This is a genomic window from Bradyrhizobium sp. MOS001 (genome assembly GCF_004634465.1).
Classification (GTDB): Bacteria; Pseudomonadota; Alphaproteobacteria; order Rhizobiales; family Xanthobacteraceae; genus Bradyrhizobium; species Bradyrhizobium barranii.
In genome coordinates this window covers 112530-227872 of the sequence record NZ_SPVJ01000003.1, presented here as the reverse complement: position 1 = coordinate 227872, position 115343 = coordinate 112530, and the positions used below count along the sequence as shown (strand labels likewise).

Sequence of the window (115343 nt, the reverse complement as noted above, 5' to 3'; positions counted from 1 at the left end):
ATGGGGACTCGGTCTCGTGAACACAGGTGCGGGAAACCAAAGTGAGCTCCGAGCCGTCGCTTGGCGCTGCGCAAAGCCATCACCGCCATGACGGAGTCAACGGCGAGCCGGCTAAGACCAGGGAGTTGCCCCGGGTCTTGAACAAGCGAACGTCCAATCTTGCGCAGTTCAGGCTTACCTGCTGGCCCGATATCTATGAGCGCGGCCCTCGGAAGTTTTCGATGAGCGGGGTTTAGAACAACACGACAGACGGCAAAGGGAATTCTGAGTTCGGAAGCAATTCGAGCGACGATCTGCGACTCCATATCGGCGGCAACCGCCCCGGTGATGCCATGGAAATCCCGTCTCTCTTCAAGACTTGTCATCGGGGAAGCGACACCAGCTATCGCAGAGTAGCTGGCACCCGGGATCATCCGAAGGAGCTCCTCGGCCCAGGGGAGGTCAGCTGGATAAGCTTCATCTTTCGCGGCAAATACCGACGAGGCGATGACAATGTTACCTGGTCGGAGCTTCGGATCTAGCCCGCCGCACACCCCGAAACTGATAATGCCGCGCGCGCCATGTCTGATGGCGTCACGCAAGTAAAAGGCGGTCCGGTCACCTTCAGCGATCATCGCTGGCGCGCCGGCTATTCTGGCCTCGATCGCAAGTCCAACTACGGCGATGACCGCCTTCACGTCACAGCGAGGGGCGCCAGTCTGAGCGTCGTTGACCGTGACATGCAGCGTCATCAGAGGCGTCGATAATCCTGAAACCGAAGTATTTCCAGACTCGGACAATCAAGAGTAAGCCGGCACTAGCACTGTCCGTCTAGACAAAATCGACAAGCCTCCCGATTGGAAGCCAGTTGTTGGAGAACTGTGCCTCGGACACCACAGCTGCCGCCTGATCGCGGCGGAGACTCGCACTTCAATGGCGCAACGAACCCAAAGCGGACTCCTCGCAAATACCGTGAATCGCTGTGCTTCAGCTATCAGGCTGCCCCCGGTTGTCAGCAACTGGCAGCATCCCCAATGTGCGCTCGTTAAAGACCGGTTCGTTTGGCGGTTCTCTTGTTTCGAACTCGCCTGCTGGCCCGAAGCGGCTGATGGCCGACGGGCAAAGCATGTCCGCTCTGCCCTGGTCATTCACACCAACTTGTTTGCCAATCGCGAGCACGTCGTCAACCTCGATGCCGAGATAGCGCACCGTGCCTTCGATCTTGGTGTGGCCGAGCGAGAGCGGTGCCATGATCGAATTTTGCCGCTGTTTTGCCCGACGTGTCAAACCCGTCGAAATACCGCTCGCGTATCCTGCCCGGCAAAAGTACTCTGCTAAGCCATTCTATTTGCTGGGCCGTTCTACTGTGCATGGGGTTGTTTTCGACATTTTTAGTCGGAACCCCGTAGGGTGGATTAGCCCGCGGCTGCGCGAAGCGCAGTCCGCCAGCGTAATCCACCACCTTCATTGCGGCTCGATGGTGGATTACGCTGCGCTAATCCACCCTACGATTCATCCAAACACATACGACGCCATCGCGACGTTCGCGACCTCGTCGACGAAGACGCGCTTGCCGACGTCGCTGCCGGCGGCGCCTGCCGCGACCATCAGCGGCAGCAGATGGTCCTCGCGGGGATGCGCGAGGCGCGCGATCGGCGCGTTCTCCCAGTCGACCAGCATCGCGTTGCGGCGCGCCGCATCCGGGTTGCTGATCGCCTCGTTCAGATAGGCCTCGAAATCATACGAGACGGGCTTCGACTCCGGCCGGTTGAAGCCGCGCATGTTGTGATAGGTGAGCCCGCTGCCGACGATCAAAATACCTTCGTCGCGTAGCGATGCGATCGCCTGCCCGACCTTGATGTGCTCGGCCGCATCGTAGCTCGCCTTCAGCGACAGCAGCAGGATCGGCATGTCCGCGTTCGGATACATCAGGCCGAGCGGCACGAAGGTGCCGTGATCGAAACCCTGATTGGGATCCTCCCGGCAATCGAGGCCGGCGTGCTTGAGCAGCGCCTTCACCTCCGCAGCGAGCTCGGGCTTGCCCGGCGCCGGATATTTGAGGTGATAGGTATGCTCGGGGAAACCGTAATAGTCGTACACCATCGGCGGATGCGCCGAGGTCGACACGGTGAAGGCTTCGGCCTCCCAATGGCCGGTGATGACGAGCACGGCCTTGGGCTTCTCGGGGAGAAGCTGCGGCAAGCGGCCGAACTCCGCGGCCGTCTTGGCATATTGCACCCGCCGGTCCTCCATGAAGGGCCATGGGCCGCCGCCATGCGACAGGAAGAGGGTTGGAAATCGCGTCATGGATGCCGGCTCGTCTCGTTGACCACATGCGCGTGCGAGCTGCCCGCGCGAACGGCGGCGAGCATAGGCAAACCGGTATGGTTAGCAAGTCGTTAACGATTTGCCGCCCACAATCCGGCCATGGCCGAAGGAGTCGGCCTGAAGACAAGCGAGACGTGAGATGAAGAAGTTTGCGCTGGGGGACGTCGTCAACAGTGACAAGGGCCGCCGCGGCGTCGTTCGCGCCGCCTACAGGTCCAAGGAAGGTCAGCAGTTCTACGCCGTCGAGAAGGACGGCACGATGGACCATCTGGAAGAACACCGGCTGAGCCCCGCGCCGCGCGTCGAGCTCGCGGCCTAAGCCCAACTCATTTTCTGTTCTCACTTGCAAGCCGGTCCAGGCGATCCGACCAGGGGTCGTCTCCGCTCGCGATGCGATCGTTCGTGATCAGCAGCAGGCGATCGCGGTCTGCGGCCGCGTCCCAATGCGGCAGATCCGGGCCGTTGGGATTGCCATTCCTTGCAAAGTTGATCCAGTAAGCGCGCATGCGGTTCGCGACCTCGCGATCCCCCCATGTGAGCAGTCCCGCGCCGGGCACGCCTTCCGCGCCGAAGATGAATTGCAACTCGCGCCCGTGCCCTTCGTCGGGATTTGTGCGCCGGGCCTCGGTCACGTAAGCGAAGCGATAGCGAAACGTAGGCGCACCGGTTGCCGCATGGAGGCGGGCGAGCAGCCTGACCGGCTCGGAGAAAACCTTGTCGGTATAGAATTTGGCTGCGCGCTCCGATGGTCTGGCGATGTCAGGGTAGAGCTGACGCAGCTCATCGGTGCTCTCGCCCGAGGACGCCAGCGTCTCCTTGATCTCCCGCTCGCCGTCGAAACGCGTCTCGTCGTCATTCGAGCCGATCATGAGTGGAATGCGGCTTTCATGTCCTGCTGTAAATCCAGTGGCCACGTCTTCGCGCAGCAGGATACCATCCATCGCGGGCGCGAAGCTGCGTTCGGATTTGGCGAGCAGTTTTTGTTCGGCCGCAAGCAGCCGCGCCGGCGCAGCGACGCGCAAATCCGCCTGCTGCCCAAGCGCCGCCACGAATTGCCGGCCCATGGCCTCCGCCTCCTGCACCGGGCGCAGGCGCGCGCGGCCGGGCAGCGATTGCAGAATGGCTTTCTGGAACAGATCGCGCGATTGCGCACACAGCATCAGCAGCGCGATCGACGTCGCGCCTGCGCCGCTGCCGAACAAGGTGACATTGTTCGGATCGCCGCCGAAGGCTGCGATGTTGTCGTGCACCCAATGCAGCGCCGCGATCTGGTCCATCAGGCCGTAATTGCCGGAGCCACCTTCCGACAGCGCGGGATGAGTGAGCCAGCCGAGCGCGCCGAGACGATAATTCACGGTGACCACGATGAGGCCGGCTTGCGCGAGCTTTGCACCGTCGAACAGCGGATCGTTCGCGGTGCCGCTGACGAAGCCGCCGTCATGGATGAAGACCATCACCGGCAGCGGGCCGTCGACCCCGAAGGGACGGAATACGTTGAGCGTGAGGCAGTCCTCGCTCGTATCAGGCAGCGAGGGCTGAAGACACGGCGCGCCGTACTCATAGGCGGTGCGCATCTCGGGGTTCTCGGCCGTTACCTGCGGTGGGCGCCAGCGCAGTGCGCCGACCGGAGCCGCCGCGTAGGCCAGCCCCTTGAACGACGCCACCTCGCCCTCGACGGCGCCGAGCATCTGTCCTTCACGCGTCAGCGCGAACGGAAACTGCCCGACCGCCTGAGCGACGGCCGCACCGTCCCAGCAGAGGAGTGAAGACGCCACAACGAGGGCAAACTGGAGCCGCATCCTGGGGGATCTCGATGCGCCAAAAGGTTCCCCGACAGGTTACGTCTGCGGCCCGCGATGAGGCAAGCTCGGCGGCGTCCGTCTAGCCGCCCTTGGCGACGATCTCCGCCAGCGCGCGGCGTGCGACGATGCCGAGCTCACCAAGCGTGGAATGGCCCGATTGCGCCGCCTCGATCAGGCGTTCGGCGATGAACCTGCGGCTGTCGTGATCGCCGCCGTGCGGCAATTGGCGGCACGTCTGCTCCAGGACGACGTCCATGTTGGCTTTCGTCCGCTCGCTCAACTCTGTCATGACGTCCGGTTGGTACGCGTGGCTTGTAACCGCAAGCATACACAGAAGGATGTGGTCTGATTAGCCCGGACAATCCCGGCGGTTGTGCATCGCGGTGCGTGTATCGCCGCAACCTTCGCGCGGCCACGATGGTGCCGCAAACGACTACCGAAGATTGTACCTGTCCTGATGACAAGCCAAGCCTGCGGCGATAGCCTGCCGGCAAAACAAAAGACACGGGAGGAATACCATGCCAGACGCAATGGTCGCCGCACGTGAGTCCAAAGCGGCGAGTGGAACAGCCCAACAAGTCGACGTTGCCGTGGTCGGTGCCGGATTTGCCGGCCTTTATCTTCTCCATCGCCTGCGCAAATCCGGCCTCACGGCGGTCGCCCTCGAGGAAGCCGGGGATGTCGGCGGCACCTGGTACTGGAACCGCTATCCCGGCGCCCGCTGCGATATCCAGACCATCGACTACAGCTACACTTTCGATCCGGAGCTCGATAACGCGTGGACCTGGTCGGAGAAGTACGCGACCCAGCCCGAGATCCTGCGCTATCTCGGCTTCGTCGCCGACCGCTACGATCTGCGCCGCGATATCCGCTTCAAGACCAAGGTCACGGAAGCCAAATGGGATGAAGCGACTGAGCGCTGGCAGCTCACCACGAGCAGCGGCACGCCGGTCTCCTGCCGCCACTATATCATGGCCACAGGCTGCCTCTCCGCACCGAAGCCGCCGGAGATCGACGGCGTCAAGGATTTCGAGGGCAAAGTCTATTTCACCGGGCGCTGGCCGCATGACGGCGTCGATCTCGCCGGGAAGCGCGTCGCCGTGATCGGCACAGGGTCGTCGGCCATCCAGTCGATCCCGCTGATCGCCGAGCAGGCCGCGCATCTGACCGTGTTCCAGCGCACGCCAAACTTCGCGCTGCCGGCGCATAACGGCCCCTCGCCATCCGATCGCATGGATATTTTCCAGAGCGACCGCGCGGCCTATCGCGAGCAGGCGCGACAGTCGATGACCGGCGTGCCCTATCCGCAGCAGACCGTCGTGAGCTGGCAATTGAGCGATGCCGAGCGTCGAGAGCGGTTCGAACGTGCCTGGGCAGCCGGCGACCTCGTCCACATCCTGACGCAGCTCTGGGCCGACCAGGGCGTCGACTTCAACGGCAATGCGCTGATCGGCGAGCTGATCCGCGAGAAGATCGGCGCTGCCGTGAAGGATCCGGAGACGGCGGCGGCGCTGATGCCGCACGACCATCCCTTCGGCGCAAAGCGCCCCTGCCTCGATACCAATTACTACGCGACCTACAACCGGCCGAACGTCACGCTGGTCAATCTGCGCCAGGAGCCGATCAAGGCGATCACCGCGAACAGCATCACGACGGCCAGGCGCAGCGTCGATGTCGACGTCATCGTGTTCGCGACCGGCTTCGACGCCATGACCGGCGCGATCCGCGCCGTGCATCCGATCACCGGACGCGGCGGCAAGTCGCTGACCGATGTCTGGGCGCAGGGGCCGCAGACCTATCTCGGGGTCACGGTCGAAGGGTTCCCCAACTTCTTCATGATCACCGGGCCCGGCAGCCCGTCGGTGCTGTCGAACATGGCGGTGTCGATCGAGCAGCATGTCGACTGGGTCGTCGACCGCGTCGCTGCGCTGCGCGACGCCGGCTTCACCACGATCGAGCCGACCGAGACGGCGCAGGCCGGCTGGGGCCGGCACATGACGGACTGTTCGATGGTGACCCTGCACCGGCTCGCCAACACCTGGTACACGGGCGCTAACGTTCCCGGCAAGGTGCAGGGCTTGATGCCTTATACCGGCGGCGTCGGCCCCTATCGTAGCATTTGCGACGAGGTCACGGCCCGCGGCATGCTCGGCTTCAAGCTGACCGGCCCCAACGGCGCCGCGCAATGCAACGACGGCGAGGTGGTATGCCTGCAGCCTGATGTGCGGCTGGTGCTGAACCTGCTGGCATCGCTGAACCTGCCGCCGATCGAGTCGATGGGCGCGCTCGGCGCACGCGCCTTCGTCAACGAGTTCAACAAGGGCCGGCCCGCGGGACGGCCGATCGGCGAAATCGTCGACGGCACGCTGCCCGGCGCGGACGGCCCGCTGCCTTACCGGATCTACAAGCCGGCAACGCCGGGGCCCCATCCGGTCGTGGTCTATTTCCACGGCGGCGGCTGGGTGCTCGGCGACGAGCAATCGGACGAGCCGCTCTGCCGCGATCTGGTGCGGCGGACCGGCATGATGTTCGTCAGCGTCGGCTATCGCCACGCGCCCGAGCATCGTTTCCCGACCGCAGCCGAGGACGGCTATGCGGCAACGCGCTGGATCGCCGAGCACGCGACCGAGCTTGGCGGCAGGCCGGGCCCGGTGCTGGTCGCAGGCTGGAGCGCCGGCGGCAACATCGCCGCCGTCACCTGCCAGCTTGCGCGCGATCGCGGCGGGCCTGAGATCGCCGGCCAGCTCCTGGTCTGCCCGGTCACCGACTGCACCTTCGACCGGCCCTCCTACAACGACAATGCGACCGGCTATTTCCTGACGCGCTCGCTGATGTACTGGTTCTGGGACCTCTACTGCTCACCGGCCGACCGCACCGATCCGCGCGTCTCGCCGCTGCGCGGCAACGTCGCCGGCCTGCCGCCGGCCTTGGTCGTCACCTGCGAATTCGACCCGTTGCGCGACGAGGGCATCGCCTATGCCGAGGCAATGGCGGCCGCCGGCGTCCCGGTCGAGCAGCTCAGGGCGCGCGGCCATTTCCACTCGTCCTTTGCGATGGTCGACGTGGTGATCACCGGTGTAGCGGGTCGGGTGCAGATGGCCGAAGCCCTGCGGCGCTTCGCCGGGCTTCCGCCGAAAGTCAGCCGCGGCGATGAGGATAGCCACGATCATGCCAGCCCGGGCCACAGAATCGCGGCGGCCGCGAGCTGATTTGCGACAAGGCGGCCGGGAACCTTTTCCCGGCTGCTGCGTTAAGCGCTTGGCATTAAGATGCAGTGATAGGTGTGGGCCCCGGCACGCAGATCCGCGTGTTGGGGCAATTTTTGTTGCGTGAGGGACGATGGGAGACGTGGTTGCGGATTCAAAGGTCGATTTCGGAGCGCCTGCAACCCTGCATAAATGGCCGTCGCTTGCGAACCAGCGCCGACCGGACAGGGATTCTTATCAGGTGAGCGAAGGTACGCTCGACCAGTGCATATCGGCCTTCATGGAGAAGCCGGCCACGACCAGGCATCTCTATGAGATTCACACGATTGCGCAGCCGCCGCTGGTCACCGATATCCTCTCGCCCGAGCATGTCATCGAGCTATCGCGGTTGAGAGAATTTCTCTGATTGCGTGCAGACGCGGAAGCTGCACGCGCGCGACAAGCTTTTCACGAGGCAGGAACCTTCTACCGGATTTTCCCGTTAACCGGGATCGGAAGTCGAGACGAGAGCCCCAAGATGCTTGAAGCCGGCGTACCATCCGCGGTCGTGCCCTATGGCGCAGACCAGACCCTGTTCGTGGTGATTGATCGCCGCGACAAGGCGACTGAAATCCGCATCGAACGAAGCGATCTTGAAGCGACGATCGGCGAGCTCGTCGCCGGCTGCTTCAACGATCCGATCAAGGTGATCTCGTTCAACACGCTCGAACACTGGATGAAGGACATCTCGACCGAAATCGCCGGCGAGATCAAGGCGCGCTGCGACATCGATGGCGTCCGGCTTCCCGACTATCTCAGCGACTTCGTCGAGAGCCATAGCTGACCGCGCCTCGTCCTCGTTGATACGTCTCAAATCGCAGGCAAAAAAAAGCGCCGCTTCCGCGGCGCTTTTCGTGTGGCAACATCATTGTTTGATACGTGATCTTATCGGAAAAAACACGTCACGCTTTCTGGATCATGCTCTAGTGGTGCCAGAACAATGCCAGCAGCAGAACGATCGGCAGCGGCACGCCAAGCAGCCAAAGCAAAGCACCTCGTCCAAAACCCATGACTTCCTCCTCCACATTCATCAATGACTTGACGCCAGAGACGAACAGAAGTTCCGCGCCTCGCAGCGAGGGCGAATGCGTCCAGTGCATGGTTTATCAGGCGCGCCGATACTTGCCGGCGATGACCTCGATTTCGCGGCGGCGTTCGCCGGCGAAGGTCAGGAGCTTTTCGATCGTCAGCGTATCCGTGATCCGTTTGGCGAGCCGCTCGGCGCGCGCGGCCTGATCTTCGAGATACTGGATCGTGTTCAAACGCCGCCTCCCCCGAGGACTCCAAATTGGAGCCCCGACTTGTTTGGGCACTCATGGTGCGCCAGGGCGACTAACACTCGGTTAAGCGGGGCGGCTCAAGTCAATCAATCTCTATCGCACCACGTCGAGCCGGACATTGGTGATGCCCTTGTCGACCATGCCGAGCGCCTCGGCCGCGGACGGCGAGATGTCGACCACGCGCCCACGAACATAGGGCCCGCGATCGTTGACCCTGACGGTCACGAAGCGGCCTGAGGAGACATCGGTGACGCGCAGCTTGGTGCCGAACGGCAGGCTGGGATGCGCCGCGGTCAATTCGTTCTTGTCGAACCTCTCGCCGCTCGCGGTCTCCGTGTCCGAATAGAAGCTGGCAACGCCGTGCGAAGCGGTTTGCTTTGCGTCACGGTCGGGGACGCGTACCCGGCTGATCGGACGCGGATGCAAGGCCGCTACCCTATGGGGCCGCTGGACTGCAGCCTGCCGATTGGTGCCAAGATCGGCCTTCTGGCGGCCGACCGGCGATTGTGCGCAGGCGGCGAGCGATGCGGCACCGACGATGGCGAGCAGCAACCGGCATGAGCTTGCGAGGGAAATTCGGGCACTTTCGGCACGTGCAATGCGAGACATGGTACGCCCTCCGAACTGCCCGGAGTTTCGGCGGGCAATGAGGGCAGAACCTTGGCTGAAGGAAAGCAGGCTTAGGGCCACGACCGTTTCGCGCCGGCTGTGGCGATTCCACCACAGTGGCGTGTCCTAAGTCGAGCCAGACTCGCGAAAAACTAACCCGATACAACACGCCAGACGATCGGGCGCGTCTCCAGCTGCGCGTCGCTCGCCTCGGTGTCACCCTTCAGGAGCCGCATCAGCTCGCGCCGATAGAGCCGCCGCCAGCCGGTTTTCAGACTGGCGAGAAAGTCGAGTTCCCGTTGCGTCAGTGTGCACATCATGGACCCGATCCGGTTGCGCAGGCCGCGCCGTCAGCCGACGAGGCCGCCCATCGGCTTGACGTCAGCACTGCCGGGGAAGACCGCATCCGCCAGCACCTTCTGCTCGACGCGCAGATGGTCCCTGAGCAGGCCCTTCAGCACAGCGCGGAGATCGGTGGTCGGCTTGAGGTCGCGATCCTCGAACAGTTGCGCGGACTTCAGTCCCGGCCAGTCCGCGATCACGCGGCCGCCGGCGAGCGCGCCGCCAATGAGGAAGGCGACCGTGCCGGTGCCGTGATCCGTGCCCTGCGTGCCATTGATACGCGCGGTGCGCCCGAACTCGGTGACGACGGCGACGACCGTCTCCCGCCACGCCTCGCCCATGTTGGTCTCGATCGCCGCAAAGGCGCCATCGAGCGCACCGAGCAGATTGTAGAGCTGGCCCAACGCCGCGCCTTCGGCGATATGCGTATCCCAGCCGACGAAGCCCATGGCGCCGACGCGCGGGCCGTCGGGCTTGGCGAGATAGCGCGCGGCGGTGCCGGCGGCTTCGGCGAAGTAGGCGCGCACGCGCGCGATGCCGGGCGGCATCAATGTCGGATCGTCCGACATCGGATCGCCCGTGCCGGGCGCGCCGCCGAGCGAGGCGAGCTTCATGCGTGCCTGGAGCACGGTCGCAAGCTTCGGATCGGTGTGCTGGTAGAGATCGAGCAGGCGGTTCTGCGTGTCCTCGCTCGCCGGTAACAGTTTTTGCGGCACCCATGTCATGACGGGCGCCGAGCCGCGCACCACCAGCGGCGTCACCGAGCCGATGCCGAGCGCACGGCTGCCGCGCGGATCGACGCGCCCACCCGACTCCATCGCGAGCAGCGCGCGGTTGAGCCATCCCGATGCGGTGGCACCGGGCTTGGTGAACCCGCTCTCCAGCACGTCCTGGCCATCGAAATGCGAGCGCTCGCGATAGGGCGTCGCGGCAGCATGGACGATTGCGGCCTTGCCGGTCTTGTAGAGCCGGTGCAGGTTCGGCATCGCCGGGTTGAGCGCGAAGAAGGAATCGAGCGGCAATGCCGGCGGCTTGCCGTCCAGCACCAGCGCGCGATCGCCGCGCAAGCCGACCCAGTCGGGATCGCCGACCGGCGCGACCGCACCGAGACCGTCGAGCGCGCCACGCAGGACGACGACGAGAAGGCGCGGATCGCGCCCTTCGGCACGTGCGATCCGCGGCATCTGGCTCCACGCGAACAGCGCACCGGAGCCGACCAGAAGCTCGCGCCGCGTGGGCAAATGATTGACGAAGCCCATGCTCACCTCCTCTGAAAATCTGCCGACATGAACAGCAGCGCCAGCGCCTGCTGGCGGCTCTCGGCGCGGCCGACCGCCTGCTTCACTTCGGGCGCGATCTGCGATGCGAAGACGTCCTCGATGATCCCCTGCGGATCAGCAGTGGCCGCCACGCGCTCGGCAAAATTGTTGGCGATGTCGAGCCGCCGGCCAATGCCGTCGATCCAGCTTGCCTCGTCATCCGGATAGCCCTTGGGCGCCGACGGCCGCCACAGCCCTTCGCCGAGCAGCTCCTGGCCCGCCGTGAAACGCGTGGGGTCGACGACCGTAATCCCGGTCGCGCGCACCATGCCAACGCCCCATTCGCTCGGACGCTTCAGTTTTGACGGCGACCCGCGCCACGCGTCGTCCGACGAGACCATCGTGATCGCGACCTGCTTGAGATCGCCCTCGGTGTCGCGGAACGTCTTCGCCATTTGTTCGACGAGTGGCGGAGGCGGCTCGTCGGCCACGAAATGCCGTACGAGCTTGGTTGCGACATGGGTCGCGGTCGCCGGATGCGCAGCGAGGTCGCGCAGCACGGCGCGGCCCTGCTCGGCATCCTCCTGTTCGTAGCGCTTGCCGAGCACGGTCTGCCCGCCGGGCTCGTGCAGCCGCGGATTGAAGGTGAATTCGCCGCCGTGCTCGGGATTGTCTCCGGGCGGAACAAGCGTCCATCCCGTCAACACATTGGCGAAGCTGATCACGTCGTCCTGGGTGTAGCCGGTCCGCACACCCAGCGTGTGCAATTCCATGATCTCACGCGCAATGTTTTCGTTGAGGCCGCGGCTGCGGTTGATGCCGGCGATCGAGTTCGCGCCCATCGAGCCCAGATTGTCGAGATAGAACAGCATCGCCGGGTGGCCTTCGACCGCCAGCAGAAGATCGACGAAGTGGCCGAGCGCATTTGCGCGAATGGCCTCGCGCTCGTAAGCACCCGACATGCTCTGGATCTTGTAGGCCGAGATGTAGAAATGATTGGACCAGAACCACACCAGCCGCTCGGCGAAGCCGATGTCGGCGGCGAGCGCGGCTTCGATGCGCAGCTTGGCTTCCTGCAAGTAGATCGGACGGCCGGGATCGGGAACGGCGTCGGCCGCCTGCTTGGCCGCCATCTCGGCAGCATCCTTCTCCTGGCCCTGCGCTGGCGCTTGCCCCTCGGTCTGCGCCTGAGCCTGAGCCTGGTCACCCGGAGCAGTTGGCACCGCGGCCACCTGCTGCTTCTTGGCCTGTTGCTGCGCCTGCTTGGCGCGCGCGGCTCGCCGTGCATTGGCATCGGCCACTGTGCGATAGGCCTTCGCACTGGTGGGAAGGCTGGCGGCGGCGCTCAATGCGAGCGGCCGATCGAGCTCTGCGATCAACGCGCCGCGCGGGTCGGTCCCGACAGCCGCAAGTGATCCCGGTCGCGGCCCCATCCCGAACCGATGAAGCGCCAGCACCGCTTCAGCCTTTGCAGAATTGCTCATGGCGAACGCCCAATTCTCCGAGCCACCCGACGGCAGCGCGATGTTGCCGCGTGCGGACTACGAACCGTAATGCTACAGACCGTAACACTAGAGATCGGCTTGCGCAAGCCGGGATTGAAAACGCCGCTGCACTATCTCGGTAGAACAAGCGCGCATCCGCTGCCCGGCGGACGCGCGTGAGAGGCCTAGAAATTCGGCCCGAGCGCGATCTTCGCCGCGTGCTGCTCCCAAGGCCCAGGATTCAAGATGAGCCCAGAGACTTTGCCCGCGGCGTCCCTGACGAAAGCGATCCGGGTACGATCTTCGTCGGCTGCGGTGAATTCGTTGCTTGATGTCGCCACGAACGGGGTCGCCTTGCCCTTCTCGAATTCGAGGACCGGCCAGACCCCCGTCGCTTCCGCGACGAGCTTGCCTTCCGCGACGCGAACCTGAAGCCGGACCGAATTGACACGGCGGTCGGCTCTCACGACACTGAGGTCGTTCACGCCGTCTTGCCCCTTATGGACGAGCTTCATCTTGATCGTCGAGTTGGCTGGCCCTCGCAGCTTGGCCAGGACATCGGCGAGCGCGAGGCCTCTCAGCGGCGCGCCGTCAATTTCAGTGATGAGGTCACCCGCCGTCACACCGACCTTGGTTGCGGGGCCGCCGCCAGGGTTCGGCTTGTTGATCCTCAGCCCCTCCTGCTCCATGGCGACGAAATTCCCGATTCCAAGCCATCCGGTCTTGCCATCGGCCAGGCCCTGCCTGTCACGCGAGCTCACCGTGGCGCCGAAGTCATAGGTTCCGGCATAATCGGCGAGCAATCCCGGGCTCAGGGTCACCGGCTCAGCCGGCGGGACGGCGGTCGACTCGGGAATTGTCAATGCGCCATAGACGAGGTGATTGATCCCCGAATACAGCACCGCCTGGCGCGCTTTGCTGCCGGGCGTCGCCTGGACCATCTGTACGCCGATCAATTGCTCCGCCGGATCGATCCAGAAATACGTGCTCCAATGTCCAGCCCAGGAAAAGCTCCCGACCGCTCCCGGGATCCAGCTTTGGACCGGATCGGCGCGGATGGCGAAGCCAAGCCCGAAGGTTGTTCCCGCGCGGGCGCCAACCTCGTCACCTCCGAAGATGGTGACACCCGATGGCAGTGCGTTCGTCGTCATCTGCTTCACCGCATGCGGGCTGAGCACGCGCACGCCATCGAGCTCGCCGCCATTGAGCAGCATCTGGCAAAAGCGGAGATAGTCGGGCGCGGTCGATACGAGTCCGCCGTCGCCGGAAAACAACTTTGGCGGCGTCGTGACATCCCAGATCGGCGGCCGTTCCGGCATGGGAGAATCGACCAGCCGATCGAGCTTCTCCTTCGGTACAAAGAAGCCGGTGTCGACCATATGCAGCGGCCCAAAGATGCGGCTCTCCAGGAACTGATCGAAGGGCTGACCGGACGCCACTTCAACGACCCGGCTCAGCACTTCGGCGCTCCAGCCATATTCATGGACCTCGCCGGGCTCGTGCGCGAGCGGCAGGCGGGCCAGGCTCGACACGAATTCCGCCAACGTCGTGTCGCGTCTCCGCACGGCCCTCAAGCCGTAGAGCCCATGGATCGTCCGGATCCCGAAGTCGGCGCTTGCGTCGGCAAGGCCCGGTTCCGGGTAGGCAAAATCGAGCTCCGGATAGATCAGGCCAGACGTATGGCGCAACAGATCGCGAACCGTCATCGCACGTTTTGCTGGTTTTGGCAGACCGAGCCCGTACTCCATTTCGCCTGTCGCCGGGTCCGCCTTCTGGAAAGCGACCCGCATGTTCGCAAGCTCCGGCAGATATTGCGAGACGGGCGCGTCGAGGTCGAGCTTGGCCTCATCCACCAGAATCATGGCGGCGACACTGGCCACCGGCTTGGACATCGAGGCGATCCAGAAGATGGAATTCGTCTTCATCGGGACGGTCTTGGCGCGGTCCTGAAATCCGATGGCCTGCAAATAGGCGAGCTTGCCGCCCTTCGCGATTGCGACGACGGCACCGGGGAGAAGGCCGTCCGACGGCGAGAAAGAATCGAAGCGCGCCTGATACCACGGCGCGATCCGCGCCAAACGCGCGGCCGAGAACCCCAGGCTTTTCGCATCGCCCGGCGTCGCGAGGTCATCGGCGAACGCCGTCCCCGACAGGCAAAGCACAACGGGAATCGCCCACATCGATGCGACGAGTCTCATTCCGCAGTCTCCGCAGAAGCACAACAAATCTGAACAGGCACTCCTGCGGCAGATGTGAACCGTTAGAAATTGGGTCCGAGCGCGATCTTCGTGATCGTGCCGTTCCTGACGCCGATGCGCCATTCCGCCGAGCCGTTGGCGAACTGCGCGACATAGATGTCGCTGTCGAGCGCCGTGACACCGCGGAAGGAGACCGCACGCAACGCGCCGAGCCGCGCCAGGATCGCCTGATCGAACGGAAGCTGCTGGCGCGTGATGTCCGCCACTTCCGACGTCATATGCTCGTAGTCCGGCTGGCCCTTGCCGACACTATCGATGTAGCGGCGCAGCATCTCCTCACCATTGGCGATCGGAACGGCGCGGCGCGCGGCGCGGCCGGGACGCGCACCGAGGTTTGACGCCTCGACGTTGTGGAAGCGCGTCTGCCGGCCCGGCACCAGAACCTCAAGGCAGCGCCCCGACTTGTCGGCGATCATCCAGGGATTGTTCACGGTGGTCGTGGAGGCCCAGGTCGCGTTGGGCCTGACGACGCTCTGCATCCTACGATTGCCGCTGGCGTCGAGATTGAAGACCTGAAGGTCCTCGCCCATCTCGTTGTAGACCATGATCCTGATCGGCGAGGTGCCGGCGCGGCCGCGCACGCTCGCCTCCTCCGAACAGGAGACGATGCCGCCGAGTTCGTCATTGCCGTCGGCCCGGAACAGCACGTCGCCGGCCTTGCCGTCGGGCTCGAGCATCAGGCGGAATTCGGCCGTGCCGTTCTCGAACTTCGCGCCATAGATGTCGTAGCCGCCGGGGCCGACGCCACGGAAGAAGAGCGATTCCACCGCACCGAGCGCCTGGAACGTCCCCCGCATTTCATCGAGCTGCCGGTGGACCTTGGCTGCGAGCGGCGCGCTCATGCGTTCGTAGTTCGGCGTGCCGCGGCGTAAGTCTTCAATCCCGCGCAAGATCATCTCCTTGCCGCCGGCGACCGGGACCTGCTCCCTGAACCTGTCAGGAACTTCCGCAAGGCGGCGCGTGAAATCCGCCTCGACCGCCTGGGCCACCGCTGCATCGACGCGAGGCGCGAGGCGAGCGCCGAACATCGCGCTCTGCACCAGCACGCGTGCAACCTTCGACTGCTCGTCGCGCAGGAAGATCAAGAGATGGTCGCCGCGGAAGGAGAAGGCGTCAGCGCCCTCGGCGAGGACCTGCGTTGCGCCCTGCCCCGTCTCACGCAACCAGAGACGATCGCCGTCACGCCGCAGGGTGAGCACGCGGTTCGGCGCGATCCTGTACCAGCCGACATATTGATCGAGCGATGCAGGATCGACGGCCGCCGTCGGCATCTCGGCGACGCGAACCGCGCGGATATCGCGGCCGTTCATGCGCAGCGTCAGCTCGGAGGAGCGGCGCTCCGCATCGAGCGGGAACGTGATCTCGCCGGACGAGGCCGCATAGGCCGCGGTGCCGTCACTGCCAACCGTCAGGCGCAGCCTGCGCTGTCCGGTGAGCTGGCCGTAGAGGTCGTCGCCCTCGCGGAAGATGGCGAACACCGAGGCAGGACCCATGGCGTAGAAATTGACGAAGGGGCGGTAATGCTCTGCCGGCACCTCGCCGGTATCCGCGGCGACGGGCACGGGATCCGGGGTGCGATAGGCGATCATGCCGGCGGACACGATCACAGCCGGAATGATCGCGGCCGCGATCCACAGCCGCTTGCGCCAGCCGACCGCGACGGGCATGGCGGCGGCCGCGATGATGCGCTCGACGCGGGCGCGCACGGTCGATACCCGCGCCATCGCGAGCTCCACCGGCCGCGGATTTACGCTGGTTGCGACATCGAGCAGGATTTCGGCATAGGACCACCGGTCGTCGATGACTTCGATCGCCTCGGCGTCGCTGATAATCTCGGCGAGCTCGGCAAGGCGCGCGAGCTGCCACCACGAGAACGGACTGAACCAGAACACTGCACGGTTGAGCGAGGCGAGCAGCAGGACATAGAAATCGCGATTGGCGACGTGCGCGCCCTCATGCGCAAGCACCGCGAGGCGCTTCTTCGCATCCCAGCCGGAGAACTGCGGCGGCACCAGAATGGTCGAGCCGAACGTGACGGGACCGCCGACCTCGCGGCTGACGCGCACGTCGGCGTCGATCAGCTGCGGGCCGCTCATCGGCCTTGCCGCGCGTGCCAGACGCCAGGTCAGGCAGAGACCGATGGCCAGCCGCAGCAGCAACGCGCCGGCGACGCCGGCATAGACGATGGTGGCGACCAGCCACCAATTGATCGATACAGCAGCTTTTGCCGGCGCCACGACAGCAGCGCCCGGCGGAATCGGCAGCGCGGGTTGCAGGGCCTCCGGCATCGAGACGTCGGCCGGCAGGAAATCATCCGGTACGGATACCGGCAGAGGCATCCGGGTGATCGTCAGCGTCGGCCAATGCATCACGAAGGGCATCGCCAGCGATGCCAGCAGCACGACGACCCACGCCGTCATGTGGACGTGCGGATTGCGCACGCGAAACAGGTTGAGACCGAACCAGACGACGCCTCCCAGCACGAAGGAGCGTAGCGCCGCCTCAGCCAGAGTTGCGATCATTCTTTCTTCACTCCCCTCGCCTTCTTCGCCTTGGCCACCTGGTCGGCCAGTGTACGCAGCTGCTGCTGGTCGAGCATCGCATTGTCCACCATGCCGACGAGGACTTCCTCCATCGAGCCGTTGCAGAACCAGTCGACGATACGCTGCACCGCCTTGGCCGCGACCCGCGCGCGCTCTTCTGCAGCGTGATAGACATAGGTGCGTCCGTCCACGGTGTGCCGAGCATAGCCCTTTTCTTCCAGCCGGCGCAGCACCGTGCGGACCGTGGATTCCTTCAGACGCCGCGACAGCCGCTCGCGCACGACCTCGGCCGTAACGGGACCATGGGCCCAAACCAATTGCATGACCTCGTGCTCGAGGTCGCCCAGTTCGGGCAAACGATCGTCCATGGCATCTGACCTTGCGGATTGAGTTTTCTTGTAACGCTACAGATCGTCGCATATGCGGCCGCGCCGCGCAACGGCGATTCCACCTGAAATGGTGTTGCTATGCCGTCATGCCCGGGCTTGTCCCGGGCATCCACGTTCTTCGTCCCGCGCGGCAAAGCGTGGATGGCCGGGACAAGCCCGGCCATGACGATGTGGAGGCAGTCAGTACTGCGGCTCGTACATCTGGGACTGGACCAGGCCCTTCACGTCGTTGGGTGCGGGTCCGTCGGCGAGACCGCGCTGGTAGGCGACGTCTGCCACCGCAACGGCGATGCGGGCCGAGACCTCGCGAATGCGAGGGAGTGCCGGATAGAGGCTGCCCTGCGCGAGGTCCTCCTTGCCGACGCAATCGGCGAGCGTATGGGCGGCCGCCATGAACATCTCGTCCGTCACCAGGCGCGAGCGGCTGGCGATGACGCCGAGGCCGACGCCGGGGAAGATGTAGGAGTTGTTGCCCTGGCGCGGCACGAAGGTGCGGCCGTTGAGCGTCACCGGATCATAGGGACTGCCACAGGCGAACAGTGCGCGGCCCTCGGTATAGCGGTAGGCATCCTCGGCCGAGCATTCGGCCTTCGAGGTCGGGTTGGAGAGCGCGAACACGATCGGCTGCTCGTTGAGCGTGGCCATCGCCTTGAGCACCTCGGGCGTGAAGGCGCCGCCGACCGCGGCCACACCGATGATCGCCGTCGGCTTCAGCGTCTTGATCGCGGTGAGGAAATCGGCGATCGGCGCCTGGCCGGCATGGGCATAGCGCAGCTTATGGCCCGAGAGGCCGTCACGGCCGCCGACGACGAGGCCGCGGGAATCCACCAGCCAGTTGCGCCGGAGAGCTTCCGCCTCGGAAATTCCCTCCGTCATCATGGCGGAGACGACGAGATCGGCGATGCCGGTTGCCGCCTCGCCTGCACCGAGGAATAGGATGCGCTGATCCCTGAGCTTGCCGCCATTGACGCGCAGCGCCGAGAACAGGCCGGCGAGTGCCACGGCCGCGGTGCCCTGGATGTCGTCGTTGAAGACGCAGGCCTCGTCCCGATATTTGTGCAGCAGCTTGAACGCCGAGTGATTGGCGAAATCCTCGAACTGGATCAGCACGCCCGGAAACGTCTTTCGCGCGGCCTGCATGAACTCGTCAACGAAGCTATCATAGGCCTCGCCGGTGAGCCGCCGCTCGCGCAGTCCAAGATAATAGGGATCGTTCAAGAGCTCTTCGTTGTTGGTGCCGACGTCGAGCACGATCGGCAGGCAATGCTCGGGATGCACGCCGGCGCAGGCGGAATAGAGCGAGAGCTTTCCGACCGGGATGCCCATGCCATTGGCGCCGAGATCGCCCAGCCCAAGGATGCGTTCGCCATCGGTCACGACGATCAGCTTGGCCGGATAGGGCCAGTTCTTCAGGATCTCGGCGATCTGGCCGCGATCGCGCGATGAGATGAACATGCCACGCGGCCGCTGGAAGATCAGGCCGTATTTCTGGCAGGCGAGCCCGACCGTCGGGGTGTAGATGATCGGCTGGATCTCGTCGATATTGTCGACGACGACGCGGAAGAACAGCGCCTCGTTGCGGTCATGCAGCGCATTCAGCGCGACGTATTTTTCAAGGTCCGTCGGCAGCGTGCGCAGATTGGTAAGCACGCGCTCGACCTGCGTCTCCATCGTCAGCACGCAGGGCGGCAGCAGGCCGCGAAGGCCGAGCGCGTCGCGCTCCGCTTCCGTGAAGGCGGTGCCCTTGTTGAGCAAGGGATCGCGCAGCAGCGTCATGCCGTGAGCGGGGTCGGATGATGTCGAATGGGCGCTGACCCGAGCAGGTCTATTCACGAATTCCCCCAGGAAGTTTCTTATTGAAGGGCAAGCATTGTCGGCCAGCGCTCACCTGAGATCAAGGACGTAGAGACTCAAGGCTCGATTGTGATCTCGCACCGCAGCGAGATTTCGCGAAAAGCGGGCATTTGCGCGCGAGAGGAGGTTAACGCAGCTGGACTACTCGGGCTTGATGTCCGCGGCCTTCACGATCGGCCACCATTTCTCGGTCTCTGCCTTCTGGAATGCGCCGAGCGCCGAAGGCGATTGCTGGTCGGCAGGCGGAATCTCCTGCCCCAATTCGGCGAAACGCTGCTTGACAACGGGATCGGCAAGCACCGCGACGATGGCCGCGTTGAGCTTTGTGACGATCTCCTTCGGCGTGTTCTTCGGTGCCCAGATGCCGTGCCAGTAGGAGATGTAGAGACCGGGCAGGCCCGCCTCGTCGACGGTCGGGATATCAGGCGCGGACGCGAGCCGCGTCGGCGACGTCACTGCGAACGCCTTGATCGCGCCGTTCTTGTATTGCGGCAGCGAGTTCGAGGCCTGATCGAACATGATGTCGATCTGGCCTGCGACGAGATCGATCATGGCGGGTCCGGCGCCGCGATAAGGCACGAACTGGAAATCGGTCCCGGTCTTCTCCTTGAAGAAGACGCCTGCGACGTGCGCGCCCGTGCCTGCACCAGCTGTGCCAGCAGTCGCCTTGCCGGGGCTGGCCTTCAGCCACGCAATCATCTCTTTCAGATTGTTGGCCTCGAGCGATTTCCGGCCGACGATCAGCTGCGTTCCCATCGCGATCGTCGCGACCGGCTCGAAATCGGCGATCACATCATAGGGCAGCTTGAAGATCGCGCCGTTCAGCACATGCGTGCCCCAATGGCCGATCGTGATCATCGTGCCGTCAGGCGTCGCGCGCGCGACGCGGGCGCCCGCAATGCTGCCGGAGGCACCGGCCACGTTCTCGACCACGACGGTCGTGTGCAGTTGAGCGGCGATCCGCTCGGACAGGATCCGCGCCAGCGTGTCGGTCGGGCCGCCCGCCGCGAACGGCACCACGAGGGTGATGGGGCGCGACGGGAACGGCTGAGCGCCCGCCGGTCCGGCCCACGCCGCGGATCCGATCAATGCGCAAATGACGATCACATGACCGCGTAGTCCGGCCCACAGCCCCTGCATTCCATCCACCCTTTTTCATCGCCCGCATGTTGTCAGCGGGCTGGGGCCGGAGTGAACGCTGCCGGGCGGGCAGAGGCAAGCTGGAAATTATGCCGAGCGCTAACCAGCCGCCCGCCGCGGGGCCAGATTGGCGGCGCCATCAGCCGGCGGCGCGATCTGCATCAGGATGGTCTGGACCGGGGATGCGACCTCGATGCCGTTCTGCTGGAAGCGCAGCTTCATGCGGCGGTTGAATTCGCGCTGGACCGGCCAGCGGCCGGCCTCCGTGCAGCGGATCTGGCCGACGATCGACACCATGGCACCATCGACCTTGTCGATGCCCCACAGTTCGAGGTCGCCGCGAATTGCCGCGCGAAACTCCGGCTCGCGGCGCATCTCCTCGACGATGTCCTTGAGAATCTGGCCGGCGCGGTCGGTGTCTTCCTTGTAGGCGACATTGACGCTGACGGACGCATTGCCGGCGCCGCGGCTGGCATTGGTGATGGTCGTGACCGCGCTGAACGGCACGATGTGCACCGCGCCGTCGCCGGCGCGCAGACGAATGGTGCGGATCGAGACGTTCTCGACCACGCCGGAGAGGCCGGAGACGCTGACGTTATCGCCGACCTGGACCGTGTTCTCCAGCAGCAGGAACAGGCCGGTGATGAGATCCTGCACCAGCTTCTGCGAGCCGAAGCCGATGGCGATGCCAACGATGCCGGCGCCGGCCAGCAGCGGCGCGACATTGACGCCGATCTCGCTCAGCGCGGTAAGGCCGACGACGGTGGCGATCAGGCAGAGCAGCGCCGTTCGCAGCATCGGCTGGAAGGTGCGCAGGCGCGCCGCGCGGGCGTAGTGCCCGTCGCGTGACAGCGTATTGATCTGGCGGTCCAGCAGCGCGTTGCTGGCTTCCCAGATGGCGGCAGCAATGAGCACGGCGATGCCGATGGTCGCCACCGCCGAAATCAGCCGGCCGCCGATCTGGCCTCCATAGAACCAGACGATGGCGTCGACGCCCCAGACTTCAAGCACGGCCACGAAGCCGATGAACGCGATCACGCTGGATACGATCTTGCGCAACAGCGGCAGATAGCGGTTGGCGCGGATCTCGAGGCCCGGAAAGCGCTGGAGGATCTCCGGCTTGATGCGGAAGCCGCGGTCGATCAGGCTCAGCGTCACCATGATGGCGACGCGCGTGATCAGCGCCACCACGACGGTGCCGACGAAATATTGCAGCAGCAGCGAATAGCCGTTGCGGATGTTGAGCGCCCACACCGCCCACAGCGCGAGGTCGAGCGCGATGGCGAGATAGTGCCAGCCGCCGGCAATGCGGTTGCGCAGGCGCGCCGCGATCCCCTGCCGCTCCGCCGGCGCGCGGATGGCTTCGGCGACCTGGCGGCGGCATTGCAGGATGATGACGACGACGAAGAGATGCACGACCAGCAACACCATGCGCAGCAGCGCGGCATAGCCGGCACGATGCAGGCCGAGCAGCAGCGCCACATTGGCGAAGGCGATGCCGGAGACGCCGACGCCGACGATGCGCCGCGCCCAGATCTCGATATAGGCCGCGGTTTCTGCCCGAACCGGAACGAGGCCAAACGGCCCCGCCAGCGCGCGGACGACGCAGATGAGCCCGCGCGAGAAGGCATAGGCATTGACGACGGCCAGGATCACGAGGCGGACGGTTGCGGGATCGCCGATCTCCGTGCCGAGCAATGCGGTTGCGACGCCGATGAAAACGAACACGGGGAGCAGCTCGAGCAGGAGACGCCCCAGCACGAAGGGCAGCCGCAGCAGCAATTGCCAGACACGTGCGAGACTGTTGCGGCGCTTGTGCAGTTCGGGCGCAGGCGTGACATCGGCGACCGATGACGGCGGATCGGCGATGGGCAGCACCTGCGCCGGCAGGCGCGCGGTTTGCGGGACGCGTCCTTCCAGGAAGGCAACGGGCCGCCGGATCGCGCGGAAGATCACCCACTCCGCCGCAATGGCGCAGCCGAGCACCAGCGCCAGCTTCCACGCGATCTCGATCAGGAGGTTGTAGGCGACGGGATCGTTGGCGGTCCGTACGATCCAGTAATAGAAGGCGGGGAAATGCGTCAGCGTCCGCGCCACGTCGGCGATCTCGCGCGAGATCTCGCCGATCTCTTCCGACACCGTGAGCAGGAGCTGTGCGCCAAGGCCGTCGGCCGAGAGCGGGATCGGCGATTTCTGCTCCGGCGCGGCGGGCACGGGCTGCTGCTGACCGGGCACATTCGCGATCACGCGCAGCGTATCGATCATCTGCGCACGTTTTTTGTCGTCCTGGAGCGTCTCCAGCGCCCGCTTGGCTTCCTCCGGCGACAGTGCGGCAGCCCTGTTGGCGGCCGGCGGCTCGGCGCGAACGGTGGAAAGAGATGAGATCGCGATGAAGAGAGCGGCGAGGAACGCCGGGGCAAGCTTGTGCGACACGAGGATTCCCTGGAAAAGCGCATGCGCCGGCGGAGTCGGGACTGTCGCCGCCGAAGCACTGCGTCATGTCGTATCGACGCTATTCGCCCCGGCGCTGTGTCGGAAGTTGGCCAACGAGGCGACATTCTCTTGGCATTTGCCGCAATGCAGGAACGGGAACCGTCGGCTCCGCGCGGCCGGACATCAATCGATGTGCGATGCGCACAACAGAATCCTCCCGTCATTCCGGGAGTCGGCCCGGAATGACGGCGAGGAGGAGGAGAAAGCAGGATGTCAAAGCGCCTGTCATGGCGGCCGCATCACGGCCATCCGACACGATCGGTGTGATGCAAAATACAGCGCCGGGTAGGTAGGGGCTTTGCCTCACTGATGCAGCCCGCTAAACCTTTACCCGGCGTGCCGTTCGCGGTTTCTGCCGCTATGCGATAGTCCGAACGAGCTCCATCGCACTTAACGCGGCTGGATCTGCGGAGGTGGTGTCATAGACCTCCCCTTGCTCTTGAGGTGGACGACGCGTCGCTTGTTTGCGACCAACAGCATGCTCCTCCCGTGACATAAAACTGTCAAGCAGGATCAATGGTGCCGGTATCACATTTGAGGCCGTGTTCCCTCCCACCTCGACAGATTGATCGCAGTGGATCAGGGAATAAATTCCCTCCCGCCGCGTTTGTGTCAGAGAGTCCATTCGCCTTCCGCATTCCATCCATTTCCAGAAAGCAAGACATGAAAGCATTACTTTGCATCGCCGCTGTTGCGGCCCTCCTGACTGGATCAGCCTTCGCGCAGACCCCGCCGCAGACCTCGACCAAGAAGGTCGACGGCACCGAGAACGTTTACGTCTTCCGCTATGGCGGTCATCAGTCGATGTTCGTCGTGACGCCGCAGGGCGTGATCGCGACCGACCCGATCTCATATTTGCGTCCGGCAAAGCCCTATATCGACGCCATCAAGGCCGTCACCGACAAGCCGATCAAATACGTCATCTACAGCCACCACCATTACGACCACATCGCCGGTGGCCAGCCCTTCAAGGATCTCGGTGCCACCTTCATTGCGCACCGGCGGACCAAGGAGCGCCTGCTCGAGCTAAAGAAGCAGAATTCGCTGCTCGCCGATGTCGTGATGCCGGACCAGGTGATCGACGACAAGAAGAGCATCACGCTCGGCGGCACCACGCTCGAGCTGAACTATGTCGGCCGCAACCATTCCGACAATTCGCTGGTGATGCGGCTGCCGAAGGAGAAGATCGTCTTCGTCGTCGACTTCGCGCCGATCGAGTCCGTGCAGTTCCGCAACATTCCCGACAACGCCTCGCCGATCGAGTATATCGCCTCGCTAAAGAAGCTGGCCTCGCTCGACTGGGAGCGGATGATCCCCGGCCATCCCTATGCCGGCGGGCGCTTCGGCACCAAGAAGGACGTCGAGGACGACATCGCCTACATGGAAGATCTGTCCGCAGAGGTGAAGAAGGCCGCCGATGCCGGCAAATGCTTCGACACCGCGATGAAGGAAGTGAAGCTGCCGAAATACGAGAAATGGGCGAATTACGAGACCGCCCTTCCCGCCAATATCGAGCGCTTCTGCTACTGGTGGGGCCGCGGGTATTGAGGGTCGGCTTGCTCAGACGCGACGAGCTTCGCTCGCGCTGAGATCGTGGGGTGGGCAAAGGCGCTCTTGCGCCGTGCTCACCACCTCTCGCCGGATGAAGATTGGTGGGCACGCTTTGCTTTGCCCACCCTAGGGATCGCCGCTAGCGAACGCGCCGCCCTGTCCTCGCCGACGGCGCCTGCGCGAAATACGGATTCGTCAGACATGTCGCCGGACGCCCCTGCGCGCTTGCCTGGCACTGGGCGAACGAGGAGAAAATGCAGTCCATCCGCTCGCCCTCCAACTCGCCGAAGACGTGCAGGCAGACCGGCGCATCGCCCCCATAGGTCTGGGCGCGCGCGGAACCGGCGATCAAGAGCGCGGCGAACAGGGAAACGACGACAGCAGGCTTGTACACGACAACCTCGAAATCAGAGAAACATCTCAGTCAAATCAACCGTCGACGAGCTGCCGATCCAGTCAAAGTTTTGCGTCAGCCAGATTCGCGCGGCCTCGCGCCCCTCGTCACGCAGGCGGCACAAGAGGCTCCATTCGGGATGGAACTGCGTGGCCGTTCCGAGCTGCGACATCAATTGGTCGTTTCCAATCCAGTGCATGAACATGCGGCTGTGCGTGTTGCGATCGAGCTCGCCATTATCGATCAGCCGGGTCGCGAAGGCAATCGCGCGCATCTCACGCATCAGTGACGAATTGAAGCTGATCTCGTTGATGCGATGGAGAACGTCGGCGGCACTCGCCGGCAGTTCGTCACGCCGGATCGCGGTCACCTGCACGATGATGACGTCTTGGCTACCTTTTCGATAGATCAGCGGAAAGATCGCGGGATTTCCGAGATAGCCGCCATCCCAATAATGCTCGCCGTCGATCTCGACCGCCTGGAAATATGGCGGCAGACAAGCCGAGGCGAGCACGGTCTCCGCGCTGAGCAGCGGCGTCTGGAACACCTTGATCTTGCCGGTACGGACATTCGTGGCGTTGAGAAATAGCTGCGGTGCGTCCGGCGATGAATTGAGCCGATCGAAATCGACCACGCGTAGCAGCAACGACCGGCGCGGATTGAAGTGGAGGGGGTTGAGCAGGTTCGGCGGCACCGTGTGCGTCAGCGTGTGGATGAAAGCATGGACAGGGTGATATTCCGGCGGCAGCTTGAGGGCCTGGATCAACTGGTTGAGTGGCGAGAACAGGTCATAGACCTGATCCATCCGCGAGACCTCGTACCAGAACGCATGCAGGTTCTGCCGCGCCCCCTCGGCTCCGCCGATGGCCATGCCTGAGGCCAGCACCACCGCATTCATCGCGCCCGCGCTTGTAGCGCTGATCGCCTCGATGGCGAGCCTGCCGTCCTCGAGCACGTGGTCCAGCACGCCCCAGACGAAGGCGCCGTGCGCGCCGCCGCCCTGAAGCGCGAAGTTGACGTTCTTCTGGTTGCTGGTCTCACGGGCGGTCACTTTGCGGGCTTCCTGCCTCCCTTCCCCTCGTGCTCCAGCGCCTTGCGCACTTCGTCGAATTCGCCAAGCGAGGCCTTGTCGGCGCGGGGGAAGCGCAGGTCCAGCTTTTCGAGCGCCGCGACGATCGCCGAGCCGATCACGACGCGCGCGAACCATTTGTGGTCGGCCGGCACGACATACCAGGGCGCGTGCGACGTTGCCGTATGCCGGACGATGTCCTGATAGACCGCCTGGTAGCGCGGCCACAGCGCGCGCTCCTTGATGTCGTCCATCGAGAACTTCCACTGCTTGGCCGGTTCCTCGAGCCGCTCAAGGAAGCGCTCGCGCTGCTCCTCCTTGGATAGATTGAGGAAGAATTTCAGAACCACCGTGCCGTTGCGGCTGAGGTGGCGCTCGAAGGCGGAGATGTCCTCGAACCGCTCCTTCCAGATGTTCTTGGTGACGAGCCTTTGCGGCAGCTTCTGCTTGGCAAGAATCTCCGGATGCACCCGCGTGACCAGGCACTCCTCGTAATGGGAGCGGTTGAAGATGCCGATATGGCCGCGCTCGGGCAGCGCGATCGCGTGGCGCCAGAGGAAATCGTGATCGAGCTCCTTGGTGCTCGGCGCCTTGAAAGCATGGACCTCGCAGCCCTGCGGGTTGATGCCCTCGAAGATCGCCTTGATCGCAGAATCCTTGCCGGCGGCGTCCATGGCCTGGAGCACGATCAGCACCGACCAGCGGTCCTGCGCGTAGAGCTTCTCCTGAAACTCGATCATCCGCTTCTTGTTGGCGTCGAGAATCTCCTGCGCCTTCTCCTTGTCGAGATCGCCCTTCTCGTTGGTCTTGTAATCCTTGAGGTGAAACTTGCCCGATCCGTCGTAACGGAACGGCGTGATGTAGCTGTCAAGTTCCTGGGCGAGCGATTTGGACGGCTTCTTGCTCATGAGCGCGGGGCACCTTGCGTTGCGGCTTCAATCGGTCGAGCAGGCTACCAAGGATGCCCTTGGGAAGGAATATGATGAAAAGGACCAGCAGCACGCCATAGACGAGGTTGTCCCAGCCGACCGCCTTGGTGCCGAAGCCGATACGCAGGGTTTCCGCCAGCAGAATGGTGATGACAGCGCCAAAGGTCGGGCCGAGCGAGACGAACAGGCCGCCGACAATGGCCGCGAACACCATCTGGAGCGACACCGCGATGCCGCTGACGGTGTCGGGGGTGATGAACATCTGGTACTGGCAGTAGATTGCGCCGGCGAGCGCCGTCATCACCGCACTGAGCAGCGTGATTTTCAGCTTCTCCGCGGTGACATCGACGCCGGCGGCGGCCGCGGCATCCTCGTCCTCCGAGATCGCCTCGAGCGCGTAGCGGGCCATGCTGCGGTCGACCCAGTGCCAGACCACGATGCCGAAAAGCCAGACCCCGAGCGCGATCAGATACCAGGTCGTCTTGTCGTCGAATTGCAGCGCCAGCAGCTTGTTGCCCGAGGCGCGATTTGGCGTATAGCCGAGCGAGCCGCCGGTATAGTCGCGCGTGGCCGTGATGACCTGGAGCACGATGCCTGACAGCGCCAGCGTCACCAGCACGAAATAATGTCCGGTGATGCGGAAGCGGAAGCAGGGGTAACCGACGATCAGCGCCAGCGCACCCGCCGCAACCATGCTGATTGGAATGCCGATCCAGGGCGACCAGCCCAGATGATTCCACAGCAGCGCGGTGACATAGGCGCCGATCCCCATGAAGCCGCCATGGCCGAGCGAGACCAGACCGAACCGTCCCATCATCGACCAGGACGTGTAGGCGAACGACCAGATCAGGATCAGCACCAGGATGTGCAGATGATAGGGATCGCGATAGACGAAGGGCAGCGCGACCAGCGCCGCCAGCCCCACCGCCCATGCCGCAAGCCGCCCCTGCCCCATCATCGGCGCCTCGCAAGCAGGCCCGCGGGCCGGATGAACATCATGACGATGAAGAAGGCGAAGGCGAGCACGTAGCCCCATTCGAGGTCGGAGAACAGGCCGCCGAGCGATATGATCTCGGCGAACACAAAGGCGGCGATGAAGCCGCCGATGAAATTGCCGAGCCCCCCGAGCACGCAGATCAGGAAGGTGATCGGTCCGAAGGAGAGGCCGACGAAGGGATGCACGTCATATTGCAGCACCAGCAGGCAAGCGGCGAGCCCAGCCAGCGCGCCGCCGAGCGCGGAGGTGATGAGATACATTCTCTTCGTGTCGACGCCCATCAGCGCCATGATCTGCCGATCCTGGGAGATGGCGCGGATCGCGGTGCCGGTGAAGGTGCGGGTCATGAACAGGTACACTGCGACCATGCCGACCAGCGCGGCCAGAAAGGATAGCAGCCGCGCGTAGCTGAAATTCATGTCGCCGAAGGCGAGCACCGGCAGGCGGATGCCGAGATTGCGGAAGTCGATGCCGAAGGCGACGGTGGCAAAGCTCTGGAGCACGAACAGCACCCCGCCTGTCGCAAGCAGCTGGTTGATCGGCGGCGCGGTGAGCAGCGGCGCGATCACGAGGTAGTGCAGCGCAGCGCCGAGGATCGCGACGAGCAAAATGGTGAACGGCGCTGCGATGAAGTAGCTGAGGCCGTAGTACTGCACGATGAAATACATGGCGTACATGCCGATCATCACCAGCTCTGCGTAGCAGATCCAGGTCACGTCGATGACGCCAAAGATCAAGTTGAGCCCGAGCGCGAGCAGTGCCAGCACGCCGCCGAGCAGGATGCCGTTGATCACGGCCTCCAGCAGATAGATGTCGAAAATGCCCAAAAAAGCTTGCATGCCTGCATGAACCTCATACCCCGAGATACGCTTCCTTGACCGTGTCACTCGCCAGCATCTCGGCCGAGGTGCCGGACGCCCGGATCGTGCCCGCCTCGATCAGATAAGCGCGATCAACCACTTTTAGCACCTGCTGCACGTTCTGCTCGACGATCAGCACCGTCAGGCCGCGGGCGCGGATTCGCTTCACCAGCTCGAACACCTGCTGCACCACGACCGGCGCCAGCCCCGCCGACGGCTCGTCGAGCAGCAGGAGTTTTGGATTCGACATCAGCGCGCGGCCGATCGCGCACATCTGCTGCTCGCCGCCGGACATGGTGCCGGCCATCTGGTGGCGGCGTTCCTTCAGGCGCGGAAACAGGTCGAACACGACATCCAGCCGCTCGGCATAGTGGCCGCGCGCCTCCTTCATGAAGGCGCCCATCTTGAGATTGTCGTCGACCGTGAGCTGCGGAAACAGCCGCCGGTTCTCCGGCACATGGGCGATCCCGAGGCTGACGATCTTGTGCGGCGGCGTCGCCACGACATCGACGCCCTCCATCCTGATCGACCCGCGCGTGGGACGGATCAGGCCGGAGATGACGCGCATCAGCGTGGTCTTGCCGGCGCCGTTCGGACCGATGACGCCGACGGCCTCGCCCGCCTTCACGTCGAGATTGACGTCGAACAGCGCCTGGAACGTGCCGTAACCCGCGCTGACCGAACGAAGCTCCAGCATCGTCTAGCCTCCCGAGCGGCGGCGCGCTTCCGCCGCCGCGGCCTGCGTGGTCTCGGCATCGGTGCCGAGATAGACCTCGATGACGCGCGGGTCGCCGGCAACCGCGCTCGGCAAGCCTTCCGAGATCTTCTCGCCGTGATCGAGCACCATCACGCGGTCGACGACGCGCATCAGCACGCCCATGATGTGCTCGACCCAGATGATGGTGATGCCGAGCTCGTCGCGGATGTTGCGCAGCATGTCCGCCGCCTGGTCCATCTCGGTCTCGTCGAGACCGCCGAGGCTCTCGTCCGCAAGCAGCAGTTTTGGCGCGGTCGCGAGCGCCTTCGCAAGTTCGAGCTTCTTCAGGCCGGCTGCGCCCAGGCCATCGACGCTGGCATGGCGATCGGTCGGCAAGCCCACCATCGCAAGTGACCGCTCGGCCGCCTCCTCCGCCCTGGCACGACTGTGGCGGCCCTGGCCGTAGAAGCCGGCCAGTGCGACATTCTCGAAGATTGTCAGGCGTCGGAACGGCCGCGGAATCTGGAAGGTACGGCCGATGCCGCTGTTGATGATCCGGTGCGGCGCTAGGCCTGCGATCTCGGCGCCGCCGAACAGGATCGAGCCGGATGTCGGCGCCAGGGTGCCGGAGAGCATGTTGAAGATCGTGCTCTTGCCCGAGCCGTTGGGGCCGATCAAGCCGAGGATCTCGCCCTGATCGACCCGAAACGACACGTTGTTGACGGCGGTGAAGCCACCAAACCGCTTCACCAGCCCGCTGACTTCCAGCACCGCCCTGCTCCGCCGCTACTGGTTGCTGTAGGTGGTGCCCTTCGGCAGCGGCAGCACGGCCTCGCGCTGCGCCTGACTCTTGGGCCACACCACAGAGGATTTGTCGTCGATGTACTGGATCACGACCGGGAACGACCGCTCGTTCTGCCCGGCCATCGGCGTGCCCTCGCCGTAGAACTTGACGCCGAAGCCGAGCATCGTGCCGCCTTCGGGGATGTCGGTGTCGAGCGCGGCCTTGCGCAGCGCGTCGGGATCGACGCCGCCATACTTCTTGATCGCGCGCGGCAGCACATCACTCATGAACACGTAAGTGTTGGACGCGCCGATGCCGACATGCGCGGAGCGGATGGCAACGCCGGGCCTGATCTTGTCGAACTCCTCGCCGACCATCTTGATCACGGGCGGGAGCTTCGGATCCATGGTCTTCTGGTTGGCGAGCCAGATCGAGATCGGGTCGGTGTTGAAGATGTAGGTGGCGTCAGCCCCCATCCCCTCTTTCAGCTTCTCGTAGACGCCGTAGCCGGCGCCATGGCCCATCAGCGCGCCGAACTTCAGCCCCTGCTCGCGGGCCTGGCGCAGCAACAGCGTGATGTCAGGGTTGTAGCCGGTGTGGAAAATGACATCGGGCTTGGCGCGCTTCAGCTTGGTCACCAACGCGGAGAGATCCGGCGCCGTCGCCGAATAGCCTTCCTTCATCACAACGTTGAAGCCCGCCTTCTTCGCGCCGGCCTCGTTGCCCCTGGAGACGTCGACGCCATAGGCGCCATCCTCGTGGATGATGGCGACGCGCAGGTCCTTCGGCTCCTTGTCGAACTTCGCCTTGGCATTCTGCGCGATGAAATCCATCGTCATCATGCCGAACTGGTCGCCGCTCGCCTGCGGGCGGAAAACGTATTTGTAGCCCTTGTCGTTGAACACGGCCGACGAGATGCAGGTCGTCATCCACATGAACTTCTTGAGCTGCTCGACGCGGGCAGCGACCGGCACGCATTGCGCCGATGAGAAGAAGCCGAGGACCATGTCCACCTTCTCCTGCTCGAGCAGGCGGACGGATTCGTTGATGGCGATGTCGGGCTTGCTCTGCGCGTCGGCGTAGACCGCCTCGATCTTGTAGCCCTCGACGCCGGTCTTGGCGAAGTAGTCGAGAATGATCTTTGCGCCGATATAGCCGAGCTCAGATCCACCGCCCGCGAGAGGCCCGGTAAGGTCGAAAACAACGCCGATCTTGATCTTCTTCTCTTGAGCCTGAGCCGAAGCCATCAAGCCCGTCGCTGATATCGCGACCAACAGCCCACGTACCAAGCGGGCAGCCATGCGCAGGCGCATCAAAACCTCCCTGGACGATTGTGCATTGCAGTCTTCTTGCTTTTGCTTTTTGGCCCATCACATGGGCTGGGGGCAGCGATGTCAAGCCTCGCGCTTCAGCGCGACGCGAACTGCTGCTCGATAAAGGCCGTGACAAATCGCGGCATGGTCGGCGTGAGATCACTCATCCCGCGCACAAGATGAATGGCCGACAGCTCCGGATCGTCCTCGCGGGCGAGGTTGGCCTCGATCCGGGCCCGGGCCACGTCACCCGGCATGTCCAGGTTGATAATTTGAATCATTGCAATCGACGGACCAGTGACGACACAGTGCCAGTCCGGCTGGGTCCGGTAGTCGGCCGCGGTCAAGCCGGTCTCTTCCCCGAGTTCGCGGATGACACTGCCGGGAATGTCGAGCGCGCCGTCACTGACGTCGTCCAGATCGGGCGTGCCCGAGGGGAAATAGATGCGGCCCGCATTGGCGGTGTGCTGCGCCATCTCGCCCATGATGAAGGCGCCGTCGGAGGCGCGCAGCGCGCCCATGCCAAAACCGTTGAACACGGCCTTGTCGGGAAAGCCCCAGTCGCGCCAGGCAAGGAAGCTCGCGAAATCAGTCTCGAAATAGGTCGCGGCGAGATGGCCGTCCGTGAACACGGCATCGCGCCCGAGCAGGACGCGGCCGTTCCACATCTTCGGCCGCTCGCGCTGCTTCTCGGCGAAATGCGCCGCAATCTCGGCGCGGCGCTCTTCGGCGAACGGCCAGGCGATTGGCCGCACGGCAAGATCAAGCGTCGTGACGCGATGAATGACCAATGACGTCATGACACCTGATTACAACACCTTCGCGTCAGTTATTTGGCGTTCCCCGTGGTCTTCTTGGCCTGATCGACGTACTTGTTGGTAAAGGTCTTGCTGACGTCGATCTTGGCGGCGGCCACCTCGGGCGAGCCGACGCTGAACACCGCGAGCACCGCGTCCGCGCCCTTCGGGTCCATCTTGCCGGTTTCGGAGAACATCGGGATCGTGTTCTTCAGCGCGGCGAGATAAAGCTCCTTGTTCTTGCCGACCATCTCGTCCGGCATCTTCGCCATGATCTCCTCCGGCGAATGCGAATGGATCCAGCCGATCGTGGCCAGCATTGCGTTGGTGAGCGCCTGCGTTTCCTTCTCGTGGCCGTTGATCCAGGCCACGGTCGAGTACAGCGCGCCGCCCGGATATTCGCCGCCGAACGTCTCGAGCGTGTCCTTCTGGGTCCGGGTGTCGCTGAGGATGCGCAGATCCTTGTGGCTGCCCTGGAGCACGGTGACGGAGGGATCGAGCATCACGGCCGCATCGAGCTGACCCTGCTCCATCGCGGCGACCGCGGTGGCACCGAGGCCGACGCCGATCACGGCGGTGCCGGCGGGATCGAGCCCGTTCTTTTTCAGGAGATATTTGAGGAAGAAGTCGGTGGAGGAGCCGGGCGCGCTGACACCGACCTTCTTGCCGGCGAGGTCCTTGACCGACTTGATGTCATTGGTGCGCGAGGGCGCGACCACCAGCACGAGGCCGGGATAGCGGTCATAGACCACGAAGGCCTGAAGCTCCTGCTTCTTGGCGGCGAGATTGACGCAATGGTCGAAATAGCCGGAGACGACGTCGGCGCTGCCACCGAGCACGGCCTTCAGCGCGTCCGAGCCGCCCTTGAGGTCCACGAGCTCGACATTGAGGCCCGCCTTCTCGTATTCGCCGAGTTGCTTGGCCAGCACCGTGGGCAGATAGCACAGGCAGGCGCCGCCTCCGATCGCGATGGTCACCTTGCTTTGCGCCGCGGCAAGACCGGTGGTGAACGTCAGCGCGAGCAGCGCGCCGGCGAGCCTGGCAATCGTGTTCTTCATTGGTTTCCTCCATTCGGCCGGCGGCACCATAGAGCAGCGGGACTGGCTTGAGAAGCACCGCTTAAGTGGCACTGGCCATTGGCCTTTCGGCGCAATAACATGCTCAGACAAGAACAATTCTTGATGGGGAGGATCATCCATGAATCGCCTTGCAATCGGGCTGTCGATCGCCGCCGCCTTTGCCGCCGGATGCGGCGCAAACCAACTGCTCCGGCCGGCGCTGGCCGCGGAGAACGTCACCGCGCAGATCATCCATACCGGCGAGATGGAAGGCGACGCGCTCGGGCCCGCCAACAATGTCGGCTACCGTTCCAAGATGTTTGCCAGCGCCGACGGCGCCACCATCTCGATCCAGGTCGGCAATGTGCCCAAGCACATGCATCCCAACACCAACGAGATCCAGTACATCCTCGACGGGACCGGGACGATCTGGCTCGGCGACAAGGAGGTGACGGTGAAACCTGGCGACCTCGTCATCATCCCCAAGGGCACGCCGCACGGCGGCACCAAGCCGATCAGCGGTCAGGTCAAGGCCATCGCGATCAAGACGCCGCCGCAGGCGCCCGATGACACCAAGCTGCTGGACTAGGCTCCCCGCAACTCGGGCCGGTTGAACGTTCGGGCTCGCACTGCCGTGCGGGCCCGTTCCGTGAATCCCGGCGCTAGATCGGGCGCGTCTGCTTCCGGATCTCGTTCGCGATCGGCTTGAGGGTGTCTCCCGGAAGCTGGCCGACGAGCGTGTAACCCATGCCGCCATCCGCCCACACGAAGCCCGCGACATCGCCGGTCGATTGCGGCATCATCGGCGTATCCAGATTGCGGTTGCTCATCGGACGCGTCAGCACGACAAGCCGGTCGCCGTGATCGTCATCGTACATGAACATCGCGGCCGGGCCGTGCGACGTCGCAACCAGGCGACCGCCCATCAGCCGATAGCCGGATACAGAGAGATCCGGCACCTTGACCGGCTGTTTCAGCCGATTCGATACCCATCGCGTGAGCTCGGCACTGTCGGACGCGCGTATCTCGACCGGCCGCACGCGGTCCGGTGCGTAAACGCCATACGAATAGGCCGCCTCCTGTGCCAGCGCAGACAGTCCGTTCGAGCCCTCCTGCAAGACGCCGCGCATGGTCCACCCGCCGAGACCGCCGATGCCGAGAAGCAACATCGCAGCGATCGCCCACCACGCCCGCATGGGAGACCGCCTCCGGCTCTCGATGATGTGCGACAGATTCAGCTCGGCCGGCAACGGCTCGTCGGCGATCGACGCAAACGCCCCGCGCAGCTCCTCCCGCTGGGTGGCGAAGGCCGCAACGCGCGCGGCGACATCCTGATGATCGTCCAGATAGGATGCGACCTCCGCGCGCCGCTCAGGCTCGAGCGCCTGGTCGACATAGGCGTGGAGATCGTCCTCGGTGATCGGCCGCCGGTTCATTTCACGCCCCGCAATGCCACGACGTTCCCTGGAGCCACGCCCTCCATCTCCTGCAATAGCCTCTCCCGCGCGCGCGACAGGCGCGACATCACGGTCCCGACCGGAATCTTCAGCACTCCCGCGGCGTCCGCGTAGGATAGATCCTCAACCGCAACAAGCAACAACACCGCACGCTGCTCTTCCGGCAGTCTCGCAAGCTTTTTCAGGACATCCTGATAGATCAGCCTGTGCTCCTGCGCGGCGGCGCTGGCGAGCTCACGCTCGCCTGCATCGTCGATCGGCATATGCCTGCCCCGCGCCGTCGCCTGGCGGAATTGCGTGACCGCCAGATTGTGGAGGATGCTGAACAGCCAGGCGCGCACGCTGCCGTCGCGCCGCTGATGCCAATGGCTGACGGCACGCTCCAGGCAATCCTGAACCAGATCATCGGCAGCCACGCGATCGCGCAAAAGCGCGCGCGCGTAGCGGCGGAGCGCGGGGATAAGCGGCTCGACCTGAACCAGCATGTCCTTCACGAGGCGCTCCACCTGCCCTTTGCCGACGTCGGACGGCGCGTCATTGCGCCTCGATCTGGACCGCCTCACCGGGCATAGCCGCGTCGCCGGCCGCAATCACCAGGTACCGCCTTGCTTCAGCGGCAGACTGGTCGACGATCTGCCGGATCGGACCGGCCACATTGACGATGGCAGATCCAGCCGGATTGGTCATGAACGCCGCCAACGGCTGCAACGGGCCACTGCCGTCGCCATGCTCCGCCAGGGCAAGCACATATTTCTGCTTGGGCTGAAGTCCCGTCACCGAAGCCTGTAAGATCTGAATCAGGCCCTGATCGAACAGCGACACGCTGGTCGGCGCCGTGCCGTCCTTCGCACCGTCCTTCGACGCAAGCGCGAGATGAGCGACCTGGCCGGCAACGCCGAGTGCCTGCAAATTCTGGCGGTCATCAGGGTTGGGCGCGGCATTTGGAACATACGCGATCGCCTGCGGCGCCTGACCGATCGGAACGTTCCCGACCACTTTATTGGTCGCCGTGTCGATGGCCGCGAGCGCGTCGGCGTTCTCCAGCCCCACATAGATTCGTGTGCCGTCGCCCGACGGCCAGACGCCGTGCGGCAGATTGCCGACCGGGATCGTCGCGACCTGCGAGAAATCGTCGGTGCGGAACACCTTTACTTCGTTCAGGCCACCGATGGTGACGTAGGCGAACGTGCCCTTGGCGGTGTGCGCGAAATTGACGTGGTTGGTGATCGGCCCGGTATCGATCGTCTTGATCGCGTTGAACGGTGGCTTGGCGTTGAACACCTGTGTCCGGCCGACGTCCTTCAGCGTGAACCACACCTGGTTTCCATCCGGCGTCGCCGCGATGTTCGGGCAGAATGGGCTCTCCTGCTTCACCGTGGCGACGATCTTGTGCTCGGCCACCGCGACGACGTCGGTCTCGGGATTGAACGACGAGCAGATGTAGCCGTATTTGCCGTCGGGTGAGAAAATCTGCATGCCCGGCCCGTTCGGGGTCGTGATGCGGGTCTTCTCCTTGAAGCTGATCGGATCGATGACGGAGATGTAGTTCTCGCCGCGAACGGTGACCCACACTTCCTTGCCGTCCGGCGTGAAGAACGCCTCGTGCGGCGATCGTCCGACGTAAGTGATATGCTTGACCGCGTTGGTCGCGGTGTCGATGAAGCTCACCGAATTCGAGCCGATCGATACCACGGCGAGCGTCTTGTGATCGGGCGAGAAGCCCATGCCATGTACGAGCACCTGGCCCTTGTAGAGCGGGCTGAAATTGCCGGGTTGCGGGTCGCCCAGCCGGATCACGCCAAGCAGCTTGTTATCGACGGGATCGGTGACCGAGACCGTATTCGAGAACTGCTCTGCGGCGTAGACACGGTCGTGGTGGCTCACCGGAATATCGGCAGCGGACAGCGCGCCCGGCGCCTGCCCTGCCCACGCGACCGAACCCGTCGCAAGCATCGTGGCCGCCAGGAAAATGCTCTTCATCATAGTGCTTCGTGACGTGGTCATCTGCGACTCCTACTTCTTCATTCCCGTGGACACATCCATTTGCATGCCCGGATGATGATGAACGGTTGTGTTGGGAGCTGAGGGCGGTTGGGTCGGGGCGGGCGTGGTGTCTGTCGCCGGCTCGCCGATCGCGAGCTTCATGGCCGCGATCTCCTGCATCTGGTCGACGATGATTTCCTGGGCGATACGCCGCAGCTGCTCGTTCTTGCCATAGCGCAATTCGATGACCGCCATGTCGATCGCGCCCTGATGATGCGGGCTCATCATTGCGACGAAGTCGCGATCGATGTCGCCGGTCGGCTTGGCCGCCATGTCGTTCATCATCTTGGTCATCGCCGCTTCGTTTTCTTCCAAAAACGCACGCTCCTCCGCGCTCACCGCGGCCGGTGGGGCGGCCGGATGGGCTTCATGCGCGAACACGAGCAGCGGGAGTACGGACGCGACCAGAATTGGCGCGGCAAGGAACGCCGTGCCGAGGCCGGGCCTGGGCCATCGGTATCTGCTTGCAAGAGCCGCTACGGCGCGGCGAAACTGTGAGGGGGGCATCCTGAACTCCCATGCAGGTGGTTGCATGGGGGTATGACGTATGGCCGCGCGTTCTATTCCGGGCGGTCAATCACATAAACGTCAGCAGCCAAACGAGGCGGACTACCCCCGCCCGTCCACGGTCGGGCGCCAGACCAGCAGCCTGCGCTCAACCAGCGTCACCCCGAAGTCGATCAGGATGACGAAGGCCGACAACACGAACATGCCGGCGAACACGCCCGCGACGTCGAAGATGCCTTCGGCCTGCTGGATCAGATAGCCGAGCCCTGCCGCCGATCCCAGATATTCGCCGACGACCGCACCGACCACGGCGAAGCCGACCGAGGTGTGCAGCGAGGAGAACATCCACGACAGCGCCGACGGCCAATAGACGTGCTGCATCAATTGCCGCTCGCTCATGCCGAGCATGCGGCCATTGTCGAGCACGGTGCGGCTGACTTCCTTGACGCCCTGATAGACGTTGAAGAACACGATGAAGAACACCAGCGTCACGCCGAGCGCGACCTTGGACCAGATGCCGAGGCCCAGCCACAGCGCGAAGATCGGCGCAAGCACGACGCGGGGCAGCGCGTTGACCATCTTGACGTAAGGGTCGAACACTGCGGCAACCAGCGGCTGGCGCGCGAACCAGAAGCCGACCAGCACGCCGCCGAGCGATCCGATCACGAACGCCAGAATCGATTCCGTCAACGTGATGCCGAGATGCTTCCAAATCACGCCGGACGAGAACCATTTGACGATCTGGCTGAACACGTCGACCGGGTTGGAGAAGAAGAACGGCGGCAACAGGATTTTTCCGAACACCGGCACGGTCGCAAAGAGCTGCCACAGTGCGAGGCAGACGACCGCGACCAGGACCTGCAGCGCAAGCAGCGTCACGCGCGACATCAGATCGCCTCCGCCGCTTGGGTCGATTGCGCGTAGCCCTTCATCACCTCGTCCTTGAGCACGCTCCAGATCTCGCGGTGGAGCGCATGGAACTCCTTATCCAGCCGCACCTCGAAAATATCGCGCGGGCGCGGCAAGCTCACGCGCCAGTCGCCGATGATGCGCGAGGACGGCCCCGCCGACATGATCACGACGCGGTCGGCGAGCGCGATCGCCTCTTCGAGATCATGGGTCACGAACAGCACGGCCTTGCGGTCGGCATTCCAGAGGTCGAGCAGCAGATTGCCCATCACCTGGCGGGTCTGCGCATCGAGCGGCCCGAACGGCTCGTCCATCAGGAGTATCTTTGGGTCGCGGATCAGCACCTGTGCCAGCGCCACGCGCTTGCGCTGGCCGCCCGAGAGCATGTGCGGATAACGGTTGGCGAAGGCGCCGAGGCCGACGGAAGTCAGCCATTTTTGCGCGCGTTGCAGCGCCTCGGCGCGGGGCGTGCCCGCGATCTCGAGCCCGATCGTAACATTGTCGAGCGCGGTCTTCCAGGGGAACAGCGCATCGGCCTGGAACAGGTAGCCGGCGTCCCGGTTCAGCCCCGCGAGCGGCCGGTCGAAAATCTTGATGCTGCCGGCGGCGGGCTTGAGCAGGCCGGCCGCGACGTTGAGCAGGGTCGATTTCCCGCAGCCGGTCGGCCCGACGATGGCGACGAACTCGCCCTGCGCGACCGAAAGATGGGCCTTCTCCACCGCCGTATAGACCCGGTCGTCCCCCAGCCGGAACGCGACTTTGGCGTCTTCCAGCGCCACTGCCGTGGGCGTCGTCATGTATTCCCTCCGAACTTGGCCCGATGCCTTAGCCGCTCGCGCGGCCAAGTTCAATCGAGCCGCCAAGCGTGCTACGCATGGGTCCTGCCGTGCTCTTACCCTCCCCTGGAGGGGGAGGGTCGGCTCGCATGAGCGCAGCGAAATGTGAGACGGGGTGGGGTGACAGTCTCTCCTTTGAGGCAGTCCCCGCGTGGAGAGGTCACCCCACCCCGCTTCGCACTCCGCGCCGCTACATGCGAAGCGACCCTCCCCCCTCCAGGGGAGGGTAAGAGAGTGAGCCCCGCCCAATGCCTTCCAGGCCGATGATTGGCTATTCCCGCGTCAGCAAGAACTTCGGCTCACTCACGGCCGTCGACGATGTGTCGCTCGACATCGCCGAGGGCGAATTTCTGGCCATCGTCGGCGGCTCCGGCTCCGGCAAGACCACGCTGCTGCGGCTCGCCAACCGGCTGATCGAGGCCGATGCCGGCACGATCACGGTCGAGGGCGAGGATGTGCAAGCCGTCGATCCGGTCGCGCTGCGGCGCCGGATCGGCTACGTCTTCCAGAGCGGCGGGCTGTTTCCGCACCTGAGCGTCGCCGACAATATCGGGATCACGCCAAGGCTGCTGGGCGCACCGGCAGCGGACATCACCGCGCGGGTCGACGAGCTGCTCGAGCTCGTGCAACTCGACCGTCGCGCGCATCGCGATCGCCTGCCCGAGGCGCTCTCCGGCGGCCAGCGCCAGCGCGTCGGGGTGGCGCGGGCGCTCGCGGCACGGCCCCGCATCGTGCTGATGGACGAGCCGTTCGGCGCGCTCGATCCCCTCACCCGCGATGCGCTCGGCGAGGATTTTCGCGAACTGCACCGCAAGCTCGGCCTGACCACGGTCATGATCACCCACGACATGACGGAGGCGATCCTGCTCGCCGACCGCATCGCGGTGATGCGCAGCGGAGAGCTGCTGGCGCAGGGCACGCCCGCGGAGCTCTCGACGAGCGGCGACGCCTATGTGCTGGAGCTGCTGCGCACGCCGCGGCGCCAGGTCGAGCGGCTGAACGCGCTGCTGCCACAAAGCGGTGCGGCATGAGCCTGTTCGCCGATCCGCGCTGGGGCGAGGCGCTGTCGCATCTGCCCGACTATCTCGGCAACCATGTTCGGGTCAGCCTCGCCGCGCTCGCGCTTGGCCTTGCCGTCAGCCTGCCGCTGGCGATCCTGACCCGCAACCGCCCGGCGCCGCGCGCTATCCTGCTCGCGCTCGCAAGCATCGTGCAGACGGTGCCCGGCTTGGCGCTGCTCGCGCTGTTCTATCCGCTGCTGCTGCTGGTCGCGTCCGTGACACTCGCCTGGTTCGGAATCTCCTTCTCGGCTTTCGGCTTCCTGCCGGCGATGCTGGCGCTTGCGCTCTATTCGATGCTGCCGGTGCTGCGCAACGGCATCACGGGCCTCAACGGCATCGATCCCGCGCTGATCGAAGCCGCCAAAGGCGTCGGCATGACCGCGCGGCAGTCGCTCATCATGGTCGAGCTGCCGCTGGCGCTGCCGGTGATGATGGCCGGCATCCGCACCGCGGCGGTGTGGGTGATCGGCACCGCGACCCTGTCAACGCCGATCGGGCAGACCAGCCTCGGCAATTATATTTTTGCCGGGCTTCAGACCCAGAACTGGGTGTTCGTGCTGTTCGGCTGCTTTGCCTCGGCCCTGCTCGCGCTCGCCGTCGATCAGCTGCTCGGCCTGATCGAGAGCGGCTTGCGCCACCGCAGCCGCCTGCCTGCCGCGCTCGGCGGCATCGGGATCGCGGCGCTGGTCCTCGCAACGCTGGTGCCGACGATGGGACGCTCGTCGCAGAGCTATGTCGTCGGCGCCAAGACGTTCGCCGAGCAATATGTGCTGTCGGCCCTGCTGAGGGATCGCCTCCAGGCCGCCGGTCTCCCCGCGACCGCGCGGTCGGGTCTCGGCTCCAGCGTGATCTTCGAGGCGCTCAAGGCCGGCGACATTGATCTCTATGTCGATTATTCCGGCACGCTGTGGGCCAACCAGCTGCACCGCACGGACATCAAGCCGCGCGCGGAGTTGTTGGCGGAGCTCAAGACAGCGCTCGCAAAGGACCATATCACCCTGCTCGGCGAGCTCGGCTTCGAGAACGCCTATGCGCTGGTGATGCCGAAGAAGCGCGCCGAGGCGCTCGGCATCCGCACCATCGCCGATCTCGCCGCGCATGCACCGGCGCTGTCCATCGCCGGCGACTACGAGTTCTTCTCGCGCCCCGAATGGGCGGCGCTGCAAAAATCCTATGGCCTCTCGTTCCGCGCCCAGCGCCAGATGCAGCCGGATTTCATGTATGCGGCCGTCGCCAGCGGCGAGGTCGACGTGATCGCCGGCTACACCAGCGACGGACTGATTGCAAAGTACGATCTCGTCGTGCTCGACGATCCCAGGCACGCGATCCCGCCCTACGACGCGGTCCTGCTGCTGGCGCCGAAGCGGGCCGGCGATGAGCGACTACGGGCCGCGCTCGGGCCGCTGCTCGGCAAGATCGACATCGCCACAATGCGCGAGGCCAATTTACGCGCCAGCGGCAACGACGCGAATTCATCGCCGGATGCGGTGGCGAAGTGGCTTTGGGAGAAGGTGGGCAAGCGGTAGGCCCGGATTTCGTAGGGTGGGCAAAGGCGCGTAAGCGCCGTGCCCACCGTCTCTCAACACGAGCAACGGGATGGTGGGCACGCTTCGCTTTGCCCACCCTACGATCTGGGTCTGCGTAGCGATCAGCGCTACAGCCCCCGGATGATCCCGGCATTGATCAGCAGCCGGTTGAGCCGCCGCGCCTCGGCGCCGTCCTTGCAGCCGTAGAAGATGCCTTTGCAGCGGAGCATGATCTGCTTCTGCTCGGCAAAGGAGGGATCGAGCGGAATGCCGGCGGCTTCCTGGATCACCAGCGGGAGATAGGGGCCGTCGACCGTGTCCATCACGGCCTCGCTCTTCACCGGCTCGAAATTGATGGCGTCGATCGCGTAATAGGTCGCGTAGAGACGCGGATCGTAAGCGTCGAGCTTCTTGCCGAGGGCGCCCTCGTCGAGCCCGGGCTCGAGGAGGTTCGGTGCAAACTCGGGCTGATGATCGCCGTAGCGCACGATCAGGAAGGGCTCGCCGGGAAAATTCTTCTTCAGGCCCGCGACAAACGCTCTGTACTGCTCGGCGCTCATCGCCTGCCGGCGCAGATATTCGTCGATGGACGCCACATTATTGCCCGGCGCGCGCCAGTTCGGCAGCAGATCGGGGCGGAAGCGCGTCTCCCAGGGGAAATGATTGGCGCCGAGATAGATGAAAGTGAACAGCGGCTTGTTCGGCGGCTGCTGGCCCATCAGCTGGAGCGCCTTGTCGTAGAAAAAGGAGTCCGGCTCGACGTCCTTGGCGCCGAGATCCTTCGAGTCGAGGAAGCGTTCGACGCCGGTCGTCACCTGAAAGCTGCGCGCGCCCATGAAGCCGCCATAGGCGGGATAGAGCGATAGCGTGTCATAGCCGCAGCGGCGCAGCGCCAGCGGCAGGCCGCGCTCGACGCGGTTTGAGGCGATGCGCGTCACGAAATAGGCGAAGCGGCCGAACGAGCGCGAGGAGAGGCCAGCGAGCACGTTGTATTCGGTGAACCAGCTCGGCCCGCCATTGCTCTCGGCCAGGAACGTGCGCTGCTTGCCGTCAAAGGATTTGAAATGATCGCCATAGCGCGGCGGCACCTTGATGCCCTGGGCAGCGCGAATGTCGAAGCTCGATTCATCATGGACCATGATGATGTTCGGCCGGCGGCCCGCGGGGTGGCAGGCATCCACCAGCGGCATGTTGAGCCGCTCGTTGGTCGAGGCGGCCGACTCCATGAAGCCGTATTGCGCGAAGTCGGAGACCGCGCTGACGCCGGAGCGGAAGAATTTCGAGAGATAGCCGTCATCGTAATAGCCGCGCCAGGCCTCGTCCGGATGATAGAGCGAATAGCCGACCAGTGCGGCAAGACAGGCGAGCGTGGACGCGAACGCCGGCAGGCGGCGGATGCGAAACGGATCGAGCCACCACAGCGCATACATCAGCGGCAGCGTGACGAGGCCGGCCCCGATCACCGACCAGCGCAGGTTCGGGAATATCGTGAACAGGAACGCCACGGTGTCGCGGTCGATCATCATCAGGTCGATGAAGTTGACCGTCATCTGCACGACGTCGTGCTTGAGACGCGACAGCAGCACCAGCACGACGACCATGGTCAGCGACAGCGCACCCGACAGTGCCGGCCGCCGCAAGAGCGTGATCCAGAAGAAATTGAGGATGCCCCAAGCGAGCACGAACGAAAGCCGCGAACCGAAATCGGTCTCGGTCTCGTACATGAGCGCGAGGGCGGCAAGATGCGGCGCGGCAACCGCAAGCAGGCGCCAGATGCCGAGCGCGGCAACGCTCGCCAGCACGGCGGTGGTGGCAGAAGGACCTGGATTCGGCGCGGACGCCATCGACGGCACGCAACTTCTGGTCCGGCGCGATGAATACCCAGCCGTCGGGCCGGCCTGCGGCGTTCGGCGCAGCCGGAAGCCTGCACCGTGTCATAAAACTGTAATTGAATGGTCACGGACAAGCAACGCGTGTCGCGGTCCGACCTTCGCTTAATGTTAGCAGGCGGCGAACAGCCGCACGGCCAACTCCATCCCCTCACCCCGAGGAGCCTGCGAAGCAGGCGTCTCGAAGGGCGAGGCCCGAGTGGGCCTGCATGGTTCGAGACGGCGCTACGCGCCTCCTCGCCATGAGGGTCAGTCAGTTCAGGAGCCGCGGCCCGGCTTCGCGATCCCCGCGATAAACAGGTCGATCACCCCTTCCGCCATCCGCTCGGTCTCGCCCTCCTCCACCCCCCAGCGCGGAAAGTGGCCGTCAAGATTCATCCGGGCAAAGCCGTAGACCAGGGCGCGGCCGGCGATCTGGATGCGCTTGAGATCGACCGACCGCAGCAGACCCTGCTCCGCCGCGTCTGCCAGCATCCGTTCGGTCAGGGCGATCAGCTCGGCATTGTCGCGTGTCAGCTCCGCGGAACTGCCATGAGCGAAGTAGCGCCCCGTCGAGATGATCTCGAAATGCGCGGGGTTGCGCATCGCCCAGCGCAGGTAAGCGAGCCCGAAGGCGCGGAAGCGGCCGAGCGGGTCGGTGGCCGGCGCCTGGTCCAGCGCCACCTCGATCTCGGCGCGAAAGCGCCGCTGCGCCTCCCCGGCCACCGCCGCCATCAGCGCGTCGCGGTTGGGGAAGTGCCGGAACGGCGCCCCCGGCGAAACCGCGGCCCGGCGTGCGGCCTCGCGCACCGAGACTTCGGCACCCTCCGCCGCCAGTTGCAACGCAGCATCGATCAGCACGCGGCGGAGGTCACCGTGATGATAGGGCCGGGCTTCTGGCGTTTGGCGGCGGGCGCGCGGCTTGGACGGCTGTCGGGCGGGCATGGCGCTTCCTAGCATCACCTCAACGTGAATGTAAGCATCGATTACACCGTTGACGACTTCGTCAGCCTGAAATGTAATCGATGCTTACATTAAGGAGGAGACCGCCATGTCACAACGCCAAAACTGGTTCGAGGGCTGGCGGCTGCTCGCCGTGCTCACCCTGAGCCTGATCGCGCTCAGCCTGTGGATCGCGTCGATGCGGCAGTTCGAGGTCGAGGGCGTACGGATGGTGATCCGTTTCACGGCGCGAAGCTCGCTGCTGCTGTTCTGCCTTGCCTTCAGTGCTGCGGCGCTCGCACGGCTGTGGCCTAACGCCTGGACCCGCTGGCAGCGCCGCAACCGTCGCTATCTGGGCTTGAGCTTTGCGGCCTCCCACGCCATCCACGCAGGCGCGATCGTTGCCTTCGCCAAAATGGACCCGGCCGGCTTTGTGGAGGCGACTTCGGCCGCGTCCTACATCTTCGGCGGCATCGGCTATGCATTCATCATCGCCATGAGCGCGACCTCGTTCGACCGCACCGCCGCGCTGCTCGGACCGCAGGCCTGGCGCGTGCTGCACCTCGTGGGCGGCTATTACCTCTGGTTCCAGTTCATGGTGTCGTTCGGCAAGCGCGTGCAGGCGATGCCGCTCCATGCCGCCTTCCTCATTCCGTTGTTCGCCGTGATGGCGCTGCGGCTGATCGCGATGGCCGCCCACCCCCGCCGACGGACGGCCGAAGCGAGCTGAACGTCGATCAGCCCTGCGGCAGGAACCCCAGGCGCTTTGCGATGATGCGATCAACCGTCCGTTTCGGCAGCAATGCGCCGACCAGATGGCGCAACGGATCCGGCGTGATCTGGTAGCGCACCTTGGGGCTCGCGGCGGTCAGCGCCTCGAACACGATTTCGGCGATCCGCTCGGCCGGCAGGCCCTTCGCACCGAGGTCCATCATGAACGCCATGACCTTGTTCAGCGCCGGCAGATAGGGCGAGTTCTGGTAGACGGAGAGATCGATCTCTTCGGCCTTGCTCCAGATCGGCGTCTTCACTGCGCCTGGGGCGACGATGATGACGTCGATCCCGAACAGCATCAGCTCACGCCGCAGGCTCTCCGACAGGCCTTCGATGGCGTGCTTGGAGGTGCAGTAAGGCGCCGACAGCGGATTGCCGTTCTTGCCGGCGACCGAGCTGATCATCACGATCCGCCCCTTCGGCCCCTTCAGCGATGGGTCCGCGCCGAGCAGCGGCCCAAAGGCTTGCGTCGCGATGACCGGGCCGATGACGTTGATGTCCATCTGGCGGCGGAAATCGTCGACCGACAATTCCAGGACCGGCCCCGCGACCGCAATGCCGGCATTGTTGACGAGCCCCGCCAGCGTGTCGCCAGCCAGCGCCTCGCGAACCTGGCGCGCAGCGGCGAGCACGGCGGCCTCGTCGGTAACGTCGAACAGGAGCGGCGTGAAGTTCGCGCCGAACTCACCCCTGAGCCGGTCGGCGTCGGCCTGCTTGCGGACGCTGCCGAAGACGCGGTAGCCGCGCCCGATCAGAAATTTCGCAATGGCCCAGCCGATGCCGGTGGACGCGCCGGTGACGACGACAGATCGCATAGACCCCTCCCCCTCAAGTTCCCGCGATCATGGAGAGAAGGATGTGTCAGCGCAATGCCACCAACGCTCAAAGGGACGTCGCGGGTGTCGATTCTTAAGATGAAGCGGCGCGCGAACTTCGCGACATGAGATTGATTGCGCCCTGAAGATGCAGATGAAGATCCGAATCCTCGATCTTGAAGACGCTGGGCTTTTGGCGATCGCGAGCTTCTGGAGAAGTTATGAAAACGACGCGAGACCAAGAATGTGGTTTAAGCGTCAGTTCTTCGCGCTCAGAGGGCATGTCAGCTCGCGAAGAATTTGAATGAAGCCGCAATGCTTCGCGCGAGATGAAAGGAGCGAGACCGCCGTTCGCGATCTCGCTCCGATGTAGTCGAGAAGGTTTAAAATTTGGTTTGGCGAGCGAAGCTTGTGTTTCGCTCGTCATTCCGGGGCGCGACGAGGTCGCGAACCCGGAATGACGGCGCAGCCGTCAGTTCTTGCTCTTGTCGACCAGCGCGCCCTTCTTGATCCAAGGCATCATGTCGCGGAGCTTCGCGCCGACTTCCTCGATCGGATGCGCGGCGAGCTTGGCGCGGGTCGCCTTGAACGAGGTCTGGTTGACCTTGTTCTCAAGCATCCAGTCGCGGGCGAACTTGCCGCCCTGGATGTCGGCGAGAACGCGCTTCATCTCGGCCTTGGTCTCCGCGGTGACGATGCGCGGACCGGTGACGTACTCGCCGTACTCCGCGGTGTTGGAGATCGAGTAGTTCATGTTGGCGATGCCGCCTTCATAGATCAGGTCGACGATCAGCTTCACTTCGTGCAGGCACTCGAAATAGGCCATCTCCGGGGCGTAACCGGCTTCGACCAGGGTCTCGTAGCCGGCCTTGATCAGCTCGACCAGGCCGCCGCAGAGCACGACCTGCTCGCCGAACAGGTCGGTCTCGCACTCTTCCTTGAAGGTGGTCTCGATGATGCCGGCACGACCGCCGCCGACGGCGGAGGCGTAGGAGAGGCCGAGGTCATGGGCGTTGCCCGAGACGTCCTTGGCGATCGCGATCAGGCAGGGCACGCCGCCGCCGCGCTGATATTCCGAACGCACGGTGTGGCCGGGGCCCTTCGGCGCGATCATGAGCACGTCGAGGTCGGCGCGCGGGTCGAGCAGGTTGAAGTGGACGTTGAGGCCGTGCGCGAACACGAGGGCGGCGCCCTTCTTCATGTTGTCGTGCAGGTGCTCGCGATAAATGTCGCCCTGGAGCTCGTCCGGGGTCAGCATCATGACGAGGTCGGCCCATTTGGCGGCTTCGGCGACTTCCATCACCTTGAAGCCGGCGGCTTCCGCCTTCTTGACCGAGCCCGAGTCCTTGCGCAGCGCAATGGCGACGTCCTTGACGCCGGAGTCCTTGAGGTTGAGCGCATGGGCGTGGCCCTGGCTGCCATAGCCGACGATGGCGACCTTCTTGCCCTTGATCAGGTTCAGGTCGGCGTCGCGATCGTAATAAACACGCATAGTCGTTTCCTCGTTCAGGGCCAGAATCGGCCAAAGGTCAGTGTCCGAAGGGTGAAATTTGCGGATTTCGGGGGCTGTCTAGAGCATTTTCAGCCCCTAGGGAAACCCGTTTCTGCATGGAAATCCGCGACATCATGCATCCATGAAAACGGGGTAGAGGGAGGCGAGCAGCAGGAGCGCCATCACGATATTGAAGGCGCGGACCAGCCGCTCCGAGGTCAGTACCGGTCGTAGTGCAGTGCCGAACAGGGCCCAGACCACCGTCGAGACCGTGCCGACGAGCAGGCTGATCAGGGTCTGGATCGCGATGTTCAGGGGGAATTGGGCGATGGCGGCATAGGCGGTGATGGTGCCGATCACAATCACCCAGCCCTTGGCGTTGATCCACTGGAACATCGCCGCGCCCCAGAAGGTCATCGGGCCGCGGCCGTCCTCCTCGCCCCGCTTGGCCGGCCCCGAGAAGGCGATCACCGCGGCGAGGTAAATCAAGTAGGCGGCGCCGGCATATTTCAGGATGGTCTGGAGGATCGGATAGGCCAGAAACACCGTGCCGAGCCCGAGGCCGACGGCGCCGACCATGAAGGCGAAGCCGATCGTGATGCCGGCGATATGCGGGATGGTGCGGCGGAACCCGTAAGTCAGTCCCGACGACAGCAGCATGATGTTGTTCGGCCCCGGCGTGAAGAACATCACGAGGGCGAAGATGATGAAGGCATAGAGCAGCGACTGGGACATGCTCACCTCACGCGGTCTTCGGCAGCGGCTGCGGGCGTCTCGCCAGCACCATCACCGCGATGCCGCCGATGACCGTCAGCATCCCGGCCAGCCGCAACGGGCCGAACTTCTCGCCAAACACGATGCTGGAAGCAGCCGAGCCGACGAACGGCACCAGCAGCGCGAACGGCACCACTTGCGCTGCGGGATAGTCACGCAGCAGCCGGCCCCACAGCCAATAGGCGATGCTGGTCGAGATGGCGCCGATCGCCAGCAGGCAGACGAGGCCAGTCGGCGACATATGGATCAGCGACTGGAAGGTCGGCGCCGGCCCGTTGACGACCAGCGCCAGCGCGAACAGCGGCACGGCGGCGGTCAGGCAGAGCCAGGCGAACAGGTCGAACATCGGCGCGCCACGGGCGCCGCGCAGCAGGAGATTGCCGACGGCAAAGCAAATCGGGGCGATCATCAGCACCGCGAAGGCACCAACGCTGAAATCGTAACCGACGGTACCGCAGATCAAGAGCAGGCCGACTGCGGCGACGACGATGCCAAGGGTCTGCACCGGCGTCGGCCGCTCGCCGAATGCGATCGCGGCAAAGCCGATGGTGAACAGCGCCTGGCTCTGCACGACGACGCTGGTGAGCCCCACCGGCACACCGTGCGCGATGCCATAGGCTTGGCTCAGGAACTGGCCGAGGAACAGCGTAAAGCTGATCGCGATCAGCAGCGACCAGGCGATCTTCGGCTTGGGAATGAACAGGCACGGCACCGCGGCAATGGTGAAGCGCATCGCCGTCATCAGCTCCGGCGAAAGTTCGTCGAGCGCGATCCGGCTCGCCACGAAGGCAAGCCCCCAGATGACCGCCACCAGAATGGCGATGAGGATATCGGCCGGCTTCATTGTTGTTCTCGGTTCTGCTTTGTCGTGCAGCCCTGTTTGTTGTTCTGTTCTAGCCTTGCTCGCCGGCTTTCGGTTTCCGCAGCAGATAAGTACCGTGCATGGGCGCGTGGTAATCGACCGAGACCAGCGTGAAGCCGACATCGGTCAGCAACCGCTCCATCACCCAGCCGAAGGTGGAATATTCGTCGCGCATGTGCGTGACGACGCTTTCGCGCGAAAAATCGTGGTTCTTGATATGGAAGTCGGCCCATTGCTCGACGTCGCGCTCGATGGCGTCGGGCATCGAGGCGTAGACGATGTCGCGCAGATAGAAGCTCGCGCCCGGCTTCAATGCACGGTAGATCCGCGACATCGCCACCGCCTTCCAGAAATCCGGCAGATGGTGCAGCGTGAACTCGCTGACGATCAGATCGTAGGATTCCGGGCGGTAGGCGAAGCTGAGCAAGCCGGCGGACTGTGTGCGCACGGGCGCCTTACGGTCGCGGGCGTAGATCTCGGCGAGCGCCAGCATCGCCGGCGAGATATCGATGGCGTCCACCTCGGCACCCATCAGCGCCGCTTCGGTCGCGAGCACGCCGTTGCCACAGCCGATATCCGCGATGCGCCAGCCGCGCTGCACCCCGAGCATTTTCAGCGCGGCGCGCGCCCGCAGATCGGCATCGTCATGGGCGTCGTAGATCGAGGCCACTGCGGGCTCGATTCCCATCCGGTTGCGCTCGTTATAGTACCAGTCGCGCGCCAGCATGGCTCACATCCCCTCAGGCCCGCGGCCAATCGCGGCAACGCCGGTGCGCGACACCTCGACAAGGCCGAGCGGGCGCATCAGGTCGATAAACTGGTTGATCTTGTCCGTATTGCCTGTGATCTCGAACACAAAGCTCTCGGTGGTGGCATCGATCACGCGGGCGCGGAACGCATCCGCCAGCCGCAGCGCCTCGACACGATGCTCGCCCTGCCCGCGCACCTTCACCATCGCAAGCTCGCGCTCGATCGAGCGCTTGGTCAGGGTCATGTCGACGACACGATAGACCGGGATCATGCGGTCGAGCTGGTGCTTGATCTGCTCGATCACCATCGGCGTGCCCGTGGTGACGATGGTGATGCGCGACAGGTGCTTCTGGCTCTCGGTCTCCGAGACGGTGAGACTTTCGATGTTGTAGCCGCGCCCGGAGAACAGCCCGATGACGCGCGCGAGCACGCCCGGCTCGTTCTGCACGAGCACCGAGAGCGTATGCGTCTCGTTGGGATCGTGGCGGTCCTCGATGAAATAGGCGGATGCCGGCTGGTTCATGGTCGTCCCCTCTTGTCTCTCCGTCACGCCATCGCTGGCGCCTCTGCCCCGACCCAACTGCGGAACAGATCGAAATCGATATTGCCGCCGGACAGCACGAGACCGACGCGCTTGCCTGACAGCTTGGTCTTTTCCTGAAGCGCCGCGGCGAGCGCGGCGGCGCCGGCGCCTTCGGCGAGATTGTGCGTGTCGGTCCAGTAGGCGCGGATCGCGGCGGCGACCTCGTCGTCGGAAATCTGCACGATGCGCGCGGCACCCTTGCGGATCAGCGCGAACGCGTCTGCGTCGGGAATGCGCGTTGCCATGCCGTCGGCCAGCGTGTTGCTGGTCTTCGTCGTCACGACCTTGCCGGCCGCGAACGACAGCGCGTAGGACGGCGCTTCGGTCGACTGCACGCCGACGATCTCGGTCTTCAGGCCGAGCAGGTCACGCGCCATGATGCAGCCGGAGATGCCAGAGCCCTGCCCGATCGGCACATAGAGAACATCGAGATCCGGCGCCGTCCGGAACAGTTCGAGCGCATAGGTGGCGACGCCGAGCACGAGATCCGGATGGAACGACGGCACCATGTGCAGGCCGGTAAATTGGGCGCGCCGCTGCGCCTCTTCGGCGGCCGCCTGAAAGTCCTCGCCATGCTCGACGAGCTCGGCGCCAAACGCCTTCATCGCGCGGTTCTTCTCGACCGAGTTGCCGCGCGGCACGTAAATCACTGCCGGCACGCCGTGACGGCTCGCGGCAAAGGCCAGGCTCTGGCCGTGATTGCCGCGCGTCGCCGAGATGATGCCCGGAATGTTCGGCCGCTCGCGCTTCAGCCGTTCGAGATAGACGAGACCCCCGCGCACCTTGAAGGCGCCGATCGGCGTGTGGTTCTCGTGCTTGACGATGACCTGCGTCCCGAGGCGCTCGGCGAGCAGCGGCCAGCCGCGTGCCGGCGTCGCCGGCACCGCCTGCCCCACGATCGCATGTGCGCGCTCGAGCTCCGTCAGGTCGAACATGACGTCACACCAGCGCCTTGCCGCCGGCGAACGCCTTTGCCGTGGCTTCGTCGTTGGCCTGCTCGGGCAACAGCATCTCGTTGTGCGCCTTGCCGGAGGGGATCATCGGGAAGCAGTTTTCGAGCGCCGCGACGCGGCAGTCGAACAGCACCGGACGCTTGACCGAGATCATCTCCTGGATGGCGCCGTCGAGATCAGAGGGCTTGTGCACCTGGATGCCGACGCCGCCATAGGCTTCGGCGAGCTTGACGAAATCCGGCAACGCCTCCGAATAGGAATGCGATAGCCGGTTGCCGTGCAGCAGCTGCTGCCATTGCCGCACCATGCCCATGTACTGGTTGTTCAGGATGAAGATCTTGATCGGCAATTCGTACTGAACCGCCGTCGACATCTCCTGCATCGTCATCTGCACCGAGGCATCGCCCGCGATGTCGATGACGAGGCTGTCGGGATGGGCAACCTGCACGCCGACCGCGGCCGGCAGGCCGTAGCCCATGGTGCCGAGACCACCGGACGTCATCCAGCGATGCGGCTCCTCGAAGCCGAAGAACTGCGCCGCCCACATCTGGTGCTGGCCGACTTCCGTCGTGATGTAAGTGTCCTTGCCGCGTGTCGCCTCGAACAGGCTCTGGATCGCGTGCTGCGGCAGGATCACGTCGTTGCTCTTCTTGTAATAGAGCGAGTTGCGGGCGCGCCACTGCGCGATCTGCTGCCACCAGGCTTTGATGTCGGGCTTCTTCGCTTCCGCCTTGAACACCTGGAGGATGTCGCCGAGGATGTTGCCGCAGTCGCCGATGATCGGCACGTCGACACGGATGTTCTTGTTGATCGAGGACGGATCGATGTCGATGTGGATCTTCTTCGAGCCCGGCGAGAACGCATCGACGCGGCCGGTGATGCGGTCGTCGAAGCGCGCGCCGACGCACAGCATGACGTCGCAATCATGCATGGTCATGTTGGCTTCATAGGTGCCGTGCATGCCGAGCATGCCGAGCCAGTTCTTGCCCGACGCCGGATAGGCACCCAGGCCCATCAGCGTGGAGGTGATCGGGAAGCCGGTGACCTCGACCAGCTCGCGCAGGAGCTTGGTCGCCTCGGGGCCGGAATTGATCACGCCGCCACCGCTGTAGATCACCGGGCGCTTGGCATTGGCGAGCAGCGACACGGCCTTGCGGATCTGCGTCGCGTCGCCCTTCACGCGCGGCGCGTACGAGCGGTGCACGTCCGACTTGCGCGGCGGATGATAGGTGCCGGTCGCGAACTGCACGTCCTTGGGCACGTCGACGAGCACCGGGCCGGGACGGCCGGAGGTCGCGACATAGAAGGCCTCGTGCAGCACCTTGGCGAGATCGTTGACGTCGCGCACCAGCCAATTGTGCTTGGTGCAGGGCCGCGTGATGCCGACCGTGTCGCACTCCTGGAACGCGTCGTTGCCGATCAGATGCGTCGGCACCTGGCCGGAGATGCAGACCAGCGGAATCGAGTCCATCAGCGCGTCGGTCAGCGGCGTCACCATGTTGGTGGCGCCGGGACCGGAGGTCACCAGCGCAACGCCCGGCTTGCCGGTCGAGCGCGCATAGCCCTCGGCGGCGTGGCCCGCGCCCTGCTCGTGCCGGACCAGGATGTGCTGGACCTCGCTCTGCTGGAAGATCTCGTCATAGATCGGAAGCACGGCGCCACCGGGATAGCCGAAAATGTCGGTCACGCCATGATCGATGAGCGCGCGAACGATCATCGCGGCGCCGGTCATCTGGTTCGGATCGTGGCTCTTGTCGCTCATTGTCTTGCTCCGGATGCGCTGTTGTCAGCGGCTTCGTTCGTGTCGGGTTCGGGAAATAAAAAAGGCCCCGAAGAGGGCCCATGCACACCGCCTGTCTTGTGGATGGCAGCTAGCCACCCCCGGCGGTGTGCCTGGGTACGACGGCGATAAGGAGTTTGGTAATAATGTTACGCATGGCAGGTGCCCGGCTTCCCAAAGGTTGCGCGAAACATAACGGTCAAAGCCCGGATGTCAAGGCAATGCGACCGTTCCCGCGCGATTTTGGCAATGTAGCGGTGTTCCCAGGGTTCGGCGAGAGGTAAATTCGGGAACCCGGGTACAAAAGCGCGTCAGCGGAGGTCCCGCTCCGCATTCACGATGGCGGCAAGCCACCCCCTCGCCTCCTCCGGCTTCACCCATTCGAACTCGGGCAGTTGGTGCCGGAACCAGGTGAATTGCCGCTTGGCGTAGTGGCGGGTGTCGGCGCGACCGATCGTGGCCGCCTCGTCCAGGCCGATCTCACCGCGCAGATGCCGGATCAGGGCCGGCACGCCATGGGCTTTCATCGCCGGCAGCAGCGGATCGAGATGTCTGGCGGCGAGCCACTCCACCTCCCTCAACGCGCCGGCACCGAGCATGGCATCGAAACGGGCATCGATGCGGGCATAGAGCTCGTCGCGCTCGGGGGCGAGAAACACCGCGCGAAAACTGTCCTTGGGCAGCAGCGGCGGCTGGCCTTCATGGTGCCAGTCGAGCAGCGAACGGCCCGTCGCTTCGACCACTTCGAGCGCGCGCGCGATCCGGGTGCGGTCGCGCAGGTTCAATCGTTCGGCGGCGCGCGGATCACGGCGTGCAAGTTCCTCATGCAGCGCCTCGACGCCGTTCCGCTCCAGCCGCGCGCGCACGTCCTCACGTATTTCGGCGGGAATAGGCGGCACCACGGAGAGGCCCGCCGTCAGCGCCTTGAAATAAAGGCCCGTGCCGCCGATGAAGATCGGCAGGCGGCCTTCGGCTTTCGCCTCGTCCAGCGCCTTCGTCGCGTCGACCACCCATGCGCCGGCCGAGAAATTCACGGCCGCATCGACGTGGCCGTAGAGACGGTGCGGCGCGCGTCCTTCCTCGCCATGTGTGGGGCGCGCGGTGATGATGCGGAGGTCACGATAGACCTGCATGGAATCGGCATTGATGACGATTCCGCCCGTACTCAGGGCAAGCTCGAGCGCCAGCGCCGACTTGCCGCTGGCGGTCGGGCCTGCGATAAGCACGGCCTTGCCAACATGTCTTCTGCTGACTTGTCCCTCGCTCACGAAAACCTCAAATGTCCCTCGTCGCCACGCTGATCTGCAATCCCGACAATCCCGCGCTCGACAGCACCATCGTCGACGGCGCCCGCGCCGTGCTGCCCCAGGCGCAACCTGCGCACTGGCTGTTTGACGGGGTTGCGGTCGACATTCCCTTCGGCGCGCAGGATAACCTCCAAGGCGACCGTCACGCCATCGAACAGCGGTTGCGCGAGCTTCGCGGCGACCTTCCCATCGACATCGTGGTGCAGCCAGTCGGCTTCCGGCGCAAGAAGCTTTTTCTCGCCGACATGGATTCCACCATGATCGGCCAGGAATGCATCGACGAGCTCGCCGATCTCGTCGGAATGAAGGCCCACGTGGCGGCGATTACGGAACGCGCGATGCGCGGCGAGATCGAGTTCGAGCCAGCGCTGCGCGAGCGCGTCGCGCTGCTGAAGGACCTTCCCGCCAGCGTGGTCGACGAGGTGCTGGCCAAGCGCATCACGTTGACGCCGGGCGGCCGCGAACTGGTCGCGACCATGCGCGCCCACGGCGCCTATACCTGTCTCGTCTCCGGCGGCTTCACGCTGTTCACGCGCGCGGTCGCCGCCAAGATCGGCTTCCAGGAGAACCGCGCCAACGAGCTCGTCGTCCGCGACGGCAAGTTCACCGGCGAGGTCAAGGAGCCGATTTTGGGCCGCGCGGCAAAGCTCGCGACGCTGGTGGATCTGATGGAGTCGTTCGATCTCGACGACATCGACTCGGTCGTGGTCGGCGATGGCGCCAACGATCTCGCGATGATCCAGGCGGCGGGCCTGGGCGTGGCGTATCACGCCAAGCCAGCGGTCGCGGCTGCGGCTGCCGCGCGGATCGACCATGGCGATCTCACCGCGCTGCTCTATGCTCAGGGGTATCGGCGGGACGAGTTCGTGGAGGCTTAGCCTCTCCCGTCGTCAGCACTTGCGGCACGCCCAGCGGCCGTAGGGTGGGCAAAGGCGCTTGCGCCGTGCCCACCACTCTTGTCGCGATGGTGGAAAGATGGTGGGCACGCTTCGCTTTGCCCACCCTACTGGATTGTGCGGCGACTACTGCACGCTCAACGCCACAAACCGCAGCTCGCCGTCGGCGTTGGAGACGAGCAGCAGCACAGACTTCTTGCCGTCCTTCTTGAGCTGGTCGACCCGCTTCTGGATGTCGGCGCCGCTGGAGACGGCCTCCTGCGCGACCTCGACGATGACGTCGCCGGCGGAGAGGCGCTTCTCGGCAGCATCCGAATTGGCGTCGACATTGGTGACGACCACGCCCTTGACGCTGTCCTTGATCTTGTAGCGCGTGCGCAAATCCTTGCTGAGCGCGGCAAGATCGAGACCGAGCGCCTTCTGCGTCACCGGCTTCTCGGGCGCCGGCTCGTCGGTCTTGACCGCGGCCTGCACCTTGTCGGGATCCTGGAGACGGCCGAGCGTGACCTTCTTGGTCTCCTCCTGGCCCTTGCGGATGATGACGACATCGACTTCCTTGCCGACCGCCGTGTCGGCGACGACGCGGGAGAGATCCTTGGGATCCTTGACGTCCTTGCCGTCGAACTTGACGACGACGTCGCCGGGCTCGATGCCGGCGGGCTTGGCCGGGCCCTTGTCATCGACGCCGGCGACCAGCGCGCCGCGCGCGGGCTTGATGTTGAGGCTCTCGGCGATCTCGTCGGTGACGCTCTGGATGCGCACGCCGAGCCAGCCGCGGCGCAGTTCGCCGAACTGGCGGAGCTGATCGACCACGGCGACAACCGTCTTCGAGGGCACGGCAAAGCCGATGCCGATCGAGCCGCCGGAGGGCGAGATGATCAGCGTGTTGACGCCGATGACGTCGCCATCGAGGTTGAACAGCGGACCGCCGGAATTGCCGCGGTTGATGGAAGCGTCGGTCTGGATATAGCTGTCATACGGCCCCGAGGAGATGTCGCGGTTCTTGGCCGAGACGATACCGGCCGTCACCGTGCCGCCGAGGCTGAACGGATTGCCAATCGCGATCACCCAGTCGCCGAGGCGCAACTTGTCGGAGTCGCCGAACTTTACCGCCACCAGCGGCTTCGGCGGCTTGATCTTCAGCACGGCGAGGTCGGTCTTCTTGTCGACGCCAACCAGGTCGGCCTTGATCTTGGTGCCGTCGTTGAGGATGACGTTGATCTCGTCGGCGTCCGCGATGACGTGGTTGTTGGTGACGACGACGCCAGCGGTGTCGATGATGAAGCCGGAGCCGAGCGAGTTGGTCTTGCGGGGCGGGTTGTCACCGCGCTCGCCGCCCTTGCTGCCGCCGCCGGGGCCGCGGCGGTTCTTGAAGAAGTCGTCGAAGAACTCCTCGAAGGGCGAGCCGGGCGGCAGTTGCGGCATGGTGTTGCTGCCGCCGCCGCCGCCCTTGGCTTCGACGGTCTGCGAGGTCGAGATGTTGACGACCGCGTCGATCACCTTCTCGGCGACGTCGGCGATCCCGTCCGGGCCACGCGCAAGGGCCGGCGTGCCGAACGCGCTGAATGCACTGACGGCGAGCGCGGCCAGCCCTAAGCGCAAGCGGGTCGGGGCAATGGTGGCAGCGGTCATTGGTATCTCCAGAGAAAAGGATCAGGCGCCAAGGATTCGCCCCCAAGACTGCGCTCGAACGGGGGGACGGCGCAAGCGCGGAGCTTAACGGGCCTCAAGACCCGGATAATACGGCGAAAACCAGTCTCTCGCCTTCACTTTGGCGTTGGCGTGACGCCTAAATCGGACGGCGCATAACCCAGATCAAGACCAGGCCGGCCACGGCCGAACCGATCCCAACCGCCCGCAGGATATTGTCCGGCGTGGCGATGGCGCTTTTCATGGCCTTGCGCATCCAGTTCGGACTTGCCGCGAACATCAAGCCTTCCAGCACGAACAGGATGCCTAAGCCGATGAGGAAGTCGGCGAACGCAATGGACCTCATCGGAATGGAACCTCCCGTAGTGCTGTTCTTGTCTGGACGAAGGGCGGCAGAACTGCCGCCCTCTGTCTAGCTCACGGCTTCGCCGGCGTCTCGGTTGCCGTCTTGCCGGACGGGTTACCAAAGAACCGGAAGAAATCCGAGTCCGGCCGCAGCAGGAAGCGGGTGTCGTTCGCGCGCAGCCCGTTCTCATAGGCCGTCATCGACCGGTAGAAGGCGAAGAAGTCGGCGTCCTTGCCGTAGGCTTCCGCGAACAGGCGGTTGCGCTCGGCGTCGCCGACGCCGCGGATCTGCTCGGCCTGCGATTTGGCTTCCGCCTCGATCACGGTCGCCTCGCGGTCGGCCTTGGAGCGGATCTCCTGTGCCTTCTGGCCGCCCTGCGCACGGAACTCGGCGGCTTCGCGCTCGCGCTCGGTCTTCATGCGCTGGTAGACCGCCTGGCTGTTCTGCTCCGGCAGGTCGGCGCGGCGGATCCGGACGTCGACGACCTGGATACCGTAGCCGTCGGCCTCGCGATCGAGCTGGTCGCGGATGCGCTGCATCAGCTTCTCGCGGTCGTCGCGCACCACGTTGATGAAGGTGACCTCGCCGAGCACGCGGCGCAGCGCCGCGTTCAGGAGCGTGGTGAGCTGGATGTTGGCGGCCTGGATCGAGCCGACGCTCTGGTAGAAGCGCAGCGCGTCCTTGATGCGGTAACGCGCGAAGGCGTCGACCACGAGCCGCTTCTGGTCGGACGCGATCGCTTCCTGCGACGGGTTCTCCAGATCGAGGATCCGCTTGTCGATGTTGATCACCGAATTCCACGGCGCCTTGAAGTGCAGGCCGGGCGCGGTGACGACGTCGACGGGACGGCCGAACTGCAGCACGATGGTCTGCTCGGTCTGTTGCACCGTGAACAGCGACATGTAGCCGACGATCACGACGAGCAGGAGGGCGAGCAGCGTGACGATACCTGTGACCGGAGACCTCATCGGTTGCCTCCGCTCGACTGCTGACCGGTGGTAGGCGGCCGCTTGGTCGTCAACTCACTGAGCGGCAGATAGGGCACAACGCCCTGGCCCGAGGGGCCGCCGTCATAGACGAGCTTGTCGGCGCCGCCGAGCACGCGCTCCATCGTCTCAAGATAGATCCGTTCACGCGTCACGTCGGGCGCCTTCTTGTATTCCTCGTAAACCTTCAGGAAGCGCGAGCTCTGGCCCTTGGCCTCGGCGACCGTCTGCTCCCTGTAGCCTTCGGCGGCCTGCGTGATCTGCGCCGCACGTCCGCGTGCCTGCGGCACGACCTGGTTGGCGTAGGTCTGCGCCTCGTTCTGCAACTGCTCGAGATTGGCGCGCGCCGCCTGGACGTCGCGGAACGCGTCGATCACCTGCGCCGGCGGGTCGACCTTCTGCATCTGCACCTGGCTGATGAGAATACCGGCGCCGTAGCTGTCCAAGGTCCTCTGGATCAACTCCTGCACGCCCTGTTCGGTAACGTTGCGCGCACCGGTCAGGATCGGCTGGATCTGCGAGCGGCCGATCACCTCGCGCATCGCGCTCTCGGAGACCGCCTTCACGGTGCCTTCGGGATTCTGGATGTTGAAGAGGAAGTCGCCGACGCCGTCCGGCTTGATGCGCCAGAGCACGGTGAAGTCGACGTCGACGATATTCTCGTCGCCGGTCAGCATCAGGCTCTCTTCCGGCACGTCACGAATGGAGCGGCCGCGTCGTGCCGGATCGTCGATCAGCGTCATGCCTATGGAGATCGTGTTGACGCGCAACGCCTTCGGCAGCAGCACGGTTTCGATCGGATAGGGCAGATGATAGTTCAGACCCGGCTGCACGGTGCGGACATGCTTGCCGAAGCGCAGCACGACGCCGAGCTCTTCGGATTGCACCCGGAAGAAGCCCGACAGCAGCCAGAACGCGATGATGAGCAGGACGATCAGCGTGATGCCGATGCCGGAGAAATAGCCGCCCGGCATGATCTGCTGGAGGCGGTCCTGGCCGCGCCGCAGAAGGTCTTCCAGATCCGGCGGCCTTGGCCCGACCGGTTGCGGGCCGTTGCCCCATGGTCCCTTCGGACCCGAGCCCCATGGGCCACCGCCCTGATTCTTCCACGGCATTCGACGCTCTCCTCGGCAGGGTGAAAATCGCCCCCGCCCGCTTTGTCCGGTCCGGCTTTATAGGGGACAGGCAAGTCCCTTACAACGCGGCCCGGGCTGTCCTTCGAGCTATGCTCGGGCACGAAAAAGTCAATGTAAACATTGACGAATGCGGTTAATTGCCCGCCCGCCGACGATATGTCACATAGGAGTAGTCGGCGCTGTCGTCGGGGCCGGCAGGATGCCGGATGCGCCCAACCTCATCCCACTCTGCCTTGTCGATGTCGAAATGCGTGTCGCCTTCGGGACGCGCATGCACTTCGGTGATTTCGAGGCGATCGGCGCGATCGAGCCATTGCCGATAGATCTCGGCGCCACCGATCACCGCGATCTCGGCGACCGAACGCCGCAGGGCATCGCCAAGCGCAACCGCGCCCGCATCGGCAGCCGATGTCGTGACGATGGCGCCATTGGCGCGATAATCCGCATCGCGCGTGATGACGATGTTGGTACGGCCAGGAAGCGGCCGGCGCAGGGTTTCGAAGGTCTTGCGGCCCATGATCACGGGCTTGCCGATCGTGAGCGCCTTGAAGCGCGCCATGTCGGATTTCAATCGCCACGGGAACCCGTTGCCGGCGCCGATGACGCCGTTCTCCGCGATCGCGACGACGAAGATGATCTCCATCAGGACGCGCTCCCTGCAAGTCGTGTCAGCGCGGGGCCGGTGACGCGGCACAGCGTCCAGTCGTCCATCATGACGGCGCCGAGCGATTTGTAGAACGCGATCGACGGCGCATTCCAGTCGAGCACCGCCCATTGCAGCCGCGACCAGCCGTTGTCGACGCACTCCCTGGCGAGATAGACCAGCAGCGCCTTGCCAAGGCCCTTGCCCCGATGCGACGGCCGCACATAGAGATCTTCGAGATAGATGCCGTGACGGCCGCTGAAAGTGGAGAAATTGACGAACCAGACCGCAAAGCCGACCGGCTCGCCGTTCCACTCGGCAATCGCGCAATAGAGCTGCGGACGCTCGCCCAACAGCGCTTCCGCAATCATCGCCTCGGTCGCCTCGACTTCGTGCGAAAGCTTTTCGTATTCGGCAAGCTCGCGGATGAGAGCAAGAACCAGCCCGGCTTCACCGGCGCGCACGCGGCGGATGGTCAACGACATCTGCGCTAGACCGCGACTTCCGCCTTGATGTGCGGATGCGGATCGTAGCCGACGAGCTCGAAATCCTCGTAACGGAAGGAGAAGATGTCCTTCACATCAGGATTGATCCGCATCACCGGCAGCGTCCGCGGCGCACGCGTGAGCTGGAGCTTCGCCTGCTCCAGGTGATTGGAATAAAGATGGGTGTCGCCGAGCGAATGCACGAAGTCGCCGGGCTTCAATCCCGTGACCTGCGCCACCATCATGGTGAGCAGCGCGTAGGAAGCGATATTGAAGGGCACGCCGAGGAAGACGTCGGCCGAGCGCTGATAGAGCTGGCACGACAATTTGCCGTTGGCGACATAGAACTGGAAAAGCAGGTGGCAGGGCGGCAGCGCCATCTTCTCGACGTCGGCGGGATTCCAGGCGGTGACGATCAGCCGGCGAGAATCCGGGGTGCGCTTGATCATGTCGATGACATTGGCGATCTGGTCGATGCTGTGCCCGTCGGCCGTGGGCCAGGAACGCCATTGATGGCCATAGACCGGCCCGAGATCGCCATTGGCATCGGCCCACTCGTCCCAGATGGTGACGCCGTTGTCGCGCAGATATTTGATGTTGGTGTCGCCCTTCAGGAACCACAACAGCTCATGCACGATCGCCTTCAGCGGCAGCCGCTTGGTGGTCAGCATCGGGAAGCCGGCAGACAGGTTGAAGCGCATCTGATGGCCGAACACCGACAGCGTGCCGGTGCCGGTCCGGTCGGTCTTCTCGGCGCCGTCTGAAAGAATCCGCTCGAGCAGGTCCTGATACTGGTGCATGTGCCATTGAGCCTTTGGGGAGGCGGCGAACTTAACGGCGCGCCCCGCGCTACGACAGCAGCGATTCGCTGTTTAACCCCATTATACCCCGAAAAGTGACTGTTCCCGGTGCAAACAACAAGGGGCGGAACTTGCGTCCCGCCCCTCGCCTATCGGCTTGAAAGTGCTCGTTAAGTTGCCGGCTTGAGCACCGGGGTCCACTTCGCGATCTCGTTCTTGACGAGGGTCGCCAGCGCCTCCGGCGTCCGGTCCTTGGGACCCGGAATGACGCTACCGAGCTCGAGCAGGCGCTTCTTCACGGTCTCGTCGTCGAGCGCCTTGATGGCGGCGGCATTCAGGCTCGCAATGATCGCGGGCGAAGTTCCCTTCGGCGCGAACATCGCGTTCCAGGCCTGGGCCTGGAACGCAGGCAGGCCGGCCTCCGCCGTGGTCGGCACGTTCGGCAGCGACGGATTGCGCTCGGCCGTCGCGATCGCATAGGCCTTGATGGTGCCGGCATTGATCTGCGGCACCGCATTGACGATCTGGTCGCACATGTAGTCGACCTGTCCGGCCACCAGCGCATTCATCGCGGGGCCCGTGCCGTTGAAGGGCACGCCGACCGGCTTGATGTCGAGGATCGAGTGCAGGAGCTCGCAGGAGACGTGCGAGACCGAGCCGACGCCGGCATGCGCGGCATTGACCTTCTCGGCGTTCGCTTTCACGTAGGCGACGAACTCCTTGAGGTCTTTCGGCGGAAAGTCCTTGCGCGCCAGGATCAGGATCGGCGTGCCCGCGAGCAGCGCGACCGGCTCAAAATCCTTTTCGGGATGGTAGGCGAGTTTCGGATAGAGCGGCACGGAGGCGGCATGCGTGCCCATATGCCCGGTAATGAGCGTATAGCCGTCATTGGCCGCGCGCGCAGCGCGCGTGGTCGCGGTGGTGCCGCCGGCGCCGACCACGTTCTCGATGATGATGCTCTGTCCGAGCGTCTGCGCCATGTGCCCGGTGACGATGCGCGAAATCACGTCGGTCGGTCCGCCGGCCGCGAACGGCACGATCATGGTGATGCTGCGCGTCGGATAGGTCTGCGCCTCCGCCGGTGCGACAAAGCCGCACAACGATGCGAACGCTGCGGCACATGCGCCCGCAAGCGCGCGAATGGAAGTCATCTCGATCCCCTCGGACGTAAAACAAAAATGCCGGCCACAGGGCCGGCATTTTCATTTCACGAAGCGGTCACACAAGTCGATTCGACTTCCGAATGCGGCGTGCGGACGCAGGGCGCCGCGACGACGCAGGCGCGGTCAGTTCTCGGATTCGGTGAACACCTCGTCGCGCTTGGCGCGCAGCACGGGCAGGACCGTGAGGATCAGCAGAAACGCCGCGATCGCCAACAGCACCGCCGACAACGGACGCGTCAGGAACACGCTCCAGTCGCCGCGCGAGATCAGAAGCGCACGACGCAGGTTCTCTTCCATCAGCGGTCCGAGCACCATGCCGAGCAGCAGCGGCGCCGGCTCGAAATCGTGCTTGATCAGCCAGTAGCCGACCAGACCGAAGACGCCCGCGAGAATGACGTCGACCGGTGCGTTGTTCACCGAGTAAATGCCGATCGCGCAGAAGATCACGATCGAGGGGAACATCAGCCGGTAAGGCACGCGCAGCAGCCGCACCCAGATTCCGACGAGCGGCAGGTTGATGATGATCAGCATCAGATTGCCGATCCACATCGAGGCGATCATGCCCCAGACCAGATCCGGCTGCTTCTGCATGACCTGCGGGCCCGGCACGATGCCGTGGATGGTCATCGCGCCGACCATCAGCGCCATCACCGCGTTCGGCGGGATGCCGAGCGTCAGCAGCGGAATGAACGATGTCTGCGCCGCAGCGTTGTTGGCGCTTTCCGGCCCCGCCACGCCCTCGATCGCGCCGCGGCCAAACCGCGACGGGTTCTTGGCGAGCTTCTTCTCGAGCGTATAGGCCGCAAACGACGCGATGACCGCGCCGCCGCCGGGCAGGATGCCGAGGATCGAGCCGAGCACCGTGCCGCGCAGGATCGCAGGCGCCGAATCGACCAGGTCTTTCCTGGTCGGCATCAGGCCGGTGATCTTCTGCTGCACCAGATCGCGGTTCATCTCGGCGCCGGCGTCGAGGTTACGGATGATCTCGGCGAAGCCGAACACACCCATCGCTACCGTCGCGAAGCCGAGGCCGTCGGCGAGCTCCGGAATGTTGAAGGCCATGCGCGAGGCGCCGGTCTCGATGTCCGAGCCGACGATCGAGAGCAGCAGGCCGAACACGATCATCGCGATCGCCTTCAGCACCGAGCCTTTGGCCAGCACCACCGCGAAGATCAGGCCGAGCACCATCAGCGAGAAATACTCGGCCGGACCGAACGCCAGCGCGAGCTTCGTGAGCGGCGCGCCGAGGACGGCGATCAAAACGGTCGCAACGCAGCCGGCGAAGAACGAGCCGATCGCGGCGATCGCCAGCGCCGGGCCGGCACGGCCCTGCTTGGCCATCTGGTGGCCGTCGATGGCGGTGACGACCGATGTCGCCTCACCGGGTATGTTGACCAGGATCGACGTCGTCGAGCCGCCATACTGGGCGCCGTAATAGATGCCGGCGAGCATGATCAGCGCGCCGACCGGCGGCAGGCCGAAAGTGATCGGCAGCAGCATCGCGACCGTCGCGATGGTGCCGATGCCCGGCAACACGCCGACCAGCGTGCCCACGAGGGCACCAATCAGGCACATCAGCAGGTTGATCGGAGAGAACGCGACGGCAAAACCGTGAGCGAGGTTGGCAAAGAGCTCCATTACACCCTCACTGAACCAGGAAACGCGGGAACATCGGCATCGGCAACCCGAGCACGTACGGGAACAGGATTGCGCAGCCGAGCGTCAGGCAGGCGCCGACGATGGCGGCCTCCAGCCAGCGCGTCTCATGCGAGCCCAGCGCCGCAATCATGAAGCTCACGAAGGCCGTGACCACGAGGCCGAGTGGCCGGATCGCCAGCGCGAAAAACAGGATCGCGACCATCACGAACAGAGGCCCGCGCCAGGAATAATGGGCCATCGCCGGCCCATCGGTCAAAAGGCCGGTCAAGGCGATGCCGGCCGACAAGGCCACCAGCAATCCACCGAACATCCGCGGCGCCGTGCCGGCGCCGAAGGAGAAGCCGCGCATGCCCTGCAGATCGCTCGACGCCCACAGCGCGAACAGGGCGAGCGCCATCAGGATGACGCCGCCGACATAGTCCTGCGCCGACCGGATCGTCATGAACAGCGTGAGGATCGCCACTGCAAACAGTGGATAGGAATAGATCAGGGCCAGCAGCACATCGGATGATGCCTTCTTGGTGCCGGCACCGAACGATCCGAATATGGCACTGGGCGCGCCGGCGAGCAGCGCCGTCGCATGGCCGGTTACGACCTGCAGTGGGCCGCGCCCGGCACCCCAGCCGAAGATCGTCCCGATCGACCAGATGAATTCGAAAATCTGCGGCGCGATCGCCAGCAGGCAGAAGCCGATCGCCACCGAGGTGTTTCGGGTGGCAGTCGCCGAGTGGCCCATCGTGTCGGCCATGCTTGTCTCCTCCGCGACTCCTAAGTCACGAGCACTGTTGTTCTAATCGGCTGGAAAAGGATCCCCCGCCCGGATCACTGCCTAGCGATTTTCATTACACAATGCCAGCAAAACCAATCAGGCCTCCGGCGAGCAGAAGCCAGAGTGGATTGATGCGCGAGACGGACGCGAGCACTGCAACCGCCGCGGTCAGAAGCAGCGCAGCAAAGGTGCGATCGGTCGACTGGGCCAGGATCAGGGCGCTGGCTGCCATCAATCCAATCGATAGCGGAACCAGTGCAGTCTGAATCAAGGCGGGCCAGCGCGATTGGCTGGGCCGGCTCAGCAGACGGCTGACATAATAGGCAAGCAGCGCCGTCGGCAGGCACATCGCCAGCGTCGCCGCCAGCGCGCCGGGGATGCCGGCGACGGCATAGCCGATTAACGTGACGATAAGTACGTTCGGACCTGGCGAGAGCTGTGCGATCGCATAGGCGTCGGCGAACTGCTTCTCGGTCATCCAGTGATGCACGTCGACTGCGATGCGGTGCATCTCCGGCACCGCCGCCGCAGCGCCGCCGACTGCGAACAACGACATTAGACCAAAGGTGGAGATCAGCGCCCAGATCGGGTTTTCGCTGTTCATACTGCTACCTTCCGCCGCACCCAATATGTGACGCCGATACTGATGGGAATCGCGACCAGCAGCACCGCCTGGAGCGGCAGGCGAAGCACGCCGATCGCAACGAACACGCCGAGCATGAGAATGAGCACGACGACGTCCATCCGCTTGAGCAATGGCATCATCATGCGGAAGACCACCGCGATCAGCAGCCCGACCGCCGCGCAGGAGATGCCCGCGAGGATCCGGCGCAGCACCTCCACATCGCCGAACCGGGCGTAGATGATCGCAAGCACGGTCATGATCACCGTCGGCGGCAGCAACAGCCCGGTAAAGGCGGCAACGCCGCCGGCGATGCCGCGCAGCCGCGACCCGAACACCATCGACAGGTTCACGATGTTGGGCCCGGGCAGGAAATGGCAGAGCGCAAAGGTCTCGTTGAACTCGTCCGCCGTCATCCAGCGGTGCTGATCGACAATGGCGTGGCGGGCAAACACCAGGACCCCGCCAAAGCCGGCCAACGACATCCGGGCGAAGGCCAGGAACAACGCGACGAGGCCGGGCGGAGGAGCGTGGGCGGCTGGATGGTCCGGCTCTTGATCTGGCTCTTGATCCGGCTCTTGGGCGGCCGGTGCTGAATCCGTGGACATGTCAGGAGCTTAGAACGCTGGCCGTCCCAGGGCCAAGATCATACCGAGGCCCGCCCGGGACCTATCCAAAGGGAACCGTGGGATCGCCGCTCGAAACACCTGTCATTTGAAACCTTTGCCCCCTATATTGGGGGTGCCGGTTCGCCGGCTATGGAAATAAACGGTCGTCGCAATAAACCATTCGGACCCGGGGGCGGTACCCGGCGCCTCCACCAAAGCCCACCAGCGGGCTCACCCAGAGCGGGCTTTGGCGGGGGCGAAATAGGATCGACGAGGGCGTAAAGGGCGTTCTTTTTCTCGGTATTGTTCCGCCGTTATCGGGCTATGCAATAGTTGCCAACGACAACTTTGCTCCGGTTGCTCAGGCTGCGTAACGCAGTTTGAAAGACCATTCTGAAGTCCTAACGGGTTAAGCTCCGTTAGGCGGGGTTCGGAGGCACCTGGCAACAGAAGCCTCCACTTACCTCTTATTTCCTTTCCGGCGGGGACTCCTGCTGACCCGTCAGGCGCGGTACTATTGCGGCTTGGCGAGTCGGGCCGGCAGGGCCCAACTCCTGGAATGCAACAGGACCACCATGGCGACCGATCATATCCGATACGATGTGCTGGCCCGCGACGCGCTGCGCGGCGTGCTGCGGAAGGTGCTGACCGATGCCGCGTCCCATGGACTGCCGGGCGAGCACCATTTCTTCATCACCTTCATGTCGAAGGCCGAGGGCGTGAAGCTGTCGTCGCGGCTCCTGGCGCAATATCCGGAAGAGATGACGATCATCCTCCAGCACCAGTTCTGGGATCTGACCGTGCTTGAGGACCGCTTCGAGGTCGGCCTGTCCTTCGGCGGCATTCCGGAGCGGCTGATCGTGCCGTTCAGCGCGATCAAGAGCTTCCTCGATCCGTCCGTGAAGTTCGGCCTCCAGTTCGACACCTCCGATGTCGCCGAGGTCTCGCCCGAGACATTGCCGGCCGCTCCCGCGCCGTCGGCCGTCGCGGTGCCCGCACCTGCCAGTGAACCGGCGGAAAGCGCCGAGGAGCCGACCGCCCCGAACCAGGGCGGCGCTGAGGTGGTGCGGCTCGATCGTTTCCGCAAGAAATGATCTAGGTTGGACCCGAAACGGTCGCGCCCGGCCAAACTGCCGATATAGAAGAGCACATGAAGAGGCTGCGCGGAATTCCGCGCCGCAGAATGGATGTGCTCATGGCCAAGACTGCTCGCTCGAAGACTGCTCGCTCGAAGACTGCCCGCCCCGCCAGCCGCACCGAGACCGACAGTTTCGGTCCCATCGAGGTCCCCGCCGATCGCTATTGGGGGGCGCAGACCGAACGCTCGCGCCAGAATTTCCGCATCGGCATCGACCGCATGCCGATCGAGCTCGTGCATGCGCTCGGGATCGTCAAGCTCGCCGCCGCACAATCCAACCTCGCGCTCGGCCTGCTCGACCAGCGCCGGGCCAATGCCATCATCCGCGCCGCGCGCGAGGTGATCGAGGGCAAGCTGGACGATCATTTCCCGCTGGTCGTGTGGCAGACCGGCTCGGGCACGCAGAGCAACATGAACCTCAACGAGGTCATCGCCAACCGCGCCAATGAGCTGCTCGGCGGCGAGCTCGGCGCCAAGAAGCCGGTGCATCCCAACGATCACGTCAACATGAGCCAGTCGTCGAACGACTCGTTCCCGACCGCGATGCACATCGCGGCCGCAAGCCGCATCAATGCCGATCTCGTCCCTGCCCTCGGCGAGCTGTTGCGCGCGCTCCGCAAGAAGGAGAAAGAGTTCGCAAAAATCGTCAAGATCGGGCGGACACACACCCAGGACGCGACGCCGCTGACGCTCGGCCAGGAATTTTCCGGCTACGCCGCGCAGGTCGAAAGCGGCATCGCCCGCCTCAAGGTCGCGGTGAAGGACCTCTATCCGCTGGCCCAGGGCGGCACCGCCGTCGGCACCGGCCTCAACTCCAAGCCGCGCTTCGCAAGACTGTTCGCAAAGCACGTTACCGGGATTACGAAGCTGCCCTTCACCAGCGCCGCCAACAAATTCGAGGCGCTGGCCTCGAACGACGCCTATGTGCTGGCGCACGGCGCCATCAATTCCGTCGCGACAGGCCTGTTCAAGATCGCCAACGACATCCGCCTGCTCGGATCGGGCCCGCGCTCGGGCCTCGGCGAGCTGATCCTGCCGGAGAACGAGCCGGGCTCCTCGATCATGCCCGGCAAGGTCAACCCGACGCAGTGCGAAGCGATGACGATGGTGTGCTGCCAGGTGTTCGGCAATCACACTGCGATCACAGTCGCCGGCAGCCAGGGCCATTTCGAGCTCAACGTCTACAAGCCCGTGCTCGCCTACAACATGCTGCACTCGATCCGGCTGATGGCGGACGCCGCGCGCTCCTTCACCGAACATTGCGTCAGCGGCATCCGTGCCGACGAAAAGCGCATCAGGGAGCTGATGCAGCGCTCGCTGATGCTGGTGACCGCGCTCGCCCCGAAGATCGGCTATGACAACGCCGCCAAGGTGGCGAAGACCGCGCATGCCAACGGCACCACGCTGAAGGAGGAGGCGCTGCGGCTCGGCTTCGTCTCAGCCGACGAGTTCGACCGGCTGGTGCAGCCGGAGAAAATGACGCGGCCTGGATGAATTCCGAATTCCGATAGTCATCCGTAATGATACGGTGCCCTGGGGCTCATAAATATAAGGCCTAAGGGCCGGGATTTGATTACCGTCAATGTTGTGGCGAGGCGGCGTGCTACGCAGGCCTCTCTGCCCTTTGACGGGGCTAATTCATCGTTTGATGGCCCGAGGGGCCAATTGACGAGGACGAGCGAATGGCGATCAAGTCTCATAGGGCGCAACACGGCACCCAGTTTCTGAATGTTTCATCCTGCCAGAAGAGGAGCGGATGATGGAGACGCGGCATGGGGAACGTCATCAACCTGAATCGTTTCAGGAAGCGCGCCGAGCGGGAAGCCACGGCGAAGCAGGCGGACGTCAACCGGGCGAAGTTCGGCCGCACGAAGGCGGAGCGGTCGGCGGAGGAGACGCGCGCGGACCAGGCGAAGGCGCATCTGGACCAGCATCAGATCGATCGCGAGGATCAGTCATGAAGTCGCCCGTGGTGAAACGGTCGATCGTGGTCGCCGGCCACAAGACCAGCGTCAGCCTGGAAGAGGCGTTCTGGAACGGCATGAAGGAGATCTCGGGCCTGCGCAACATGACGCTGTCCGAGCTGGTCGGCGAGATCGACGGCAACCGCCAGCAGGGCAATCTGTCCTCGGCGATCCGCCTGTTCGTCCTCGACTACTTCAAGAGCCGCGCCATGGCCGCCATCCAGCCGGAAAAGGTCCCGGCCCAGTAGCCGTTGGGCGTCCTCCAACGGCGCCTCACGGTTCTGCACTTTAAAATCACTCTAAGGTGCAGTTTCAGCCGACCCGCGCGCTTGACCTCACTGCCCTGCGTTGAAAATACAGGGCATGACCGACACCAATGACACGCGTTCGCGGATGCCGCTGGGCCTGGCCCAGCGCGGCTATATCGGCGTCATCCAACACCTTTCTGCCGGGGATGCCGGCTCGGCGCTCTCGGACATCGAGCTCGAGAGCCGGCTGATCGAGCTCGGCTTCGTCGAGGGCGCCCGGGTCGAGGTCCTGCACGAGGGCCTGGTCGGGCGCGACCCGATCGCCGTCCGTGTCGACAACATCACGATCGCGGTCCGCCGTCGTGAAGCCATGGCCATCATTGTCGCCTAGATAGCGACCGGAAATCTGATCCCATGGAAGCTCCTCTGCTGCATCTCGCCCTGGTGGGCACGCCGAACAGCGGCAAGACGTCGCTGTTCAACGCGCTGACCGGCAGCCGACAGAAGGTCGCGAACTATCCCGGCGTCACCGTCGAGCGCAAGGAAGGCTTCTTCGTTACGCCCCTGGGACGCCAGGTCTCGGTGGTCGACCTCCCCGGCACCTACTCGCTGCGCGGCCGCAGCCCGGACGAGGAGATCACCCGCGACTTCGTGCTCGGCAAGGCGTCCGGCGAGACCGTGCCCGACCTCGTGCTGTGCGTGGCCGACTCGACCAATCTGCGCCTGACCATCCGCCTGCTGCTGGAGCTGAAGCGCACCGGCCGGCCGATGATCCTCGTGCTCAACATGTTCGACATCGCGAGCCGGCGCGGCATCACCGTCGACGTGGAGCGGCTCGCCAAGGAGCTCGGCGTGCCCGTGGTCACCTCGATCGCGGTGCGCAAGAGCGGCACGGCCGACCTGTTGGCGCTGACGGACGAGATCTCGGCGAAACTCGCCGCGGAGCCGCGGGAGAACAGCTGGCGCGCGCTCAGCGTCGCCGAGCTGCGCGCCACCCAGCGCGAGGCCGACCGCATCATCGCCGACTGCGTCAGCCTGCCAAGCCGGCCCGACACCTGGACCGCGCGGATCGATGCCGTTGTGCTGCATCCGGTCGGCGGCCTGATCGTGCTCGCTCTCATCCTGTTCGTGATGTTCCAGGCGGTGTTCGCCTGGGCGCAGCCGCTGATGGACCTGCTCAACAACGGCTTCGACGCGCTCGGCGAATTCGTGCACGCCACCCTGCCCGCCGGCCTGCTGCAGAGCTTCCTTCAGAACGGCGTGATCTCAGGCGTCGGCAGCGTCATCGTGTTCCTGCCGCAGATCATCATCATCTTCCTGTTCATCCTGCTGCTGGAAGACTTCGGCTACATGGCGCGCGCCGCGTTCCTGATGGACCGCATCATGGGCGGCGCCGGCCTGCACGGCCGCGCCTTCATTCCGCTGCTGTCGAGCTTTGCCTGCGCCATTCCCGGCATCATGGCGACGCGCGTGATCGACAACAAGCGCGACCGGCTGACCACGATCCTGATCGCGCCGCTGATGACCTGCTCGGCGCGCATTCCCGTCTATACGCTGATCATCTCGGCCTTCATTCCGGCCAGGGACGTCTGGGGCTTCATTAACCTCCAGGGCCTCGTGATGTTCGGCCTCTACGCCGCCGGCATCACCAGCGCGCTGGTCGTCTCGTTCCTGATCAAATTCTTCATGCTGCGCGACTATGCGCCGGCGCCGTTCATGCTGGAGCTGCCGGACTACAAGATGCCGCGGCTGAAATCGATCGCGATCGGCGTCTACACGCGGGCGAAAATGTTCCTGCACCGCGCCGGCACCACGATCTTCTCGATGATGGTGCTGATCTGGTTTCTGGCCTCGTTCCCGCAGCCGCCCGCGGGCGCCACCGAGCCGGCGATCGACTTCAGCCTGGCCGCGATCATCGGCAAGGCGCTCGAGCCCCTGCTCGCCCCCGTCGGCTTCAACTGGCAGATCGCGGTCGCGCTGATCCCGGGCATGGCGGCGCGCGAGGTCGCGGTCGCAGCCCTCGGCACCGTCTATGCGATCGAAGGCGGCAAGGAAGCGGCCGAGCAGATCGGCCAGGTGTTGGCGACGAAATGGTCGCTCGCGACCGCGCTGTCGATGCTGGCCTGGTACATCTTCGCCCCGCAATGCGCATCCACGCTCGCCGTGATCCGGCGCGAGACCGGAAGCTGGACCTGGATGGCCGTGACCTTCTTCTACATGCTGGTGCTCGCCTATGCCGCGAGCCTCCTGACCTACAACGTCGCGGTCGCGTTAGGGGCGGGATAAGGCCCCCTCAAACCAAAACTGCGAAAACAACCCCATGCACAGTAGACGTGGGTTGTGAAATCAATGGCTTACGCATTTGCAAAAACCACCCGGGCCAAGGACTAATGCGCGCCGGTTGCACCGTCGGGCAAAACACTGGCACAATGGTATCGTCGAAGAATTGCCAAGACCGGGATCAGGATCGGGATAGAGATCCGCTAGCGCGGATACCACTGACCGCGAGGGTCATACTGATGCGCGAAGGCGTAGCTCGGATTGACGCCGCAATAGGCACTGATCCCTGAAGCGGTTGCCATGCACTGCTCATAGGTCGCGAATTGGCAATTGCCTGGGTATCCCCAGATCCGCCCCTGCAAGCAGTAGCTATTAGGAACACCCGGGGCGACGTTGCCATGGCGATACTGGCGTTCGGCCGCGGACGAGATCGAGGCTGCCGACACCAGAATTGAGCTAACCGATAGAATTGCGAAAAGCAGGCGGGTCATCTTCATCTCCTGATTTAAGTTCCGTCGGATGCTGCGCGCCAACCTGCCTTCTGGCTGCGAACATCAAACCCAATTGGGCGCGCGCGGTCCCAACGAAAATCAACGGATCTAAGGCAGGGGGCACGAGGCCGCACACACGAATGCGGCTGCTGCCGCAGTAAGTCGTCTTGCATCCATAGTTGTCTCCGTGAGCTGGTGAAGTCCAGCCATCGAAGCATGGAAACCTTACGAGGCCTCACGTTGCGCTAGATCAAGGCGGCGTATCGCGACATGCCAAACCTCGTCCTGTCCGTTGGTACAATGAACCTTAGGACGATAGTCACTCGTCCCGCTTTCGAACAAGCTCGATATCAGGAACAACAAGAGCCGCGCGACACTGTCCCCGTTTCAGCACATGCCCCGCGACTGACGAACCCGATCGCTATGAGATTGAGGAGTTGGTCCAATGCTGATGCACGCAACCCCGGTCTCCCTTCCCCGCCCGCATTCTCTTAGCGAACTCGGAATGACCGCCGCCTCGAATCCGGTGGTCAGCCTGCGCGAATTCACCTACAGGCGCGACAGCGAGATCTACGGCGAGAAGGAGCCCGCCGAATACATCTACCAGGTCAAGTCAGGCACAGTACGAAGCTACAAGCTGCTGTCCGACGGGCGCCGGCAGATCAATGCGTTTCATGTTCCCGGCGACACCTTCGGGCTGACGAATGGCGGTGTCCATCGCTTCACGACGGAAGCGGTGACGGACACGACCGTGCGGCTGATCAGGCGGGAGAGCCTCGACGCTGTTGCCGGGAGCGACGGCACCTTGGCCGGAAGCCTGCTCCATATGACCACGACGAATCTCCGGCATGCCGAGGACCACATGCTGCTGCTTGGACGCAAGACGTCGCTGGAGCGGGTTGCTGCCTTTCTGATCGAAATGGACAGGCGGCTCACGGCCGCAGGCGTCCTCGCGCTGCCGATGTCGAGGCGTGACATCGCGGATTATCTCGGTATGACGCTCGAGACCGTCTCGCGATCTCTCTCGCATTTGCGCGCGCTTGGGATCCTCGGTTTCATCGACAAGAACCAGCGTCACATCGTGCTCTTGGACAGACAACAACTCGCCGGGTTCGACCGTCGGAACTGACGCCGGAAGCGGCGGACATCCTCGCGTTTTCGCGCTTCCCATGAAAAAGGCCCCGGTCCATGCCGGGGCCTGAAGTCACTGGGAAGACACAGGCTCAGTAGCGAGCACCATAACCAGCACCATAACCGCCGAAGCGATAGTTCACGCGAACCGTGACCATGTCGATATCCTGGGTGACACCGCTGCCGGTGAGGGTGAACCCACCGGGTGTGACCACGCCTGCGAAGGAGGTGTTGTCACGCCCCATCCAGAGGTGGTCGTATTCGACACCGACCGTCCAGTTCGGGCTGAAGCCATACTCCCAGCCGACACCCAGGGCACCGCCCCAGCGCGTGTGACCTGCCGAGGCGAGGCCGACGCCGGTGACATTGTTGAAGATGTCAAAGCGATTGCGCGTCACGGCGGCGCCGCCCTTCACGTAGAGCAGTGAGGCGTTCCATGCCCAACCGAGCTGAGCCGTGAACAGCCCGATCGCATCGGTCTTGCCCGTGGTCGAGATAAACGGATCGATCACGCTGACGCGTGTGTTCTTGATCTCGGCCCAATCACCCTGAGCTTCCAGGCCGAGCACGAACTGATTGGTCTGCCAGCGATACCCGATCTGTCCACCGACGAGGCCTCCGGAGCGATCGGCGCAACCACTTGCGACGTTGCCTGCGGGCGTTATCAAATCGACGCAACCGTGGCTCTGCCCCCAGCCTCCGTTGGCGCCGATGTAAAATCCGGTCCAGTTGTAAACCGCCACCACCGGTGCCGGCGGCGGCGCCTTGACGGCCATATCGGCCGCCATGGCCGGAGCCGCCATGCTCAGCGCCGCGAAGCCGATCGCCGCGATCGAAAGCTTTTTCATCGTTTCGTCCCCTTTGCTCAAATTTCTTTCGTCAGAAGCGAGCCCTAATGCAGGCTGGCGTGCATAAAGCTTGCGAACATCCTGAAGTTTACGCGCGAGGGGATTTTGGGCCCGTACCAAAATGGCAACACTCAAACGCCATCGCTATGCACAGAAGAGTGCTTAGTCAGTCTTTGAAGTGCCGTGCGCTCCAGCACCGTCCTGTTCGTCAGCAAGCCACGCGCCGATGCCGGAGGATGGGATCACCCGCTTCGGCAGGTGCGGGTTGATCGTGCCTGCAAAGACGGAAAGTCCCTCATCGCGCTTGGCGCGCGCAAACAGCTTGGCTTCATGCTCAGTCGCGAAGGTCTTCGTCTCGCGCGGACTTCGTTGTCTCGGCAGAACGCCTCGCCGTTGCACTTCGAAGGTGACGTACCAGGTCGGACTCATTGCGCACACCAACATGTCACCAGTCCCTGGACTCGCGTTGTGGTGCGGCTGTCATCCGCCTGTTTGATTCAGATCAAGCAGCGACTTGACTGCGAACGCTTGACGCGCCGGGTCGCGAACTGAGGGTCGGTTGACCCGTCGGGCAACACAGGAGCACGATGGCATCATCGGCTTCAGTGACATCCGGCTCCCGACCTTCTCCGTCCCGCGAATGGCGATGCGATACCGTCTTCGGGCTGGATCGGCGCCGTGATCAGGGCCGACCGCCACCCCATCAGCAGGGAACCCGGCGCCGATCTGAGAGTTCGTTCCAAGGCCGTTCGGCTTAACCGGGCGCGAGCCCTGGGACTCGCGCAGGGGCGGTGGCGCCCTTCTCTCGAAGCGTCAAAGGGGATCAATGAGCAGTCCATCCAGCACTGTTACGGACAGTGCGCCCCGAGAGCTGTCCAGAATATCGACCGGCAGCGCCGGGCTGGACGACATCCTGGGTGGCGGCTTCGACGCCAACCGGATGTATCTCTACGAGGGGCAGCCCGGCACGGGCAAGACCACCATCGCGCTTCAGTTCCTGCTGAGGGGGGTGCGGGACGGAGAGCGCGTGCTCTATATTTCGCTGTCCGAAACCAAGCGCGAGCTGGACGTTGTGGCGCAGCGGCACGGCTGGACGCTGGACGGCATCGACATCTTCGAACTGGTTCCGCCGGAGACGACGCTCGATCCGGAGCGCGAGCTCACGGTGTTTCATCCCGCCGAAATGGAGCTGAGCGAGACGACCGGCCTGATCTTCAGGGAAGTCGAGCGGGTCAATCCCAACCGCGTCGTGCTCGACAGCCTGTCCGAACTGCGCCTGCTTGCCCAGAACCCGCTTCGTTACAGGCGCCAGGTGCTGGCCCTGAAACATTTTTTCACCAACCGCAATTGCACAGTGGTCCTGCTCGACGATCTTTCGTCATCTCAGGACGATTTGCAGCTCCATTCCATTGCGCACGGCGTGGTGATGCTCGAACAGGTCGCGATCGATTACGGCGCCGAGCGGCGCCGGCTCCGCGTGATCAAGATGCGCGGCATCCGGTTTCGCGGCGGGTTTCACGATTTCACGATCGAGCGAGGCGGCCTGCAGATATTCCCCCGCCTGGTGGCGGCCGAACATCACAAGACCTTCGTCGGCGACTTCACCCCGAGCGGCAACGCCGAGCTCGACCAGCTCCTGGGAGGCGGCCTCGAGCGCGGCACCAATGCGCTGCTCATCGGCGCCGCCGGCGTGGGCAAATCATCGGTTGCGCTCACCTACGCGATCGCGGCGGCCGAACGTGGCGAGCACGCGGTGTTCTTCGCGTTCGATGAAGGCCGCGGCACGGTCGAAGCGCGCGCCCGGACACTTGGCCTGCACCTGCAAGAACACGTCGATTCGGGGCTTGTCCGGTTTCAGCAGATCGATCCCGCCGAGCTGTCGCCGGGTGAGTTCGCCGCAAACGTGCGAAAGAGCGTCGAGGCCGACAATGCCCGCCTCGTCATCATCGACAGTCTGAACGGCTATCTGGCCGCGATGCCCGACGAGCGATTTCTCATCCTGCAGATGCACGAACTCTTGAGCTACCTGGGGCAGCAGGGTGTGCTGACCATCCTGGTCCTCGCCCAGCATGGCCTCGTCGGTCCGATGGATACGCCTCTCGACATCAGCTATCTCAGCGATTCCGTGGTCATGCTGCGCTATTTCGAGGTCGGCGGAACGGTGCGGCGCGCTCTGTCTGTCGTCAAGAAGCGCAGCGGCCGACACGAGCATACCATCCGGGAATTTCGGCTTAGCAGCGCCGGCATCACGCTCGGCCCGCCCCTGAGGGAGTTCAGCGGCATCTTTTCCGGCAATCCGCATTATACCGGGGCACCTAAGCCCGAAGGGTCGGTTGAATGAGCGTTGAGCGAGATCACCATGTTCTCGTCTTTGCTCCGATCGGGCGCGACGGACTTGCCTCCGCCGAGCTGTTCCGGAGTTCGCACCTGGAAGCGACCAGCTGCCGCAGTCTGCCCGAACTCGTCAGCGAGATGGCAGCCGGCGTCGGCGCCGTTTTCGTTGCCGAGGAAGCTCTGTTCGGGAAAGACACCTCGCCGCTGGCACAATGGATCGAGAGCCAACCGCCCTGGTCCGACCTGCCCTTCGTCGTCCTGACCAGCCATCGCGAGCAGCCGGCCGTCCTTGCCTGGCGCCGCAGCATTGTCGCGCTTCTCCGTAACGTCTCGCTGCTCGAGCGGCCGGTTCAGCCAATGACGCTGACTAGCGCCGTTCAATCGGCACTGCGCGCGCGGCGGCGCCAATACGAAATCCGGGCTCTGTTCGCGGCGCGCGAACAGGCGGCTCAGGAGCTCGAGACGCTGGTGGTCGAGCGCACGCGGGCCCTTGCGGAAGCCGTCGAGCAATTGCGCGTCGAGATGGACGAGCGTGCCCGGGTCGAGGAGACGCTTCGGCAAGCCCAGAAGATCGAAGCCATCGGACAGCTGACCGGCGGGGTGGCGCACGACTTCAACAATCTGCTGATGGTGATCTCCGGCGGCCTCGACATGCTCGACCGCCAGACCGATCCGGACCGTCGTCGCCGGCTCATGGACGGGATGGTCCAGGCCGCCCAGCGCGGGGCCAGCCTGACCAGGCAGCTTCTCGCGTTCTCCCGCCGGCAGACGCTCCGGCCGGAGCCTGTCGACGTAGCCTCACAGATGGGCGGCATGCGCGAATTGCTCGATCGAAGCCTGAGAGGCGACGTCCATGTCGAGTTCGATTTTCCTGACACGCTCTGGCCGGTGGAGGTCGATCCCGGCGAGCTCGAACTCGTGATCCTCAACCTCGCCGTCAACGCCCGCGACGCCATGCCCAATGGCGGCACGATTCTCGTGCGCGGGGAAAATCTGCCCAATCTGAATGACGAGCAGATCGCCGGAGACTATGTGCGCCTGTCCGTCGTCGATACCGGTGTCGGCATGAGTCCGGAGATCCTGTCACGCGTTTTCGAACCATTCTTCACGACCAAGGAGGTCGGAAAGGGCTCGGGGCTCGGGCTCGCCCAGGTCCATGGATTCGCGACGCAGTCACGGGGGACGGTCCGCATTCGATCGGAAGTCGGCCGAGGCTCCAGCATCGAACTCTATTTGCCGCGGTCGCTCAGCATTCCTTCCAGGGAGCGACACCTGATCGATCTCAACATGGTGCGGCCGAAGAAGAGCAATCATGGCCGCATCCTTCTGGTCGAGGACGATGACGAGGTTGCCGCACTGGTGAGCGAGATGCTGGGCCAGCTCGGTTACGAGGTCACGCACGCGGCGAGTGGCGCGGCCGCGCTCGGTGCCCTGGCGGACGGCCGCGCCGTCGACCTCGTCTTTTCCGATGTCATGATGCCCGGTGGCATGAATGGGGTCGAGCTGGCGCGGGAGATCAAGAGAAGGCGAAGCGACATACCCGTGCTTCTGACCAGCGGATACTCCGAAGCCGCAGTTCACGACGCCGAATTGGCCGGTCTGCAGATTCTGCCGAAACCCTACCATATCGACGAGCTGGCCGCGGCGCTCAGCGCGGCAAAGGCAGAACCCGGGCGCGACATGGAGTCCAAGCGGTCCAGCCGCTGCTGACGCGTGCGGTGTCGCATCGCGAAAGCGATCGACGACCGGCCTCCAAAGCGGCTATCAGTCTCCATGGACCGCTTCAGCACCGACAGATTGACCGCCGAGAGGCTTCGCGAAGACCACCTCGACGACCTCGTCACGCTGCATCTCGATGCCGAGGTGTCCCGCTATCTCGGCGGCGTGCGTGCACCCGAGGTCACCAAGACCTATCTCGCGACCAACATGGCGCATTGGGACCAGCACGGTTTTGGGCTGTGGGTGCTGCGAACGAAGGACGGCGCCTTCGCCGGGCGAGCGGGCATCCGGCACATCCTCGTGGACGACATCGACGAGATCGAGATTGCCTACGCATTTAAGCGCGAGTTCTGGGGCCGCGGATTTGCGAGCGAGGTCGCAATCGCGCTGACGGACATTGGGCTGTCGCACCACGAACTGCCGTCTCTCATCGGCCTTGTCTATGTCAGCAACGGCGCATCCCGCCGCGTGCTGGAGAAGGCCAATTACATCCTCGAGAAGAGCACGACGCGTCATGGCAATGATGTCGTGATTTACCGCGCTCGGCGGTGAGATGCGTCTCGCAGGATGGGTAGAGCGAAGCGAAACCCATCCTTGCTTCCGGGCGCGTTGAAGCGTGATGGGTTTCGCTGTGCTCTCCCCGTCCTACGGGCTATCGCAAAGCCGCTTTACGCTCAGCCGGTGCGGAGCCGGACAACCGACTGCGGCAACGAAGCGAGAAACAGCACAACGCACACACACAGCAGGACGATGTCCTTGAACAGGAACTCGCCGGCCAGATTCCACGCCATCGGATCGGTTGAAAGGCTCCATGTGACGACGCCCGGCGTCGTGAAGAAGAACGACCACGTGATCGCGAAGGTCATCATGCCCATGAACGAACCCAGCGCCGACAAGACCGGACTGAAGCTGCCTGCCACGAGCAGCGCCGCGATCACGAATTCGGCGACACCGAGAACATAGGCCTCGCCCCTCAGGCCGAATACCGACAGCCAGGAGATGAACGGGCTGTGGCTGATGAACTGGGCGATACCCTGTGCGGATTGCAGTGTGAATTTCTGCATTCCAAACGATACGAATATGACCACCATGACCCAGCGCAGAATGGCGAGCGGACGATAAGAGCCTCCACCATTCTCCGCGACGTTGAATCCCATCATGCGACGATTTCTCCCCGGATTGCGCATCCATCTATTGGCGAACGAAGCGTCCGCTACGGGCTATTCGGAGGGGAGCGTCTGTCGTTACATCCGCGGCGGGGTTCCACGATCACAGCTGCGTGCAACGCGCGTGTTCGCGCCGCGGTCGAGACTCGCGCATTTCGGATCGACAGGCTCTAGCCGTCGCCGCAATTGCGGTGACAGTGCATTCAATTGATGCGCACGGGGTCTCCTGCTTCGAGTTAAGTGCACTGTCACCGGCTACCCGGGTGCCGGGCCGACAAGGCCTGACCGGCAGGTAAGGCCCGCAGATGACGAAAGCAGACAAGGCGGTTTATGCGGCCGTTGAGTTTTCTAGTCCTCGCGGCGAGCGAGAACTCTGTCAGCAGATCCGCACATTCACGGACAAATCAGTACGGGAGTTTTCGCCTGTGCCAGCACCTTGTTTGTCACGCTACCGATGAGAAGCATGGAGAGTCCGCTGCGGCCATGGGATGACATCACGATGAGATCGCAACCTTTATTCTCGGCTGCTGCGATGATGGCTTGATGGGGTTGCCCGTTCTCCACTTGAATCGGTTCGCAGGAAACGCCGGCCTCCTTGGCCGCATTTGCCGCGCGATCCAACGCGCTCGTGGCCTGTTCCTTGCGCAGCTCGGCATATGTTGCGACTGCTTCACGGAACCGCCCTGTCATTTCTGAAAACGGCTCCACAACGAAGATTAGAGATACCTTGGCTCCAAGGGATTTCGCCAGCGCCAACCCATGCGCCACTCCGTGCTCCGCTAGCTCCGACCCATCTGTCGGAATGAGAATATGCCGGTACATGCTTCACCTCCCGCCTGTCTGGACGTATCGCTGCCTTCCGAATGTAAGCTGGGCCCGCGTTTCGGATGCGGTCTTGAGATAGATCAATCTCTCGACCCAGCTCGTACGATGGATAGAGCGGAGCGAAACCCATCAACACGCCTGGATGGAACGATGGGTCTCGCTGCGCTCTACCCATCGTACAGGCCGCGAGCTACCGCTCGCCCGGCCACATCGCCATGGCCGCCTTCGCTACGCCTCTCAACTCCTCAGGCGTCGCGTCGTCCTTGGCCTGGATCGCCATGCCTTCGAAGACGCTGAGGTAGAACCGGCTCAGCGCATCGATGTCGGTTGCGGCAGGCAGTTCGCCGCTCGCGACCGCAGCCTCCAGCCGCCCGCGCAAATTGCCAAGCATGTCGAGCCGGACCTTCTTGATCTCGCGAGCAATGGTGGCCGGCCATTCGTCGCTGACGGCGCCCAGCACGGCCATGCAGCCGGCCGGCGCTCTCCGGGATTTCGGCAGGGTCTCGGCCGCCCCGATCAGCAGATTCTCGATGCCGGCGCGCGCGGTCGCGCCTTCCGCAAGCCGGTCCCAGACCGGCTGGCCCTGGGTCTCGACGTAATGCTCGATCGCGGCAAGGTAGAGTGCCTCCTTGCTTTCGAAGGCCGCATAGAGGCTGGGCGAGCTGACGCCCATGGCGTGGCAGAGGTCGTGCATCGAGGCTGCCGCAAAGCCCTTGCGCCAAAACAGCAGCATGGCGGCCTCCAACGCCGCGTCGCGATCAAATTCCCGTGGCCGACCTGCCATCGCCCGTCTTTCTGTAATGATCAACACATAATTCACTTGACCGCGGCAATCAAGACTCCACATATTCTGTGTCGATCATTACAGAATTGGAGAGATCACATGACACTGGCAGGAAAACGGGCCCTGGTGACGGGCGCAAGCAGGGGTATCGGTGCGGCCATCGCGAAGGCGCTCGCCGCGGAAGGCGCCGATGTCGCGATTACTTACGAGAAGTCGGCGGAGATCGCCGCCAAGGTCGTGGACGCGATCAAGGCGACGGGCCGGAAAGCCGTAGCGATCCAGGCCGACAGCGCCGATGTCGCTGCCGTTCAGGCTTCGGTCGACAAGACCGTCAAGGAGCTGGGCGGGCTCGACATCCTGGTCAACAATGCCGGCATTCTGCGATTGGGCGGCCTCAACGACATCTCGCTCGCCGACATCGACGCGATGCTGAACGTCAACGTGCGTTCGCCGATCGCCGCGAGCAAGGCGGCGCTGCCGCACCTTGGCAAGGGCGGCCGCATCATCACCATCGGCAGCTATTTCGCGGACCGCGTGCCCTCGCCGGCGCTCGGCGTGTACGCGGCGTCGAAGTCGGCGCTAACCGCATTCACGAAGGCGCTGGCGCGGGAGCTTGGCCCGAGGGACGTCACGGTCAACCTCGTGGCACCGGGCTCGATCGACACCGACATGAATCCGGCGCACGGCCCGACCGCCGAGACATTGAAGCAGTTCATGGCGCTCGGCCGGTACGGCGCGACGGATGACATCGCGAACGCGGTGGCGTTCCTGGCGAGCGCGAAGGCAAAATACATCACCGGCTCGACCTTGACCGTCGACGGCGGCGCGAACGCGTAGACATTCCGGCGCTTGGTGTTCGTCCAACAGGAGGTCGAGAAGCTGGCGATGACTGCGATGGCAAAATAAGATGATGTTCGCGATCATCATGGCGGGCGGCCGATGCCTCGGCCGCCCCGCGAGCGTTAGATGGAGCGTGTCGCGTGCTTCGTCCCTCGTCCAGCTTCGAGCATGACAGCACGACTGTCACTTTGGCTTGAACGTCAAAATGCCGTTTGCACTCATCGTTCGTACCCGTCATTGTTTCGCAACGCCGCCCGGATGTTGAGCGGGTTCCGGTGATCAAACGGGAGGCCTTGCCATGCAAGACGTCGAGAAGCGTGTCATTGGCAAGGTTATGTGGCGGCTTATACCGTTCCTGATCGTCTGCTATTTCGTGGCCTATCTTGACCGCGTCAATGTCGGCTTTGCCAAGCTGCACATGAACCAGGCGCTGGGTTTAAGTGAAGCAGCGTTCGGACTGGGCGCGGGCTTGTTCTTCGTCGGGTATTTCCTGTTTGAAGTCCCCTCCAACATCTTCCTGGAACGAGTCGGCGCGCGCGTCTGGATCGCCCGCATCATGATTACGTGGGGAATCGTCTCGGCGGCCTTCGCATTCATCCCATCGATATCGGCAGCAACGGGACTACCGACAACGGGCGTCTTCTACTCTCTTCGTTTGCTGCTCGGCGCCTGCGAGGCGGGATTCTTTCCAGGCATCATCTTCTATCTGACCCTGTGGTTCCCGGCGGTTTACCGGGCTCGGGTCATCAGCCTGTTCATGCTGGCGATCCCGATTTCGTCCATCATCGGATCGCCCATCTCCGGGCTTCTGCTCGGCGTGACCGGTTGGGGATTGGAAGGCTGGCAGTGGCTGTTCATTCTCGAGGCGCTGCCCTCGGTCGTGGTAGGCATCTGCGTCCTGCTCTATCTGACCGATTTTCCGCGCCAGGCCCGCTGGCTGCAACAAGACGAGATTGCCTGGCTGGAAGACGTGCAGGCCACCGAGAAGCGGAACAAGGAGAAGGTCGAACACCTGTCATTGGGGCAGGCGCTCACCGATTACCGCATTTTGTTGTGCGCTCTGGTGTACTTCTGCCTGAATGCTGCAAGTTATGGCGTGGCGTTCTTCCTGCCAACCATCATCAAGGGTTTTGGCGTCAGCGATACCCAGACCGGCCTGCTCGCAGCGCTGCCCTTTATTTTCGGGGCCGCGGGCATGGTGCTGCTTGGTCGTCATTCCGATCGGACCATGGAACGAAAGGGTCACGTCGCCGCGGCACTGTTGATGGCAGCGGTGGGGATCGGAGTGGCAGGTCTCGTTTCCAACTCCGTCCTTGTCATGGCATTGCTTTGCTTCGCACAGATCGGCGTCTCCGCGGTCCCCCCGATGTTTTGGCCGCTGCCGGCGAGCTTTCTAACGGGAGCATCGGCTGCCGCCGGCATCGCCGCGATCAACTCGCTTGGAAATCTTTCCGGTTTCGCCGGTCCTTACGCAATGGGCTACCTGAAGGATTTAACCGGCAGTTTTACCGCAGGTCTTCTGTTGCTGGCGGGTTGCGCGCTGGTGGGCGCAGTCGTAGTCGTGCTGCTACGCATCGATGCAAGGCGCGAGCAAGTGTCCGGCGAAATCGCGATGGCGCACTAGACGCGGGTGATCGTCGCTACCTGAAATAACCGAGCACGAGATCGATATCCGCGCTGCCCGCCACGGTGCCGTTGAGTTCGGCGTCGATGACGCGGCGGCAGGCCGCGATCGCGGCGTGATCGCCGAGATCGTTGGCGGCTTCGAGCACGAGCCAGGCGGCGTCGACGGAAGCCTTCTCGGGAGCCGAACCGCCGGCATCGACGGGCAGGCTCTTGTTCTTGCGAATTGCGGTGCCGAATTGAGGCAACATTGCAAATACTCCCCTCTCGCTCAGTGCACCTGGAGTTCGGGCTGACGGCCCGTATCGGCACCCGCGCCGGTCTTGCGCGACTGGTAGAACTTCAGAATGCTGCGCGACGTCTCGATCTTGAGCTTGCCGAACTCGCGCTCGCTGTCATGGAGCTCGCGCGCCGTGATCAGATGATCCTTGGCGCCGAGGAACAGCAGCGACATGGTCGTGTCCCACGAGAAGTCGAGCGCCTTGCACAGCACCAGAAGTATCTCGCGATTGCGGTCCATCATCGCGCGCTCGATCACGTCGACCGGAAGCGACGACAACAGCGACAGGCCGATCTGCACCTCGTCGAAACGGTGCTGGCGCGCATAGTTCGAGATCGAGTCCTGGTTGAGGTTGCCCTGGCGGTACTGCGTCGTCACCACGCGCTTGGCGACGAAATAGCTGCGCGAGGACGGACCGAACTTGGACTGGAGATCGCCGGTGACGTCGGTCACCGAGCTCTGGATCTGCGACATCATTTCGGGCCGCTCGCTCGCGAGGCGGCGGCGGACGTCTTCCGACGCCTTGGAAATGAGCTGCTGGAAGATGTGGCGCGGGACGTCCTTGCGCAGGCCGAGCTGCTCGGCGAGGATCGAGTCACCCTCGGCGCGCCGGACCATGTGCAGCAGGCCCGAGCCGGAGAAGCGCGCGCCCTCGTTTTTGGCGACGGAGGTCACGACCTCCTGGTCGCCGCGCTTGACCAGCACGTCGGTGACGGCTTCGCCGATCGACCTGCGCTGGGCGATCGCAAGCAGATGCGCCTGGCCCTTGGTCATGGCGCTCTCGACCAGCATCTTCTCGTCGATACGGCTGGAGTCGCGCAGCACCGGACCGGCCACGTCGATCTCGTCGTCGAGGGCGAGCTTTTCGATGACATTGAGCGGAGCGTGGTCGCAGGCCGACATCAGCTCGGAGAGCTGCGCCCGCGCGGCGACCTCGATCTCGTCGGCGAGCCGCCCGATGACCTCGCCGAACATGCTGATCTCGTCGTCGCTGTAGCGGCCGGTGATCAGGATGTCGGTCGCATGCCACAACGCCTTCGCCCGGCTCTCGTCGGTGCCGCGCGCGATCGCGTCGTCCAGATCCTGCAGAAGCGATTTCGCCCCGTTCATCTCGTTACCCCAGTTCTTGGTTAGCCATCCTGCTTGTGCTGGCAGGACGCCGAATTCCTCTGGGAACCGACACTAGAGATCAAACGCGAGAATCCAGTAAAGTCGGCAGATCAGTTTTGCCGAGCAAAATTCGTTAAAATGCGCGGGAATGGGTTTACCGGCGGGCAAGGGCCAGCGCTTGCCGAACAGGCTGCCGCGTTCACGGATTCGACGGCGTCAGCACCAGCGGTGGCTTCGGCTTGGGTTTTGCGGGCGGCGGGCCCGGCGCCGGCCTCACCTCGATCGGCGGTGGCAGCGGGGCGATCTGCTGGCTCGCGAGCGGCGGGCTTGTGAGTGGAGGACTTGGCGCTGCAGGGGCGGCCAGCGGCGCCTTCGGCGTCGGCGCGGCCTTTGGCTTCGGCGGCGCGCGGCGCGGATCGCGGCCGGGCAACGGCACGTCGGTCAGCGACGGCTCGGGCACCGGATCGGGCGAGACCAGCGTCGGCAGCGCCGCAGTCGCCGGCGGCGGCTCGCCACGCTCGATCGCGTCCAGCCGGCGCGTCTCGCGATCGATCGTGCGCACCGCGAGCCAGGACGACAGCGGCGCGAGATCGACGGTGCGGTTGAGCCTGTCGGGGGGACCCGCCGCGAACAACTGGATCTCCGGCGGCGCGCCCGAAAGTCCGGTCATGATCGGCGTCAGGCTGGCGCGGATGTCGGCCTGGTCGGCGGGAATATCGTAGCCGCCGGAGACGATGGCCCGCGCGTTCTTGGCTTCCAGCGGTGTCGCGCCGACGCGCAGGCGCCCGTCGCGGATCGTGAACGGGATCTGCGCCGAGGCGACCGCGATCGGACCTGCCAACAGCGCGGGTTCGACGAGCTGCCGCAGCCTGTTGTCGTCGGCAACCTGGCCGCCGTCGCTGGCGCGGATGGCGATCTCGAAGGCGCGCGGATTGAGGCCGCTGATTTCCGCGGCCTCGAGCGTCACCGTGCCATTGCCGGCGAGCGCACCGGTCAACGCCGCAACGCTGCGGCCCTGGCTGGTCAGGGCCATCTGCACCGAGGCGCGTCCCTTGGGCAATGCGAGATCGCGGTAGCGCAGCGCCGCCGCATCGACATTGCGCAGCTCGATACGTGCATTCAGCGCAACGCCATTGGCGCCATTGCGCGCGTCGAAACTCGCCGACATCTCACCGCCGCCGACACCGCCCTTGAGCGCGTCGAGCGCGAGCGACTGGCCATCGCTCCGGATCGTGCCGCCGACCGGGCGCAGCTCGATGCCGTCAGGCAACGTGCCGCGCAAGGCCTGGAAGGCGATGCGGCCGCGCCAGCCGCCGAGCAGCCCCGCACTCAGGGGATCACCGGCATCATGTCCGGCGGCGCCGATGGCCATTGCGAACGCGGGCGCAAGATCGAGCGCGTCGAGGCCGATTTCACCATCGACGCTCTTCTCCTGATCGAGCGTCACCGCGAGATGCCCGCGCAGATGCGAGCCGGCCGCACTGCTGTCGAGATCGTCGAAGGTCAGGCGGTTGCCGGAGAGGCCGACGCGCGAGGACAGGTTGACGCTCTGCACTGACTTGTCCGCCGGGCTGGTCCCGAACAGCGGCGCCAGATTGGCATTGCGCACGCGCAAATTCACGCTGGCCTTCGGCTGGAACGAATTGGGGTCCGACAATTCGATGCTGCCTTGCGCATCCGCATCCAGCCCGCCGCCACTGAGCTTTGCGTTCAATTGCAACGGCCGGCGCCAGGCGCCGCTCAACCGGCCCTCGAACTGCGAAGGGCCCTCGCCCACGGCGGCGACGCGATCGAGGCCCAGCAGCGCCAGCAATGCGCCGGCCTTCGGCGTCGAAATTTTCGAGTCCAGCGTGAAGTCGCTGTTGCGCAAGCGGTCGATGTCGATGCCGTTGACCGCCGCGACCGGCGTCTGCCCGGCCAGCGTCGCGGTAGCCTTGAGCTGCGGCGCATCGAGATCGAGCACGGCGCGCGCGTCGTTGCGATCGGCATGGTCGGCGTTCTTGTCGAGGCTGAGGTCGAGCTTCAGCCGCGTCGCGCCGGGCAATGACGGGATGGCGTCGAACCGTGCGCGCACCGAAGGCGCGATCGGCTCGAGCAGCGCGGTGAGCTCGCGCAGCGAATTGGCCGAGGATTTCAGCGCGAGCTTGCCGGTGGCATGAACGCGGTCGAAGCTGCCGCTCGCTTCGGTGGTCACGCCGCTCGCCTGACCAAACCGCAACTGCTCCAGCGACAGCGCCGCGGGGCCGTAGCCGAGTTTCGCCGTGAACGGTCGCAGCTCCTGTCCGGCCGACATCGCGCGGCCGACATCGAGCGCGAGCCTGGCTTCCTCCGGCCATTCGCCCTGCGGCCCCGCGAGCGCGCGCACGAAGCTTGCGGCGGCATCGAGGTCGAGACGGTCGGCCTTGAGCTCGGCGTCGATCCGCGAGCCCTTGCTCGCGCCGGTCTGGACGAAGGCGATGCGGCCCTCCACCGCGCCGCCCTCGATCTCGGCCTTCAGCCTGTCGACGGCGAGATGGTTGGCTGCGATGGTCACGTCGCCGGCAAGGCGCAGCGGCCGCGTGCTGCGACGGTTGATCTCGCTGCGGCCCTGGAGCCAGGCCACCAGCGTATCGGGGTCGGACGACTCGACGCTGAGCCGGCCGCTAAAGCTGTCGGCGCCAGGCGTTGCGCCGTTGAGCGAGAGCTGCGTCATGCCGGGCGCGCGCAGCTCGAGCCGCTGGAAAGTCCAGGACCTTCCGTCGGTCTGAAGCTCCGCCGTGATGTTCTGGAGCGGACGCCCGCCCAGCATGATCTGGTCGGAGTTGAACTCGATCTGCGCCGGTATCGGCGCCTGCGGGATCGCCGCAAGGCCCGCGCGCAGGGCCGGCAGGACGCGCTGCGGCTCGGCATCGTCCTTGCCCGCCAGCTTGTCGGCATCGACCTGGCGCGCCGACAGCACCGCGCGCAGCAGCGGCGAGGCGCCGAACCTGACATCGCCGACACCACCAAACTTGAGCGCATTGTCCTCGGCGCCGAAGCTCGCGTCGATCTGCTCGAATTTGGCGCCGGCCGGATCGGCCTTGAGCTTTGCCGTGAGCTTCCAGGGTGTCGGCCCCGCCGTGCCCGCCTTCTTGACAGGGGGCACAGCGAGCGTCAGTGCGCCGTCGAATTTCGGCAGGCGGTTGTCGAAGGCGAGCACGCCTTCGAGATCGGCCAAGATCGCGCGCTCGCCGGGATCGATGTTGAGGTGGAGACGGGTGGCGCTGCCGTCGGCGCTCGGGCCGGAGGAGACGCGGAACGGATAGCGCACCCCGGTGGCGGTGAAACTGCCGTCGCCGCGGACCGAGCCGGCCAGCGAGCGCACGTCGCCCGAAAAGGTGATGTCGTTCAATTCCAGCGTCGAGCGGCTGGCGGCATCGTGCAGGGCGATGCGGCCGGTGAGGTTCAGCCGTTCGATCGCAAGCGAGGCCAGATTGAAGGTGCCGCTCGCGGTGGACGGCAAATCGACCCGGCCCTTGGCATCCAGGCCGAGATCCACCGCCATGCCGTTGACGGTCAGCTCGGTGGCGCGCCATTCGCCGCGCATCAGCGAGCTCAGGCTGAACTCGACGTCGAGCTTGTCGGCGCGCAGGCGGCCGAGATCGTTGTTGCCGCCGAAGGTCACCGAGCGCAGCCGCAGCGTCGGCGCCGGCAGCAGCCGTGCATCCAGCTCGCCCGCCACCCGCACCGGCACGCCCATGATCGTGCCCGCCTCCGCCTCGAACTGGGGCCTGAACTGGTTCCAGTCGATGAAGTAAGGCCCGATCAGCGCGGTCAGCAGCGCAATGATGAAGGCAATCGCCAATCCGAGCAGCGTCGTCTGCACGGGTCTCCCCTCGGCCAAATCGGCCCGGGCCGAACCTGAGGGCCTCAGGCGCGCCGGAACAGCCCCTTATATAAGGGGAAGTGTGGCGAAGTCACAGCGACTGTTGCGCGCGGAGGTTAACGCTGGCGGCCGTCACCAGCTCGCCGGCAGGCGTTTCAGGCCGCGCAGCACGAACGTCGGGCGCCATTCCGGGTTCTCGACGTCGTCGATGCGCAGATCCGGCAGCCGCCGCAACAGCGTCGCGATGGCGATTTCGGCCTCGATGCGCGCCAATTGGGCGCCCAGGCAGAAATGGATGCCGCCGCCGAACGACAGCGGCTTGACGTTGGGCCTGGTGACGTCGAGCCTGTCGGGGCGATCAGGGTAGACCGCCGGATCGCGGTTGGCCGAGCCGAGCAGGCACAGCACGGTCTCGCCCTTTGGGATGCTCTTGCCGCCGAGATCCGCGATGTCCTCCAGCGCCACGCGTCCGGTCATCTGCACCGAGGAATCGTAGCGCAAGAATTCCTCGATCGCGTTGACCATCAACTCGGGCCGCGCCTTCAGGAGCGCGAGCTGATCCGGATTGCGGTGCAGCGCGAGCAGGCCGTTTCCGATCAGATTGACGGTGGTCTCGTGGCCGGCGCCGAACAGCAGGATGATGTTGGCGGTCAATTCCTCGTTGGTGAGCTTGTGGCCGTCTTCCTCGGCCTGCACCAGCTGGGTGGTGAGATCGTCGCCGGGATTGCGGCGGCGCAGCTCGAACAGCTGCTGGAAATACATCTGCGCCATCATGTTGCCGGCGTTGCCCTTCGCGATCTCTTCCGGCGTGAGGGGCACGGGGTCAAGCAGCCGCCCGCCATCGCGCGAGCTGTTGTAGAAGGTCTCGCGATGATCCTCGGGGATTCCGAGCATGTCGCAGATGATGGTGACCGGCAGGCGGAAGGCGAAATCCTCGATCAGGTCCATGTGGCCGCGCTCGATCACCGCATCGATGGCCTGGTCGACGATCGCCTGGATCCGCGGCCGCATGTCCTCGACGCGACGGGCGGTGAAGGCCTTCACGACGAGGCCGCGCAGGCGGGTGTGGTCGGGCGGATCGGATTGCAGCATCCAGTGGCTCATGCTGCGGAACACCGGCTCGTCCATGATGGCAGGGCTATAGCGGCGCTTGGAGCGCTCGACAAAATCCTTGCCGAAGCGCTTGTCGCGCATCACGAGGCTGACATCGGCGTGGCGGCTGGTGACGAACTGGCCGAACGGCGTCACATGGATCGGCTCGATCGTGCGCAGCCGGTCATAGTGCGGATAGGGATCGCGGATGAAGTCCGGCGACAGCGGGTTGAACAGCGGTCCGCCTGCGGGTTGCACTTGCTCGTTCATGGTGACCTCAATCGGTTGCCGCATGACACGAATACGCCGGCAGCCCCTTGCGCGCGCGGCGTAACCATCCCCAAGATTATAAACTCGATACATTGTTGTATCGAGTTGCATTCTGCCCTAACCTGCGCCGATGTCAAGGCTGAGAACCAGGCCGACCAGGGACCACACACGCGACAAACTGTTCGAGGCGGCCGCGCGCGTGTTCGAGGCGGACGGCATCGGCGGCGCCAGCATCGAGGCGATCGCGGCCGCCGCGGGCTTCACCCGCGGCGCGTTCTATTCCAACTTCAAGAGCAAGGACGAATTGATCATCGCCATGCTCGAGGATCACGTCGAGCAGTCGATCCGGCGCAACCTCGACATCCTCGCGCAGCACGACAATCTCGACGATTTCATCGCGGCGCTGAAGACGATGGATCGCAGCCGGCAAGACCCGCTCGGCCGCTCGCCCCTTCTGCACATGGAGATGATCCTGTTCGTCGCGCGCGCCGAGAAGCGCCGCCCGGAGCTTGCCAAGCGGCTGCGCGCGCGCCGCAAGCTGGTCGCCGACATCGTCGAGGCCACGTTGAAGAGCAACGGCAGGAACGACACGCTGAATCCGCCGTGGATGGCCTCCGTCGTGCTGGCGCTGGAAGACGGCTTTCGCCTGCACCGCCTGATCGATCCGGAGACAACGCCGGCCGACAGTTTTCTGCGCGCGATCACGGATTTGAGGCGCAGGACCGGATTGTCGTCGAACTAGCCTGGATCGCCGATATCAGGTCCACGACCGGACCGTCATCCGACCGGCGTTGAATTCTCCGACAACTCGCCGCCCGCCCCAATCGTGCGTTTTTGAAAACGTGCGCCTGATTGCAGCAGGATCGGACAAGGCATTGCCGCTTCGGGAAATACGCCGGGCCTCCGCGCCGCTAACCGGCTAGGCGCCGAGCGATTGGCGCAGGCGCGTGGGTTAGCAGCAATCTCTCGACAGGGACGGCAATCGCTCTGGCGCAGCCGACGATCCGATTGGCTAAACATCGCAACGTCACATCATGGGGACGGAGACAAACGATGGACAGGAAACGGCTTGCAATCGCGCCACGGCGGAAGGCCGTCTCGACGGCGCTCATGTACGGGCTTTCACTGACCGTGCGTTTCACCTCGCCGACGGCCGATGAGGCGCCGCCACAGATCGCACAAGACGCCAAGGTCTCGACGTCGATCCTGATCGATCGGGGCTGGACCAACAAACCTGCGCTGCCGGTCGCCCTGCGCGGCTGGCCATCGGGCCCGCGAAGCTGCCGCGCAGGATGTGAAGGCCCTGCGCTGCTGTCCTCGCTGCCGAACTGCACCGCGCCGTAAAGGCCCGGCGGTCTCCGTCTCACCTCTTCGCGTCATCATCGCTCGCAACAGGCTCTGCTCGCATCGAGCGGCGGCGATGGCGCGCGTTTCGAACCAACAACCCCAGAACCAAATCCAGGAGTGAACCACATGCGACTGCTCATCATTGGCGCCGGCTTCGCCGGCATGTACGCCGCCCTCTCCGCCGCCCGCCTGCGCGACATTCAGGGGGTCTCACCGGAAGAGCTCGAGATCGCGCTCATCGCACCGGAGCCGACGCTGGTGGTCCGCCCTCGGCTCTATGAGCCGAAGCCGGAAACCCTGACGGCGCCGCTGCTCGGTGTCCTCAAGGCGATCGACGTCGACTACATCCAGGGGAGCGCCGAGACCGTCAACACCGAGGCGCTGACGGTTCAGATCTCGACTCCCAAAGGCACCCGCAAGACCCTGTCCTACGACCGCCTGGTGATCGCCACCGGCAGCCGCCTCTTCCGACCCAACATTCCCGGCCTCGCCGAGCACGGCTTCAGCGTCGACTCGCTCGACGACGCGGTTGCTCTCGACAAGCATCTGCATGGCCTCGCCGACCGGCCGGCCGTCAATGGACGCGACACGGTCGTGGTCGCCGGCGGCGGCTTCACCGGCATCGAGGCGGCGACCGAGCTGCCCGCACGCCTGCGCGCCATCTTCGGACAAAACGCCAGGACGCGCGTGATCATCGTCGAGCGTAACGGCGCAATCGCTCCCGACATGGGCGAAGGCTCCCGCCCGGTCATCGAGCAGGCGCTGCGCAAGCTCGGCGTGGAGACAAGGCTCGGCACCGGCGTTGCCTCGCTCGACAAATCCGGCGTGACGCTGTCGACCGGCGAACACATCGAAACCGAGACGGTGGTCTGGGCAGCCGGCATTCGCGCCGCGCCCCTGACAGCGCAGATTCCCGCCGAGCGCGACAATTTCGGCCGGCTGCTGGTGGACCGCGATCTGCGCGTGCCCGGCATCGCCGGCGTCTTCGCCACCGGCGATGCCGCGCGGGCCGCATGCGACGACGAGGGCAATTACGCGCTGATGTCGTGCCAGCACGCCACGCGGATGGGCGCCTTTGCCGGCAACAACGCGGCCGCCGAACTCCTGCGCGTCCCGACCAGGCCGTATCACCAGAAGGCCTACGTCACGTGCCTTGATCTCGGCGAAGCCGGCGCGCTGTTCACGCGCGGCTGGGAGCGCAAGGTCGAGATGGTCGGCGACGTCGCCAAGAAGACCAAGCAGGAGATCAACACGGTCTGGATCTACCCGCCCCGTGCCGAGCGTGCCGCAGCGCTCGCGTCGGCCGATCCGGAGCGTGTGACGAGCCTCTAGAAGCACGAAACGATCACGGCCGCACCTCCCTGGCTGCGCGGCCTGCTCAACCAAGACCAGCCGGGAGCCCTACCTTGAAACAGGAGACCAACATGAACCTGCACAACACCTCATACCCCGCGACATCGAAGCCGGAAGAGCTCGTTCCATCGCGCTACGCGCTGAAGGTCGGCGAAATCGACGTGCTGGTGGTCAGCGACGGCGTGCTGCCGCTGCCAACCACGATGCTGGCGCACAATGCCGACCCGGCCGTCCGGGCGACCTGGCTGCACGACATGTTCCTCCCGCAGGACGCTTTCGACTGGGCGCTGAATGCGGTCGTGGTCCGCAGCGGCGACAAGACCATCCTGATCGATGCTGGACTGGGGTCAGACCCGGATCTGCACTTGCCGCGCGCCGGCCAGTTGATCAAGCGACTGGAAGCCGCCGGCATCGATCTTTCGTCCGTGACCGATCTGGTGCTGACCCACTTGCACATGGATCACATTGGCGGACTGCTCGTCGACGGGGTGAAGGAGCGGCTGCGCAAAGACCTGCGGATCCACGTGGCGGCCGCCGAGGTCAAATTCTGGGAGGCGCCCGATTTCTCCCACACCGCCATGCCGCCGGGCTTCCCGGACGCGCTTCGGGCGACCGCTAAGCGGTTCGTCAAGGAGTACGGAAGTCAGCTGCGGCAGTTCGATGAGCAGCACGAGGTTGCGCCGGGCGTCGTCGTTCGTCGCACCGGCGGTCACACCCCCGGACACAGCGTGGTTCGCGTGGCATCCGGCGGGGACGGGCTGACATTCGCCGGCGACGCCGTGTTTGCCGTCGGGTTCGATCAACCCGACTGGCACAACGGTTTCGAACACGACCCCGAGGAGGCGGCGCGCGTTCGGGTCGGTCTGTTGCGAGAGATTGCCGCGAGCGGCGAGATGCTGGTGGCAACACACATGCCGTTCCCCTCCGTCGGCCATGTGGCGGTCGCCGGCGACGCCTTCCGCTGGGTGCCGGTCTTCTGGGACTACTGATCGCTCGCTGAGCCAACGTGAGACCAGGGCGCGCATTCATGGCGGGCCCTGGTTTCGATGCGCGAATCGAGTCAGCGCGGCGCGCTGCCGATATCAGATCCGATCGTTGATCAGGACGCCGGACAACGACGGATCGTTCGCATCGGTCGTATCGCCTGCTTTCGTCGCGCTATAGGTCGAGTCCGCAAGCGAGCTTTTCAGCTGCTGGAGAAACTGTTGCAGCAGCTCCGCCGTCGAATTGCCGCTTGACGAGTCGTCCGTGCCGTTGACCGAGGGAGGCTCACCGGATGGCGGTGGCCCGTCCGGCGGCGGTCCACCCGCTCCGTGCGGTCCATGCGAGAGCGCCGCCTTGAAAATTCCTTGCAGCTCGGTGGCCTGCTCGTCCGTCAACTTGCCGGCCGACACTTGCTGCTGGATGAGGCCATTAATCTTCGACGCGAAGGCGTCGGGCGAAGATGTCCCGCCGCCGGATTGATCGCTTGCACCGGTTGACTGCAACGCGGAGCCGATGCTGCTGAGCGCGGCCGACAGCGCCGACTGATCCGACGCATCGATCGTGCCGGAACTGACTTCCGCTTGCAGCTCGTCTTGTAATTGTTGCAACGGTGATGAGCGGTGGTGATTGGAGGAGAGCGCAGAAATCGAGGTCATGGTGGCTTTCCGTGCTTTTGGCGGACCCGAGGTGACGTTGCCCCGAGTCCCATCCAGTCCTGAGTTCGCCCTGGCAGTTGGATTTGCCCGGTTGCGCGGTGGTAGGAACGGGAGCTGGCGCGGAGCATTTGGCAGGGCGCCGCGCCGGTTGCTCGATATTGCCGATCGGCAATTGGAAATATCCAGAAACAAAAATCCGACCAGCCGATCATCAGCTGGGGCTGGGGCTGGGGCTACCCGTTGAAAGGGATGACTGCCGGATTGTACGCGAACGCCCTGGAGCCGACTATGCCGACCGCTTCACCACGTCGCGACCGGCCGGCGTAACATCGAGCCGCCCCAGCATTGCCCTCGCCTGCTCGGCGCAGTGCTCGATCAACCAGCGTTCGAATGCGACCGGCGGCAGCGCGGGCGCGTAGAGGAAGCCCTGGACGACGTCGCAGCCGAGCTCGGCCAGCGTCTTGCGCTGGCCTTCGGTCTCGACGCCTTCGGCGACGACGGTCATGCCGAGGCCCTGTCCGACGCGCACCACGGCGGTGGCAACCGCGAGCGCGCCCGCGTCTCTCTCGATGTCGCGCATGAAACTGCGGTCGATCTTCAGCTCGCGGATCGGCAGATGCGCGAGCCGGCTGAGGCTGGAATAGCCGGTGCCGAAATCGTCCACGGAAAGCCCGACGCCGAGCGCGCGGATCGCGTTCATCGTCTCCAGCGCGGCGACGCTGTCCCGCATGAACGTGCCCTCGGTGATCTCGAGCATCAGCGCATCCGGCGGCAGATCGTATTCGGCGAGGGTGTCCTTGAGCCGCGCCGCCAGCGTGACGTTGCGGAAATTGATCGGCGACAGGTTCACCGACACGCTGGGAATGTTGAGCCCGGCGCGGCGCCAGTCCGCCATCTGCCGGCAGGCCTCACGCACCGACCACAGGCCGATCTGCTCGATCAGGCCGCACTCCTCGGCGAGCGGGATGAACTTCGCCGGCGAGACGTCGCCGAGCACGGCATCATGCCAGCGCGCCAATGCCTCGACGCCATGGACGGCACCGTCGCAACTGCGGATCTGCGGCTGGTAGCTGAGGGTCAGCGCGCCCTCGGCGATGGCGCGGCGCAGCGCGGCGATCAGCGCCAGGCGCTGCTCGGTGAGCCCGTTCATTTCGGCGCTGAAGATGCGATGGGTGGAGCGGCCGGCCTGCTTGGCCATGTACATGGCCGCATCCGCCTGCTGCATCAAGGTGTCGATGTCGGTCGCATGGTCGGGATAGAGGCTGATGCCGATGCTCGCCGACATCTGCAGCTGCCTGGAGCCAAGCCGCAGCGGCGCGGCGAGCGCCTCCGCGACCCCGGCCGCGACGCGCTCGGCGCTCTCGGCATTGCGCTGCGGCAGCAGGATGACGAACTCGTCGCCGCCGAGCCGTCCCAGCATGTCCTCAGGGCCGATCTGCTCGCGCAGGCGCTGCGCGAGCTGGATCAGCAGCTCATCGCCGGCAGCGTGGCCGAACGTGTCGTTGACGTCCTTGAAATGATCGACGTCGAGGAAGGCCAGCGCGACGTGGCTGCCGGTCGGGCAGGCATCGATGGCCGTGGTGATCAGGTGCCGCAGTTGCGCGCGGTTCGGCAGCCCGGTGAGAATGTCGTGATAGGCGAGCCGCGCGATCTCGGCGCGAGCTTCCTTGCGCTCGATCGCGAAGGCGCCGAGGTCGACGCAGGCGTTGACGATGCGGCGGTGCCAGTTGCTCGGCGCGCGCGTTTCACGGAAATAGAAGGCGAAGGTGGCGATGACCCGGCCGTCCTTGGCCTTGATCGGTGTCGACCAGCAGGCGCGCAGGCCCACTTCGAGCGGACGCGTCTTGTAGGGCTGCCAGCGCGGATCGGTGTCGAGATCTTCGGCCAGCACCGGTTCACCGTAGAAGGCCGCGGTGCCGCAGGATCCGACATTCGGACCGATCGCGATGCCGTCCAGCGCACGCGAATAGTCCTCGGGCAGGCTGGGCCCGCCGAGCGGATGGACGAGGCCTGCGGCATCGACGTGAAGCAACGAGCAAACCACGTCAGGCGCGATCTCCTCGACCCTTCGGCACAGCCTGTCGGCGATATCGGTGATCGGAACCTCGTCGGCCAGCGCACTCATGATGAGCTGCTGGAGCGAGCGCAGCTGCCTGGTCTCGGTGATGTCCTCGAGCAGCGCGAAGATGTGCCTGGCACGGCCCTTCTTGTCGCGGAAGACGTCGATACGGGCGCAGACCCAGATCTCCTCGCCGCCCTTGTTGTAGACCAGCGTCTCGATTTCGCCGCGGCGGCCGCCGGTCATCAGGCGCTTGACGAGCTTCGCGACGGCCTTCCGATCGGTGTGGCGGCCGGCGATCAGCGCGCCGGCGCGGCGGCCCTCGGCCTCCTCGCTGGTGTAGCCAAACAGCGTCCCGAAGGTGGAATTGACGTAGACGATGTTCTGGTCCGTGTCGGTGATGAGCACCGCGCGGTTGGTCTGGTCGGAGACGGCGTGGAGAAGCCCGATTCTGACGCGGCGCTCGGCCTCCGCGGTGACGTCACGCGCGAACACGACGTGATGGGTGGCGCCGCCACGCGTGACGGATGAAAGCGAGATGGCCGCCCGGATCCGGGTGCCGTCGCGCCGCACGAGGCTGATCTCGTCGCGGAACTCCGCGACCGGATCGGCCCGAAGGCATTTGAGCGTGAGAAGTTCGGCGTCGCAGCCGAGCACCTCGGCGCGCGCGAGTTTCCAGATCCGCTCTGCACCGGCATTGAAATGCGTGATGCGACGCGCGCTGTCGACGATGACGATACCGCCGTCGGCACATTCGAGCGCAGCCAGCAGCACGTCCGGAATTTCTGTCATGGGACAATCGGCGGCAGACATCGTTGGACCCGGATGCATCGGGAAGATGGCAAGGGGGGCCGAGGCTAGCGCCGCGATGGTGTCCAAGACGTTTTTGCAACCGGGTCGCGTCCGGCCAAGACGCGACATGCTTAACGGCTCGCGAAAGCTGCGAAGGCAATCCGATGCATCGGAACCTATTCGGCCGCGCTTGTGGGCTTGAGCTTGTGCAACCGGCCGGCCACCGCCCGCACCTTGCGTGGAGCGGCCTGCCAGACCGAGAGCGCAGACAGTCCGCTCACGACCATGGCGATGGCGAAGGCGAGCGTGTAGTCGCCGGTGCGATCATAGAGGAAACCCGTGAGCCAGGGACCCGCCGCGCCGCCGGCCAGGGCCGCCAGCATGATCGTTCCAAAAATGCTGCCCTGGTGCCTGCCCTGGAAGATCTCGAACACCACCGCGCCCATGATCGAGGTGAGGCCGTAGCCGAGCGCGCCTTGCGCGAACACCATGACATAGACCAGCCACAGCGACGGCTGGAATTTCAGCGCCATCAGCGCCGCGAAGCAGATCGCAAAGCCTGCGCAGCTGATCGCCCACACCCATTCCCGCCCGATCCGGTCGGAGACGTGGCCGAGCAGGATCTGGCCGGGAATGCCGAGCAGGCTGACGATGCCGAGCGCCCACACCGCGACACCGGGGCTGAAGCCGATGTCGAGCAGGAATTTGGTCTGGTGCACCTGCACCGCGTACCAGATGTACAGGCCGCTGAAATAGCCGAGCGCGATCCACCAGAAGCGCGCGGTCGCAACCGCGCGCTTGAGCGTCCAGTCGGTGCCGACCCAGACGGGATCGACGATGTTGGACACCGGTGTCGCCGCGCCCGCCGCCGGCGTGGCATCGCCGTCCGGCTGGAGGCCGATGTCTTCGGGCCGCTTGTGCAGGAACAGATTGATCGGCGCCAGCACGACGAGGATGAGCAGCCCCATCGCGGTACAGGCGGTGCGCCAGCCGGTCTCTTCGATCATGTGCTGCACCCAGGGCAGCAGCGTCACCGAGCCGATGCCGACGCCGGCAAAGGCAATGCCGATGGCGAAGCCGCGCTTGCGGATGAACCAGTTCGGCAGGAACAGCGACTGGCCGGAATAGCCGAGACACACCGAGCCGGCGCCGACCATGACGCCGATGGTCACGTAGAGATGCCAGGGCGTGCTGGTGAGTGGCGCGAGCAGCAGGCCGCCGCCCATCAGCACGACACCGAGTTCCATCACCGCGCGCGGGCCGGCGCGATCCATCAGGCGGCCGATCAGCGGGCTGACGATGCCCGACACGACGAAGCCGAAGGAGAACGCGCCGGCAGTGACGCCGCGTTCCCAGCCGAATTCGGAGATGATGGGAGGAAAGAACAGCGAAAACGCGGTGCGTGCGTTGACGCCGATCGCCATGGTCACGAAGGTCACCGCGACCACGACCCAGCCGTAGAAGAACGGAAGCCGCATGTTGTGCTTATTTCATCCCTAGATGGTGCTACCGACCATCCAGGGCCGTCTGGGTCAAGCGATTTTCACGAGATGCCCCTTTGGGCCGCGCGCTCAGGCCGCGTTGCGCTGCGAAGGCTGAGCGGTCTCGTCGAATGCGATCTGGTCGACCGGCTGCGGGCGTCCGAACAGATAGCCTTGCGCAAAATTGACGCCGAGCGCCGTCAGCCGCTCGAACTCCTCAGCTGTCTCGACGCCTTCGGCGGTGACCGACATGTCGAGGCCGCGTGCGAGCGTCACGATCGAGGCGATGATCGCGGAGCTGCGCGGCTGATGCGTGAGGTTGCGGATGAAGGACTTGTCGATCTTGATCTTGTCGAACGGGAACGTGGTCAGATAGCTCAGCGACGAATAGCCGGTGCCGAAATCGTCGAGCGCGAGCTCGATGCCGATGTGCTTTAGCCGCTCCATGAAGGCAAGGTTCTCGACGCCGCGTTCCAGCAGCACGGATTCGGTGATCTCGATCTCCAGCCGCTGCGGCGCCAGGCCGGAATCTGCCAGCGCCGCGCAGATCGTCTCGAACAGCTCGGCTTCCTTGAACTGGATCGGCGACAGATTCACGGCAACCATGAGATCGCACGGCCAGGCGGCGGCGTCCGCACAGGCGCGCCGAAGCACGAATTCGCCGAGCGGCACGATCAGCCCGGTTTCCTCGGCAAGCCCGATGAACTGGTCCGGCGGGATCAGGCCGCGGCTCGGATGCCGCCAGCGCACCAGCGCCTCAAAGCCGCGACGGCAACCGCTGGCGACGTCCATAAAGGGCTGATAGTGCACTTCGAGCTGGCACTGCGCGATGGCATCGCGCAAATCGCCTTCCAGCGTATTGCGAGCCTCGAGCTCGGCCGACATCGCCTCGTCGTAGATGGTGAAGCAGTTGCGGCCGGCCGATTTCGAGCGGTAGAGCGCGAGGTCCGCCTTCTTCAGCAGCTGCTCCTGGTCGCTGCCGTGGTCCGGTGCGATCGCGATGCCGATGCTGGTGCCGATCTCGACGCGATGGCCGGGCAGCAGGAACGGTTCGGCGACCAGCTTCGCGATCCGCGCGGCGAGCTCGGTCGCGCAAGTCCGCTGATCGTCGCAAGCCTCCTGGATGATGGCGAACTCGTCGCCGCCGAGCCGCGCCAGCACGTCGGTGGCGCGCAGCGCAGATCTCAGCCGCAGCGCCACCTGGCGCAGCAGCACATCGCCCGCACCGTGGCCGAGCGAGTCGTTGACGTTCTTGAAGCGGTCGAGATCGAGCATCAGGATCGCGAACGGCAGGCCCCGCACGCTCAACTGGCTGTTCATCATGTCGAGCCGGGTCAGGAAGAAGGCGCGGTTCGGCAGCCCGGTCAGGATGTCGGTCTGGGCGAGTTCCAGCACCCGCCGGTTCGCCAGCGAGAGCCGCCGCGAGTTGCGGCTTGCGAGCATCAGATAGGTCGCGAGCGACAGCGTCAGCAGCATGCCGACGACGATGACCGCAACCGCGCGGTCGTAGGCCGTCTCCAGCGAACCGCCGGCCGTCGGCATGGCGCGCACCTGCCAGTCGGTATCCCCGATCTTGAGGCTGCCCGACCAGTGCAGCGCCCGGGCGACGTCCCGCATCGACTGCGGCGACGTGGCGGCCGACGAATAGTCCGGCAGGGTCTGTTCCAGGCTGACGATCTGTCCCGTGAAGGGCGGATAGACGTTCACGCTGACCGCGGGGCTTGCTCCCGTGGTCACGCGAATGGACTGGATCAGCAGCGGCAGGTCGAAGACGCCGACGACGAAGCCCGCCAGATTGCGGCGCCGGTCCGCCACCGCCTCGCGCGAGGTTCCCTTGGCGTAGACGGGAATGGCAACGAGCACGTCGGGCTGCCGGCCGCCCTCCTTCGGTTCGTAGAGGCGCGTGCGAATGGCGGCGACGCGGTCGTTGTCGCGCGCGCGCTCGAGGGCTGCGCGGCGCTCTGGAACGGTCGCGTAATCCATGCCGTAGACCGACGACGTCTTCGGCTGGGTCGAGTAGAACACCGGGAAATATTCATCGGCTTGCGGCGCGGTCGCGAAGGTCTCGCCCTGGAGCGACTTGATGCGATAGCCGGACACGCCGTCCGTGGCCGCGGCGGCCTCGTATTCGGCGCGCTCTTTGCGGTTGACGCGCGGCAGCCAGGAGATGCGTAGCATGCCGGGATGACGTTCGAACAGCCGGGAGCTGAAGGTCTCGAATTCGCTGCGGGTGATTTCCTCGTTGGTCGATTCGAACAGCGTACGCAGCGCGACGAGCCTGGAGATGTACTCGCTCATGCCGTTCTGCATGACGATGGCTTCGGTTTCAGCGGCGTTCTCGAACTCGATCTTGTTGACGCGATTTTCCCATCGCGCCACGGCGGCGGCGCCGACGAGCGAAAACAGAAGACCGACGCCGATTGCGACGAGCGCAGGGCGATAGAGTCCGAGCAGCGGCGCGGCGCGCCACCATCCGGTCATACGTTCTCTATCCTGATCGTTCCGCCCCCGACCGCCCATCTTGATCCGCAAGTCCCCTCGTCGCGGCAACCCACTTCTGGTTGAGCTGCCGGAACTGCTATCGGACCAGGATCGCGGTTAAGAACCGCACAATTTCGAAACCGGGTCGTCGCGCATTGCGTGGCTTAGTTAACGATTGGCCTGCAAGCAGGGCCCATTGTGCGAGCAATTTGCCGCTTTTCCCCGGAGTCCTACGGAGCACCGTTACATCAGGGGTTAGCGAGCTGTTCAGGACGACGGGACTATCGTTTCCGGCAGGTATTCCCTTATCCGGCAAGCATCCTCATGACACGATCGCGATCAGCGGCCTGCGTCGCTTTGGCCGTCGCGCTACTCGCCGCGGCCAATCCTGCAGCGAAAGGCGACGAGGTCGGCGTCAGCGACGATACAATCCTGTTCGGCCAGGCCGCCGCGCTCGAAGGCCCCTCCTCCGCGCTCGGACAGCGGATGCGGCAAGGCATCGTCGCGGCATTCACCGAGATCAACGAAAAGGGCGGCGTCCACGGCCGCAGGCTCCAGCTCATCAGCCGCGACGACGGCTACGATCCCGACCGCTCGGTGGCGCAGACGCTGCGGCTGATCGAGGACGACAAGGTGTTCGCGCTGATCGGCGCGGTGGGCACGCCGACCGCGATGGCGACGATACCGATCACCAGCACCAGGAACATCCCCTTCATCGGCCCCTTCACCGGCGCTGAATTCCTGCGCGACCTCGAGCTTGCGAACGTCGTCAACATTCGCGCAAGCTATGGCGCTGAAGCGGAGGCCTGGGTCAAGCACCTCACCGAGGATCGCCACTTCACCCGCATCGGCATCTTCTATCAGGACGATTCCTTCGGACGCGACGGTCTCGCCGGCGTGAAGCGCGCACTCGCCAGGCGCGGCCTCGAGCTCGCCGCCGAAGGCACCTTCGAGCGCAACACCCGCGCGGTCGGCGCGGCCTGGCGCATGATCAAGCGCGCCGAGCCCGAAGCCGTCGTCATGGTCGGGACCTACGGCCCTTGCGCGGAGTTCATCAAGCTCGCGCATCGCAGCGGCTTCCATCCGACCTTCGTCAACATCTCCTTCGTCGGCGCCAATGCGCTCGCCCGAGAGCTCGGCCCCGACGGCGAAGGCGTCATCGTCTCGCAGGTCGTGCCGTTTCCCTGGGATCGCTCGCAAAAGCTCGTCGCCGACTACCAGGCGGCGCAGAACGCGTTCGACCCGACGCTGACACCGGACTTCGTCTCGCTCGAAGGCTATCTCTCCGGCCGCCTCGCGGCCGCGGCGCTGGAGAAGGCCGGGCCGCAGCCGACCCGCGCGAGCCTCCTGCGCGCCATCAACGACGTCGGCCGCTTCGACATCAGCGGCAGCATCGTCACCGTCGGCGCGCGCATGACCGACGCGCCGCTGAAGGTGTTCTTGACCGTGATCCAGAAGGACGGGACGTTCAGGGCGGTGGACCGGCTGTAGGCTAGCCCCGACTAGCGCCACGAAAAAGGTGCGCTCCCTCCCCCCTTGCGGGGGAGGGTTGGGGAGAGGGGCAGCCCAGGAAAAGGTGCTTGTTGCCGACGATGCACCGCTCGGTGCGCGACGGAAAGAATCCCCGTGCGGCACCCCTCTCCCTGCCCCTCCCCCGCAAGGGGGAGAGGGAACGGAGAGAGCTGTGCTGTCGGCTAGTAAGTCTTCAAGGCCGCCGCGTCCAGCGGTCGGCGTTGACGGCGCCTTGCGGGACCTCGCCTTTGACGATCGCTTCGACCTGCCGCACCGTTTCCAGCGACTGGTATTCGATCGCCTGTGGCGTCAGCCCGCCGACATGTGGCGTCGCGATAACGTTGGGAAGCCTCGCCAGCTCCGGGCTCGGCATCTGGTCGGGCGCGCGGCCGACATCCATCGCCGCGCCGGCGATGCGGTTTTCGCGCAGCGCGCGTGCCAGCGCAGCCTCGTCGACGAGATTGCCGCGCGAGAGATTGATGAACACGGCATACTTCTGCATGCGCGCCAGCGCCGCCTCGCCGATCAAATTCTCGGTCTTCTCGTTGGCGATGGCGAGGCAGACGACATAGTCGGAGGCCCCAAGAAGCTCGTCGAGACTGACCTGTCGGATCGCGCTGTCGCTGACATCAGCGAAGGGATCGGAGACCAGCACCTCCATGCGCATCACCTTGGCGATTTCGGCGAGATAGCGCCCGATGCTGCCATAGCCGATGATGCCGATCCGGCTGCCGGCGAGCTGGCGGCCCATCCGCGCCTCGACCTCGCGGCCGGCCTGGTAATCCGCCGTCGCCCGCGAGACGCCGCGGGAGAGATCGACCATGTAGCCGATCGCAAGCTCGGCCACCGCCTGCACGAAGCCGGGACCGGCCCGCGTCACGAGCACGCCGGCTTGCGAGGCCGCATCGACATTGACGTTGCGGATGTCGACGGCACAGCGGACGAAGGCACGCAGGCGCGGCAGTTGCGCAAAGATCTCGCCGCGCCCTTCCGTCATGCGGTCGGCGACGATAATGTCGGCATCTTTCGCCGCACGCACGAGGGTAACCGCGTCCAGCGTATCGTCGCTCTCGTGCAGGATCACCTCGGCGGCTGCCCGCAGGCCGTTCAGGCTGCGGTCGCCGTAGTAATTGCGACGCATCTCCGGCGTATGGGCGAGCAACACTTTCAAGACGAGACTCCCTTAATAGCCGAATGCCCGCGGCAGCGCGGTCGAGAGCCATGGCACGAAGGCTATGACGAGCAGGCAGAGGAACAACAGGCCGAGATAGCCCATGATCGGCTTCACCGTCTGCTCGATCGGCACGTTGCCGATCAGGCAGGCGCCGTAGAGTCCGAGCCCGAGCGGCGGCGCGAACAGGCCGATGCCCATCGCGATGACCAGCACGACGCCGAAATGCAGGGGATCGACACCGAGCTGCACGGCCACCGGCAGCAGCAGCGGCCCGAAGATGATCAACGCGGCCGCGCCTTCCAACACCGAGCCCATCACGATCAGCACCGCGATCGCGAGCAGGATGAACAGCCAGACGCCTGAGGTCTTGGACAGTCCCAGCATGAAATCGCCGACCGCATGCGGCACCTGCTGCAAGGTCAGCGTGAACGCCAGCGACTGCGCCGCGGCGACGATGAACAGCACGAGCCCCGCGCGCGTCGCGCCCTGCACGAAGCTGTGTGCGGCCGACCTAAAGGTGAGCTCGCGGAACACGACGCTGCCGACGACGAGCGCATAGGCCACGGCAAACGCGGAGATCTCCGTCGCCGTCGCAAATCCGCTCTTGAAGCCGAAGAAGATCATGAAGATCAGGCCGAACGAGGCGATGGCGCCGCTCCACAGGCCCGACACCGGCATCTGCGGCGCAACGTCCTCGGTATCCGCCGGCCGCTTGCCGAAGATGATGGACACCGCGATCAGGACCAGCGCCATCAGCGCCGCCGGCAACAGCCCCGCGACGAACAGGCCGCCGATCGACAGGTTCGCGACGAAACCCAGGATGATCAGGTTGATGCAGGGCGGAATGGTCTCCGCCATCACCGCGGATGCGGCAAGCAGCGCCACCGCGCCGCCCGGGTTCTGCTTCGAGCGTCGCGCCGCCGGGATCAGCACCGAGCCGACCGCGGCGACATCCGCCATCTTCGAGCCCGAGATGCCGGAGAACAGCACCATCGAGGCCACCATCACGACATTCAGGCCGCCGCGCATACGGCCGACGCCGCGCTGTAGCAACTCGATCAGCCGCACCGACATGCCGTTGGCTTCCATGAGGTAGCCGACGAGGATGAAGAAGGGAATCGCGAGCAGCACGAAATTGTCGATGCCGCGCGCCATCTGCTGGGCGAAGATCACGCCGGGCAGCGCGCCTTCGACCCAGATGAAGATCAGCGCGGCCAGCGCCAGCGCAAAGCCGATCGGCAATCCGCCGAACAGGGTTGCGAAGAAGCCGATAAACATCAGCGTGCCCGCCGACGGCACCGTGGACGGCGACAGATAATCCCAGGCGAGATAGAGGCCGCTGACGATGACGACGGCAACGAGGCCCCTGACGATGTCGGGCAGCGGCCGCGCGCAGAGCTGGTCGATCGCGAACACCGTCATGAACAGCGCGCCGATGCCCATCGGGTAGAAGGTCAGCTCCAGCGGCAGGCCGGACCCGGTGGTCTGGCCTGAAGTCAACGATCCCAGCTTGATGGCGTTGTAGGCGACATAGCCGGAGATCAGCACGACCAGAAGCGCACTCGCGGCATCGACCAGCGTGCGCAGCCGCACCGGCAGCAGATCGCGGAAGAAGGACACGCCGACATTCTCGCCACGCGCGAGCGCGCTCGCTGCGCCGAAGAAGGCCGAGCCGACCATCAGGCCGCGCGCGACGTCGTCAGACCATTCGACCGGCGCATTGAAGCAGAAGCGCAGCAGCACCGACGCGCAGACGACCACGAGATCGGCGGCCAGGAGGATGGCCGCAATCGCGTCGCTGAGGCGAAGCAGCAGCGTAATGCTCCCGTGGCGGCCGCCCGAGAGGGGCACGGCGGCTGTCAACGCCATCTCAGACTTGGTCATCTCAAGCTTGCGTCGCGCGGATGATGTCGATGACCGGCTTGGACTCCGGCCGCGCCTTGATGAAGTTCTCGTGCTGCGGCGCGACGCGCTTCTTGAAGGCTTCGCGGTCGCATTCGGCCACCGTCACGCCCTTCTCGGTCAAAGCCGTCAGCGCCTCCTTCTCGACCGCAAGCCCATGGGCACGCGTGTCGGCCGCGGCCTTCTTGGCGGCATCGAGGAAACCCTCGCGCAGCTTCGGATCCATGCGGTTGTAGGTCACGTCGCTGAAGTAGATCGCGAGCGGCGAGAAATTGTGCTGCGTCAGCGAGTAGAATTTTGCCGTTTCGAAGAACTTGCTGGCCAGGATCGTCGGCGGATCGTGCTCCAGCCCGTCGAGCACGCCGGCCTGGAGCGCCGTGTAGATCTCGCCGAAGGCCAGGGGCGTCGCGGCGGCGCCCATCAGGCGCAGGCATTCCGTGATCACCGGATTCGGCAGCGTCCTGATCTTGAGGCCGGCGAGATCCTCCGGCGTCTTCACCGGCTTCCTCGCGAGCACGCTGCGTGAGCCGAAATTATAGGCCCAGGCGATGATGCGGATGTTGCCACTCTTGAGCAGCGCGTCCTCGATCGGCTTGGCGGCGCCGGAATCGAACGCCTTGGTCTGCTGCGGGAAGCTCGAGAACAGAAAGCCGAGATCGAAGGTGCCGACCAGCGGCACCAGGTTGGCGGAGATCGACGAACCCGATACCATGAGGTCGATGACGCCGAGCTTCACCGAATTGATGACGTCGATCTCCTGCCCGAGCTGGTTGTCGGGAAAGAAGGCGACCTCGACCTGCTCGCCGAGCCCGTTGCCCTTCAGGTTCTTGACGAGGTTGTCGTAGTAGACGCGGCCGTTGGCGTATTTCGGATCGTTCGGCAGCGAGGAGGAGCATTTCAGCTTCAGCGTCGCCGCTTCGGCGCGACCGATGATGGCGGGAGAGAGAACGAGGCCGGCGGTAACCGCCGTCGACGACTTGATGAACGTGCGACGGCTCACGGGCACGATGGTCATGGCGCGGTCTCTCCCCGAATATTCTTGTTTACGGCCGAGATCGCTGCCGCGGCCTGTTGCGCGGACTGTATGGCCAAAGCGACGGGGCAGGCAAGGGTTGCAGCCGGCCGTCGCAAAGCGGCGTGTCGCGAGCATCGACGGCATCGGCGCCGTCAAAACAACCATGTTTGTCCGGGATTCTCGATCGGATCGGCCTGGTGGCCGATGTGCGACAGGACGCTTCGCGCAACAGCGGGGATCAATCCAATTGGTGCATGGATCAATGCGCAATTCACATGGATGCCGCCGGAGCGATACCCGGCGGCTCCGGCAGACGCCCTGCCCCATTTTGCCGCAGCTTGCTGCGTGATCCAGTGCACAGACAGACGCGTGGCCGCGACCTAGAAAAGGTGACATCATCGCGCGCATTGCCGATGGAGGTGACACTATGCGCCGTCCAGTCCTTCGCAATTTGTTTCTTGCCTCCAGCCTTGTCGCGCTCGCGCAATTGATGACACCGACGGACGCCGACGCCGAGGCGCGGCTCGCACTCGTGATCGGTCAATCGGCCTATCGCACCGTGCCGGAGCTGCCCAACGCAGCCAACGACGCCAGGGGCATGACGGAGCTGCTCGGCAATGCCGGCTTCACCGTCACCACGGCGGCCAATTTGGCGCAGAACGAGATGCGCGCTGCGATCTCCGATTTCGCCGGCAAGGTCAGCGCCAGCGGCGCCGACACCGTCGCACTGGTGTTCTATGCCGGCCACGGCCTCCAGATCGACGGCGAGAACTATCTGGTGCCGGTCGATCTCGATCCCAAGCGCGAGGCCGATATTCCGCTCCAGGGCGTACGGCTGAACGATCTGCTCAACACGCTCGGCGCGCTGCCGACGCGGGCACGCATCTTCATGCTCGACGCCTGCCGCAACAATCCGTTCCCGGCGCTCAGCGGCGCCGGCCACGGGCTCGCGATCGTCGACACCAAGGCCGGTGCACCCGGCTCCTTCATCTCCTATTCGACCTCGCCCGGCGCGGAAGCAGAGGACGGCTCCGGCGTCGACAGCCCCTACACCACGGCCGCGCTGACCGTCGCCAAGCAGCCCAACCTGCCGATCGAGGAAGTGTTCAAGCGCATCCGCATCGCCGTGGCGCAATCGACCGACGGGCGGCAGATCCCCTGGGAAAGCTCGTCGCTGACGACCGACTTCAAGTTCTTCGGCGGCGAGAGCAGCGGCGGACAGCCTGCTCTCCCGGGCGCATCCGCCATGGCACTCGCCAGCGGCACGCGCAGCGTCGCGGACTGGCGCAAGGATTTGCAGGGCAAGGAGCCGAAGGCTGCCTATGAGCTGGTGATCGCCGACGACACCGTCGAGGCGTATCAGGCCTATGTCGAGCTCTACGCACAGGCCTCCTACACGCCGCGCCTGCGCACGATCCTGGAGCGCCGGCGCCAGATGCTGGCCTGGGAGCGCGCCACCGCCATCAACACGCGCGCTTCGTTCGAGGCCTATCTGGCGAATTGGGACAACAGCGACCTCGCCGCAACCGCGCGCCGGCTGCTGCTCCGCGTGCAGAACCGCAACTATGCCTTGCCGGTCGCGGCCGCAGCGGCCCCTGCTCCGGTCGCGGTCGCAATGGCCCCAACCTGCCCGTGCTCGGCGCCGTCGACACCGGCAACGCCGGTCAATCCGGCGGTGGCGCCCGTCATCAAGAAGCGCGTCGACGACACGCCGCCGAAGCGAAAGGTGGTCGAGACGCCGCCGAAGCCGCGCCGGCCGCCGCCCGACGAAGTGATCTACGAGCGCGCGCCGCCACCTGGCCCGCCACCTGAAGCCGTGGGCGTCGGAATTGGCGTCGGGATTGGTCTCGGCATGGGTATGGGCGGCCGTGGCGGAGGCGGCTACGGACGCGGCGACTACAACCGCGGCAGGTATTGAGCCCCAGTTCACCAAGCGAATGGATGTCCGCAGGCCCTGCCTGCGGACATTTCTGTTGATGGTGAGCGGCCAGCAACTCTCGTGCCCCGGACGGAGCGCAGCGCTCCCGGCGATGCGACGCATCGTCCGGTGCGGTGCGCTGCAGAGCCGGGGCCCATGTACCAGCGAACTGTGCGGCGCGATGGGTCCCGGCTCTGCGCAGCAACGCTGGGCGTTGCAGCGCGTCCGGGACACGAGAGTTGCGGATATTTCGCCTTCTGTGGCCTTCCGGAAGTACTGTAGGCTGATCTGCTGACGCCAGCCTTTCCGGGGATTCCATATCGATGCCGCACGACGCGCCCGCCAAGAGCTCATGGCCGCTGTTCCGGTCACTCGCGTCCTATGCCCTGCCCGGCGACCTCATGGCGGGCCTGACGCTGGCGGCGATTGCGATCCCCGAGCAGATGGCCACGGCGCGGCTCGGCGGTTTTGCGCCGCAGATCGGCTTCTTCGCGTTCATGGCGGGCTCGCTCGGTTTCGCGCTGCTCGGCGGCAACCGCTTCCTGTCCTGCGGCGCGGATTCCACGATCACGCCGATCTTCGCCGGCGGACTTGCCGCGCTCGCTGCCACCGGCTCGCCTGAGTATCAGGGGCTTGCGATCGCGCTGGCGCTGATGGTCGGCGCGATGATGCTGGCCAGCGGCGCTTTCCGCCTCGGCGGCATCGCCAATCTTCTGTCCGTGCCGGTGATGGTCGGCTTCCTCGCCGGCATCTCCGTCCACATCATCGTCTCGCAACTGCCGGGCGTGCTCGGGCTTCCATCACCAAGCGGGCCGACACTCGAACGCATCGGCGTGCTCGCGACCGAACTCGGCCGCACGAACCCCTTCACGCTCTGCATCGGGCTTGGTGTGCTCGCCGTGGTCTTCATCGCCGAGAGGGTCAGCGCGAAAATTCCGGGCGCGCTGATCGGGCTCGTCGCCGCGACGCTGGCCACAATCGCGCTCGGCCTCGAAAGCAAGGGCGTCAGCGTCGTCGGCGCGGTGCCGGGCACGCTGCCGCGGCCGACCTTGCCTGACCTGGCACCGGAGCTATGGGTGCGCCTGGTGCCGCTCGCCTTCGTCATCACGGTCGTGGTGATGGTGCAGACCGCGGCGACGACGCGGTCGTTCCCGTCCGATCCCGACAAGCCTGCCGATGTCGACCGCGACTTCCTCGGTGCGGGCGCCGGCAGCGTGCTGTCCGGCCTGTTCGGCGCGTTTCCGGTCAATGCCAGCCCGCCGCGAACCGGGATCGTTGTCGAGACCGGCGGACAATCGCAGCTCGCGGGCCTTGCGGCCGGGGCAATCGTGCTGGCGCTGCTCGCGTTCGGGACGGGGCTGCTGCAGCACGTTCCGGACGCCGCGCTCGGCGGCATCCTGCTGTTCGTGGCGCTGCGGATCATCCGGGTGAAGCAGATCGCCATGATCTACCGGCAATCGTTCAGCGAGTTCCTGCTGATCGTCGCCACTGCCGCGCTGATCATCGTGCTGCCGATCCAGCAGGGCGCCTTCCTCGGCATCGTGCTGTCGCTGCTGCACGGCATCTGGAGCACGACGCGCGCGCGGCTCGTCGAGTTCGAGCGCGTGCCGGGCACCACGATCTGGTGGCCGGCGCATCCGCACATCACCGGCGAGCGCGTCGCCGGCGTCGCCGTGATTGGGCTCCAGGCGCCGCTGTCCTTCCTCAACGCGCCGGGTTTTCGCAGCGACGTGGCCAAGGTGCTCGGCACCTCGACGCCGCAACTGCTGGTGCTGGAGGCGAGCGGCATGGTCGAGATCGACTTCACCGCCGCGCAGATCCTGCTCGACGTCTTCAAGGCGTGCAGCGAACAGGGCGTCACCGTCGCGCTGGCGCGGCTGGAATCGGTGCGCGCGCAGAACGCGTTCGAACGTTTCAGACTGTTCGACGCCCTGCCCCGCGAACACGTCTTCCACAGCGTCGATGAGGCCGTGCGCAAGCTGGCAAAATAACCACCGCCTTCACTCGGTCCGCCGCCCCAAAGGGAGCGATACTTTTGGTCGCCGGCCAGTTCGCGGAGTGAGCCCATGGCCGCCGCGTCAAAGCTAGCACTTGATTTCCTGCCGCGACGGGCGACAATGATGTCGCGCCAGCTTCCGGTACCGAACTTCATATAAGACGGGGAAAACCCGCTTGGCCGCGGCTATACCGTCGCTGCGCGGGAGGGATCGTTATGACGGTAGGGTTCAAGCGCTGGCTGCAGCGCCGACATGATCCAGGCCGCCGATCGTATCGCCGTTACGATTGGGTGCGATGCAATCGCGCCGCTGCTCCGCGAAGAACGCCCCCTGGTTCGCGGCGAACTCGCCACCCCGGCGCTGCAAGTGGAAGGCCACCAAAGGATCATCGAGCCAATGCAATGCGCACGTTGTCGCGGGCGCATGCGTTGAGCCACGGAGGCGCGATAGACTGAAAGGCACTCCAGGCCGGCGTTAGACTGGCCAAAGGATATTAGCTCAGACACACCGAGGGAGGAATGCATGACGACGGTAACCCGACGTAACATCCTCAAGGGCGGCACGGCGCTTGTGGGCGGCATGGCCGGCATCCTGGCCACTGGCAGGGCTCCCGTTTTTGCACAGGGCACCACGGTACACTGGCTGCGTTGGAATGACTTCGTGCCAGCTTCCGATCAGCTATTGCGCAAGGAGCTGCTGCCTGCTGCCGAGAAGGCGCTGGGAATCAAGATCAATCTCGAGACTGTGAATGGCAATGACCTGCAGCCGCGCATCACCTCGGCGATCCAGTCGGGCTCAGGTCCCGACATCATCATGCTCTTCAATAACCACCCGCAGATCTATTCGGAGAGCGTCATCGACCTGTCCGACATCGCAGGTCGTGTGAGCGAGGCCGAAGATGGCTATTATGATCTGTGCAAGTCCAACTCCGCCGACGGCCAAAAATGGATCTCTTTGCCGTGGACCATCGTCGGCGCCATGATCGCCTACCGAAAATCCTGGTTCGATGAGATCGGCTCATCGACCTTCCCGGACACTTGGGAGAAGTATCGCGAGGTTGGCAAGAAGCTCAAGGCCCAGGGCCGGCCGATCGGTCAGACGCTCGGCCACACGTTCGGTGACGCGCCGACGTTCAGTTACCCGTACATGTGGTCGTGGGGCGGCACTGAGGTCGAGAAGGACGGCAAGACTGTCAACATCAACAAGAAAGAGGTCATCGAGTCCGTCAAGTTCATGACGGCTTTCTGGAAGGAAGCCCACGACGAGGGCGGGCTTGCCTGGGATGACACCAACAACAACCGTGCGTTCCTGTCGCAAACCATCTGCGCCACCCTCAACGGCGCTTCGATCTACATCGAATCGCTGCGCAACCCCGACAAATATATTACTGAAAAAGGCGCACAGCTGAAGACCGACATCCAGCACTCGCCGTTGCCCAAAGGCCCGGCCGGCCAATTCGCCATGCACACCTATTTCTCTCACGTCATTCCGAACTATTCGAAGAATCAGGACGGTGCGAAGGCGTTGTTGAAGTGGGTCCATACCAAGGCGAACTACGAGCCGTGGTTCGTCTCCCAGAAAGGTTTCGCGACACCGCCGACCCACGAATGGGAGAAACACAAGTTGTGGGAAGAGGACAAGGTCATGGCGCCCTTCAAGATCGCCGGCCTCCTGGGTCAGACGCCCGGGTACCCTCTGCCCTCATCAGGCAAGAAGGCTGCCGAAGTGCTCACCAAATACATCATCACAGATATGTACGCCAAAGCGATCCAGGGCGCTCCGGCGGAGGATTCCGTGAAATGGGCGGAAGTCGAACTCAAGAAGGTCTATTCTTGAAAGTACGTGCGCAGCACGTCGCACGGCTGCGAAGTGGCTGCCGCGCGCCCCGCGTCTCGGACTTGTACGGTGCGCCGTCTCTCTGTGAGGCGGCGCGATCAAAGTTTCGCATGACGCGTCTGTTGGCGTGCGCTTAGAGGTGAAGCGAGATGGCGATCGCCGAGACCCAAGTCTACATGCCGCAGGCGCCGCGGCCCAGAATCCGGCTGCTTGAGGACGAGCGTTGGCTCGCATTCGTGCTGCTGGTGCCGACCCTGGCGCTGCTCGGTACGTTCATCGCCTATCCGTTCTTGCGCGGCATCTTGTTGTCGGTGACCAACTCGCGCGTCGGCGTTCCAGGCGAGTTCGTCGGCCTCGCCAACTTCTACAAGATCTTCAATGACGGGATCTTTCGCACCTCCGTCTACAACACGTTTCTTTATACGGGCGTAACCACCGTCTTCAAGCTGGCGCTCGGGCTGTGGCTGGCCATGCTGCTCAACCGGAATTTCCGCGGCAAGGCTTTCACCCGTGCTTTCATCCTGCTGCCCTTCATCATCCCGACCGTGCTCTCGACTTTCGCCTGGAAGTGGATGTTCGACCCGACATTTAGCGTCCTCAATTGGCTCCTCTACCATCTCGGTTTGATCAGCGGTCGGATCAATTGGCTTGGCGATCCAGACCTCGCCATGATCTCGATCATCATCGTCAACATCTGGCGCGGAGTGCCATTCTTCGCCATCAGCCTGCTCGCCGGCCTGCAGACCATCAGTCCCGAACTTAGCGAGGCCGCCGCCATAGACGGTGCCAGGCCGTGGCAGCGGTTCTGGCACATCACCTGGCCCCTGCTGCTGCCCGTGACCATGGTCGTGGTGCTGTTCTCGGTGATTCAGACGTTCGCCGACTTCCAGATCGTCTATGTGATGACAGGCGGCGGACCAGCCAATGCAACGCACCTGTTCGCCACCTACGCCTATCAGATCGGCATCGGCACCGGCCTCCTAAGCGAGGGCGCTGCCATCTCGCTCGCCATGTTTCCGGTCCTGTTTCTGGTCGTTATCATCCAACTTCTCTACATCCGCCGCGTGGAGGTCCGCTGAGCCATGATCGAGGGCGCAAGGTGGCGAAAGTGGGCGTTCTTCTACGTCCCCATGGCGATGTTCCTGCTTTTCCTGCTGTTCCCGTTCTACTGGATGGTGATCACTTCGGTGCGGCCGGACGGCGAGCTTTACCGACCCTGGAATTCGATCAACTACAATCCGTTCTGGACCTGGAACCCGACCTGGGACCATGTCAGGTACCTGTTCGAGGAGACGCTGTTTGCATCGTGGCTGTGGAACACGACGTTCATCGCGCTCGCGTCAACCGCCATCTCGCTCGTGTGCGGCGTGTTCGCCGGCTATGCTCTCTCGCGGCTGAACTTTCCATTTGCAGGCAGCCTGGGCACCGGCATCTTCATCACCTATCTGGTGCCTCAAACGCTGCTCTTCATTCCGCTGGCAGAGATCATCCGCAACTATCGGCTGGGTGACACGCCCTGGTCATTGATCCTGACCTATCCGACCTTTCTCATTCCGTTCTGCACCTGGCTCATGATGGGCTACTTCAAGGCGGTGCCCAAGGAGCTCGAGGAATGCGCGCGCATTGACGGCGCCTCGCGCTGGCAGGCCATGCTCTACATCGTCATCCCGGTGGCGATCCCGGGCATCCTCTCGGCCGGCATCTTCGCTTTCACCCTGTCGTGGAACGAGTTCATCTACGCACTTGTCTTCCTGTCCTCGCCTGGACAGAAGACCGTGCCGGTCGGCGTCACATCGGAACTGATCCGCGGCGATGTATTCTTCTGGGGACCGCTGATGGCTGGCGCCCTGCTCGGATCGATCCCGGTTGCTATCGCCTATTCGTTTTTCGTCGAGCACTACGTCGCAGGACTGACTGGATCGGTGAAGGGCTGACAGCACCCCGGATCATCAGGAAAGTGGGCATGCGGAAGGCGGGTGGAGCGAATGGGCCAGGTCGTCCTCAAGGGGATCAACAAGTTCTACGACAGCGTGCACGCTGTCAAAGACGTCAATCTGCAGATCCGCGACAAGGAGTTCGTGGTGTTCGTCGGACCGTCCGGCTGCGGCAAGACCACGACGCTGAGAATGATCGCCGGGCTTGAAGCGATCAGTTCCGGCGACATTTCCATCGACGGAAACGTGGTCAATGAATTGGCGCCGATGGACCGCGACATCGCCATGGTGTTCCAGAACTACGCCCTGTACCCGCACATGAGCGTGCACGACAACATGGCGTTTGGCCTGAAGATGCGCAAATTCGAAAAGCCCGAGATTGACAAGCGCGTGCGGGAGGCGGCCGACATCCTCGGCATCGGTGAATTGCTAACGCGCAAGCCGCGCCAGCTGTCCGGC

The 115343-nt window shown here is 64.6% G+C and carries 107 protein-coding genes and 1 other RNA gene (2 of these 108 cut by a window edge); 34 read left to right on the top strand and 74 right to left on the bottom strand.

What is annotated here, in order from left to right; translation table 11 throughout:
• From CT676_RS06760 to CT676_RS06750, 3 genes are all read right to left on the bottom strand, one after another.
• On the bottom strand, positions 1-731 hold the 5' portion of the coding sequence (locus CT676_RS06760; RefSeq protein WP_135214140.1) for a hypothetical protein. It extends 40 nt beyond the left edge of the window; the window shows 731 of its 771 coding nt (coding positions 1-731); the start codon lies at positions 729-731; its stop codon lies off the left edge, out of view.
• Positions 732-966: 235 nt separating this feature from the next.
• Positions 967-1230: a hypothetical protein gene (locus CT676_RS46240; protein WP_343287533.1), complete on the bottom strand. Its 264-nt coding sequence runs from the start codon at positions 1228-1230 to the stop codon at positions 967-969.
• A gap of 261 nt (positions 1231-1491) precedes the next feature.
• Positions 1492-2286 carry a class III extradiol ring-cleavage dioxygenase gene (locus tag CT676_RS06750; protein ID WP_135214139.1) on the bottom strand — a complete coding sequence of 265 codons (795 nt, stop codon included), beginning with the start codon at positions 2284-2286 and terminating at the stop codon, positions 1492-1494.
• A gap of 160 nt (positions 2287-2446) precedes the next feature.
• Here CT676_RS06750 and CT676_RS06745 point away from each other — a divergent pair, with 160 nt between their 5' ends.
• Positions 2447-2626: a hypothetical protein gene (locus CT676_RS06745; protein WP_135214138.1), complete on the top strand. Its 180-nt coding sequence runs from the start codon at positions 2447-2449 to the stop codon at positions 2624-2626.
• 7 nt (positions 2627-2633) lie between these two features.
• Here CT676_RS06745 and CT676_RS06740 read toward each other — a convergent pair whose 3' ends face one another.
• Together CT676_RS06740 and CT676_RS06735 are read right to left on the bottom strand one after the other, a co-directional pair.
• A complete protein-coding gene (locus CT676_RS06740) occupies positions 2634-4106 on the bottom strand; it encodes a carboxylesterase family protein (RefSeq protein WP_135214137.1) in 1473 nt (490 codons plus the stop codon).
• 82 nt (positions 4107-4188) lie between these two features.
• Positions 4189-4437 carry a hypothetical protein gene (locus CT676_RS06735; RefSeq protein WP_063979742.1) on the bottom strand — a complete coding sequence of 83 codons (249 nt, stop codon included), beginning with the start codon at positions 4435-4437 and terminating at the stop codon, positions 4189-4191.
• Between the two features lie 190 nt (positions 4438-4627).
• Here CT676_RS06735 and CT676_RS06730 point away from each other — a divergent pair, with 190 nt between their 5' ends.
• From CT676_RS06730 to CT676_RS43890, 3 genes are all read left to right on the top strand, one after another.
• A complete protein-coding gene (locus tag CT676_RS06730; RefSeq protein ID WP_135214136.1) occupies positions 4628-7318 on the top strand; it encodes an alpha/beta hydrolase fold domain-containing protein in 2691 nt (896 codons plus the stop codon).
• Positions 7319-7448: 130 nt separating this feature from the next.
• Positions 7449-7721 carry a hypothetical protein gene (locus CT676_RS46235; protein WP_063979744.1) on the top strand — a complete coding sequence of 91 codons (273 nt, stop codon included), beginning with the start codon at positions 7449-7451 and terminating at the stop codon, positions 7719-7721.
• 111 nt (positions 7722-7832) lie between these two features.
• Complete coding sequence (locus tag CT676_RS43890; protein ID WP_014493104.1) at positions 7833-8138, top strand: hypothetical protein; 306 nt, start codon at positions 7833-7835, stop codon at positions 8136-8138.
• 139 nt (positions 8139-8277) lie between these two features.
• Here the strand turns inward: CT676_RS43890 and CT676_RS43885 are convergent, their stop codons facing one another.
• The 12 genes from CT676_RS43885 to CT676_RS06675 all read right to left on the bottom strand — a co-directional run bounded on the left by CT676_RS43885 (position 8278) and on the right by CT676_RS06675 (position 22945).
• Positions 8278-8454, bottom strand: coding sequence for a hypothetical protein (locus CT676_RS43885; protein ID WP_167767957.1), 177 nt, complete (start codon positions 8452-8454; stop codon positions 8278-8280).
• Positions 8455-8460: 6 nt separating this feature from the next.
• Positions 8461-8616 (bottom strand): hypothetical protein, encoded by a 156-nt coding sequence (locus tag CT676_RS43880; protein WP_014493103.1) that lies wholly within the window; start codon positions 8614-8616, stop codon positions 8461-8463.
• 111 nt (positions 8617-8727) lie between these two features.
• Positions 8728-9243, bottom strand: a complete 516-nt coding sequence (locus CT676_RS06715) for a septal ring lytic transglycosylase RlpA family protein (RefSeq protein WP_085401556.1) — start codon at positions 9241-9243, stop codon at positions 8728-8730.
• A gap of 152 nt (positions 9244-9395) precedes the next feature.
• Entirely contained in the window at positions 9396-9563 is a 168-nt protein-coding gene (locus tag CT676_RS43875; RefSeq protein WP_166101541.1) for a hypothetical protein, read from the bottom strand.
• A 30-nt stretch (positions 9564-9593) separates the two neighbouring features.
• A complete protein-coding gene (locus tag CT676_RS06710) occupies positions 9594-10844 on the bottom strand; it encodes a DUF1501 domain-containing protein (protein WP_135214135.1) in 1251 nt (416 codons plus the stop codon).
• A 2-nt stretch (positions 10845-10846) separates the two neighbouring features.
• A complete protein-coding gene (locus CT676_RS06705) occupies positions 10847-12328 on the bottom strand; it encodes a DUF1800 family protein (protein ID WP_135214134.1) in 1482 nt (493 codons plus the stop codon).
• A gap of 185 nt (positions 12329-12513) precedes the next feature.
• Complete coding sequence (locus tag CT676_RS06700) at positions 12514-14526, bottom strand: serine hydrolase (RefSeq protein WP_244623081.1); 2013 nt, start codon at positions 14524-14526, stop codon at positions 12514-12516.
• Between the two features lie 62 nt (positions 14527-14588).
• A complete protein-coding gene (locus CT676_RS06695) occupies positions 14589-17108 on the bottom strand; it encodes a M56 family metallopeptidase (RefSeq protein WP_135214133.1) in 2520 nt (839 codons plus the stop codon).
• The gene (locus CT676_RS06690; RefSeq protein WP_014493096.1) at positions 17105-17497 is read right to left on the bottom strand and encodes a BlaI/MecI/CopY family transcriptional regulator; all 393 of its coding nucleotides are present in this window, start codon (positions 17495-17497) and stop codon (positions 17105-17107) included. The genes CT676_RS06695 and CT676_RS06690 overlap by 4 nt, the downstream gene beginning before the upstream one ends.
• 201 nt (positions 17498-17698) lie before the next feature.
• Positions 17699-19294: an NAD-dependent malic enzyme gene (locus tag CT676_RS06685; RefSeq protein WP_244623101.1), complete on the bottom strand. Its 1596-nt coding sequence runs from the start codon at positions 19292-19294 to the stop codon at positions 17699-17701.
• A 219-nt stretch (positions 19295-19513) separates the two neighbouring features.
• Entirely contained in the window at positions 19514-20512 is a 999-nt protein-coding gene (locus tag CT676_RS06680; protein WP_135214131.1) for a tripartite tricarboxylate transporter substrate-binding protein, read from the bottom strand.
• Positions 20513-20611: 99 nt separating this feature from the next.
• Complete coding sequence (locus CT676_RS06675; protein WP_135214130.1) at positions 20612-22945, bottom strand: mechanosensitive ion channel domain-containing protein; 2334 nt, start codon at positions 22943-22945, stop codon at positions 20612-20614.
• 723 nt (positions 22946-23668) lie between these two features.
• On the opposite strand from CT676_RS06675, the gene CT676_RS06670 reads away from it, so the two are divergent.
• Entirely contained in the window at positions 23669-24553 is an 885-nt protein-coding gene (locus tag CT676_RS06670) for an MBL fold metallo-hydrolase (RefSeq protein ID WP_167767963.1), read from the top strand.
• A gap of 142 nt (positions 24554-24695) precedes the next feature.
• Here the strand turns inward: CT676_RS06670 and CT676_RS06665 are convergent, their stop codons facing one another.
• From CT676_RS06665 to CT676_RS06620, 10 genes are all read right to left on the bottom strand, one after another.
• Positions 24696-24950, bottom strand: a complete 255-nt coding sequence (locus CT676_RS06665; RefSeq protein ID WP_071910559.1) for a DUF3551 domain-containing protein — start codon at positions 24948-24950, stop codon at positions 24696-24698.
• 13 nt (positions 24951-24963) lie between these two features.
• Complete coding sequence (locus CT676_RS06660; RefSeq protein WP_135214128.1) at positions 24964-26001, bottom strand: patatin-like phospholipase family protein; 1038 nt, start codon at positions 25999-26001, stop codon at positions 24964-24966.
• Positions 25998-26927 carry a polyphosphate kinase 2 family protein gene (locus tag CT676_RS06655; RefSeq protein WP_135214127.1) on the bottom strand — a complete coding sequence of 310 codons (930 nt, stop codon included), beginning with the start codon at positions 26925-26927 and terminating at the stop codon, positions 25998-26000. The genes CT676_RS06660 and CT676_RS06655 overlap by 4 nt, the downstream gene beginning before the upstream one ends.
• Positions 26887-27906 (bottom strand): branched-chain amino acid ABC transporter permease, encoded by a 1020-nt coding sequence (locus tag CT676_RS06650; RefSeq protein WP_135214126.1) that lies wholly within the window; start codon positions 27904-27906, stop codon positions 26887-26889. Before CT676_RS06650 ends, CT676_RS06655 begins: the two co-directional genes overlap by 41 nt.
• The gene (locus CT676_RS06645; protein WP_063981643.1) at positions 27903-28784 is read right to left on the bottom strand and encodes a branched-chain amino acid ABC transporter permease; all 882 of its coding nucleotides are present in this window, start codon (positions 28782-28784) and stop codon (positions 27903-27905) included. Before CT676_RS06645 ends, CT676_RS06650 begins: the two co-directional genes overlap by 4 nt.
• 13 nt (positions 28785-28797) lie before the next feature.
• Entirely contained in the window at positions 28798-29502 is a 705-nt protein-coding gene (locus CT676_RS06640) for an ABC transporter ATP-binding protein (RefSeq protein ID WP_028150400.1), read from the bottom strand.
• A gap of 3 nt (positions 29503-29505) precedes the next feature.
• The gene (locus tag CT676_RS06635; RefSeq protein WP_028150401.1) at positions 29506-30273 is read right to left on the bottom strand and encodes an ABC transporter ATP-binding protein; all 768 of its coding nucleotides are present in this window, start codon (positions 30271-30273) and stop codon (positions 29506-29508) included.
• Positions 30274-30288: 15 nt separating this feature from the next.
• A complete protein-coding gene (locus CT676_RS06630; protein WP_135214125.1) occupies positions 30289-31599 on the bottom strand; it encodes an ABC transporter substrate-binding protein in 1311 nt (436 codons plus the stop codon).
• A 95-nt stretch (positions 31600-31694) separates the two neighbouring features.
• A complete protein-coding gene (locus CT676_RS06625; protein ID WP_135214124.1) occupies positions 31695-32399 on the bottom strand; it encodes an NUDIX hydrolase in 705 nt (234 codons plus the stop codon).
• 29 nt (positions 32400-32428) lie between these two features.
• Complete coding sequence (locus tag CT676_RS06620; RefSeq protein ID WP_167767962.1) at positions 32429-33454, bottom strand: ABC transporter substrate-binding protein; 1026 nt, start codon at positions 33452-33454, stop codon at positions 32429-32431.
• 139 nt (positions 33455-33593) lie between these two features.
• Here CT676_RS06620 and CT676_RS06615 point away from each other — a divergent pair, with 139 nt between their 5' ends.
• On the top strand, positions 33594-34043 hold the full coding sequence (locus tag CT676_RS06615) for a cupin domain-containing protein (RefSeq protein ID WP_015684397.1): 450 nt from the start codon (positions 33594-33596) through the stop codon (positions 34041-34043).
• A 73-nt stretch (positions 34044-34116) separates the two neighbouring features.
• Here CT676_RS06615 and CT676_RS06610 read toward each other — a convergent pair whose 3' ends face one another.
• From CT676_RS06610 to CT676_RS06585, 6 genes are all read right to left on the bottom strand, one after another.
• Complete coding sequence (locus CT676_RS06610; protein WP_085401541.1) at positions 34117-34890, bottom strand: anti-sigma factor; 774 nt, start codon at positions 34888-34890, stop codon at positions 34117-34119.
• Positions 34887-35396, bottom strand: a complete 510-nt coding sequence (locus CT676_RS06605; protein ID WP_038942280.1) for a sigma-70 family RNA polymerase sigma factor — start codon at positions 35394-35396, stop codon at positions 34887-34889. Before CT676_RS06605 ends, CT676_RS06610 begins: the two co-directional genes overlap by 4 nt.
• 49 nt (positions 35397-35445) lie before the next feature.
• Positions 35446-36915 (bottom strand): YncE family protein, encoded by a 1470-nt coding sequence (locus CT676_RS06600; RefSeq protein WP_085401540.1) that lies wholly within the window; start codon positions 36913-36915, stop codon positions 35446-35448.
• A gap of 9 nt (positions 36916-36924) precedes the next feature.
• Positions 36925-37461, bottom strand: coding sequence for a DUF305 domain-containing protein (locus CT676_RS06595; protein ID WP_167767961.1), 537 nt, complete (start codon positions 37459-37461; stop codon positions 36925-36927).
• 102 nt (positions 37462-37563) lie between these two features.
• The gene (locus tag CT676_RS06590; RefSeq protein ID WP_063981635.1) at positions 37564-38349 is read right to left on the bottom strand and encodes an ABC transporter permease; all 786 of its coding nucleotides are present in this window, start codon (positions 38347-38349) and stop codon (positions 37564-37566) included.
• Positions 38349-39167, bottom strand: a complete 819-nt coding sequence (locus CT676_RS06585; RefSeq protein ID WP_135214122.1) for an ABC transporter ATP-binding protein — start codon at positions 39165-39167, stop codon at positions 38349-38351. Before CT676_RS06585 ends, CT676_RS06590 begins: the two co-directional genes overlap by 1 nt.
• Positions 39168-39454: 287 nt before the next feature.
• Here CT676_RS06585 and CT676_RS06580 point away from each other — a divergent pair, with 287 nt between their 5' ends.
• A complete protein-coding gene (locus tag CT676_RS06580) occupies positions 39455-40237 on the top strand; it encodes an ABC transporter ATP-binding protein (RefSeq protein ID WP_085399718.1) in 783 nt (260 codons plus the stop codon).
• Complete coding sequence (locus tag CT676_RS06575; protein WP_085399719.1) at positions 40234-41793, top strand: glycine betaine ABC transporter substrate-binding protein; 1560 nt, start codon at positions 40234-40236, stop codon at positions 41791-41793. Before CT676_RS06580 ends, CT676_RS06575 begins: the two co-directional genes overlap by 4 nt.
• A 128-nt stretch (positions 41794-41921) precedes the next feature.
• Here CT676_RS06575 and CT676_RS06570 read toward each other — a convergent pair whose 3' ends face one another.
• Both CT676_RS06570 and CT676_RS06565 read right to left on the bottom strand, forming a co-directional pair.
• On the bottom strand, positions 41922-43637 hold the full coding sequence (locus tag CT676_RS06570) for a sulfatase-like hydrolase/transferase (protein WP_071910536.1): 1716 nt from the start codon (positions 43635-43637) through the stop codon (positions 41922-41924).
• A 303-nt stretch (positions 43638-43940) separates the two neighbouring features.
• Positions 43941-44606 carry a TetR/AcrR family transcriptional regulator gene (locus CT676_RS06565; protein WP_085399720.1) on the bottom strand — a complete coding sequence of 222 codons (666 nt, stop codon included), beginning with the start codon at positions 44604-44606 and terminating at the stop codon, positions 43941-43943.
• 106 nt (positions 44607-44712) lie between these two features.
• Between CT676_RS06565 and CT676_RS06560 the strand changes: the two genes are divergently transcribed.
• Positions 44713-45333, top strand: coding sequence for a hypothetical protein (locus CT676_RS06560; protein ID WP_135214121.1), 621 nt, complete (start codon positions 44713-44715; stop codon positions 45331-45333).
• A 7-nt stretch (positions 45334-45340) separates the two neighbouring features.
• On the opposite strand, the gene CT676_RS06555 is transcribed toward CT676_RS06560, so the two are convergent.
• The 9 genes from CT676_RS06555 to miaA all read right to left on the bottom strand — a co-directional run bounded on the left by CT676_RS06555 (position 45341) and on the right by miaA (position 54654).
• Complete coding sequence (locus CT676_RS06555; RefSeq protein ID WP_085399722.1) at positions 45341-46192, bottom strand: SDR family oxidoreductase; 852 nt, start codon at positions 46190-46192, stop codon at positions 45341-45343.
• A 472-nt stretch (positions 46193-46664) separates the two neighbouring features.
• Positions 46665-47684 (bottom strand): ketol-acid reductoisomerase, encoded by a 1020-nt coding sequence (ilvC, locus tag CT676_RS06550; RefSeq protein WP_071910530.1) that lies wholly within the window; start codon positions 47682-47684, stop codon positions 46665-46667.
• A gap of 132 nt (positions 47685-47816) precedes the next feature.
• Complete coding sequence (locus tag CT676_RS06545; RefSeq protein WP_085399752.1) at positions 47817-48419, bottom strand: LysE family translocator; 603 nt, start codon at positions 48417-48419, stop codon at positions 47817-47819.
• Positions 48420-48426: 7 nt separating this feature from the next.
• A complete protein-coding gene (locus CT676_RS06540) occupies positions 48427-49302 on the bottom strand; it encodes an EamA family transporter (RefSeq protein WP_085399723.1) in 876 nt (291 codons plus the stop codon).
• Positions 49303-49351: 49 nt separating this feature from the next.
• Positions 49352-50047, bottom strand: a complete 696-nt coding sequence (locus tag CT676_RS06535) for a class I SAM-dependent methyltransferase (protein WP_135214120.1) — start codon at positions 50045-50047, stop codon at positions 49352-49354.
• Positions 50048-50050: 3 nt separating this feature from the next.
• On the bottom strand, positions 50051-50593 hold the full coding sequence (gene ilvN, locus CT676_RS06530; RefSeq protein ID WP_014493064.1) for an acetolactate synthase small subunit: 543 nt from the start codon (positions 50591-50593) through the stop codon (positions 50051-50053).
• Between the two features lie 23 nt (positions 50594-50616).
• Complete coding sequence (locus CT676_RS06525) at positions 50617-51588, bottom strand: threonine dehydratase (protein WP_085399725.1); 972 nt, start codon at positions 51586-51588, stop codon at positions 50617-50619.
• 4 nt (positions 51589-51592) lie between these two features.
• A complete protein-coding gene (locus CT676_RS06520) occupies positions 51593-53368 on the bottom strand; it encodes an acetolactate synthase 3 large subunit (RefSeq protein WP_063981624.1) in 1776 nt (591 codons plus the stop codon).
• Positions 53369-53697: 329 nt separating this feature from the next.
• Positions 53698-54654: a tRNA (adenosine(37)-N6)-dimethylallyltransferase MiaA gene (gene miaA, locus CT676_RS06515; protein WP_085399726.1), complete on the bottom strand. Its 957-nt coding sequence runs from the start codon at positions 54652-54654 to the stop codon at positions 53698-53700.
• 11 nt (positions 54655-54665) lie between these two features.
• Between miaA and serB the strand changes: the two genes are divergently transcribed.
• Positions 54666-55571 carry a phosphoserine phosphatase SerB gene (serB, locus tag CT676_RS06510; protein WP_085399727.1) on the top strand — a complete coding sequence of 302 codons (906 nt, stop codon included), beginning with the start codon at positions 54666-54668 and terminating at the stop codon, positions 55569-55571.
• A gap of 144 nt (positions 55572-55715) precedes the next feature.
• Here serB and CT676_RS06505 read toward each other — a convergent pair whose 3' ends face one another.
• The 12 genes from CT676_RS06505 to CT676_RS06450 form a co-directional block, all read right to left on the bottom strand.
• A complete protein-coding gene (locus tag CT676_RS06505; protein ID WP_071910517.1) occupies positions 55716-57221 on the bottom strand; it encodes a Do family serine endopeptidase in 1506 nt (501 codons plus the stop codon).
• A gap of 157 nt (positions 57222-57378) precedes the next feature.
• The gene (locus CT676_RS06500; protein WP_025038031.1) at positions 57379-57585 is read right to left on the bottom strand and encodes a DUF2065 domain-containing protein; all 207 of its coding nucleotides are present in this window, start codon (positions 57583-57585) and stop codon (positions 57379-57381) included.
• A gap of 71 nt (positions 57586-57656) precedes the next feature.
• The gene (locus CT676_RS06495; protein ID WP_063981620.1) at positions 57657-58553 is read right to left on the bottom strand and encodes a protease modulator HflC; all 897 of its coding nucleotides are present in this window, start codon (positions 58551-58553) and stop codon (positions 57657-57659) included.
• Positions 58550-59686, bottom strand: a complete 1137-nt coding sequence (gene hflK / locus CT676_RS06490) for an FtsH protease activity modulator HflK (protein ID WP_063981619.1) — start codon at positions 59684-59686, stop codon at positions 58550-58552. The genes CT676_RS06495 and hflK overlap by 4 nt, the downstream gene beginning before the upstream one ends.
• Before the next feature lie 154 nt (positions 59687-59840).
• Positions 59841-60350 carry a dihydrofolate reductase gene (locus CT676_RS06485; RefSeq protein WP_085399728.1) on the bottom strand — a complete coding sequence of 170 codons (510 nt, stop codon included), beginning with the start codon at positions 60348-60350 and terminating at the stop codon, positions 59841-59843.
• Positions 60350-60835, bottom strand: coding sequence for a GNAT family N-acetyltransferase (locus tag CT676_RS06480; RefSeq protein ID WP_085399729.1), 486 nt, complete (start codon positions 60833-60835; stop codon positions 60350-60352). The genes CT676_RS06485 and CT676_RS06480 overlap by 1 nt, the downstream gene beginning before the upstream one ends.
• Before the next feature lie 5 nt (positions 60836-60840).
• Positions 60841-61635, bottom strand: a complete 795-nt coding sequence (locus CT676_RS06475; protein WP_085399730.1) for a thymidylate synthase — start codon at positions 61633-61635, stop codon at positions 60841-60843.
• A 170-nt stretch (positions 61636-61805) separates the two neighbouring features.
• Positions 61806-62786: a tripartite tricarboxylate transporter substrate binding protein BugD gene (locus CT676_RS06470; RefSeq protein WP_071910509.1), complete on the bottom strand. Its 981-nt coding sequence runs from the start codon at positions 62784-62786 to the stop codon at positions 61806-61808.
• Between the two features lie 135 nt (positions 62787-62921).
• Positions 62922-64436, bottom strand: coding sequence for a tripartite tricarboxylate transporter permease (locus CT676_RS06465; protein WP_085399731.1), 1515 nt, complete (start codon positions 64434-64436; stop codon positions 62922-62924).
• A 7-nt stretch (positions 64437-64443) separates the two neighbouring features.
• Positions 64444-65205, bottom strand: coding sequence for a tripartite tricarboxylate transporter TctB family protein (locus CT676_RS06460; RefSeq protein ID WP_063981615.1), 762 nt, complete (start codon positions 65203-65205; stop codon positions 64444-64446).
• Positions 65206-65299: 94 nt separating this feature from the next.
• Positions 65300-65830: a chromate transporter gene (locus CT676_RS06455; protein WP_063981614.1), complete on the bottom strand. Its 531-nt coding sequence runs from the start codon at positions 65828-65830 to the stop codon at positions 65300-65302.
• Positions 65827-66456 (bottom strand): chromate transporter, encoded by a 630-nt coding sequence (locus tag CT676_RS06450; RefSeq protein WP_085399732.1) that lies wholly within the window; start codon positions 66454-66456, stop codon positions 65827-65829. The genes CT676_RS06455 and CT676_RS06450 overlap by 4 nt, the downstream gene beginning before the upstream one ends.
• A gap of 96 nt (positions 66457-66552) precedes the next feature.
• Between CT676_RS06450 and ssrA the strand changes: the two genes are divergently transcribed.
• The 7 genes from ssrA to CT676_RS06415 all read left to right on the top strand — a co-directional run bounded on the left by ssrA (position 66553) and on the right by CT676_RS06415 (position 72092).
• Positions 66553-66917: a transfer-messenger RNA gene (gene ssrA, locus CT676_RS06445) on the top strand.
• Positions 66918-67031: 114 nt separating this feature from the next.
• Complete coding sequence (locus CT676_RS06440; protein ID WP_085399733.1) at positions 67032-67550, top strand: ClpXP protease specificity-enhancing factor SspB; 519 nt, start codon at positions 67032-67034, stop codon at positions 67548-67550.
• 101 nt (positions 67551-67651) lie between these two features.
• Complete coding sequence (gene fumC / locus CT676_RS06435; protein WP_244623080.1) at positions 67652-69088, top strand: class II fumarate hydratase; 1437 nt, start codon at positions 67652-67654, stop codon at positions 69086-69088.
• A 278-nt stretch (positions 69089-69366) separates the two neighbouring features.
• Positions 69367-69555 carry a DUF4169 family protein gene (locus CT676_RS06430; protein ID WP_063981611.1) on the top strand — a complete coding sequence of 63 codons (189 nt, stop codon included), beginning with the start codon at positions 69367-69369 and terminating at the stop codon, positions 69553-69555.
• Complete coding sequence (locus CT676_RS06425) at positions 69552-69806, top strand: ribbon-helix-helix domain-containing protein (RefSeq protein WP_014493044.1); 255 nt, start codon at positions 69552-69554, stop codon at positions 69804-69806. The genes CT676_RS06430 and CT676_RS06425 overlap by 4 nt, the downstream gene beginning before the upstream one ends.
• A 115-nt stretch (positions 69807-69921) precedes the next feature.
• A complete protein-coding gene (locus tag CT676_RS06420) occupies positions 69922-70197 on the top strand; it encodes a FeoA family protein (protein ID WP_014493043.1) in 276 nt (91 codons plus the stop codon).
• A 23-nt stretch (positions 70198-70220) separates the two neighbouring features.
• Positions 70221-72092, top strand: a complete 1872-nt coding sequence (locus CT676_RS06415) for a ferrous iron transporter B (protein WP_085399734.1) — start codon at positions 70221-70223, stop codon at positions 72090-72092.
• A 197-nt stretch (positions 72093-72289) separates the two neighbouring features.
• On the opposite strand, the gene CT676_RS06410 is transcribed toward CT676_RS06415, so the two are convergent.
• Complete coding sequence (locus tag CT676_RS06410) at positions 72290-72577, bottom strand: DUF3551 domain-containing protein (RefSeq protein WP_080586562.1); 288 nt, start codon at positions 72575-72577, stop codon at positions 72290-72292.
• Positions 72578-73082: 505 nt separating this feature from the next.
• On the opposite strand from CT676_RS06410, the gene CT676_RS06405 reads away from it, so the two are divergent.
• Entirely contained in the window at positions 73083-73706 is a 624-nt protein-coding gene (locus CT676_RS06405; protein ID WP_244623079.1) for a helix-turn-helix domain-containing protein, read from the top strand.
• A 94-nt stretch (positions 73707-73800) separates the two neighbouring features.
• On the opposite strand, the gene CT676_RS06400 is transcribed toward CT676_RS06405, so the two are convergent.
• On the bottom strand, positions 73801-74556 hold the full coding sequence (locus tag CT676_RS06400; RefSeq protein ID WP_085399736.1) for an outer membrane beta-barrel protein: 756 nt from the start codon (positions 74554-74556) through the stop codon (positions 73801-73803).
• Between the two features lie 162 nt (positions 74557-74718).
• Positions 74719-74985: a hypothetical protein gene (locus CT676_RS06395; RefSeq protein ID WP_063981607.1), complete on the bottom strand. Its 267-nt coding sequence runs from the start codon at positions 74983-74985 to the stop codon at positions 74719-74721.
• A gap of 397 nt (positions 74986-75382) precedes the next feature.
• Here CT676_RS06395 and CT676_RS06390 point away from each other — a divergent pair, with 397 nt between their 5' ends.
• From CT676_RS06390 to CT676_RS06380, 3 genes are all read left to right on the top strand, one after another.
• Positions 75383-76897, top strand: a complete 1515-nt coding sequence (locus CT676_RS06390) for an ATPase domain-containing protein (RefSeq protein ID WP_063981606.1) — start codon at positions 75383-75385, stop codon at positions 76895-76897.
• The gene (locus tag CT676_RS06385) at positions 76894-78600 is read left to right on the top strand and encodes a response regulator (RefSeq protein ID WP_085399737.1); all 1707 of its coding nucleotides are present in this window, start codon (positions 76894-76896) and stop codon (positions 78598-78600) included. Before CT676_RS06390 ends, CT676_RS06385 begins: the two co-directional genes overlap by 4 nt.
• 63 nt (positions 78601-78663) lie before the next feature.
• On the top strand, positions 78664-79161 hold the full coding sequence (locus CT676_RS06380; RefSeq protein ID WP_085399738.1) for a GNAT family N-acetyltransferase: 498 nt from the start codon (positions 78664-78666) through the stop codon (positions 79159-79161).
• 122 nt (positions 79162-79283) lie between these two features.
• On the opposite strand, the gene CT676_RS06375 is transcribed toward CT676_RS06380, so the two are convergent.
• From CT676_RS06375 to CT676_RS06365, 3 genes are all read right to left on the bottom strand, one after another.
• Positions 79284-79769, bottom strand: a complete 486-nt coding sequence (locus CT676_RS06375) for a DUF417 family protein (RefSeq protein WP_085399739.1) — start codon at positions 79767-79769, stop codon at positions 79284-79286.
• Positions 79770-80168: 399 nt separating this feature from the next.
• Positions 80169-80597: a universal stress protein gene (locus tag CT676_RS06370; protein WP_063981602.1), complete on the bottom strand. Its 429-nt coding sequence runs from the start codon at positions 80595-80597 to the stop codon at positions 80169-80171.
• Between the two features lie 193 nt (positions 80598-80790).
• Positions 80791-81333, bottom strand: a complete 543-nt coding sequence (locus CT676_RS06365; protein ID WP_244623078.1) for a TetR/AcrR family transcriptional regulator — start codon at positions 81331-81333, stop codon at positions 80791-80793.
• 150 nt (positions 81334-81483) lie between these two features.
• On the opposite strand from CT676_RS06365, the gene CT676_RS06360 reads away from it, so the two are divergent.
• Both CT676_RS06360 and CT676_RS06355 read left to right on the top strand, forming a co-directional pair.
• Entirely contained in the window at positions 81484-82221 is a 738-nt protein-coding gene (locus tag CT676_RS06360) for a 3-oxoacyl-ACP reductase family protein (RefSeq protein ID WP_085399741.1), read from the top strand.
• A 301-nt stretch (positions 82222-82522) separates the two neighbouring features.
• The gene (locus tag CT676_RS06355; RefSeq protein ID WP_085399742.1) at positions 82523-83848 is read left to right on the top strand and encodes an MFS transporter; all 1326 of its coding nucleotides are present in this window, start codon (positions 82523-82525) and stop codon (positions 83846-83848) included.
• Positions 83849-83864: 16 nt separating this feature from the next.
• Here CT676_RS06355 and CT676_RS06350 read toward each other — a convergent pair whose 3' ends face one another.
• The 4 genes from CT676_RS06350 to CT676_RS06335 form a co-directional block, all read right to left on the bottom strand.
• Positions 83865-84098: a hypothetical protein gene (locus CT676_RS06350; RefSeq protein WP_063981598.1), complete on the bottom strand. Its 234-nt coding sequence runs from the start codon at positions 84096-84098 to the stop codon at positions 83865-83867.
• Between the two features lie 20 nt (positions 84099-84118).
• A complete protein-coding gene (locus CT676_RS06345; RefSeq protein ID WP_085399743.1) occupies positions 84119-85237 on the bottom strand; it encodes a DUF2336 domain-containing protein in 1119 nt (372 codons plus the stop codon).
• Between the two features lie 199 nt (positions 85238-85436).
• The gene (locus tag CT676_RS06340) at positions 85437-89081 is read right to left on the bottom strand and encodes an AsmA-like C-terminal region-containing protein (protein ID WP_135214119.1); all 3645 of its coding nucleotides are present in this window, start codon (positions 89079-89081) and stop codon (positions 85437-85439) included.
• A 132-nt stretch (positions 89082-89213) separates the two neighbouring features.
• Positions 89214-90443 carry a cytochrome P450 gene (locus tag CT676_RS06335; protein WP_085399745.1) on the bottom strand — a complete coding sequence of 410 codons (1230 nt, stop codon included), beginning with the start codon at positions 90441-90443 and terminating at the stop codon, positions 89214-89216.
• A 130-nt stretch (positions 90444-90573) separates the two neighbouring features.
• On the opposite strand from CT676_RS06335, the gene CT676_RS06330 reads away from it, so the two are divergent.
• The 4 genes from CT676_RS06330 (at position 90574) to CT676_RS06315 (ending at position 94132) form a co-directional block, all read left to right on the top strand.
• Positions 90574-91185 (top strand): TetR/AcrR family transcriptional regulator, encoded by a 612-nt coding sequence (locus CT676_RS06330; protein ID WP_085399746.1) that lies wholly within the window; start codon positions 90574-90576, stop codon positions 91183-91185.
• 311 nt (positions 91186-91496) lie between these two features.
• Positions 91497-91787: a hypothetical protein gene (locus CT676_RS06325; protein WP_071910478.1), complete on the top strand. Its 291-nt coding sequence runs from the start codon at positions 91497-91499 to the stop codon at positions 91785-91787.
• Positions 91788-91916: 129 nt separating this feature from the next.
• Positions 91917-93122 carry an NAD(P)/FAD-dependent oxidoreductase gene (locus tag CT676_RS06320; RefSeq protein ID WP_135214118.1) on the top strand — a complete coding sequence of 402 codons (1206 nt, stop codon included), beginning with the start codon at positions 91917-91919 and terminating at the stop codon, positions 93120-93122.
• Between the two features lie 92 nt (positions 93123-93214).
• Entirely contained in the window at positions 93215-94132 is a 918-nt protein-coding gene (locus CT676_RS06315) for an MBL fold metallo-hydrolase (protein WP_041953298.1), read from the top strand.
• Between the two features lie 93 nt (positions 94133-94225).
• Here the strand turns inward: CT676_RS06315 and CT676_RS06310 are convergent, their stop codons facing one another.
• From CT676_RS06310 to CT676_RS06295, 4 genes are all read right to left on the bottom strand, one after another.
• Positions 94226-94783, bottom strand: a complete 558-nt coding sequence (locus CT676_RS06310) for a hypothetical protein (protein ID WP_085399748.1) — start codon at positions 94781-94783, stop codon at positions 94226-94228.
• Positions 94784-95069: 286 nt separating this feature from the next.
• Entirely contained in the window at positions 95070-97655 is a 2586-nt protein-coding gene (locus tag CT676_RS06305; RefSeq protein ID WP_085399753.1) for an EAL domain-containing protein, read from the bottom strand.
• A gap of 155 nt (positions 97656-97810) precedes the next feature.
• Positions 97811-99112 (bottom strand): MFS transporter, encoded by a 1302-nt coding sequence (locus CT676_RS06300; RefSeq protein WP_085399749.1) that lies wholly within the window; start codon positions 99110-99112, stop codon positions 97811-97813.
• A gap of 93 nt (positions 99113-99205) precedes the next feature.
• Positions 99206-101596: an EAL domain-containing protein gene (locus CT676_RS06295; protein ID WP_085399750.1), complete on the bottom strand. Its 2391-nt coding sequence runs from the start codon at positions 101594-101596 to the stop codon at positions 99206-99208.
• A 324-nt stretch (positions 101597-101920) separates the two neighbouring features.
• On the opposite strand from CT676_RS06295, the gene CT676_RS06290 reads away from it, so the two are divergent.
• A complete protein-coding gene (locus CT676_RS06290) occupies positions 101921-103087 on the top strand; it encodes an ABC transporter substrate-binding protein (protein ID WP_085399751.1) in 1167 nt (388 codons plus the stop codon).
• Between the two features lie 214 nt (positions 103088-103301).
• On the opposite strand, the gene CT676_RS06285 is transcribed toward CT676_RS06290, so the two are convergent.
• The 3 genes from CT676_RS06285 to CT676_RS06275 are packed head-to-tail and all read right to left on the bottom strand — an operon-like array spanning position 103302 to position 107199.
• The gene (locus CT676_RS06285) at positions 103302-104279 is read right to left on the bottom strand and encodes a hydroxyacid dehydrogenase (protein ID WP_085399490.1); all 978 of its coding nucleotides are present in this window, start codon (positions 104277-104279) and stop codon (positions 103302-103304) included.
• A gap of 12 nt (positions 104280-104291) precedes the next feature.
• Positions 104292-106166, bottom strand: coding sequence for a TRAP transporter large permease subunit (locus tag CT676_RS06280; RefSeq protein WP_224517443.1), 1875 nt, complete (start codon positions 106164-106166; stop codon positions 104292-104294).
• Between the two features lies 1 nt (position 106167).
• Positions 106168-107199, bottom strand: a complete 1032-nt coding sequence (locus CT676_RS06275) for a TRAP transporter substrate-binding protein (RefSeq protein WP_028147675.1) — start codon at positions 107197-107199, stop codon at positions 106168-106170.
• Between the two features lie 427 nt (positions 107200-107626).
• Here CT676_RS06275 and CT676_RS06270 point away from each other — a divergent pair, with 427 nt between their 5' ends.
• Both CT676_RS06270 and CT676_RS06265 read left to right on the top strand, forming a co-directional pair.
• Complete coding sequence (locus CT676_RS06270) at positions 107627-109117, top strand: caspase family protein (RefSeq protein WP_085399491.1); 1491 nt, start codon at positions 107627-107629, stop codon at positions 109115-109117.
• A 323-nt stretch (positions 109118-109440) separates the two neighbouring features.
• Positions 109441-111108, top strand: coding sequence for a SulP family inorganic anion transporter (locus CT676_RS06265; protein ID WP_085399492.1), 1668 nt, complete (start codon positions 109441-109443; stop codon positions 111106-111108).
• A gap of 234 nt (positions 111109-111342) precedes the next feature.
• Here the strand turns inward: CT676_RS06265 and CT676_RS43870 are convergent, their stop codons facing one another.
• Entirely contained in the window at positions 111343-111516 is a 174-nt protein-coding gene (locus tag CT676_RS43870; protein WP_161495774.1) for a hypothetical protein, read from the bottom strand.
• Positions 111517-111636: 120 nt separating this feature from the next.
• Here CT676_RS43870 and CT676_RS06260 point away from each other — a divergent pair, with 120 nt between their 5' ends.
• The 4 genes from CT676_RS06260 to ugpC all read left to right on the top strand — a co-directional run.
• Positions 111637-112950 (top strand): extracellular solute-binding protein, encoded by a 1314-nt coding sequence (locus CT676_RS06260; protein ID WP_063981582.1) that lies wholly within the window; start codon positions 111637-111639, stop codon positions 112948-112950.
• A gap of 149 nt (positions 112951-113099) precedes the next feature.
• Complete coding sequence (locus CT676_RS06255; RefSeq protein ID WP_063981581.1) at positions 113100-114029, top strand: sugar ABC transporter permease; 930 nt, start codon at positions 113100-113102, stop codon at positions 114027-114029.
• Between the two features lie 3 nt (positions 114030-114032).
• Positions 114033-114884, top strand: coding sequence for a carbohydrate ABC transporter permease (locus tag CT676_RS06250; RefSeq protein WP_085399493.1), 852 nt, complete (start codon positions 114033-114035; stop codon positions 114882-114884).
• Between the two features lie 51 nt (positions 114885-114935).
• Positions 114936-115343: the 5' portion of a sn-glycerol-3-phosphate ABC transporter ATP-binding protein UgpC gene (gene ugpC / locus CT676_RS06245; RefSeq protein ID WP_063981580.1), read on the top strand. 684 nt of this gene lie beyond the right edge of the window; 408 of the gene's 1092 nt are visible here — the first part of the coding sequence; it begins with the start codon at positions 114936-114938; its stop codon lies off the right edge, out of view.

Coding starts and splice junctions, on each gene's coding strand:
- CT676_RS46240 (WP_343287533.1), bottom strand. CDS start 1,230: ATGGCACCGCTCTCGCTCGGCCACACCAAGATCGAAGGCACGGTGCGC.
- CT676_RS06750 (WP_135214139.1), bottom strand. CDS start 2,286: ATGACGCGATTTCCAACCCTCTTCCTGTCGCATGGCGGCGGCCCATGG.
- CT676_RS06745 (WP_135214138.1), top strand. CDS start 2,447: ATGAAGAAGTTTGCGCTGGGGGACGTCGTCAACAGTGACAAGGGCCGC.
- CT676_RS06740 (WP_135214137.1), bottom strand. CDS start 4,106: ATGCGGCTCCAGTTTGCCCTCGTTGTGGCGTCTTCACTCCTCTGCTGG.
- CT676_RS06735 (WP_063979742.1), bottom strand. CDS start 4,437: ATGCTTGCGGTTACAAGCCACGCGTACCAACCGGACGTCATGACAGAG.
- CT676_RS06730 (WP_135214136.1), top strand. CDS start 4,628: ATGCCAGACGCAATGGTCGCCGCACGTGAGTCCAAAGCGGCGAGTGGA.
- CT676_RS46235 (WP_063979744.1), top strand. CDS start 7,449: ATGGGAGACGTGGTTGCGGATTCAAAGGTCGATTTCGGAGCGCCTGCA.
- CT676_RS43890 (WP_014493104.1), top strand. CDS start 7,833: ATGCTTGAAGCCGGCGTACCATCCGCGGTCGTGCCCTATGGCGCAGAC.
- CT676_RS43885 (WP_167767957.1), bottom strand. CDS start 8,454: ATGCACTGGACGCATTCGCCCTCGCTGCGAGGCGCGGAACTTCTGTTC.
- CT676_RS06715 (WP_085401556.1), bottom strand. CDS start 9,243: ATGTCTCGCATTGCACGTGCCGAAAGTGCCCGAATTTCCCTCGCAAGC.
- CT676_RS43875 (WP_166101541.1), bottom strand. CDS start 9,563: ATGATGTGCACACTGACGCAACGGGAACTCGACTTTCTCGCCAGTCTG.
- CT676_RS06710 (WP_135214135.1), bottom strand. CDS start 10,844: ATGGGCTTCGTCAATCATTTGCCCACGCGGCGCGAGCTTCTGGTCGGC.
- CT676_RS06705 (WP_135214134.1), bottom strand. CDS start 12,328: ATGAGCAATTCTGCAAAGGCTGAAGCGGTGCTGGCGCTTCATCGGTTC.
- CT676_RS06700 (WP_244623081.1), bottom strand. CDS start 14,526: ATGAGACTCGTCGCATCGATGTGGGCGATTCCCGTTGTGCTTTGCCTG.
- CT676_RS06695 (WP_135214133.1), bottom strand. CDS start 17,108: ATGATCGCAACTCTGGCTGAGGCGGCGCTACGCTCCTTCGTGCTGGGA.
- CT676_RS06690 (WP_014493096.1), bottom strand. CDS start 17,497: ATGGACGATCGTTTGCCCGAACTGGGCGACCTCGAGCACGAGGTCATG.
- CT676_RS06685 (WP_244623101.1), bottom strand. CDS start 19,294: ATGACGCTGCTGCGCGATCCCTTGCTCAACAAGGGCACCGCCTTCACG.
- CT676_RS06680 (WP_135214131.1), bottom strand. CDS start 20,512: ATGCAGGGGCTGTGGGCCGGACTACGCGGTCATGTGATCGTCATTTGC.
- CT676_RS06670 (WP_167767963.1), top strand. CDS start 23,669: ATGAAAGCATTACTTTGCATCGCCGCTGTTGCGGCCCTCCTGACTGGA.
- CT676_RS06655 (WP_135214127.1), bottom strand. CDS start 26,927: ATGAGCAAGAAGCCGTCCAAATCGCTCGCCCAGGAACTTGACAGCTAC.
- CT676_RS06650 (WP_135214126.1), bottom strand. CDS start 27,906: ATGATGGGGCAGGGGCGGCTTGCGGCATGGGCGGTGGGGCTGGCGGCG.
- CT676_RS06645 (WP_063981643.1), bottom strand. CDS start 28,784: ATGCAAGCTTTTTTGGGCATTTTCGACATCTATCTGCTGGAGGCCGTG.
- CT676_RS06640 (WP_028150400.1), bottom strand. CDS start 29,502: ATGCTGGAGCTTCGTTCGGTCAGCGCGGGTTACGGCACGTTCCAGGCG.
- CT676_RS06630 (WP_135214125.1), bottom strand. CDS start 31,599: ATGCGCCTGCGCATGGCTGCCCGCTTGGTACGTGGGCTGTTGGTCGCG.
- CT676_RS06625 (WP_135214124.1), bottom strand. CDS start 32,399: ATGACGTCATTGGTCATTCATCGCGTCACGACGCTTGATCTTGCCGTG.
- CT676_RS06620 (WP_167767962.1), bottom strand. CDS start 33,454: ATGAAGAACACGATTGCCAGGCTCGCCGGCGCGCTGCTCGCGCTGACG.
- CT676_RS06615 (WP_015684397.1), top strand. CDS start 33,594: ATGAATCGCCTTGCAATCGGGCTGTCGATCGCCGCCGCCTTTGCCGCC.
- CT676_RS06610 (WP_085401541.1), bottom strand. CDS start 34,890: ATGAACCGGCGGCCGATCACCGAGGACGATCTCCACGCCTATGTCGAC.
- CT676_RS06605 (WP_038942280.1), bottom strand. CDS start 35,396: ATGCTGGTTCAGGTCGAGCCGCTTATCCCCGCGCTCCGCCGCTACGCG.
- CT676_RS06600 (WP_085401540.1), bottom strand. CDS start 36,915: ATGACCACGTCACGAAGCACTATGATGAAGAGCATTTTCCTGGCGGCC.
- CT676_RS06595 (WP_167767961.1), bottom strand. CDS start 37,461: ATGCCCCCCTCACAGTTTCGCCGCGCCGTAGCGGCTCTTGCAAGCAGA.
- CT676_RS06590 (WP_063981635.1), bottom strand. CDS start 38,349: ATGTCGCGCGTGACGCTGCTTGCGCTGCAGGTCCTGGTCGCGGTCGTC.
- CT676_RS06585 (WP_135214122.1), bottom strand. CDS start 39,167: ATGACGACGCCCACGGCAGTGGCGCTGGAAGACGCCAAAGTCGCGTTC.
- CT676_RS06580 (WP_085399718.1), top strand. CDS start 39,455: ATGCCTTCCAGGCCGATGATTGGCTATTCCCGCGTCAGCAAGAACTTC.
- CT676_RS06575 (WP_085399719.1), top strand. CDS start 40,234: ATGAGCCTGTTCGCCGATCCGCGCTGGGGCGAGGCGCTGTCGCATCTG.
- CT676_RS06570 (WP_071910536.1), bottom strand. CDS start 43,637: ATGGCGTCCGCGCCGAATCCAGGTCCTTCTGCCACCACCGCCGTGCTG.
- CT676_RS06565 (WP_085399720.1), bottom strand. CDS start 44,606: ATGCCCGCCCGACAGCCGTCCAAGCCGCGCGCCCGCCGCCAAACGCCA.
- CT676_RS06560 (WP_135214121.1), top strand. CDS start 44,713: ATGTCACAACGCCAAAACTGGTTCGAGGGCTGGCGGCTGCTCGCCGTG.
- CT676_RS06555 (WP_085399722.1), bottom strand. CDS start 46,192: ATGCGATCTGTCGTCGTCACCGGCGCGTCCACCGGCATCGGCTGGGCC.
- ilvC (WP_071910530.1), bottom strand. CDS start 47,684: ATGCGTGTTTATTACGATCGCGACGCCGACCTGAACCTGATCAAGGGC.
- CT676_RS06545 (WP_085399752.1), bottom strand. CDS start 48,419: ATGTCCCAGTCGCTGCTCTATGCCTTCATCATCTTCGCCCTCGTGATG.
- CT676_RS06540 (WP_085399723.1), bottom strand. CDS start 49,302: ATGAAGCCGGCCGATATCCTCATCGCCATTCTGGTGGCGGTCATCTGG.
- CT676_RS06535 (WP_135214120.1), bottom strand. CDS start 50,047: ATGCTGGCGCGCGACTGGTACTATAACGAGCGCAACCGGATGGGAATC.
- ilvN (WP_014493064.1), bottom strand. CDS start 50,593: ATGAACCAGCCGGCATCCGCCTATTTCATCGAGGACCGCCACGATCCC.
- CT676_RS06525 (WP_085399725.1), bottom strand. CDS start 51,588: ATGTTCGACCTGACGGAGCTCGAGCGCGCACATGCGATCGTGGGGCAG.
- CT676_RS06520 (WP_063981624.1), bottom strand. CDS start 53,368: ATGAGCGACAAGAGCCACGATCCGAACCAGATGACCGGCGCCGCGATG.
- serB (WP_085399727.1), top strand. CDS start 54,666: ATGTCCCTCGTCGCCACGCTGATCTGCAATCCCGACAATCCCGCGCTC.
- CT676_RS06505 (WP_071910517.1), bottom strand. CDS start 57,221: ATGACCGCTGCCACCATTGCCCCGACCCGCTTGCGCTTAGGGCTGGCC.
- CT676_RS06500 (WP_025038031.1), bottom strand. CDS start 57,585: ATGAGGTCCATTGCGTTCGCCGACTTCCTCATCGGCTTAGGCATCCTG.
- CT676_RS06495 (WP_063981620.1), bottom strand. CDS start 58,553: ATGAGGTCTCCGGTCACAGGTATCGTCACGCTGCTCGCCCTCCTGCTC.
- hflK (WP_063981619.1), bottom strand. CDS start 59,686: ATGCCGTGGAAGAATCAGGGCGGTGGCCCATGGGGCTCGGGTCCGAAG.
- CT676_RS06485 (WP_085399728.1), bottom strand. CDS start 60,350: ATGGAGATCATCTTCGTCGTCGCGATCGCGGAGAACGGCGTCATCGGC.
- CT676_RS06480 (WP_085399729.1), bottom strand. CDS start 60,835: ATGTCGTTGACCATCCGCCGCGTGCGCGCCGGTGAAGCCGGGCTGGTT.
- CT676_RS06475 (WP_085399730.1), bottom strand. CDS start 61,635: ATGCACCAGTATCAGGACCTGCTCGAGCGGATTCTTTCAGACGGCGCC.
- CT676_RS06470 (WP_071910509.1), bottom strand. CDS start 62,786: ATGACTTCCATTCGCGCGCTTGCGGGCGCATGTGCCGCAGCGTTCGCA.
- CT676_RS06465 (WP_085399731.1), bottom strand. CDS start 64,436: ATGGAGCTCTTTGCCAACCTCGCTCACGGTTTTGCCGTCGCGTTCTCT.
- CT676_RS06460 (WP_063981615.1), bottom strand. CDS start 65,205: ATGGCCGACACGATGGGCCACTCGGCGACTGCCACCCGAAACACCTCG.
- CT676_RS06455 (WP_063981614.1), bottom strand. CDS start 65,830: ATGAACAGCGAAAACCCGATCTGGGCGCTGATCTCCACCTTTGGTCTA.
- CT676_RS06450 (WP_085399732.1), bottom strand. CDS start 66,456: ATGTCCACGGATTCAGCACCGGCCGCCCAAGAGCCGGATCAAGAGCCA.
- CT676_RS06440 (WP_085399733.1), top strand. CDS start 67,032: ATGGCGACCGATCATATCCGATACGATGTGCTGGCCCGCGACGCGCTG.
- fumC (WP_244623080.1), top strand. CDS start 67,652: ATGGCCAAGACTGCTCGCTCGAAGACTGCTCGCTCGAAGACTGCCCGC.
- CT676_RS06430 (WP_063981611.1), top strand. CDS start 69,367: ATGGGGAACGTCATCAACCTGAATCGTTTCAGGAAGCGCGCCGAGCGG.
- CT676_RS06425 (WP_014493044.1), top strand. CDS start 69,552: ATGAAGTCGCCCGTGGTGAAACGGTCGATCGTGGTCGCCGGCCACAAG.
- CT676_RS06420 (WP_014493043.1), top strand. CDS start 69,922: ATGACCGACACCAATGACACGCGTTCGCGGATGCCGCTGGGCCTGGCC.
- CT676_RS06415 (WP_085399734.1), top strand. CDS start 70,221: ATGGAAGCTCCTCTGCTGCATCTCGCCCTGGTGGGCACGCCGAACAGC.
- CT676_RS06410 (WP_080586562.1), bottom strand. CDS start 72,577: ATGACCCGCCTGCTTTTCGCAATTCTATCGGTTAGCTCAATTCTGGTG.
- CT676_RS06405 (WP_244623079.1), top strand. CDS start 73,083: ATGACCGCCGCCTCGAATCCGGTGGTCAGCCTGCGCGAATTCACCTAC.
- CT676_RS06400 (WP_085399736.1), bottom strand. CDS start 74,556: ATGAAAAAGCTTTCGATCGCGGCGATCGGCTTCGCGGCGCTGAGCATG.
- CT676_RS06395 (WP_063981607.1), bottom strand. CDS start 74,985: ATGAGTCCGACCTGGTACGTCACCTTCGAAGTGCAACGGCGAGGCGTT.
- CT676_RS06390 (WP_063981606.1), top strand. CDS start 75,383: ATGAGCAGTCCATCCAGCACTGTTACGGACAGTGCGCCCCGAGAGCTG.
- CT676_RS06385 (WP_085399737.1), top strand. CDS start 76,894: ATGAGCGTTGAGCGAGATCACCATGTTCTCGTCTTTGCTCCGATCGGG.
- CT676_RS06380 (WP_085399738.1), top strand. CDS start 78,664: ATGGACCGCTTCAGCACCGACAGATTGACCGCCGAGAGGCTTCGCGAA.
- CT676_RS06375 (WP_085399739.1), bottom strand. CDS start 79,769: ATGATGGGATTCAACGTCGCGGAGAATGGTGGAGGCTCTTATCGTCCG.
- CT676_RS06370 (WP_063981602.1), bottom strand. CDS start 80,597: ATGTACCGGCATATTCTCATTCCGACAGATGGGTCGGAGCTAGCGGAG.
- CT676_RS06365 (WP_244623078.1), bottom strand. CDS start 81,333: ATGCTGCTGTTTTGGCGCAAGGGCTTTGCGGCAGCCTCGATGCACGAC.
- CT676_RS06360 (WP_085399741.1), top strand. CDS start 81,484: ATGACACTGGCAGGAAAACGGGCCCTGGTGACGGGCGCAAGCAGGGGT.
- CT676_RS06355 (WP_085399742.1), top strand. CDS start 82,523: ATGCAAGACGTCGAGAAGCGTGTCATTGGCAAGGTTATGTGGCGGCTT.
- CT676_RS06350 (WP_063981598.1), bottom strand. CDS start 84,098: ATGTTGCCTCAATTCGGCACCGCAATTCGCAAGAACAAGAGCCTGCCC.
- CT676_RS06345 (WP_085399743.1), bottom strand. CDS start 85,237: ATGAACGGGGCGAAATCGCTTCTGCAGGATCTGGACGACGCGATCGCG.
- CT676_RS06335 (WP_085399745.1), bottom strand. CDS start 90,443: ATGAACGAGCAAGTGCAACCCGCAGGCGGACCGCTGTTCAACCCGCTG.
- CT676_RS06330 (WP_085399746.1), top strand. CDS start 90,574: ATGTCAAGGCTGAGAACCAGGCCGACCAGGGACCACACACGCGACAAA.
- CT676_RS06325 (WP_071910478.1), top strand. CDS start 91,497: ATGGACAGGAAACGGCTTGCAATCGCGCCACGGCGGAAGGCCGTCTCG.
- CT676_RS06320 (WP_135214118.1), top strand. CDS start 91,917: ATGCGACTGCTCATCATTGGCGCCGGCTTCGCCGGCATGTACGCCGCC.
- CT676_RS06315 (WP_041953298.1), top strand. CDS start 93,215: ATGAACCTGCACAACACCTCATACCCCGCGACATCGAAGCCGGAAGAG.
- CT676_RS06310 (WP_085399748.1), bottom strand. CDS start 94,783: ATGACCTCGATTTCTGCGCTCTCCTCCAATCACCACCGCTCATCACCG.
- CT676_RS06305 (WP_085399753.1), bottom strand. CDS start 97,655: ATGTCTGCCGCCGATTGTCCCATGACAGAAATTCCGGACGTGCTGCTG.
- CT676_RS06300 (WP_085399749.1), bottom strand. CDS start 99,112: ATGCGGCTTCCGTTCTTCTACGGCTGGGTCGTGGTCGCGGTGACCTTC.
- CT676_RS06295 (WP_085399750.1), bottom strand. CDS start 101,596: ATGACCGGATGGTGGCGCGCCGCGCCGCTGCTCGGACTCTATCGCCCT.
- CT676_RS06290 (WP_085399751.1), top strand. CDS start 101,921: ATGACACGATCGCGATCAGCGGCCTGCGTCGCTTTGGCCGTCGCGCTA.
- CT676_RS06280 (WP_224517443.1), bottom strand. CDS start 106,166: ATGACCAAGTCTGAGATGGCGTTGACAGCCGCCGTGCCCCTCTCGGGC.
- CT676_RS06275 (WP_028147675.1), bottom strand. CDS start 107,199: ATGACCATCGTGCCCGTGAGCCGTCGCACGTTCATCAAGTCGTCGACG.
- CT676_RS06270 (WP_085399491.1), top strand. CDS start 107,627: ATGCGCCGTCCAGTCCTTCGCAATTTGTTTCTTGCCTCCAGCCTTGTC.
- CT676_RS06265 (WP_085399492.1), top strand. CDS start 109,441: ATGCCGCACGACGCGCCCGCCAAGAGCTCATGGCCGCTGTTCCGGTCA.
- CT676_RS06260 (WP_063981582.1), top strand. CDS start 111,637: ATGACGACGGTAACCCGACGTAACATCCTCAAGGGCGGCACGGCGCTT.
- CT676_RS06255 (WP_063981581.1), top strand. CDS start 113,100: ATGGCGATCGCCGAGACCCAAGTCTACATGCCGCAGGCGCCGCGGCCC.
- CT676_RS06250 (WP_085399493.1), top strand. CDS start 114,033: ATGATCGAGGGCGCAAGGTGGCGAAAGTGGGCGTTCTTCTACGTCCCC.